Origin of the sequence: Pseudoalteromonas sp. PPB1, assembly GCF_015356275.1 — a bacterium.
GTDB lineage: Bacteria > Pseudomonadota > Gammaproteobacteria > Enterobacterales > Alteromonadaceae > Pseudoalteromonas > Pseudoalteromonas rubra_D.
Map to the genome: position 1 here is coordinate 288,358 of NZ_JACEQV010000001.1, position 115,343 is coordinate 403,700.

Below are 115,343 nucleotides of genomic sequence, written 5' to 3' on the forward strand. Positions count from 1 at the left end.
TGTTCCCTATTCGTGATAAGCGCGGCAGGGTGATCGCCTTCGGTGGTCGTATCATGGGGCAAGATCAGGGCCCTAAATATCTTAACTCACCGGAAACACGGATCTTTCATAAGAGCTTTGAGTTATATGGCTTTTATGAAGCCAAACAAGCGCATCGTCAGCTCGCACAGGTACTGATAGTCGAAGGCTATATGGACGTCGTCGCCCTCTCTGAATATGGCATCGACTATGCCGTAGCTGCATTGGGCACAGCGACCACAGCCGAACATATGCAGACCTTATTTCGTAACACAGATGACGTCATTTGTTGCTATGATGGTGACAGAGCTGGTAAAGATGCTGCCTGGCGTGCACTGGAGCATGCGCTGCCCAATTTAAAAGATGGCAAGTCATTGCGCTTTGTCTTTCTGCCCGATGGTGAAGACCCCGACTCCTTGGTACAAAAGGAAGGTAAAGAAGCCTTTGAACAGCGCCTGTCTGACGCACAAGACTATGACAAAGTGCTCTTTGCCCGGCTGTCAGAACAATGTGATTTAACGACTGATGCCGGTAAAGCCAAGTTACTCAGTGAAGCACTGCCACTGATAGAAAAAGTACCCAGTGAGTATTATCAGGAGTCTTTACTGACAACTCTAGCGCGCCTGATCGGTCGTACCCGCGAGCAACTGAGTGCCAAGCTGGCGACACCGCGAAAACAGCATGCCATTGAACGTAAATTTAAAGTCACGCCAATGCGCAGGGCGATTGGTCTGTTGCTACAGCATCCAGGTCTGGCGTCGGTTGTCGAACACTTACCGGATCTGGCAGAACTCCCTTTACCCGGTATGCGCTTGTTCCTGACTTTACAGGCCACCTGTTTATCACGACCTGATTATACAACGGCACATATCCTTGAAGCTTTTAGGGACACGCCTGAATATTCGGCACTCAATAAATTGGCAACCTGGCAACATAACATTGATGAAGAAAAGCTTATTGATGAATTTAAAAACACTTTTCAGTTTATTGAAGATCAGTGTTTAAATTTGCGCCTTGAGACCTTATTAATAAAAGACAAAACAGAAGGTTTAAACAGCGATGAACGACTGGAATGCGCGCTCCTGACTCAAGCGTTAGGTGCGCGAAGAACTGGTCAAAATTAATTTTTGCTGTTATAATGTTCTATTCACTGCGTCAACCAAAATAGTGTGGTTTTTAGCTGACGCCCGTTGTAACAACTTTATCAGAGTGGAAGCAATAATCTCTATGGATCAATCTCCTCAGTCACAACTCAAACTTCTGATTCAGAAAGGTAAAGAGCAAGGTTACTTAACTTTTGCAGAAGTTAACGATCACCTTCCACAAGACATCATAGATTCGGATCAAGTAGAAGATATCATTAGCATGATCAATGATATGGGTATCCAGGTAGCAGAATCTGCACCCGATGCCGATGAACTGATGATGCAGGAAACCACGACCGACGAGGATGCAGCCGAAGCAGCGGCTGCCGCATTGGCAACGGTAGAAAAAGAAATCGGCAGAACCACAGATCCAGTGCGTATGTATATGCGTGAAATGGGCACGGTTGAACTGCTGACGCGTGAAGGCGAAATTCTCATCGCTAAACGCATTGAAGAAGGGATTAATCAGGTTCAGATCTCGGTTGCCGAGTATCCTGAAGCCATTACTTACCTGCTGGAACAATGGGACAAGTACGAAGCCGAGGAGATGCGCCTGAGCGACATCGTATCTGGTTTCTTTGATTCGTTGGAAGACGACGAAGCCCCCATTTCAGCAACGCACATCGGTTCAGAGCTGAGCGAAGAAGATCTCGACGATGAAGATGATGATGGCGATGAAGACGATGACGATTCGGAAGACGCTGATACTGGCCCAGACCCTGAAATTGCGCGCGAGCACTTCGAAGAATTAAGAACCCTGTACAACAATGCACGTAAGTGTTTTGAAGTAAAAGGCCGTGCGCATCCGGATTCACAAGCTGCGATCGCCGAAATTGGCGAGTTATTCCGTAAGTTCAAGCTGGTACCAAAGCAATTTGACCGCATGGTAAATAACATGCGTGACATGATGGATCGCGTTCGCGTACAAGAACGTATCATCATGAAGCAAGCTTGCCAGATAGCGAAACTGCCGAAGAAAACCTTCATCAAGCACTTCGCCAACAATGAAACCGATATGGCCTGGGTCGATGCAGAAATTGCCGCAGGTGACAAACACTCAGCTAAGCTGGCACAAGTTAAGCCAGAGATCGAGCGCTGTGTGAACAAGCTAACGGCCATTGAAGAAAGCACAGGCCTGAGCATTGAACGTATCAAAGACATCAACCGTCGTATGAGCATTGGTGAGGCTAAAGCCCGTCGTGCGAAAAAAGAAATGGTTGAAGCCAACTTACGTCTGGTTATTTCAATTGCCAAGAAATACACCAACCGTGGTCTGCAATTCCTGGATCTGATCCAGGAAGGTAACATTGGTCTGATGAAAGCCGTTGATAAGTTTGAATACCGTCGTGGTTATAAGTTCTCTACTTATGCGACGTGGTGGATCCGTCAGGCAATCACCCGCTCTATTGCGGACCAAGCACGTACAATCCGTATTCCAGTACATATGATTGAAACGATCAACAAGTTGAATCGTATTTCGCGTCAGATGCTACAGGAAATGGGTCGTGAGCCGAGTCCGGAAGAGCTGGCAGAGCGCATGATGATGCCAGAAGACAAGATCCGCAAAGTGCTGAAAATTGCCAAAGAGCCAATCTCCATGGAAACCCCAATCGGTGATGATGAAGATTCGCATCTGGGTGATTTCATCGAAGACACCACGATTGAATCGCCGGTGGATTCAGCCACAATGGAAAGCCTGCGCGGCGCCACCAATGAGGTGCTTGCTGGCCTGACGGCTCGTGAAGCAAAAGTACTGCGCATGCGTTTTGGTATCGATATGAATACCGACCATACGCTGGAAGAAGTTGGTAAACAGTTTGACGTTACACGTGAGCGTATTCGTCAGATTGAAGCCAAAGCGCTCCGAAAGCTGCGCCATCCATCGCGCTCTGATTTGCTGAAGAGCTTCCTGGATGTCAAAGGCTAAGCGCCCATTCAAAATCATTAAAGGCCGCATTTGCGGCCTTTTTAGTTTACTCACAGGTCTCAAGACCCGATTTATAAATAGGTAACAACTATGGCTTGGATCCAGATCCGCATTGATGCCGACAAAACCAGCGCCGACCATTACAGCGATTTGCTCATGGAAATCGGCTGTCCGTCCGTGACGTATATAGACGGACAAAACAATCCCATATATGAGCCTAAGCCCGGCGAAGTATTGTTATGGCCACAAACCATAGTAATTGGTTTATTTGAAGCAAATCACGACATGCAAGCGGTTGTGGACTATTTAAAGACGGCCAGTGATGTGCCGCTTAAGTACAAACTGGAACAGCTGGAAGACAAAGACTGGGAACGAGAGTGGATGGACAACTTCCACCCGATCAAATTCGGCGAGCGTTTATGGATCTGCCCCAGTTGGCGTGATGTACCCGATCCGAACGCAGTGAATGTCTTACTTGATCCTGGACTAGCATTTGGAACAGGCACCCATGCAACCACTGCGCTGTGCCTGAAATGGCTAGAGCAGCAGGACCTGAGTGGCAAAACTGTCGTCGATTTCGGCTGTGGCTCCGGGATCCTTGGGATCGCGGCAATAAAATTGGGTGCAGAGCGCGTGATCGGCATCGATATCGATCCACAGGCACTGGTTGCCAGTCGTGATAATGCCACTCGTAATGGCGTAGCCGAGCAGCTGGAAGTCTATCTGCCAGAGAACCAGCCTGAGTTTTCTGCAGATATCGTAGTTGCAAATATCCTCGCTCAGCCCCTCAGAGAGCTTCACGAAGTGATCCTCGGTTTTCTTAAACCAGGCGGTGAAATTGCCATGTCAGGGATCCTGGATGAGCAGGCGCAATCTGTTGCCGATGTCTATGCCCCTTTCCTTGCCCTGGATGCCATTGCGCAGGAAGGTGAATGGACCCGAGTGAGCGGAAAAAAAGGTTAGTGCCTTATCACGCGTAAAGCCCTTAGTTAACAGGCTTTACGCATTTTTTACAGCGTTATACCCACCTCATTGAAATGTAAAACGGTTAATTTTAAAACAATTATGGCCTTCAGTCAGTTTGTTATAAAAAGTCAACCCATCAAGCTCAAAAAAAAAGCACTTATGTTCAATTTATAGCCTTTGATTTTTGCAAAAAAAACCGTAAACTTAGCGCCCCTTGAAAAGAGGCGGATTGAACAGCAGTGCGTATTGGTCCTTACCAACTTGAAAACAACTTAATGGTCGCGCCAATGGCGGGGATCACCGACAGGCCTTTCAGACAATTGTGTCGGCGTTTAGGTGCCGGACTGGCGGTGTCAGAAATGTTGTCTTCAAATCCGAAGGTATGGAAAACCGATAAATCAATGAACCGCATGGATCACAGCGGTGAATCGGGTATTCGTTCCGTGCAAATTGCCGGAGCCGATCCTGAATTGATGGCACAAGCCGCTCAGTTCAATGTCAGTAATGGCGCGCAGATCATAGATATCAATATGGGCTGCCCCGCTAAGAAAGTGAATAAAAAGCTGGCAGGCTCAGCACTATTGCAATATCCGGAACTAGTGGAAGAGATAGTTCAGGCGGTGGTCAACGCAGTCGACGTCCCTGTCACTCTTAAAATCCGTACAGGATGGGACCCGGAAAATCGCAACGGTATTGAGATTGCCCGCATTGCTGAGCGCAATGGCATTGCGTCTTTGGCCGTACATGGGCGCACCCGTGCATGTATGTATAAAGGCGATGCTGAATATGCCACGATCAAGGCGATTAAGGCAGCGGTTGGCATTCCTGTGGTGGCTAATGGAGATATTGACTCTCCGCAAAAGGCCAAGCAGGTTCTGGAATATACGGGCGCAGATGCCATCATGATTGGTCGAGCAGCCCAAGGTCGCCCCTGGATTTTCCGGGAGATTGACCATTATTTGCGTACTGGAGAAACGCTTGCAGCGCCGGAATTATCCGAGGTGCGAAGCATTTTGATGGAGCATTTGACAAACCTCCATCAGTTCTACGGTATGCCAATGGGTGTACGCATCGCACGCAAACATGTGTCCTGGTATTTGCAGGCCCATGACCAAGAAGGTCAATTTAGGCGAGTATTCAATGCTCTGGATGATGCCAATGCGCAAGTCGAGACATTAGAACACTATTTTGAAACACTAGCAGCTAACTAAGAAAGAGACATAAAGATGTTCGAACAAAATGTGACTTCTCCATTTATCACTAACGCTCATGTTCAGTCACAAGAGAAACCGCAACCACTTCGCGATGCAGTGAAAAAAGCTGTACACCACTACCTGAAACAGCTTAACGGTCAGGACGTACAAGACGTTTATGAGTTGGTTCTTTCTGAGCTTGAAGCACCACTACTTGAAGAAGTAATGACTTACACACGTGGTAACCAGACTCGTGCTGCAATCTTACTGGGTATCAACCGTGGTACTCTGCGTAAGAAACTGAAAAAGTACGGTATGAACTAATCAGTTCATAGCCAAACAAAAAAAGCACCTTCGGGTGCTTTTTTGTTTACATCACTTTTGTCATGCAATTATTGTCGTAACCCGAACATTCATCCGCAATAAATGACAAACAGCCAAAAGCAACCCCGTTTTTCTCAATCTCACTCACGCATTTTCAATCGTTTTCTGAGCCAAGTTAGGCTAAAATACAGCACTTCTAAGCTAGCCCTTAACTTATCATTGAGGAAACCTGAACCATCATGGATATACATCGTCCAATTCGTCGCGCGCTGCTAAGCGTATCAGACAAAACCGGTATCGTTGAATTTGCCCGCGCTCTGAGTGAGCAAGGCGTTGAACTCCTGTCAACTGGCGGCACCTGTAAACTCATCGCCGAGAACGGCATTCCTGTTACTGAAGTATCTGACCATACCGGTCACCCGGAAATCATGGACGGCCGGGTCAAAACCCTACACCCGAAAATCCACGGTGGTATTCTTGCACGTCGCGGCCAGGACGAAGGCGTGATGGCAGACAACAACATCTCAGCCATTGATATGGTCGTAGTCAACTTATACCCCTTTGCACAAACCGTTGCAAAAGCTGACTGCTCACTGGAAGATGCCATTGAGAACATCGACATCGGCGGTCCAACTATGGTTCGCGCTGCTGCGAAGAACCACAAAGATGTGACCATTGTTGTGAATGCAGCTGACTACGACCGCGTTATTAACGAGATGAAAGCGAATAATGGCTCAACTGAGTACAAAACGCGCTTTGACCTGGCGATAGCTGCTTATGAGCACACAGCTCAGTATGATGGCATGATCGCGAACTACTTCGGTAAAATGGTCCCAGACTATACCGAAGAAGCAGCCGAAGACACTAAGTTCCCACGCACCATCAATATGCAGTTCACTAAAAAGCAGGATATGCGCTACGGTGAAAACTCGCATCAGGACGCAGCCTTCTATGTTGAAAACGACATTGAAGAAGCGTCTGTGGCGACAGCGAAACAAATTCAGGGTAAAGCACTGTCGTACAACAACATCGCAGATACCGATGCGGCCCTGGAGTGTGTAAAAAGCTTCTCAGAACCGGCCTGTGTGATCGTTAAACATGCGAACCCATGTGGCGTTGCGGAAGATAAAGACATCCTGAGCGCCTATGACCGTGCCTTCAAAACCGATCCGACGTCTGCATTTGGCGGCATCATTGCTTTCAACCGCGAGCTGGACGCCGATACGGCTGAAGCCATCATTGCACGCCAGTTCGTTGAAGTGATCATTGCCCCTAAAATCTCTGACGCTGCGGCACAAATTGTGGCAGCGAAGAAGAACGTACGTTTGCTAGAATGTGGTGAATGGCAAACGGCAACAACCGGCGTTGACATCAAGCGTGTCAATGGTGGTGTTCTCATTCAGGATCGCGATCAGGGCATGGTTCAGGCGAGCGATTTGAAAGTCGTGTCTAAGCGCCAGCCAACCGAGCAAGAGCTGAAAGATCTGATGTTCTGCTGGAAAGTAGCTAAATTCGTTAAGTCGAATGCAATCGTTTATGCACGCGATGGCATGACCATAGGTGTGGGTGCTGGCCAGATGAGCCGTGTTTACTCTGCGAAGATCGCTGGTATCAAAGCCGCCGATGAAAACCTGGAAGTCAAAGGCTCTGTTATGGCCTCTGATGCCTTCTTCCCGTTCCGCGACGGTATCGATGCCGCAGCGGAAGCTGGTATCACTGCGGTGATCCAGCCTGGCGGCTCAATGCGCGATGAAGAAGTCATTGCTGCAGCCGACGAAGCGGGCATGGCCATGGTCTTCACTGGCATGCGTCATTTCCGTCACTAATCGATGAGCGCGAAACCTTCACCGTTTCGCGCTTTTTGTTTGCGCTAATTTCCAGTATTGTGAGTGAAAGACAATCACAATAATGACAGTGAAGGAACTGACTATGAAATTTGCCATTAAATCTATCATCGCAGCAGGTATTTTGACCGCCCTGAGTGGCTGTAACAGCACGTCTGAAAGCGGTGCGTCCAGCGAGCTTAGCTCAGCAGTGGCAAGCGCTGAACGTAAGGCTGAGAACCGTGCACGCGACCAGTATCGTCACCCGGAGCAAACACTGGCATTTTTTGGCCTTCAGCCAAACATGACCGTTGTTGAAATTGCCCCAGGTGGTGGCTGGTACAGTGAAATTCTGGCACCGGTTGTTAAGGGCCAGGGGACTTACTACGCAGCACACTTCCCGGAAAACAGTGAAGGTTACTTCAAACGCTCTCTGGACGGCTTCAAGAAAAAAGTCGCTGAAGATGCACGCTTTAGTGAAGTCAAAATCACCGAGTTTGCACCAGGCACACACGTTGATATTGCCCCTGCAGGTAGCGCTGACATGGTACTGATCTTCCGTAGCGTTCATAACTGGTACATGCGTCAGGGTGACGAGGGTGTGCTGGCTGCTTTCCAGGCTTTCAATAAAGCGCTGAAACCAGGCGGTACATTGGGCGTTGTTGCGCACCGTTTACCTGAACACCGTGATGATGAAGACCAGAAACGTTCTGGTTATATGAAGCAAAACTATGTCATCAACCTGGCTAAACAAGCTGGATTCGAATTAGTTGCAAGCAGTGAAATCAACGCCAACCCGTTGGACAGCGCCAACCACCCGAAAGGTGTGTGGACTTTACCACCACGTTTAGCTTTGGGTGATGAAAAGGCCGAGCAGTACAAGGCCATCGGGGAAAGCGATCGAATGACCCTGAAATTCAAAAAGCTTTAATAGGAATCAATTGCCATGAATATACTTGTCATTGGCAGCGGCGGCCGTGAACACGCACTGGCGTTCAAGGCTGCGCAAAACCCATCTGTAAAAACTGTATTTGTTGCCCCAGGCAACGCAGGCACGGCCCTTGAGCCAAAACTGCAAAATGTGGCCATTGGTGTTGAAGACATCGATGCCCTGCTTGCTTTTGCCCAGGACAACAAAGTTGAGCTCACGATTGTTGGCCCCGAAGCACCACTGGTGATCGGCGTCGTTGACCGCTTCCGTGAAGCGGGTCTGGCCATTTTTGGCCCAACTCAGGGGGCAGCTCAATTAGAAGGCTCTAAGTCATTCACTAAGGACTTTTTAGCTCGCCACCAGATCCCAACGGCAGCTTATCAGACCTTTGAAGAAATTGAGCCTGCTTTGGCTTATGTTAAAGCACAAGGCGCACCAATCGTTGTAAAAGCAGATGGCCTGGCTGCCGGTAAAGGCGTGATCGTGGCAATGACTGAAGCCGAAGCTGAAGACGCCATTCGTGATATGCTGGCGGGCAATGCATTTGGTGACGCTGGTAGCCGCGTTGTGATCGAGGAGTTCCTCGAAGGTGAGGAAGCCTCATTCATCGTGATGGTTGATGGCAAGAACGTTTTACCATTCGCCACCAGTCAGGACCACAAGCGCGCTTATAATGGCGACGAAGGTCCGAATACGGGCGGCATGGGCGCATACTCGCCAGCTCCGGTTGTAACCGCAGAGATCCACCAGCGCATTATGGATGAGGTGATCACACCTACCGTTGAAGGCATGGCGGCAGAAGGCCACCCTTACACGGGCTTCCTGTATGCAGGTCTGATGATTGCAGCTGATGGCACGCCAAAAGTGATCGAATACAACTGTCGCTTTGGCGATCCGGAAACGCAACCTATCATGCTGCGTCTGCAATCTGATCTGGTGACCCTGATTGAAGCGGCTAACCGACAAGAGCTGGACCAGACTGAAATTCAGTTTGATCCTCGCGCCGCAGTGGGTGTGGTGTTGGCAGCCAAGGGTTATCCAGCCAGCTATCCGAAAGGCGATGCTATCTCTGGTTTACGTGTTACCTATCCGGAAGGTGAAAAAGTCTTCCATGCAGGCACTAAGCAAGATGGTGACGCCGTCGTGACAGCTGGTGGCCGTGTCCTGTGTGCTACTGCGCTGGGTCACACAGTCACAGAAGCACAAAAGCGCGCGTATGCACTGGTACAGGAGATTAACTGGGACGGTGTCGAATACCGTACTGACATCGCCTACCGTGCCATTGCACGCGAGCAATAAAGCACATAACGCAAAACCGGGTCTGTGACCCGGTTTTTTATTTCTCCCTCTTTCTTCACCTCTGTGTCACGCTTTGCTAGGATCGCCTATTTCAACCATCTTTAGGGGCGTAAAGATGCAAGGTACTCTACGTAAGATGCAGGCACAATTGAATTGTGCATCAGCACCAACCATAAACTATCAGCTGCCTGTGGGCGACGATCTGTTGCCATTGAACGAGCTGATTGGCAAGCGTCTGACGCTCACATTTAGTGGCAACATTTTCTGCTGTAATTGTGGTAAGAAAACCAAGAAGAGTTACTCTCAGGGCCACTGCTTTGTGTGTATGAAAAAACTGGCGAGTTGCGACATGTGTATCATGAAGCCAGAGACCTGTCATTATGATCAGGGCACCTGCCGTGAGCCAGAATGGGGCGAAACACATTGTATGATCCCGCACTACGTATACCTGGCAAACACCTCAGGCCTGAAAGTGGGGATCACCCGTCATACCCAAATCCCGACACGCTGGATAGATCAGGGCGCCACGCAGGCAGTCCCCATCTTCAAAGTGCAGACCCGGTTGCAATCGGGCCTGGTAGAAGTAGCGCTCGCGGAATTTATTGCTGATAAAACCAATTGGCGCAATATGCTCAAAGGCATTAATCCAGAACTGGACCTTAAAGCATCCGCGGCAGAGCTGATCCCACAGATCCAGGCTAAGCTGGATGAGCTGGCTGAACTGTTTGGTGCCACCGCGATTGAGCGACTCGATGAAGACGTGGTAGACCTGAACTTCCCGGTAACCGACTATCCAAGCAAGATCAGCTCTTTTAACTTTGATAAAGAGCCCGTAGTCAGTGGCATACTACAAGGTATTAAAGGCCAGTATCTGCTCTTCGACACGGGTGTGATCAATATCCGCAAGTTCACCTCATACGAAGTCTCGGTGAGTCTGAACTAGCTCGTGCGCGGCCATTTAGCGGCCGCTCACCCGACGTTGCGGGGGAGAGAACTCACTCACCCCCCGCTCGGAACGGTAAAAGTTCAGCCAGTCTGACTGAGGCAGAGGCCGACAATAGTGATATCCCTGCATCGTGTGGCAACCCAGCTTTTGCAAAAACTTCTGCTGCACGGATTTCTCAACCCCTTCCGCCACCACATGTAAGTTCAGTGCTTTGGCCATCGCAACAATCGCCGTCACAATCTCACTGTTGCCATATTCATCTGGTATTTTGGCGATGAAACTGGCATCGATTTTCAGTATGTCGATGGGCAGCTTAGTCAGGTAACTCAGCGCCGAATACCCAGTGCCAAAATCATCAAGCGCAATCGAGACCCCCAGACTTTTCAGCTTGTTAAGCATCACCTTAGCATCATGCAAATTGCTAACGAAGCTGGTCTCGGTCAGCTCCAGCTCGACATAATGACCATCCAGATTATGCTGTTCCAGCGCTTTGGCCATGGTCATCACAAGATCTCCCTGACTGAGGTGGCTGGCAGAAATATTAATCGCGATGCGACGCATATCCAGCCCTTCATTCAACCATTGAGTCATTTGTCGACAGGCTTCGTTGATCACCCACTGATCCAATTTCACAATCAAACCGAGCTCTTCTGCCAGCGGAATGAATTGGGCTGGCGAGATGGTGCCCAGGTTTGGGTCTTGCCAGCGCAGCAAACACTCTACACTCATGATCCGACCGCTCGTCAGGCAACGCAATGGCTGATAATGGAGTTCAAACTCGCCGCCTTCGAGGGCGCTTTGAAAGCGACTCAACATAGACAAGCGTTCAAGCGAGCGCGCATTCATCGATGCTTTATACAGCTGGAAAGAATTGCGTCCCAATTCTTTAGAGCGGTACATGGCCACATCAGCATGCTTGAGCAGGCTTTCGCTGTCCAGGCCATCCTCAGGGTAGATTGCCGCCCCCAGTGATGCCGTCGCCGCCACATTTAGCTCACCCAACGCAAAGGGCACACTGAGCTCACTGAGTACCTGATCGGCAAAGCCCACCACATCTTCCATATGCTCGACTTCGGTAAGCAGCACAACAAACTCATCCCCGCCCAGACGGGCCAGTGTGTCTCCTGGCTTAAGAATGGCTTTTATCCGCTCACTAACCTGGCTGAGCAGTTTATCCCCGGCACTGTGACCTAAGGTGTCATTGACCTCCTTAAAGCGATCTAAATCTATGAACATCACGCTGAGTTTGTGTTTATCTCGCTGCGCCGAGGCTAGCGCCATAGACAACCTGTCGTAAAATAGCCGGCGATTAGGCAACCCTGTGAGTTCATCAAAATACGCCAGTCGGGCAATTTTCTCTTCCGCATTTTTACGTTCGGTGATGTCACTGAAAATGGCGGCATAGAGCACATCATCACTGTAGGGTTCATTGATTTCAATGATGGTCAGCCACTCGACATACACTTCGCCACTTTTACGCTTATTACAGATCTCTCCCTGCCAAACCCCCTTATGCGACAATTCCGACCACATCCTTTCATAATAATCCTGACCATGGACACCCGAACTCAGCAGGCTGGGGTTTTTACCCAGTACCTCATAGTCCTGATACCCCGTCAACGCGCTGAACGCAGGGTTGATTTGGATGATTTCGCCATTGGCCCGGGTGATCATAATGCCATCGAGTGAGGCGTCGATAATGCGGTTAGCCAAATAGAGGTTTTTTTCCGACTTTTGCAATGCCAAGTCCCGCTGAGCCAGCACTTTCTCCAGCTCACTACAATAAGCGGTTTCTATTTCTGTCAGCACATTCTTCAAAGCCAGTAAGCCCATTACAGCACCAGAGCCAGGTTCACGGATCACCAGATGACGAATAGAACGTGCCGTCATCAGACGGTAAGCATCGAACAGACTGTCTTTGGGGGTCATGGATTCCATCGGATAGCTGGCCAATTCCCAGCAGGGCATACGCCAGTCCTGATTCAGGATCACATAGGCCACATCCCGTTGGGTGATAATGCCATACTCAGCCAATGCCTGGTTATATACCAGCACTGCGGTGGTCTTGTCCCGGCGCATCGCGTGAATCGCTTCGGAAATACAGGCTTGGGCATCCAGGGTGCTGATCTGTGACTCGAAATGATCTTCTATGGGGCGAAAGTGCAGATAGTGGTCCAGCCCCTGATTGCGCACAATATCAGACAGAGACACTACACCCAGCGGTTGATTATGGGCGTCTTTTACCAAAAGGTGACGGATCCCCAGCTGGTGAAACTTGATAGTGGCTTCACTCAGCGTCTGACTGATCAAAATATCATGTACAGGTGAGTTCATAATATTACCAATGGCAGTCTGTGCCAGACCAGTGTGCTCAAAATCCAGACTGACACAGTCTGACTCTGTCCAAATCCCGACGATTTTGCCGTCCTGCTCAATAAATATCGAACTGACCCGCCGCTCACGCATCAAACTCAACGCATCATACAAACGCGTTGTGTAGTCACAACACAGCAGGTTATTAGAGTAAACATCTTTAATTTGCAGTTGACGTGTATCGCCCATCATAAGCACAGCCTCGCTTTCAGCCAATCTAATCGAGTATAATGAAGACAATTTAAACAACCTTGACCAAGAACAAATAATGACAATAAAGTCGTACCCGTTCCTATTATGGTTAGACCAAAGTCTAGCTTATGTCAGTAATGAGACTGAATTGGCGGAAATGTGCCATTATGCGGGCCCTGACGAGGGGATCTGTATCTATCCTGATGGCCAGTATTTGACTCGCTCAGGCCAACAGGCCCCTTCTCTATCGGCCGATGCACTCACCCGATTAGTGCAACAAACCTTAGTACAGGAAGGCCAATGCTGCGTGTCAAAACTCAATCAGTGCAGCGTCAAAGAGGCCTTCGAATTGTTAGAAAGTATCAGGTAATTGAGGTGGTTCAGGCTTCTGCCAGCGCACGAATATGACACTCAACGCTGCGCCCCAGCGATGACAGATCGTAGCCCCCTTCGAGATAGGAAATGATACCCAGGCATGAGTGTGCCCTGGCGAAGGCAATCACCTGCTCTGTAAACCAGATATAATCTTGCTCCACAAAGCCCAGTCCTCCCATATCATCCTCAAGGTGCGCGTCAAACCCGGCACTGATGAAGATTAGCTGAGGCGAAAATTCCACCAGCCTGGGTAGCCATTGCTGTTCCACCAGCGCACGAAAATCTCGCCCATCGCTGCCAGCGGGTAGCGGGGAATTCAAGATAGAATCCGTGTTTTCAATCGCTGTATTAGGATAAAAAGGGTATTGGAATAATGAACAAAACAGTACTCGGGGGTCATCGCGCACTATGTCCTGCGTCCCGTTACCATGGTGTACGTCAATGTCGAGCACCGCTATTCGCTCCACGCCCTGCTGCTGGGCATAAGCAACCGCAATGGCCAGGTTATTGAATACGCAAAATCCGGAAGAACTATTTTGATTAGCATGATGTCCTGGCGGGCGCACGGCACAAAAAGCCGCATCCAGCTTGCCTGCAAGTACTGCATCAACGGCCAATAAACCAGCCCCGACCGCACGCTCAATTGCTTTCATAGAATCGGGACATAACCAGGTGTCACCGTCCAGCTCAGCCAGGCCTGACTCGGGTAATGCCTCACATACCCGACTAATATGCGCCTGGTCGTGCACTCGTGCAATGTCTTCCAGTGTCGCCTTGGGTGCCGTTTTATATTCAATGGCCACATCTAATCCGGACGCCAGAATTCGATCTGAAATGGCGTCCAGTCGCTCCGGACATTCAGGATGATCCGCAATCATTTTATGTTTACGACAAAGCGGGTGAGTGATCAATGCAGTACGCATAGCAAAATCAGTCCTTCGTAGAGTCATAATATGAGTGTATCAGAGCCGCCTGAAGCAAACCCTGATACTTTGGTGTAACCTGTCGACTTACTGTGTCGAAAGCGGTTTGGCTTTAAGCTGCAAATTATGAAAATCGAAACTGAAGTCGGTAATATCCGGGTTCACCCAGGACATACTTGCAGCTTCGACCTGTTGTGATGGAGACAGAGTAAAATCAATGTACGCATCCGCTTCTAACTCAGCATGCTGCCACTTCACAATAAATGTGTTACCAGTATGGTGTTGCAATTTCCCTTTCAGCATTTCGGTATGGGTAAAATCAATATACAACTCACCATTGAGCTCTTCCACAATCACATTGCCGTACCATGGACTGACCAGCGTGCCTGTGTATACTTGATTTGCCAGTTGTGGTTGTCGCTTGTCTAACTTCACAGCCCCTGCAGAGCGGTATGCTTCTTCACGCTTCAGCTGATACTTCTCAGCGGCTTCTTTGACCCACTCCTTATCAGGCAATCCCAGCGCATCCTCGAACACCTCATTAATAATGGCCGTTAAAGCTGGAAAAGCCTGTTGGTTAGACAGCACCACTACACCCAGCTGCTTGCCTGGTATCATGGCAACTTGAGAGACCATGCCAGGGATCCCACCCCCGTGCCACACTTTTTTGTGACCGAAATAATCTTCTATCGCCCAGCCTAAACCATACCCCCGAAACTGCCGCTGATATGCTTTGCCCGCTTCATTTGGCCAACGCATGATGTATGGATGCCACATATAAACCTGTTGAACTTCGCTAAACAGCGCGTTGCCATTTGGCATTTTGCCTGCAGCTAACTGAGTTTTTAGCCACAAACTCATATCGTTGGCACTGGAAGCAATGGCACCCGCTCCGCGAAAATCCTCCAGGTAGTCCACGAAGAAAGGAGTGAGTTGACCCTGCCAAAATATACTCCCGGTCGCCCAGTTCTGGTTCTCCTGTGGGATCCGTGAAAATCCGGCACGTGAAGTATCCATCCCCATTGGTTTAAACAATCGCTGCTCAACAAAATCTCGCCACCCCATTCCACTTACGCGATTGACGACTTCACCTGCAACCACAAACATCAGATTGTTGTAGGCATAAGTGCTGCGCAAGCTGCTCTCTATTGGTAAGTGTGCTATCCCTTCCAATAGATCAGCCATGGTTTTGTCGGTATCTGGCCAGATCATTAGATCACCAGCTCCTTTCCCCAGCCCACTACGATGGCTTAGCAGATCAGCAATCGTCATTGCTCGCGTTACATAAGGGTCTGACAAACGAAACTCCGGGATGTGTTTGATGACCTCATCACTCCAGCTCAGCTTGCCTTCATCCACCAATACTGCCAGAGCCGCAGCCGTAAATGCCTTACTATTTGAAGCGATCCCGAACAAGGTATCCGCATCCACCTTATCCTGGTGAGCAATATGGCGTAACCCATATCCTTTGCTCAATACAACTTCACCGCGCTCAACCACAGCGAGTGCAATGCCAGGTATATGGAACCTCTCCATGGCCTCAGTAACAGCCTGCTCAACATCCGCGATATTCACGCCTGGCGCATATTGCTCAGCCAACGCAGAAAAACTACTCACCGACAACATTACGGTGGCGATCAAGCCTTTACCAATTTGGTACTTCATGTGTATTGCTATTCCTTATTGATGAATGGACATTTCCCGTCGCGCTCTGTGGAAATCCAGGTCCAGAGTACATGGCTGCTCAGCGAGCAGCTGCTGATACGACGCAGGGAATTGATGATGTTGCACGCCCCGCAGCACATGCTCCAGATACCAGGAAAACGGCAGCAGGTCGTCGTAAAATTGTTGTGTGATATAACAGTGCGCAGTGAGCCGCGAACCGCAAGCGCGGATCACCTCAACACCTTGTCGCTGATAGCCTTCACCTTCTATGCGGTCTAACTGTGCTATCTCTTGCTCGGTTAAGGCATACAAAACGCCATGCACACATGCCACAGCGCTATCATCCGGTTCAATGGAGCATTTAGCCGAGCCATCCTGACCAAGATGACGAAAACCCAAGGTGTAGCCTGGCAGGCGGGCGGTGCCAAGCAATTGGGCTGCTGGTAAACGCGCCTGCAGGCGCGCGGGGGTTAAATTTGATCCAAAAGCAAAGTTAAGTATGTCTCTGTCTGCCATCATGACTCCTGGTATTATTAAAGTATTACCCTAAGCGCCAGCAGCAGTAGAATTACCCCTATTCCGCGATCAAACCAATGCCCGGCACGTTGAAAAAAGCTGCGAACTGTGGCTTTGCTCAGCACCATGGAAAGGGAAGAAAACCACAACCAAGTTGCCACAGCCATATATAATCCGTACAAGATTTGTACGGACTGAGGAGTGCCAGGATCAATCACCAAGGTAAACAAGGAAAGGAAAAACAATGTCGCTTTTGGGTTCAATGCGTTCACCAAAAAGCCGCGCCGCAGTGCCTGCATGGCACTTTCCTCGGTCGCAGATGGGGTAGCTGCTTGCTGTGAGGCCGGGTTGGCACTTGCACGTAAAGCCTGAATACCCATGTACGCCAGGTAAGCGCCAGCTAGGTATTTAAAGACATTAAATAACTCCGGCGATTGCGCTAACAACAACGCGACACCAAGCAGACAATAAGTGACATGCACCAATATCCCTAACCCTACTCCTGCGCTGGTCATCAGAGCATTACGGCGACCAAAGCTAATGCTTTGTTTCAGTACAACGGCAAAGTCAGGCCCGGGGCTGGCAACCGCAAAAAAATGTGCCAGCGCAATCAAAACAAACTCATCCAGATAAGGCGACACGACTGCGATCCTCCAGTGCCAGTAAAACGGGATCCGGAGACGTTTTTAAAATGCCCTGAAGCTGTTTACAGGCTTTTTTATACAATCCTTTGAGGTGGGGTTTAAGGTGTTTCGCACCGTTATATTGTGGCTTGAAATGACACACCAAGGCATGCACAAAGATCGTTTCTGCCTCACTGAGGGCAGCCTGCCGATTGGCATAGGCATTATAACAAGAGCCACACCCACCTCTGAAATGGTAAGCACTGTTACTCAACATCACACCAAACCCCATGTACACAGCCAGCACATCTGCGGCAACGGGTAAATGTTCCTGACCGCCTGGTGGTAATTTACCCACCTGATGAATCAAAATCATCGCCAGAGAACCAGCTAAACTTGCAACCATATCCTGAGGCTGGTTGATTTGATTAGGGTTATAGGAAAGAGCAATCGGCATAGCTGGTTTTTCCGACACCGACACCTGCTCTCCGCGCAATCCACCACTAAGCGTAAAATTTGGGAAGGTCTGCTGCAACGGCATTTGCTGCGGTGGTAATAAAGCAACAGGCCAGTGCTGCAACCCGGCATAATCGCGCACCCGGCCAAACACAGTTTGTGCCATTTGCTCAACACTATTAACCTGATCCGGGAAGTCCTGCACGGTAGGCTCAACAATCCGTGTGTGACGGAGAAAAAAATCGACGTCAAAATGCTCAACCGCCCAGCCAAACAAATGAATTAACTGCTGAGCCTGAGCGTCTTCCAGTAGCGGTTTAGATTTAAATATCGCCAGCATAATATCCTGTCTTCTATATCAAAACATGCCAGTTCCGGGCGCTCTCACCGCCCACTTATCACTTGGCATTGCAAGAAAAGATTCATATCATATTGCCATATTAGCGACAATTACCCTGTGATACCATGCCTCATCTGATCATTGAACACTCTGCCCATCTGAATATTTCCGTTTCTGAACTTGTCCAGGCCGTCCATCAAGGTGCTGAACGTACTCAGCTGTTTGATCCTTCGTCCATTAAAACCCGGGCAATTGCTTATCACGACTATCATCTGGGTAGCGACCACAGAGGCTTTATTCACGTGCAAGCCCACATTATTTCCGGCAGAACGATAGCACAAAAGCAACTGCTGAGTGAGACGCTACTACATGCGCTGAACGCAGTAGTCGATGGCGAGCAACTCCACCTCAGTGTTCACCCCTATGACTTAGAGCCAGAGATCTACCGCAAGAACTGACGTATAATAGCCCTTAATCAGAGCTGCTCTCAGCTCACCCGCATTGACGTGCGGGTCATTTTCAATTTACAGAGCAATCACTATGAAATTCCCCTGTCGTTTAGATAAGTTTGTCAGCCACATCCAGGAGCTGCCTCGCAGTAAAGTCAAAATAGGGATCAAAAAAGGCCTGGCCGTTGTCAATGGCGTCACTATCAGCAAAGCAGATTATTCTGTTGGGCAGGATGATCTAGTCGAATGGGACCAGACGCCACTGGTTTATCTCGGTAAGCGTTACTATATGCTGAACAAACCGACTGGTTATGTGTGCGCCAATCAGGACGACCTGCACCCCACCGTTTTTGAGCTTTTGGACGAGCCCAACTTAAAAGATTTTCATGTTGCGGGGCGGCTGGACCTGGATACCACTGGACTCGTTTTAATTACCAATGATGGCGACTGGTCTCATCAAATCACCTCACCAAAGAAACAAAAGTACAAAACTTACCTGGTTGAAACACAAGAAGCACTCACCGAAGAAGCACTCGAGCAACTACGTCAGGGTGTCGCGTTGCACAATGAAAAAAGCCTCACTCAGCCCGCCATAGCAGAGCAGCTGGATAAGTATGCGCTACGCTTATCTATCTGCGAAGGAAAGTACCATCAGGTGAAGCGTATGCTAGCAGCGGTCGGTAATAAGGTCGTAGAACTGCACCGAGAAAATGTTGCTGGTATTGAGCTGGATACGAAACTGGCGGCCGGTGAGTACCGCTTACTCAGCGATACGGAAGTTAACATAATTAATGCAAGGTAAAACGCTGTCACCCCCTATAGTGAGGAAAAATCATCTAAGATTACTGTTATAATGACCTTTTTCAGCTTTCCACAATACGGAATTCGTGTTAAATCATTAAATCAGATTCTGCTACAGGGGCATCACGTGTTTTCATCACTTACTTTAAGAACAAAAATCATCCTATTTGCAGCTTCTATTTTTGTTGCCCTCATTCTGGTGGCAATTGTTGGGCTGCAATCCCTCAGACATGCAAGCGAAACAGACAATATTGCGCGTATCAATCAACTGATGAAAAGCACAGCCAATATAGTGCAGCAGTTTGAAGGGTTTGTGCGCAGCGGCGCCCTGACAGAGGAACAGGCCAAAACACTCGCATCGCAGATTTTACGAGAAAACAAATATCACGACTCTGAGTACGTGTACGTGGTGGACAGTGAACTCAACTTCATCGCTGCGCCACATGACCCGCATTTACACGACACCAGCTTCAACGACTTTAAAGATGCCAACGGTAATAGTATCGGGCGCATGGTGGAACGTTTGGTCGGCTCGCAAACAAATCGTATCATTACCTACAACTGGACATCACAGCGCAATGGCACCGTCGCAGCCATGACTTCAGTCGTGCAAAAAACCCCTCTGTTCGGCTGGTATGTAGGAACTGGTATCAGTTATCAGGAAGTCGATGAGCGCTATTGGGATACTGCAAGCTGGCTCGCGTCTTTGTCATTACTTATCGCCGTCGCACTGACCTTTGCTTTAACTCGCTTTGGCTTGTCTCTGTCTAACAAACTAGGCGCAGAGCTGGATGACGTCCTCGACATCGTTCAGGAAGTTTCGCGTGGTAACCTCACTTCACAGATCCACAACGACAACGCCAAACCAGACAGTATTCTGGCTGGCATGGAATACATGCAAGAAGGACTAAAAGGTGTGGTTGGCGGGCTAAAATCTGTCAGCGATTCGCTTAATGAACAAAGCCACAATGGTGAAGCTCGTTCTAATGAGCTGGAGTCACTCACTCGCAGCCTGAGCGAAGAAACCCAAATGGTGGCATCAGCAATCACCGAACTCACCGCCTCTGCGCAAACCGTGGTTGAGCACGCAGAGCAAGCAGCTGACTCTGTGCAACAAGCAGAAGGCCAGGGGCAAAGTGCCGATAAGCTCACGACTAAAGCGTCTGAAGCCATTGCCCTATTAGAGCAGCAAATCGACAGTGCAGGTAATAATATTCAGGTGCTTGATGAAGAGGTAAAAAACATCGCCAATGTACTGAGTGTGATCCAAAGTATTGCGGAGCAAACCAATCTGCTGGCATTGAACGCTGCGATTGAGGCGGCACGTGCCGGAGAGCAGGGTCGCGGGTTCGCAGTCGTTGCCGACGAAGTCAGACAGCTGGCACAACGCACCCAAAGCAGCACAGAAGAAATCCATACCATGATTGGTAATCTTCAATCTGCAACTCAGGAAGCCAAAGCATCAGTTACCCTGAGTATTGCCACCAGTGAAAAAACCGTGACAATGTCTAACGAAGCCAGTGAAGCACTGAAACGGGTGGCTGAATCGCTCAGTGCAATATCGCAAATGAGTGACCAGATTGCCCAAGCCGCAAAAGAACAGCTTGCAGCCGGAGAAGACACCGCACACCGTGTGGTAACCATATCAGATACTGCCAGTCAGACAGCCCAGGTCTCACACCATGCGCATCAGGCAACTGACAGCATCACGGCATTAACGCATCAACTGGAAAAAGAAATGGCAAAATTTAAAGTTTAGCAACGTAGTTAATATTCAGATTTTCAAGAAGAAAAAATGAAATGAACAATATAATTAACAATTAATTAAAGTTATATGAAAAATTTCATTTCACTTTTCCGGACTAGGTGGTAAATTTATTAACCAGAGCTTAATAGACCTTATGTTGTGCTGTATGAAATAAATCATATATGATAGGTCTTAAAGCACACCCAGTTCATCTAAATTACGTTTGCGTGACGTGCACGTAATTTACAGATGAATGAGCAAAGGCGGATGCAGTGCCTATACTCTAGAAGCTGACTAGCCAGTTATTGCAGTCGTTTTGGTTAGGCAAACAACAATGACATAAGGAACATCAATATGAAATCTCTTTCATTCACTGATTGCCAAAAAGTCGCTGCCGGTTCCAGTGTGTTACACCCTGTTAGACCCAAAGGCCAACAAACTTCCCAAAAATTAGAGACAAAACGTACTTCGACATGACAAAGGATTTATCGATTAAAGACCTGCTACTACCATACGTCGTGATGGTAGTAGTCATTTTTATTATGCAGGATGCAACCTATGTGTTCATCCTCTCTTGTATTGCAATCATCTCTCTGGTTTTCCTGATCGGACTGCGGATCAAAGACATTAATATTTGCGTCCTCGCTATGATGAATTTGTCATCCATACTGATCGAAAATCTGCTGTTTTCCACAGGCCTGATAAGCCTTTACTCGGACGAAGAAAATCGCCTGCTACAAAACAGCATTATATTCGGCCTTTCCATGGCCAGAGAGCTTCTGATTTTGGTGCTCCTCACCTATCGCGTTGAAATCACCAAATGGTTGTTTCCTAAGCATCAGATCCGTGCCACCTTTGCTGACAGCATCATGCCCTGGCTCTACCTCATAGGCGCAGCCATCAGCTTCTTCGCACTGATAGAGAACTACTTCCGTAATGGTAAAGGATACGATATTACCTTCTTCTTTTACGCCTTTGAAATTACAGGCTATCTGATCTTTTCCACCATATGTGCCATGCTGGTTGCGCTAACGGTGATCTCTTATAAAGAAGCCTATGAGCTGAAAGTTCCGACCATTAAAAAACGGAGTTAACATTCGAAAGGCAAACCTGTATAGTCCATCGACAGGTTTGTCTGAATAACATTCAGGGATTTGATGCATGGCCTTCGCGGTCCACTTTCGCTATATCAATAGCCCTTTGCTGATGGTCATAGTCGCACTCAGTCTGATATTGATCATTCTTCGCGACGCAACTTTCTACGTCTTTTCGGCATACTCTCTCTTACTTAGCGGCCTGTTTATCATTGGTGTCCGACTGAAAGATGTGAACCTGTGCGGGTTAACGGGACTGGCCCTGTTTCCCATTATTTATGAAAACTTGCTATTCTCAACTGGCCTGATCAGCCTGACCTCAGAGACGCAAAACCGTCTGTTCCAAAACAGTCTGATTTTTGGTCTGCATTTTATCAAAGAGCTTATTTTACTAGTGCTGCTAATCTACCGGATGGAGATAACTAAACGCCTCTTTCCAAACAGAAATATCTATTATACTTTTGCGGATACCCTGCTGCCATGGCTATGTTTGCTCACCGCCATATTTAGCTTTTTAGCCTTATTCGAGAACTATCTGCGTAATGGCAGAGGATATGACATCACCCTTTTCTTCTATGCATTTGAGGTAACGGGCTATCTGTTTTATTCATCAGTGTGTGGCATCCTCTTAGTGCTCACCGTGATCACCTACCAACAACAGCGTCTGAGCCCGCAAGGTAGCGACAGATAGATAGATCAATCAGTGTGAAAGAATGGGTTATCCAGATATATCGGCTGTGCTGTCGCTAAGAAGGAGAGATCAAAATAGCGCGCCAGTAATTGCTCATACTGACCACTGTCTTTCAGGCGCCTCAAACCCTGATCCAGCTTTTCTGCCAGTTCTGGTTTTTGCTTGTTCACAAAAAAGTAGAAGTGTGCTGGGTATGACAAATAAACACCAGGCAATTTGACCAGTTCAGCGGCAGATTGAGCTGCGAGCTCAGAATCCACCTCAACCACTGAACGGGGAAAATAGTCTGCTTGTTGCTTGATCACCAAATCAAACATCGCCTGGTAATTCACTATCGGCCTGACCTTTAATCCGTTAGCAGCCAGTATCTTGGTATCCGGCCAGTCATGTCCCTGCACAGCAACCAATTTAGCTAGCCCGGCTTTGCTTTGAACAGCTTCAAACCGGGTCAGTTGCTCGCGATGTACCAGCAGCGCACGCTTGCCAATCAGGCCATCAAAGAGTGGAAACTTAACCGCGATGGCCAGCTTTTCTCGCGCCGGACTCGACATGCTCCAGTGCAGGTCAACCTCACCTTTGCTCAATGCCAGTAACGTTCTTTGTTGATGTGGGTGGACCTTAACATGTTGAATATCAACGGGGTATTCAGCCGCTTTTAGCGATAAGTCGAGCAATTCGTAAAGAAACAAATCCCGGTCATAGAGGGGCCGCATTTCTTTTGCAACATAAATGGTGGACTTTGCCTCGACCGCCGCACCAAGCAGTAACAGCATCAGATAGATAACCCGTTTTACCATACACCACCTAGCTCATATTGAATTGTCAGTCCTGTATTGTGCAATCCAAGGACATATCACCCTGACCTCCAAACTACACCTAACTGCAACAATACTCAACCGAGATTGTGTTGTCATAAATCGCTGAATTAAGTAGCCAAGCTACTGACCGCCTCTAACCGCACGACCGGAGCACTGGGCTTGCGACGATTACAGACAAACAAATAACTGTTGCGATAGCGCTTGGCCTCTTTTTTCGCGTCGGTTGCCAATGCAGCGACCTGATGGCTGTTACTACAGGATTCCACATCCGGTGATACCAGCCCGATAGATAACGTCAGTAACGGCACAAATTGCTTCTGACCTTCACGATTACTGGCCCAGTAACCGCCAGCCGCAACATGCTCTGGCGTAAAGAAAGCTTTAGACTGGGCTTCAAAGCGCTGAATTATCTCATGGCACAGGTTTTCAGCATCGTCGTTGTCAAACACCACCATAAAGTCATCGCCGCCAATATGGCCGACAAAGCAGTGGCTATGTTTACACACAGCGACTGTCACCTCTGCCAGTAACTTAATCACACTGTCGCCACTGGCGTAACCATAAAGGTCATTAAATTGCTTAAAATGATTGAGGTCGATGTAGGCGAGCGAAAAGCCATGCATAGCACGTAGGCGTTGTTCAATGGCCTCATTGATAGCCACATTGCCCGGCAGCATGGTTAGCGGGTTGGCGTGTTGCGCATGGCGGATCTTTTCGTCGGTAATGTGCTTCAGGATATCCCTTAAAGGTGCCAAACCCAGATAGCGTCCTTCCCGGGTAATAATAATATGACGTCGGATGTCGAATTCATGCTCAGTGATCAGCTGGCTGACACTGTCGAGTTGCTCTTGCTCATCAACAATCAGCGGTTGTTTGTCCATTAGCTCAGTCACTGGCTTTTTATCGAATAAGGCATGACCATAGGGTGCAGCAAACACTTCCGTCAACTGATCCCGATGCAGCAAGCCAACAGGCTGTCTTGCATCATTCACTACAGTCAAACTCATCAGTCGTTTATCACGCTCAAAATGTCGATGGGCATCAAGACATTGAGTACAGGTGTGGATTGCAGCAACGTCCTTCGCCAGCCAGCCAATCGCAATAGACTGCTCAAATGGATTATCCTTACTGCTGCTGTGACGATGCTGTGCCAGATTGATCATCTCCAGAGCCGGCTGCTCACTTGGTTTAGCCAACAGATATCCCTGCGCATTCACAATCCCTAACTGCTCCAGTAAAGCGAGCTCTTCCATCCGCTCAATGCCCTCTGCAATCACCGCAGTATTGGTTGCCTTAGCCAGTTCAATAATAGACTTGAGAAACTCTCGTTTAACGATACTCTGATCGCAATAGTCGATGAAATAACGATCCACTTTAACAAAGTCAGGACAGAGTTCTGACCACTGCTTTAGCCCGGAATAGCCTGCACCTAAGTCATCAATGGCGATAGTGAAACCCAGCTGACGGTAGTGGGCTATGGTCTTTAACAACAAAAAACCATCATCGACCTTATCTTGCTCAGTCACTTCAATCACTATACGGCTGGCTGCCAATCCAGCCTGTTCAACCAGGTGTAAGGTTTCCCCCCTCGGATGACGAGGGTCCAGCAGTGCTTTTGGGCTAACATTAAGAAACAGCTTGCCGGGCAATTGTTGCGCCACAAACTGAGTAATGGCCCTCTGACGGCACAACAATTCCAGCTCCGACAGACGATCGTAGCGACTGGCTGCCGCGAACAAACTATCAGGTTGCTCCAACACAGAACCACGCTTACCGCGGCTTAAAGCCTCGAAGCCCAGCACCTGCTCCTTTGCCAAGTCATAGATTGGCTGGAATGCCGTATAAACGGCTTTGTTAGCGATGATTTCATCCAAAAGGATCTGCGTTGAGTCCACTGCTCGATGACCAAGATGAGGTTTGATTGATAATCGAGCAAATTATCAATTTTACATGACAGTTATATGTCAAAAAGACGATTGTACCTAATTTGATGTTGAATCATTTGCAACTCCCTGTTGCTTTATGCTCACCTCAACGCGTTTAAATGCTTGTTTTACCTGTTCAATATGGGCCATCACCTCGACCATTTCCAGTTCCGCTTCCAAATACGCGTCGTCGCCTGCAAGCCCCCCTTTTGCCATCACCAAAACCGTCGCAGGATGCACCACTAAATCTTTGCTATGATAGCACACCGGATCGGGTAACTCAGGCAACTTGCCATCGCCATGATAGTCTTGTTCCAGTGCTGCAAGAGACATCTCAGCCAAAGACGCTCTGAGTGTCAATACCGCATCCAGATAAGACCGGCACTGTGGGTAAGCCCGTTTAAAGGCATCCAGGACCACATCACTTTGCTGTATCAGGTCATCCGCACGAGCCTGGATCACCCCTGCATCACGCTGGATACGAATGTCTGTCAGTAACTCGCTGGCTAACAACGCATACGGTTCAATGCCACTGCCCTGCTGAACAGATGTCGCAGCCCGGGCATTAGCCGCCGGCCCTGATGGCTCAGAACACCCGAATAGCGATAAGCAAACGAATGCCGCTGCACATTCCTTACGCATAGTATTTCCCCCGTTCTCACAAAAAAGCCGCGATACAATCGCGGCTTCCGTTAGCTAGTTGGTTGATTATGGCATGGCATCCAGATCGGCGCCTTCTTTTTCCACTTCAACCGGGATCAGATCTTCCTTACTCACGCCCATCGCAACCGCCACTGAACTGGCGACATAGACTGATGAGTAAGTACCGATGAATACACCGAATAACAAGGCCGTTGCAAACCCATGGATGGTCTGGCCACCCCAGACAAACAGGGCAACCAATACCAGAATAGTTGTGATTGATGTCACTAACGTTCGGTTCAGTGTCTGTGTCAGCGAGATATCAATAATCTCCAACGTGTCATCAATACGAACTTTACGGAAGTTTTCGCGGATCCGGTCAGATACAACGATGGTATCATTCAGTGAGTAACCTATCACGGCGAGGATCGCGGCCAGAATCGTCAGGTCGAACTCCAGTCCAAGCAATGAGAATAAACCCATGGTCAGGATCACATCGTGGAACAAAGCGGCAACCGCACCGACAGCAAAACGCCACTCGAATCGAAACGCAACATAGATAAGGATACACAGCAATGCAGTCAGCATTGCCAGACCGCCCTGCTCTTTGAGGTCCTCACCCACACTCGGGCCAACGAACTCGATACGACGCATTTCAACGTTGCTGTCGACCTGCTTCAGCGCATCAACCAGTTGGTTACCCAGGATTTCAGCTTTCACATCATCACGCGGAGCCAGACGTACCAGCACGTCCTGACTTGAACCAAACAGCGTGACCGATGCATCCGGGAAGCCATTCTCTGCCAGCGTACTACGTACTTTTGGCAAGTCCGCAGGCTGCGAAAAACCCACCTCTACTGCCGTACCACCAGTGAAATCCAGACCCATGTTCATGCCTTTGAACGTCAGGCTAAAAATAGAGGCCAGGATCAGTAGCGCAGAAAATGCCATTGACACTTTACGTGCCGACATAAAACGGATGGTATCTTTAATTCTTAATAACTGCATGTCCGTCTCCTAGATTGAAAGCGAGTTAATTCGCTTGCCACCGATGACCGCATTGATCACCGCACGAGTACCGACGATAGCCGTAAACATCGACGTTAAGATACCTATAGCCAGTGTCACTGCGAAACCTGCAATCGGACCTGTCCCCACTGAGAACAGGATCACCGCAGCGATCAGCGTGGTGATGTTGGCGTCGAAAATGGTGCTAAAGGCACTGTCATAACCATGATGAACGGCTTGCTGAGGACTACGTCCTTCACCCAACTCTTCACGAATACGCTCGAAAATCAGTACATTAGCATCAACTGCCATACCGACGGTTAGTACGATACCAGCAATACCAGGTAACGTCAGTGTGGCCCCTGGGATCATCGACATAACGCCCACAATCATGACCAGGTTGGCAGCCAACGCCAGGTTCGCAACCAGACCAAAGCCTTTGTAATACATCAGCATAAATGCCAGTACGAATGCAAAGCCCAGAACAACCGCAGTCATACCTGCCTGGATGTTTTCCTGACCTAAGCTAGGACCCACCGTACGCTCTTCAACAATTTGGATCGGCGCAACCAGTGCCCCTGCTCGCAGCAACAGGCTCAGGTTATGGGCTTCTGCCGGCGTGTTAATACCGGTGATTTGGAAAGAACTGTTCAAACGCGCCTGGATAGTTGCCACATTGATGACTTCTTCCACTTTGATTGGCGGCAGCGCTTTACCATTCTTGTCGACTTTACCTGACGGCTTGTATTCGATGAAAACAGTTGCCATCGGTTTACCAATCGCACGTTTGGTAAAGGCACTCATTTTCGCACCACCTTTGCTATCCAGGTTGATGCTTACTTTAGGGCGTTGATACTCATCAAGACCAGACTGTGCGCCTGTGATGTGCGACCCTTCCAGTACCACACGTTTTTTCACAACAACGGGATAACCGGCCTGGTGCATGATCACTTCAGAACCCGGAGGCACGCGACCCTGAGCTGCCGCTCGGGCATCAGCATTTTGGTCAACTTCACGGAATTCCAGCGTCGCCGTCGCGCCTAAAATCTCTTTCGCACGCGCGGTATCCTGTACACCTGGCAGCTGAACGATAATACGTTCCGCACCCTGGCGCTGTACGTTCGGCTCTGCTACACCCAGCTGGTTGATCCGGTTACGAATGATGGTTTCGTTTTGTTTGATGGCGTAGTCACGCAGTTCTTTGATTTTCAACTCGCTCAGCGTTGAGAAAAACGCCAGGCCGTTGCTGCTGTCATTGATAAACAGATTACCCGGGTAACGCTTTTTAAGAAAACGCTCAGCGGCATCTCGGTCTTCATCAGAACGCATGACCACCTGAATACGGTCACTGTTGGCAACACGACGAATCGAGCGATAACGTAGTTTTTCTTCTCTTAGATCGCTCTTATAATCCTGCTCCATCTGCTCAAATGCTTTGTCCATGGCCGTTGCCATGTCCACTTCCATCGTAAAATGAACACCACCGCTCAGGTCCAGACCCAGTTTCATTGGGTTAGCACCTAAATTCTTTAACCAGTCAGGCTGTGCAGGTGACATGTTTATGGCAGAGATATAATCGTCACTCAGAGTATTACGCAGCAGATCCTGCGCCTTTAGCTGATCTTCAACATTCGTGAAGCGGATCAAAACCTGGCCATTTCAAGGGCAGTCGATTTTACGGTGAGGCTATTGTCTTTAAGTGTTTTATTTACCTGGTCGAGCACACTGAGATCGGCATTGGTACCTTTAGTACCAGAAACCTGTATGGCCGGATCACGACCATACAGGTTAGGTGTAGCGTATAAAATACCTACGGCCAATACAGCGAGCACAAGTAAATATTTCCACATTGGGTACTTGTTTAACACTGGATCATCCTTATTGCTAGTTTATAGCGACTTCATTGTGCCTTTTGGTAGCACAGCTGAAATCGCTGATTTTTGTACCGTTACTTCTGCCTGATCATTCAGGGCAATAACGATAAAATCTTTGTCTTCTGCAACCTTAGAGATTTTACCAACCAGGCCACCCTGAGTTAGTACTTCATCACCTTTGGTCAGCGCACTCATCAGATCTTTATGCTCTTTGACACGCTTCGCTTGTGGGCGGTAGATCAGGAAATAGAATACCAGACCAAAAATACCCAGCATGATCAACATGCTCCACTCGCCACCGGCTGGTGCTGCGGCTGCCGTACTGGCATGCGCGCTAGACATAAATAAGCTCATAGCTCTTCCTCATTTAATTTTTATTGCAAACTGTTATTCGGTGTCGGCCAACGGCGGAACCGGTCTGTCACGTCGGGCATAGAAATCAGCCACAAACTGATCAAATGTACCGGCCGCAATGGCCTCACGCATCCCTTCCATCAGGCGCTGATAATAACGCAGGTTATGGATAGTATTAAGACGCGCACCTAAGATCTCGTTGCACTTATCCAAATGATGCAAATAAGCACGTGAGTAATTTTTACAAGTGTGGCAATCACACTCAGGATCCAACGGGCCAGTGTCTGTTTTATGCACCGCGTTACGGATTTTAATCACACCGCCAGTGATAAAGAGGTGACCATTTCGAGCGTTACGGGTTGGCATCACACAGTCAAACATGTCGATACCACGGCGCACCGCTTCAACCAAATCTTCTGGCTTGCCCACGCCCATCAGGTAACGCGGTTTTTGTTCTGGCATCTTGTAAGCACAATGATCCAGAATATTGATCATATCTTCTTTTGGCTCACCCACAGACAGACCGCCCAGCGCATAGCCATCAAAGCCAATGTCCTCAAGCCCAGCCTGAGATTCAGCGCGTAGCTCCGGGTACATGCCGCCCTGAATAATACCGAACAGAGCAGATGGGTTGTCGCCATGTGCTTCTTTCGAGCGTTTAGCCCAGCGTAATGACAACTCCATTGAGTCGCGCGCTTCTTTTTCAGTAGCAGGGTATGGCGTACATTCATCAAAAATCATCACAATGTCCGAGCCCAGATCACGCTGAACTTCCATCGCTTTTTCCGGTGAAAGCATGATCCGCTCACCGTTGACCGGAGACTGGAATAACACGCCTTCTTCACTGATCTTACGCATAGCCCCTAAGCTGAATACCTGGAAACCGCCCGAATCAGTTAAGATTGGCTTATCCCAATTCATAAAATCATGCAGATCACCATGTTGTTTGATGATCTCGGTGCCCGGACGTAACATCAAATGGAAGGTGTTACCCAGACAGATGTGTGCACCAGTGTCTTTTAGTTCGTCTGGCGTCATACCTTTTACGGTACCGTACGTACCCACAGGCATAAATGCCGGTGTTTCAACCACTCCGCGATCGAAAATCAGGCGGCCACGACGCGCTTTACCCTGTGTACAATCTAATTCAAATTTCATACTTACCTCTGGTCGGAAAAACAGTCCAACTTACTCTTAACCAGATGCGACACCTGGCCATACTGAAAACCGTCCGATTCTACCATAGTGGCAATAATATTGGGGCTAAATTAGCACTTTAAAGCGCCAAGCCACAGAATTCAGGGGTTAAAATAGAGAAACCCAGCCTTAATGCTGGGTTTTTACAATTATGCTTTGTCCTGCCTGGTCAGGAACATGGCATCACCATAGCTGAAGAAGCGATACTGCTCGGCAATCGCAGTTTCATAGGCGTGCATAATATGCGACTGTCCCGAAAAGGCACTCACCAGCATGATCAATGTTGACTCAGGCAGATGGAAGTTGGTCACCATGGCGTCAACCAGTTGGAACTGATAGCCCGGATAAATGAAGATATCGGTGTCACCATAAAACGGCTTCAGCTCATCCGGGTGCGCTTTGGCAGCAGACTCCAGTGAACGCACAGAGGTTGTGCCAACTGCGATAACCCGACCACCACGCTGACGCGCAGCGGCAATTGCCTCGACCACTTCCTGAGGTACCTCAATATATTCAGAGTGCATTTGGTGGTCATTCACATCATCCACACGCACAGGCTGGAAGGTTCCCGCACCAACGTGAAGCGTCACAAACGCCATCTCGACGCCCTTGTCTTTTAATTGGGTCATCAGCGCGTCGTCAAAATGCAGGCCGGCGGTAGGTGCTGCAACGGCGCCCGGCTTCTCCCCATACACAGTCTGGTAGCGCTCTTTATCTTCTTCTTCGTCAGGACGATCAATATAAGGCGGCAACGGCATATGACCGATTTCGTCCAGAATCGATAACACCGAAGCGTCACCGTGGAACTTGAGCTCAAATAGCTCCCCGTGGCGGGCAACCATAGTCGCTTTGGCTTTACCTTCAAGTAGTATCTCTGCGCCTTCTTTTGGCGATTTACTCGCTCGTACATGTGCCAACACACTGTGCTCATCCAGTACTCGCTCAACCAACACTTCCAGCTTACCACCCGTGGCTTTTTGCCCGAACATCCGCGCCGGGATCACTTTGGTATTATTGAAAATAATGAGATCTTCCGGATTGATCAAATCGACAATGTCCTTGAACACTTTGTGCTGTAAATCACCAGTGTTGCCATCCAGTGTCAACAAACGACTACTGGAGCGTTCTTTTTTAGGGTGGCGAGCGATCAGCTCATCAGGGAGTTCAAAACTAAAGTCAGCAACGCGCATAGAAGACCTCAAATTAATGCAAATAGGCGCCAAGTCTAGTGATCCACCTACGCTAAATCAAGTGCTGAGGTAAAACTATGTAACGCTTGTCAGTATAGAAAAATAGCTTTAATCTAGTCGCTATTGTACGAAAATTCGCAGCTAAAACGCGCCGTATCGTGCCCCCTAAAGTTCCGGGCACATCCTAAGTGCACAAAGCGAGACATATCACTGACTGTAAGGGCAAAAACTTGTTTACTTATTTCATGGGTTTAAGGTAGTAACACCATGGCAAAGCAACTCACATTATTGCTGGTTAATGCGGATCAACAAGAGCGCCAGCTGATCGTCAAAACCTTGTCCTCGCTGAATGTCTTTCGCATCGTTGAGCACAGTGATACGCAAGCGGCATTGGGTGTATTAAAGCAACAAGCCGTAGATTTAATCATTACCGGGCTAAATGTCGGAAAAATTGATGGCTGGCGATTTTCTCGTATGGTGCGCTCCGGACTATTAAAAACCCCGAAAAATACCCCAATTGTACTGACGCCCCCCACTTATTGTGAACGTATTGCTGAAACCACAGCACGCAGTTATAGCATAGATGCAGTGCTGCCTCTGGAGCGTCAGGATGTACTGCCTCAGGTACTGGCAAATGTGTTATCTACACACCTGGAAAAAAGCAGTCGCTTAAACCTGCTGTTGCTCGAGCCGGATCAAACCCGTGCGGATGAGATCTGTCAGCATTTATCCCTGAACTTTACGACCACTCATGTCACCACCACCAATGGGGCACTGTCGCAATTCTTGCAAAATGAGTTTGCAATTGTTTTGCTGGATGCCACCGCAACACACAGTGACTCGGGTAAAGAACTGGTCGCCAATATTTTACAGCACAAACCCAGTCAGGCCATTGTGACCATCATAGACAACCGTGATGCAGACTATGCCGAGCAACTGCTCTTGCTGGGCGTCACCGATTTTGTCCGAGCGCCTTATGATCTGTCTTTACTCAGCAAAGTGTGCGACCACGCGGCCCGTCGTGAAGACTTTATGGTGAGTTATGCGGAATTTGCAGAAAAAGTCGAGCAACTGAGTCGTAGCGAGCGACGCTACAAAGACTTGTTCTCAGCACACCAGCGCATTTTGCTGCACCTCAATACGGTCGTGATGGAGCTGGATACCGCGGGCGTGATCCGCTTTTTAAATCCAGCCTGGGAACAGCTGGTAGGCCACAAACTCAAGGCCAGCATGCATACCAGTATGTTTGACTACGTACTGGCAGAGCATCGGGAAAAACTGGCGACAGTCCTGACTAAGGTCCAGCAGGGTGAGCAACAATCGGCATTGCTTGAGCTACAAGTGATGCAAAGTAACCAATGCTCACTCTGGGTAGAATGTCGTTTTCAGCTCATAAAAAACGTCACCAGTACTGCCACTATAACGGCGACCATAGACAACATTCACGAACGCAAGCAGGCTGAGCTTCAGTTACGCCATCTTGCTTTACACGACACCCTAACGGGACTGCATAACCGCTACTACTTCGATCAGCAATTAAACCTATTCTGTGAACAGGCAAAACAAGACGCACACCTTGAACATGCGCTAATCTATATTGATCTGGACCACTTTAAGATCATCAATGACAGCAAAGGTCACCAGCAAGGTGATATTGTGCTCAAAGAGGTCGCCCAACTGTTTGGTGAACACATTGCAGATGAACACCTGATCTTCCGAATTGGAGGTGATGAGTTTGCGATTTTACTGAAACATACTCCCCTGTTGGATGCACATATGCTGGCTGAAAGTGTCTGTAGCGCCATTGAGCATCATCAGTTTCATTCTGAGGAAGCCAGTTATACTATCAGTTGTTCTATTGGTTTAGCACAGATCACACATCAGAACAGTGATCCCAGTGAGTGCCTAAAGCAGGCCGATATTGCGCTATACATTGCTAAAAACTTAGGCCGTAATCTGGTTCACTGCTACAGCAAAGAAGATGCGCAAAACAGCACCCTGCAAACCGGCCTGGAGTGGGGGCACAATGTGCGTCAGGCTCTGCAAAATAATCACATTGAACTGCACTACCAGCCAATTTGGGATTTCAAACGCAATCAGGTGGCCTACTTCGAGGCCTTATTAAGATTACGTATAGATGACAACCTGGTTTACCCAAACCAGTTTATCCCGGCGCTGGAGTTGCTAAACGATACCTATCTGATGGATCAGTGTGTGATCCGCGAGTGCATTCGCGCCATCGCAAGTCACCCCGAATTACATCAGGTCTCCGTCAATTTATCTGCACAGTCTTTCCTCGATGAACGCTTGTTACCGCATATTCAGTCTTGTCTGGCGGAGTTCCAGGTCGCGGCCAGTGCGATTATTTTTGAGATCACAGAGTCGGCCAGTATTAATAACCTCAGTGCCACACAGGCGATGATTGCCAAACTCAATGAGCTCGGCTGTCACTTCTCTATCGATGACTTTGGCACCGGATTCAGTACCTTCAGCTACTTAAAACAGCTGCCAGCTCAACATGTTAAGATTGACGGCTCGTTTGTACGTGACATGCTCAATGACCCCATAGATTTAGCGCTGGTGAAAGCCGTGAATGACATCAGTCACTCGCTGGATAAGCGCTCAGTGGCTGAGTATGTGGAGAGCAAAGAGATTTTTGACGCACTCAAAGAGATTGGCATTGATTATGGTCAGGGCTACTATATTTCACGCCCATTACCGGTTGAACAGCTTACTGCGGTACTGCAAACTATTTTATCTGAGAAAACAGCCTGCTAGTCTTTTTGTACAAAATTCGACTAAAATATAGCTGCCTCTTGGGTAATTCTCATCTATAATTAAGCGTACATTTTGACGTGTCACTTTAAATAGCTGAAACACAGGTATTTACAAGACATTCAACGGATTTGGACACGTCTGGCTATGGAAATGGAGGAATCGCAATGGTACAGCTGTCTATTATATTGTTGCTCATATACGTTGTTATCGCCGTACAATGTTACCGAAGCGCAAGCCACAAAGGCTACCCTAAACTGTTTTTTACCTTACTGGGCTTAGTGCCTTACTTTAACCTGGTGGTGTGGGTTTACTTATTATTCTTGCCCGACCTCAAATCAAGCCGCCAGTTGGGTTCTCTGGAGTCGTAACCGCACTTCACGGCCCATTTCAGCACTGACTATCACACATGAAGGGCAACAGCCCTTCATGATTTTGTACCAATTCGCTTAATTAAGAGTTCTATTTTGAGGCAAGAAAATAGGGGCGATAACACCGCTCCCGCGTCCTGCTATCGCTGAGGCACCTACGTCCATATAGGCGAGGCTAAAATTTGTGAACCTATGTCTAAGGTATAAGGTTCTAAATGAGAAATTTTTAACGCCGTTAGCGTCTTATTTGCTCCTTCAAATCGAACAAGGTACTAAGTGAAATTGGTATTATTATCGGTTGTTCGTCTCACTGCAATGCTGCGCTACAAACTCGCCCGCTTTGTCACTGAACAATCGAAAATCACGGATCCGTCCGGTGGTCTTGCGCCATAACAAGCCAATCTCTCGATAGGCATCTGGTTGCGGCGCCGTCGCGACCATTGGCTTACCATCCAAGATCCCGGCGTTGAGTGCCATCTGTGGCAAAAAGGTCACGCCATTTTGATATTCCACCATACTCAACAAGGTATGCAGATTGGCAGCTTCGAAAGGGTTGATACACGCACTACGATTAAGGTGACACGCACTGAGCGCATGATCGGTCATGCAATGTTCCCGCTCCAGCAAAAAGACACTTTGCTCAGGCAACACATTAAAATCATCCAGCTGCTCAGGTACCTGGTAGTCCAGGTGACGTACCAAAGAGAAATGGTCCCGGGCTATCACTTGAGTGTGAAATTTCTCTGTCCGGTAGGGCAGTGCCAGCATGCCCATATCGATATGCCCCTGCTCCAACTTGTCGAGTAAGCGGTCACTGGTATCCTCTACCAAAACCAGTTGCAATTCAGGGAAAGCATCTTTACAAAAGCGATATAAGGGCGCGGCAATAAAACTAGCAATGGTAGGAATAATCCCTAAAACCAGTTTGCCCGATAGCGGGTGTTTAAAGCTCTTGGTCAATTCCACCACACTGATGGTGTCACCAATGATGCGCTTAGCACGCTCAACGACCTCTTCGCCCACATCCGTAAACATCAGGCTGCGGTTTTCACGCTCTATCAGTTGGCATCCCAGGGTTTCTTCCAGATTCTGAATGGCACTGCTCAGGGTTGACTGGCCAATAAAACAAGCTTCCGCAGCACGACCAAAATGCTGGTGCTGATGTACGGCAATTAGATACTGTAACTGTTTAATGCTTGGTAAGTTATTCACTTTTTATACCCACAAATAAAAAGACCCCAACACCAAAGGCATTGAGATCTTTTCAAGCTAAAAGTCTGTCCTTTCTGTTAAACGCCGAACGCGCTTCTCAGAATGTAGAATATAACAATAGCAAGGGCAGCGCCAACTGGCAATGTGATAACCCACGAAACCACAATGTTTCTGATCACACCCATGTTTAGCGCGGCAATACCGCGTGCCATACCAACACCCAGTACCGCACCAACCAGCGTTTGCGTGGTTGAGATTGGCAGGCCCGTGCCCGATGCAATCACTACGGTCGACGCAGCAGCAAGTTCAGCAGCGAAACCTCGGCTTGGCGTCAGGTGCGTGATGCCTTCACCAATGGTTTTAATTACTTTTTTACCCAGTACAGCCAGACCGACTACGATGCCGAGACCACCCAAAGGCAAGATCCACCACGCCAATGCAGCCTTCTTGGCAATTTCACCATTGTGCTCCACGATGTTTACCACCGCAGCCAAAGGACCAATCGCGTTGGCAACATCATTCGAACCATGCGCAAACGCCATACAACATGCCGTTAATACCATCAGGATAGCAAACACTTTTTCAACGTTGTTGAAGTGCATTTGTTTATCCGCATTCGGGTCGATTTTCAGACGGTTGATGGCCATTTTACCAATCAAGCCAACAATCACTGCAATACCGATAGCCAGCGCATACCCTTCTACAGCACCCAGATCAACACCGATGTGCTTCAGGCCTTTTTTAATCGTCACCAGTGACATCACGAAACCAGCCAGACCCATATACACAGGCACAAAGCGCTTCGCGTTCTCAAGCGGTTTATCTGTATCGAAAATCAGCTTCTGCGCACTCATAAAGATAAGGTACGCAATAAAGCCAGAAATGGCCGGGGTGACAATCCAGCTGCCCACGATGCCTGCGACTTTACCCCACTGAATGGCTTCGCTGCCCACAGCGACTAGCGCAAAACCTATGATGGCACCAATGATAGAGTGCGTGGTCGAGACCGGCCAGCCTAGCATTGAAGCCAGTAATAACCAGGTACCGGCGGCAAACAGGGCCGAAATCATGCCCAGTACCATCAGTTCAGGTACGTCCATAAATGGGGTTGAATCGATGATCCCCTTACGGATCGTTGACGTTACCTCACCACCGGCCAGGTAGGCACCGGCAAATTCAAAAATCATCGCGATGATGATCGCCTGCTTGATGGTCAGTGCTTTAGAACCAACCGATGTACCCATTGCATTGGCTACGTCGTTCGCACCAATACCATAGGCCATAAAGAAACCAACTGCGGCCGCTATAATAATTAATAGCGTGCCATAGGATGCAATGATATCCATTGTAAAACCTTTAATTCTTAACTAATTGTGTGAAGGCAGATGGTGCACGCTTAACGCGCCAGCATCAGCTCCAGTCGTGAACCTACGCGCTCAGCAATGTCTGCCAGCTCACCAACCCACTCGATGATCTTGTATAAGAACATCACATCAATTGGATTGAGTTCACTTTCAATGCTGCGTAATCCCATACGAATACGGATCTGCATCTCATCGGTATCTTCCTCGATGGCATCCAGTTCAACGAGCATTTTTTCGACCAGTGCAACTTCGCGACCACGGAAACCGGTTTCCAGTAGTTCATCGAATTCGTTAATGGCTTCTGAGGCTTGTTTTGTCGCATCAACACAGCGTGTCAGATACGCCAAAAAATCGGCTTGAATTGATTCAGGGATCTCCAGTTCACGACCAATTACACGTCCAGCGATGTCTTTGGCTTTATTGGCGATCTTGTCTTGGTGGGTAATGAGTTCCAGTAAATCTGTACGTTCTACTGGCATAAACAGACCACGTGGCAAGTGCAGGCGCACTTCACGTTTTAATGTATCTGCTTCTCTTTCCAGGTTACGGATCTGCACACGAAGCGCATCGGCCTCGGTCCATTCCCCTTTGAAGGCATGATTAAAGAACGGGATCAAGGTTTCACTGGCTTGATGGACGATCTTTATGTGCTCTTCAATCGGCTTAATAGGAGACTTTGCGAACACTCCTAAAAATGCATTACTAGGCATAACTGACCCTTAAATCATATTAATATGCATGTGCAGGGCGCAATTTTACAGTATTAAGCCAAATTGTGAACGCTTTTTCGTGTGAAGTTCTGATTAACGGCACAATCACGTTTAACAAACTGTAAGGTTGTCACGCGAAGACAGCAACCTTCTGTTTGCTTAACTCTACAATAAACATAGAAAAAATAGTCAGATAAATCCCCTATAGAGATTGGATAATTTTGTAACGTATGAGCAAGCCTGGGCGGAATTAACTCGAACAAAGCGAGCATATAGCTCGCTCATGTTCATGCCCGCACCAGATCATACTTCCTTTACAAAACAATCCTGATAGCAAGTTAACTCCGTATGCATGGGCCCGACTCCCCCTGCAATCTGGGGCGTCATTTTGTCATTGAGTGACTTACTTTTCATCGCAAGTTGTTTCATACTTTTTTTGTTCAGAGCTAGTTTCATAGTTCATTCCTTCTATTGATTACTTTTTGCTCACAAACAGTTATAAATAAAAAACAACACAGTGTCTACTATTGGTACTTGCTTATTTTTAGTACTACAGTGACTTTTCGATGTCTTCCTGAGAAGTATGGCGAATATCTTTGCCATTAACGAAATAAATTACATATTCTGCAATATTCTGACAACGATCACCGATGCGCTCGAGTGAGCGAACTGACCAGATCAGGTCCATAATTTTTGGAATTGAACGCGGGTCTTCCATCATATAGGTCATGATCTGACGCGTAAGTGCTTCATATTCACGGTCAACTTTAGCGTCTTCTTTATGTACCTCAAATGCCCGCTGCGCATCCATTCTGGCAAATGCATCCAGCACATCATGTAGCATCTGAGAAACCAAACGACCCATGTTTTCAACATTCACCAACAAGTCCTGCTGATCTTTCGTGAAAGAGTCCAGTGCTACTTTCGCAATGCGTTCTGCTTCATCACCAATACGCTCCAGATCTGCAATGGTTTTTGCAATGGCAACAACCAATCGTAAGTCACTGGCCGCTGGCTGACGCTTAGCAATAATGCGAGTACATTCTTCGTCAATGCTCACTTCCATGGCATTCACCTGATAGTCGTTTTCGCTGACTTTACGGGCCTTATTTTCATCACAATGGCTCACTGCATCGAGGGCCAAATTTAGCTGTTGTTCAACCAGTCCGCCCATACTCAGTACATGGTTACGAACGTTCTCCAGCTCTTCGTTAAAGCGGCCAGAGATATGCTTATTAATATTATGTTCCATAGTCAGTTCCTAATTTGTTTCAACACGGCATAGGCGCCTCCTTGTGGAGGCGCTGACTCAGCGCTTTGCTGAGCCCGATGAATTAACCATAACGACCGGTAATATAGTCTTCGGTTTTCTTCTTGGTCGGTGTTGTAAACAGAGTATTAGTATCTGAATATTCGATCAGTTCACCCATGTACATAAAGGCTGTTTGATCGGATACCCGCGCTGCCTGCTGCATGTTGTGAGTAACGATCACCACGGTGTACTTTTCTTTCAGGTCGTTGATCAGCTCTTCAATAACCAAAGTTGAGATAGGGTCTAGTGCCGAGGTTGGCTCATCCAGCAATAATACCTCTGGCTCAATCGCAATTGAGCGTGCAATAACTAGACGCTGCTGCTGACCACCCGACAAACCAAATGCACTGTCGTGCAAACGATCTTTTACTTCATCCCATAAAGCAGCACCACGCAGTGAGCGCTCCACCACTTCATCTAGCTTACGTTTGTCTTTTACACCCTGTAAGCGTAGACCGTAAACCACATTCTCGTAAATAGACTTAGGGAATGGGTTTGGACGCTGGAATACCATACCAACATTACGGCGCAGAGCCGCTACATCAACACTTTTGTCATAAATGTTGGTGCCGTTGAGATTAATTTCTCCCTCAATACGACACGTGTCGACCAGGTCATTCATGCGGTTAATACAACGCAATAGCGTCGATTTACCACAACCCGACGGGCCGATAAACGCTGTTACCTGACCGCGTGGGATCAACATGTTGATATTGCTCAGAGCCTGTTTGTCACCATAGTAAAGGTCAAGGTTTTTGATCTCTAACGCGGTTAGTTCCGGGCTCAAGTTTTCCAGATCCAACTTCTTGCTGGTATCTGCATTATTTACCTGTGGCGCTACTGTAATCATAAATGTTTACCTATTTAAATACTTTACTATTAGTGCTCTAAAGCTCTGAATTTTTCACGTAGGTGGTTACGGATCCCAATTGCAGTGATGTTCAGTGCAATGATCACGGTTACCAGTAAGAAGGCAGTCGCATACACCAAAGGACGTGCCGCTTCTACGTTCGGGCTCTGGAAGCCCACATCATAAATATGGAAACCCAGGTGCATAAACTTCCGGTCAAGGTGAATATACGGGAAGTTACCATCCAGCGGCAAGGTCGGTGCCATTTTCACCACACCCACCAGCATCAGCGGTGCAACCTCACCGGCTGCTCGGGCAACCGCCAGGATCAGACCGGTCATAATTGCCGGGCTGGCCATAGGAATAATAATACGCCATAAGGTCTCGGCTTTGGTCGCGCCCAATGCCAGCGAACCATGACGCACTGTGCTTGGAATACGGGACAAGCCTTCTTCGGTCGATACAATCACCACAGGCAGCGTCAGGATTGCCAGTGTCAGTGCTGACCAAATCACGCCTGGCGTACCAAATACCGGACTCGGTGCAGCTTCTGGGTAAAACAGAGCATCTAGTGAGCCACCCAGCATATAAACGAAGAAACCTAAACCGAATACACCGTATACGATAGACGGAACACCTGCCAGGTTGATCACCGCAATGCGGATCATCTTAGTCACAGCATTTTTCGCAGCATATTCGTGTAGGTAAATCGCAGCAACAACACCAAATGGGGTCACAATTACCGCCATCAGCATAACCATAAACACAGTACCAAAGATGGCCGGGAATACCCCGCCTTCAGTATTCGCTTCGCGTGGGTCATCGCTGATGAATTTACCAATCTGCGACATATAATGGCCTACTTTTGCAAAGAAGCCCATGTCATTCGGGAACCAGAAGTCTAATACCTGATATAAAGGTAGTGTCACTTCTTCACCACGCATGTCACGCACAACCACTTCGTCACGCTTTGCACCGTTACGCAGTTCAAATAACGTTTTTTCCAGTACTTTATATTCATCACGTAAGGCTGCACGTTGTGCTTCCAGATCAGCGATGATTTCAGGCGTCAGTTCATTATCCAACTGATAAGCACGCTCTTTAAGACGTAAACGCTCCAGTTCATAGTTAATGTGACCAATCTCGCCGTTTTGCAGGTCAAGTGCTTCATCGTTCAGATCAACAGCACGTTCAACCATCTCTTCCAGCGCTTCTACCGGATTGTCAGTGACAACCTGACCGTCACGAATAACACGCTCAACGTAGCCGTAGAAGTTACCATTTTTAGTACGCTCAAAGACTGCTATCTGCGCCGGCTTAGACTGGCTTTGGATATCGGTGGACAAGATCCAACGGAAATCCAGCTCAACGTACTCACGGTTACCCGTTTTTACCAATAAACGCTCGATGTACTCGCCTGGGTGATTAGAAAAATCCAGGCCAGTTGCTTCCAGCCGAGATTTAGGCACTAACTCTCTGTCGTAGATTTCACCAATGACGGTTTGTTTCTGAACCGAGCCTTGCAGGTGCATTTCCACTACTTCGGAAGGCCAGAAAAAGCTCAAACCTTTCCACGCAATCATTGCAAGCAGACCCAGTACCGAGATCAAACTGATGCTGACCGCACCACCTGTCATCCAGATCCACGGAGATCCTGACTTAAACCACTGTCTTACCATGTCATCTCACTCCAGTTACATTGAGCTATATTTTTCACGCAGCTGCTGACGTACAAATTCAGCCATCGTGTTAAATACGAAAGTAAAAATAAACAATACAAAGGCTGCCAGGAACAGGATCCGATAGTGTGAACTGCCAACTTCCGATTCAGGCATTTCTACCGCAATGTTCGCCGCCAAAGTACGCATCCCCTGGAAGATACTCCAATCCATAATCGGTGTATTACCCGTCGCCATCAGTACAATCATGGTTTCACCCACGGCACGACCAAGTCCCATCATCACCGCCGAGAAGATGCCTGGGCTGGCTGTCAGCAGGACTACACGAACCAGGGTTTGCCATTGAGTTGCACCCAGTGCGAGTGAACCATTAGACAGGTGTTTAGGCACGCTAAATACCGCATCTTCAGCAATTGAGAAAATCGTCGGGATAACCGCAAAGCCCATCGCTATACCTACAACCAGAGAGTTACGCTGATCAAAGGTCAGGCCCAGTTCGTTGGTCAGATACTGACGTACGTTTCCGCCGAACATCCATCCTTCAATCACGTCGCTCATGGCAAATGATAACCAGCCAACCAGCAAAACGACCGGGATCAGCAAGATTGAGTGCCAACCGTCCGGGATCAGGTGACGGATGGCTTTCGGCAGCTTAGTCCAACCCAGCGCCGTACCCAGAATGGCCAATGGCAGTAATAGCAGTAGAGCAACAATCGCTGGTAAGTGGCTTTCAATCAGCGGTGCTAACCACAGACCTGCCAGGAAACCCAGAATAACGGTAGGCAGTGCTTCCATGATTTCAACCGTTGGCTTTACCACACGGCGCAACTCACTCGACATAAAGTAAGCAGTATAAATCGCCGCAGACAGGGCAATCGGAACCGCAAACAGCATGGCGTAGAACGCTGCCTTAATCGTACCGAACGAAATTGGTACTAATGAGAATTTGGATTCAAAGTCATCACTGGCAGATGTAGACTGCCAGGTATACGCCGGCTCCGGGTAACCTTCGTACCAAACTTCCTGCCACAATGCCGACCAGGTCACTTCCGGGTGCTCATTGTGGATCTCAAATACGCTCACCTGGTTGCCCGTCAGCAATAACGCTGCATTGGCTCGCGGTGAAATCGCGAAGGCATCAATGGCTTGCTCAGCCACCTTACCGCGCCACAGCTCGGCTTCACTGGTGGTGTAGTAAACGCCCAGCTCACCTTGTTCTGTGGTGGTAAAGAAAGTACGGCGATAGAACTCACTGTGTACTCTCATGTGCTTACTCTTATCGCTGTCAAAAGCACGAATTTTGGCAAACTCACGACCATCGTCCGTGTTCACTTCAAACCATTGCGACACTTCGCCATTGTCGTTTGCCAGCATCAGCGAGTTGGCACCTGCCAGCAACGCCATGCTGACCAGGTTGGCATTTTCTTCGTTAGCTGCCAATAACTGGAATTGCTTGATATCGTCCGCAAAGCGAGTGTCAAAGATATAAATCTGATTTGCAGAACGTACAAAAGTACGCGTTGTGTCTGGCGAAATAAGCAGATCGTCAATGCGACCTTCAATAGGTAATTCAGTACGCGTTACCTGCCATTCCATTTCACCCGAGAACATATTTTCTTCAGCCGCAAACGACGCGAAGATCACGCGCTTGTCGGCTGTCAGTGCAACCACGGCAGTTTTGTCTTCGTAATGACTGAAAGCAAACTTTTTCAGCGCCTGACGCTGCTCATCAACCAACAATTGTTGGCCATCCAGCGGATAACCCAGACGTGGCTTCATCACACGCTGATTACCCGGGAAAGTAACCACAAAATTGGGCTTAAGGATTTGCACCTCACCGTTGTCCAGGCCGTATGCATACTGACCTAGAAATGGTGCACTTTTCGCAAAGCTGGTGATCTGGCCATCAAGCTGTGTTTGCAAAGTGCTCAGCAGCGAGCCCGTGTTGTCGCCCTTTACCTGATAAAAATCAACCTGACCGGTGTTGTCCAGCAGATACGCAATCTCTGTTTGCTCTTCTACACCCAGCGCGAAGTAGCGCTTCTCGGCAGACAATGCAATATCAACCCGTTTTTCGACCTTAGCGGATTCGAAAATAGGCTGAACAACATAAAGCAAATAGAAGAATATCAATAGCAAAGCGACCAATACCATTACCCCACCTGAGGTAATGCCAAACTGGGCAAAGCGGTCCTTTAAGAGACGGCTTCTATCCGTTTTAAAGGATGGTTTTTGCGGATTGGAAGTCATCAAAATACCCTTTCATAATCAAACTGCGGCGCATTATATTTCATCAAGATGACAGTTGTGTTACACCTCAACCCAAGTCTGCCCGCTTTTACAGACTGGCCGTAATTCTGTACTGTCCTTGGCGTATTTTCTCAGCCTGACCGCTTCAAACCACGGACAAACCGTTCCCAACTTTACACCAAAGTACCGATATTGCCTCGAAAAAAATCTCCCACATACAAAGAAAGACACCGCATACGGACAGCCGGGAAATAATGATATTGCGTGCTGTCAAAGGAACTTAACACCCCAAGTAAGGTCTGGATTACAGTGACACCGGTGATTTTTGCAATTTTTTACATTGTATCCATTATCGGAAGTAGACAAATAAGTTTCATTTACTAGGCTTATAGAGCGATTATTCGCTTTCATTCAGGGCTTAGATACCGAGCCACCAATAATAAGAGACATGTGATATGAAGCAGTTAGTACTAACACTTATAGGCAAGGACCAACCAGGTCTCGTTGAAAGGGTTTCCTCAACCATTCTTAACCATCACGGTAACTGGCTAACCAGTAACCTAAGCCACTTCGCCGGACAGTTTGCAGGGATAGTACAGGTTGAAGTAGCAGAGGAGCACTTGCAAGAGCTACAAAACGCCGTACTTGATATTCCGGAGCTGGAAGTGCGGATTGCCAATGGCGAGCAAACCGACAGCACAGAGCCGGAAACACTCAACCTGGTGATCACAGGTAATGACAGACCAGGCATTGTACAGGAGCTGGCAGCGGTGATCCGTCATAAGGGGGCGAATATTACCCACCTTAATTCTAAACAACAAAGCGCACCAAATTGGGGAGTACCGATATTTAGCGCATTTGCCACCGTCAGCCTGCCTGCAGGGATGCTAAAAGACAACGTTGTCGAAGCGCTTGAGGCGATCACCAGCGATCTGATAGTGGATGTTGAACAACCTTAATAGCGTTATCCGGTAAGGTCGTTACGGTGCCTTACCGGTCATTCCACCTATGTTCTTTCAATGTACAGACACTTTGATATCAAACAAAGCAAATCAGGCAGAGTGGTCTACACTTTGTTGATAATTTGGTGACATGACAGCGCATGTCATATAAGTGTCACACTACCGACATATTCTACGCGCAGCTTTAAATTACCATGGACAGAAAGATGCAGGCATTATCTAACGATCCCATTACCATCAGCTACTTTGCCAAGGAGCTGAGCTGGCTCTCTTTTAACGAACGTGTGCTTCAAGAAGCCAAAGACAAAAGCAATCCAATTATTGAACGGATCAGATTCTTGGGGATATTTTCCAATAACTTAGATGAATTCTTCCGTGTCCGTGTTGCCGATGTAAAACGTCGTATCTTATTAAGTAACCTGCCCGAGGCGGACTTTGACGAAGACGAAGCGCTGCTTAACCAGATGAACAAGAAAGTACTGGAACTGGGCAAGAAGTTCTCACACATTTACGATCAGATCCTGATTGACCTGAATGAGCACAACATTCATATCAAAAAGCCTGCTGAGCTGTCGGATTTTCACCAGCAATGGCTGGCTAAGTATTTTCAGGATCAAGTGCTACAGCATATGTGCCCTATTTTGCTTAGCGAGAACAAAGATTACTCAGATCACATCAATGACGCCCTGACCTATTTGTTTGTCGAAATGCGCGGTGATAAGCAACATCATGCTCTGCTTGAGCTGCCCACTGATCGTCTGGAACGCTTTATTCTGTTACCGCCGGAGAAAACCCGTCGCCACAAAACCATTGTCATGCTTGATGAAGTCGTACGCTTCTACCTCCACGAAGTATTCAGGAACTTTCTCAGTTTTGACAGCATTGAAGGCTATGAGATAAAACTGACCCGGGATGCCGAGTACAACCTCGACGACGAAATTGAAGAAGGTCTGCTGGATAAAATGTCGAAGGGTCTCAAACAGCGCTTATATGCCGAGCCTGTGCGCCTGACCTATGACGAAGCGATGCCAGAAGAAATACTGAAAGTGATGAAAAAGCGCCTTGGCGTAACCAGTCAGGACGCCCTGATCCCGGGCGGCCCGTACCGGAACTTCCGCGATTTCATCGGCTTTCCTAACGTCGGCCGTGGCTATCTGGAAAATAAACCACTGCCACCGCTACAAAGTGAAGCCTTCAACGCACACCAAAGCATCTTCCGGGCTATCTCAAAACAAGATATTTTGCTTTATTACCCCTACCACACTTTCAATCACATGCTTGAATATGTGCGCCAGGCCGCCTTTGATCCCAAAGTGACTCAGATTAAGGTCAATATTTACCGTGTCGCGTCTCGCTCAAGGTTGATGTCTTCGCTGATCAATGCAGCCAAAAACGGAAAGAAAGTCACCGTGATGGTTGAGCTCAAAGCCCGCTTTGATGAACAAAACAACATTGAATGGGCGAAAATGCTCAGCGACTATGGTATCCAGGTCATGGTGGGGATCCCGGCACTGAAAGTACACAGTAAACTGTGCGTGGTACACCGCAAAGAAAAGGGCCAGATAGTTAAATACGCCCACATCGGAACCGGTAACTTCCATGAAAAGACAGCACGAATTTACACCGACTTCAGCTTATTCACAAAACACCCGGAGATCTGTGATGAGTGTGACGACGTGTTCAAGTTTATCGAGAGCAGCTACCGACCCTTTAATTTTAAGCACCTGATGATTTCTCCGCTCAATGCGCGAGAGAAAATTCTGACTTTGATTAATCAGGAAAGCAAAAACGCTCAGGCAGGTAAAACAGCCAAGATCACCGTCAAGGTGAATAACCTGGTAGACAAAGAGCTCATCGACGCCTTGTACAATGCGTCAATGGCCGGCGTAAAAGTCCGCATGATCATTCGCGGCATGTGTGCCCTGGTACCCGGGTTACCCCGCTTTAGTGAGAACATCAAAGTGATCAGTATTGTCGACCGCTTTTTAGAGCATCCCAGGGTGATGGTCTTCGAAAATGCAGGTGATCCGCAGGTCTACATTTCTTCTGCCGACTGGATGACCCGCAATCTGGATCACCGGGTTGAAGTCGGTGCGCCTATCTATGATGAATCACTCAAGCAACTGATCATCGATATTCTCGAGCTGCAATTCAAAGACAGGGCCAAAGCTCGGATCATTGACAGCGAACAGAAGAATCTCTATGTTCGTCGCGGTAATAAGAAGAAGATCCGCTCCCAGATAGCTATCTATGACCATCTGAAAAAGTGGGAAAGTAATCAATCCAATACATAAGGGCAGCTTTATGACCACATACCCTTCCATCGCGGCCGTTGATTTAGGCTCGAACAGTTTTCATTTAGTCGTCGCGCGGGAGGTCGATGGTCGTCTGCAATTGTTGCACAAAGAAAAACAGCGTGTGTTTCTGGCCGCCGGTCTGGACGAACAGTTCAACTTAAGCGAAGAAGCCATTGAGCGGGCGCTGCATGTACTACAACAATTTGCTGCCACTTTACAGGATTTTGATAAGCACAGCGTACAGGTTGTCGCGACCTATACGCTGCGCAATTGTCGCAATATTCGCGATTTTCTGGCCCGAGCAAAAAAAGTATTTCCTTTTAAAATCAACGTCATTTCTGGTCAGGAAGAGGCCCGTCTTATCTATCAGGGTGTAGCGAACCACATTCATAGTGAAGATAACCGCCTGGTCATTGACATTGGTGGTGGCAGCACTGAGCTTATCATTGGCAAACACCTGGATCACAAATTACTCACCAGTCGTAATATCGGCTGCGTCACGCTCAGTAACGGGTATTTTCAAGACCTGAAAATGACAGCAAAACGCTTTGCCAAAGCCGAAATTAAAGCTGAACAAAACATTGAGGCCATCTCTGCCAGCTACCGTAAAGCCGGTTGGCAAACCTGTATTGGCACCTCCGGCACCATCAAAACCTTGTGTGCCATTGCCCAGGAGCTATTTGCGCAGGATACCCTGACCCTGGCTGTGCTGGAGCAGATAAAACAACGTCTGATTGAGGCCGACTCACCTCATACACTCAACCTCAAAGCGTTACCCGAGGAGCGTTATGCCAGCATTGCCGGCGGTTTGTCGATTCTGATCGGGGCATTCAGACAGCTCAATATTGACGAGCTAACCTATTGCGATAACTCATTGCGTGAAGGTCTGTTACAGGAGATGGCGCAAAATGATGAGTTTGATATTCGCACCCGCACCATCAGTGCAGTCGGTGACCATTATGCCGTTGATAAGCAACATGCTGAACATATCTGCGAGACACTTAATCAGATGGTCGACATGGTGCGCCAGAACTGGGCACTCAGTGAATTCGACCTGCAAGTGCTGCGCTGGGCCGCCAGATTACACGAAGTGGGGTTAGCGATTAACTCTTCGGGGATCCACAAACACAGCGCTTACATCGTGCTCAACGCACAACTACCCGGTTTTACTCAGGAGCAACAGCAGCTGCTGGGGACCCTGATCCGTTTTCATCGTAAGAAAATTAAACGCACTGAACTGTCCGCCATGGTCGAGGCCGATCTGACCCATTTCGCCCGGCTGCTTACCTTGCTGCGACTGGCTATCCTGGTGCACCAAAAACGACAAATCGATCAGGTTGCCAAATTCACACTCGAGGCGATGGACGACAGCTTACTACTTACATTCGAGCCTGACTGGCTCGCCCAACATTCCCTGTTTGTGGCTGATCTTCAACAAGAACAAGCCTATTGGAAAACCCTCAATATGACACTAATGTTCCCCTCCGTGGGCTAACCAGATCTAAGCCCGCTCTGCGGGCTCAGGCGACGTCTTCTTTTACAACAGCGTAAATTTCATCGGCATAGACCCGGCTGTCCAGCGCCAGTGAGAAGAGGAGTTCAAGACTGGACGCCGGGCGGATCGCATTAAGGATCAGCTCAGCTTCCTGAATATTATTGCGCTCAACTTCAATCGCCAGGCGTAATGCTCCCCCTATCAAGCCTTTGTAGCTCAATAACGCACTGCTGAGGTCTGGATCCAATGAAAACTCATCGACAATAACCGACAACTCAACATCCAGCACCGCATCGAGCACTGACATCAAGCCAATCAGATAGCCTTGTTGTGCCATTTCATCGCCGCCTGGCAGCAAGAATTGTTCAAGAAACTTCGCCCGTGCCAGCCCTAGCTTTGTCAGTTCACTGGGCTTATCTGCCCCTAACTCACTTAAAGCAAGTACCTTTACGAACTGACGGATCGCATCCTCACCTAAATAGACAACTGCCTGCGCAATTGAGCGGATCTCAATTTTATCTTCTCCGGCTTTGGCATTGGCCAGCTTTAGCACCCGCGCTGTCAGGCTGAGATCTTTGGCAATTCTCTGTTGGATTTCTTTGAAGCACAGGGACTTTTTGGCCGTACAACGCAATAAATCAAGCACCACCATTTTAGAGGGCTCGACATTACCATGATTGAGCATTTCAGGCACAGCAAAGAAGAAGCCCTGAAAGTAATCAGCCCCGGCACTTTTGATAAAGCTGTAGTGCTCCAGGGTTTCAATACGCTCAACAATCACTTTGGTAGTGGGAAAACGTCGCTTAAGCTTTTTCAGCATCATGGTGGTTTTAATCACCGGCTCAAGTACTTCGATTTTGATGTAATCCATCAGAGGCAATAAGACTTCCCAGCGCTCGTCACCGTCGTAATCATCTAACGCAAAGCGATATCCTAACTTTTTCAGTTTAGTGACTGTCATCACCAACTCATCGAGATTGGTTGAACGTTCAACGATTTCAATCACGAGCCCTTGAGGCCGAAGTAACTTAGGAAGCTCCTGAAGCAAAGTTTCATCAGACAAGTTGATAAATGCAGGCACACCTGCGGCAAGCCGTTCTACACCAATGAAAAGCAGAGAGTTAAAAAACAACCGTCCTGTCGCCTGGCCATCACTGACCCCGATTGGAAAGGCATTATTATGTGAGTCCCGATACAACAATTCATAGGCAGCCACGCTCTGTTCACGATTGAAAATGGCCTGGCGTGCAATATATTGCACCGCGTCTTTTTTTGACTTGGCAATATGACCGCTCATTAACATCCTTAACTCTTGTACTTTAAAGGCTTCCATTGTCCCAGCATATGAAAACTCACGCCCCTGAGCAAACTATTTCCTCACTACTTGGGGTATCATGAAACTGTGCATCAGGCAGTTGCCGGGACAGCCTCTCTTTTACTATCATAGGTCTTATGAGTTTTACACTTATTTCGCCTTTTTGCATCCTGCTTTTACTTACTTCGTGGCTTTTATCTAGCCAGGGCGTCATCGCTGCGCCTGTTGACCAGCGCACTCACACCCCCACCGCGCGCGAAGCTGTAACCTTAAAATACAGTATCAGTGGCTCTGGCACCTTCTACCCCTACTTCACCAACAACCCACAGCACCCTGGCATACTGCCTGATTTAGTGGCACGGATCCTCACACAGTCGGCAATTGAAGGCGAAAATATTGTCTTGCCCGCAAAGCGCACTAACCGCTATCTGGAATCAGGCAAAATAGACTTTGACCTGATCAGCCCTGCCTGGTTGAAAGCCTCACAGCTCACTGATCCGCGGTTTGTCTTTTCTGACGCCATGCTCCCAATTCGTGAATATGTAGTGACACGCGCCCCCGCCCCCTCGTTAAACAATTTGTCGGGTCGAATGGTGGGGACAGTACGAGGTTATTATTACCATGACGACGATGAGTTTGTCCGGGTTGACTTTGAATCTGAACGCGCTCTGATACAAGCGCTAAACAAAGGACGGATCGATATCGCCATCCTGGGTGATCTGCCTGCCCAATATTGGTCTGCTCAGGACAATGTGGCGCTGCACTTTAACCAACTGCACTCACATGGCACCTTGCACATTCGCCTGCGCGCTGAACATGCGCACCTCTTACCTGTGCTCAACCAAGCGATCCAGACATTGCGCGACAGCGGGCAAATCACCCAAATCGAAACCGATTACCTGCAACATGTTTCCACCGCGCAGGCACCGGGCAACGAGTAAGGATTATTCAGCCACCAGCTGTTCGCTGCGGAAAAACCCCGTTTCTGAAGACAAATGCTGAACGAGCTCAGGCAGCACTTCATCCATCGTCGCTTTTAGGGTCCAGGGTGGGTTGATGACAATCATGCCCGACGCCGTCATACCCCGTTCCTCAGTATCTGCTTCCGTAGCCAATTCAAACAGCTGAATATTTCGCACCCCAGATCCAATCAGGGTTTGCTCCATCTGATCGATCCGGGCACGCTCCACCACTGGATACCAAATCATATAAGTGCCTGACGAAAAACGTTTGTGCGCTTTGATGATTGAACGAGCAGCCACTTCATAATCCGACTTTATTTCATAAGGCGGGTCCATCAGGACACAGGCACGGCGAGATTGCGGTGGCACTAACCCCATTAAGCCCTTAAAGCCATCTTCGCCTTTAACACGCAAAGAACGCTTATGCCCGGTGTTTTTTTCCAGCAGCTTAAGATCCTGCGGGTGCAGCTCGAAAAACCAACCTTTGTCCTGTTTGCGCAAAAACTGCTCAGCGACTTTTGGAGAGCCAGGATAATACGCCAGTGTGTCTTTGTTCAGCGACTTAACAACATCCACATAATCGCGAATGGCATCGACCTGGCCAGCATACGACCACAACTTGGCAATGCCCTGTAAATACTCTTGTGTCTTTTGCGCATCTTTGGCCGTCAGCTCAAACAACCCGGCACCTGAATGCGTATCTATATAGTCAAAAGGCTTGTCTTTGCGCGTCATGTACTCCAGCACTTGTGCCAGTACCAGATGTTTAATGACATCAGCAGGGTTACCTGCATGAAATGAATGTCGATAACTGAGCATTATCCGTTCCTAATTTAGGTGGGCATTGTTCATCGTGTTTGCGCTCAGAGAGGCCCGTTGTTGCCTCTATAGCTGAACCATAAATGAACAAAATAGTTAGTAATTGTTATTATCGCTCAAAACGAGACAAAAATCAGCATAACCTACCCTAATCACTAGCTTTGCAGCCCACTTTGCTTTACATTTGCATGACATAAACACAGTGATAATGAGCGCATTTAATATGAAAGAAATTCTCCCTCAACTCGAGCAACTGATTGATCAACTTATTGCACAAAACAATACATTGACCGAACAGGTAAACTCACTGAAAGAACAAAATAGCAAGCTAATTGACGAAAATGAGACGCTTCAGCTAGAAGTACTAGAAAGCGAAGAAAAACAAAAAGAAACCAGCTCAACGCTAAGTGGGCTGCTAGAAAAATTACAGAGTGCTAGTCAGGCAGGCTAATGTCAGAGTCGCCCGAACAGGTCACCGTTACCCTGCTGGGAAAAAGCCACCAGTTTTCCTGTACACCAGGACAACAACAAGCGCTGATTGACGCCGTTGACCTGCTAAATGGCAGGGTTGACGAAATGCGTCAACGCGACACCGTGCGCAGCGATCACAACGCTCTGTTGCTTGCTGCCTTGCACCTTTGCCATGAGTTGCTAGCACTGCAAAGTGATACCCAACAAGCCCAGCAAACGCTGCTGCAACTCACGCAACGTATCAGTAACCAAGTAGAGAGCAACTAGGTGTTTCGCCTGCTCTCTGTTTTCATTCTCCTGTTAACACTGACGCCTCCCGTCATCGCCGCCAGTTGGCACACTGTTTCCCCACAGGTCACGCTAATCGCTCCTCAGGCAAAAGCACGCTATATTTTACCCAATATGGCTTTAATCAAAGGCAAGACCTGTAGTGCCTTAATTGACAGCCACGGCGATTTTGTTGCACTGGAACAACTGATCAATCAGCTCAAAACGCGCCTTACCACTCCGCTATGTCACCTCATTGCAACGTCAAGCGAACCGCACCAGCTTACCGGGCTGGCTTTGCTAAAACAGGCCTTTCCTGATGCCAGTGTCCACCTGCCAGACGCCCCGCAATTGACTGATCACACAATGCGAACAGCACTCGATACACAGCTTGCCAACTTTGCAAAAAGCATTGAACTCAGTGAACAGCGGCTCAGTAAACTCCCTGCTGAGCAACAGGCTCCGTGGCAAAAGCGCGTGACACTGGCCAAGCAACGACTGACCCGCTGGCAAACACTCCACAGTATCGCTGTGACAAACCCAGCGGTGCAACCCCGTGAGCTGAAGCTCGGAGGCCTGACACTCCAGCTAACCCAATTTCAGGGCCAAAGCGGCCATGATCTGAGTGTCTTTATTGCACAGCACGGCGCACTTTTTGCCGGGCACAGTGCAAATCTGCTTCCCTACGTGCGCAACACCACCTGGCAACGCAGTTTACAAGCACTCAAAAACACACCAGCACTAAATTGGGTCATGCCCGCATTTGGTAAGCCCTATCAAGCCGAACAGCTGGAATTGCCGATCACATTTATGGATCTGGCACAGCAACAGCTGACCCGGAGCAATACGCAGATGCCAAAACGCGTCGTCACCCTGTACCAGAACCAACCCTACAACGAAGCGCAACTGGCGCAACATTTTACTCAAGCGATCAAAGTACTCAGTCACAAGAAGGCTTTGAATAAATAATCGACAGCCAGTATAGTGAAGCTTATGAGAATTTCAGACCGGTTTTTCTATGTCTTGGTGGCGCGTATTTAGTCCGTTACGCTGCGGTGTCATCGTATTATGCTCAATTGTGCTGACGGCATGTCTCAGCACTGCACCTCAGCGCGCAACCCCAACTGAGATCACTGAGGTATTGAGTCAACCAGCCCAGGCAACACCACCTGCTGTCACAACACCACCTGAAACTTCACCGCCGCTACCGGCGGTCACGGAACAGCCACAAACGTATCAGGAGTTGTGGAAATACATCGCGGCAAATCTGAGCTTTGATATCTCACCGAATGCGCGATTGCAAAAACGCGTAGAATGGTACCTGTCACAACCTAATTATCTGTTAAGTGTTAATGAGCGAGCTGCACCTTATCTCTACCACATAGTGAAGAAAGTCGAACAGCGTAAGTTACCTATGGAGCTCGCTTTATTGCCCTTTGTAGAAAGTGACTTTCGACCGACTGCACGCTCCTCTCAGGGGGCTGTCGGTGTCTGGCAGTTGGTCGATGCCACCGCTTATCACTTCGGGTTACAAAGCAATGATTGGTATGATGGTCGTCAGGACGTATTGGCTGCGACGGACGCTGCACTCGACTATTTGCAGTATCTGCGACAAAGGTTTAATGGCAACTGGTTACATGCACTGGCGGCCTATAATAGTGGCGAGGGGCGCGTCAAAGCTGCCATTCGCTATAATCAGAAGCACAATCGCAGTAGCCACTTCTGGCACCTGAAGTTACCCAGAGAAACTGCCGACTATGTCCCCAAGCTGTTGGCACTGAGCTACCTGTTGCAACACCCCCAGACTGGGCTGCAACGCCCTAGTTTGGCGAACCAGGCACAAACAACGGTACTGGATGTCGGACAGCCATTTAATTTTGGCATTCTTGCCGGTCTGCTCAATATTGATAAGCAACGGTTACATCAGCTCAATCCCGGATACCTACGCCATCAAAGCCCGGCCAAGGGCCCATTTAAGGTCCTGTTGCCCATGGATCAACAACAATTGTTTGCCACTGACTTCTATCGTCGCCAGTTCAGCACCCACTATCAGGTTAAGCTCAATGATACCTTGTATGGTATCGCCAGACGCCACAACACCAGTGTGGCACAGCTTAAACAACTCAATAACAAAACCCGGGACCTGATCCAGGTTGGCGAAATACTCCTTATTCACAGAGCCCATGCGAAAGACGACCTTACGGTAGATTATGAGATCAGCCCCTACTTGCAGCAGCAACGACCCGCAAAAGTGGCAACCTATGAAAAGCATCACGTGATCCAGGATGGCGACTCTTTGTGGGCTGTCAGCCGTCAGTACCAGGTACCGATGAAAGATCTGCTCGACTGGAATAAACTAACCACGCAAAGTTTACTATCTCCCGGCGATACATTGATCCTGCACTTACCGGTCGAAACAGCCTCTACACCATCAACAGGTGCGGAGGCTGACGGTTCTAAAGATTATCTGGATGAGTTAAAAACACTGGTCAAGCCGAAACGCGATCCGTAGAATGCCTGTCACTACAACACTACGAAAATAAAGAGATTACTATGCAGATCGCAAAAAATACGGTGGTTGAGTTCCACTACACGCTGAGCGAAGCAGATGAGCAACTGGAAACCAGCACCGGACAAGACGCACTGGTCTACCTGCACGGCGCCGAAGGCATGTTGCCGGGGCTGGAAGCTGGGTTAGAAGGCAACGCCGCGGGCGATAAACTGACCCTGACGCTGGAGCCAAAAGACGCCTATGGCGAATATCAAGAAGGCCTGACTCAGCGTATCCCAATCAAACACCTGCAAGGTCTGGGCAACAACAAAGTCTGGAAGCCAGGTATGACAGCGATCGTTGAATCAAACCAGGGTCGTCACCAGGTACAAATCATCAAAGTGGGCCGCTTCAATGCAGATTGCGATCTGAACCACCCGTTTGCCGGCAAAACACTGACATTCGACATTGAGATTCTGTCTGTGCGCGAAGCAACAGCCGAGGAAGTCTCACATGGTCATGCGCATGCCGAAGGCGGTTGCGGTCACAACCATTAAGGAATACATATGCAAAAAGTTGCCATTGTAACCGGTGGCAGCGTCGGCATTGGTAAAGCTATTGTCGAACGCTTGCTCAATCAAGGTTATCAGGTTTTTAATCTGGACATTCAAAATGCACCACATGGTGAATATCGTCACTGTGACGTCAGTGACGTCAATGCAGTACGCCACACCATTGCAGAGGTTATAGCCACCACCGGACGCGTTGATGCGCTGGTTTCGAACGCAGGCAAACACCTCAGTGCTACCATAGAGGACACGGATGAAGACACCCTGGATCAACTTTTTGCCCTGAATGTCAAAGGCGCATACAGCGCCATTCAGGCAGTGCTGCCAACGATGAAGACGCAAGGCGATGGCAGTATCGTTTTAATCTCTTCTGATCAGGCGCTGGTTGGCAAACCCAACTCTTTTGCATATAACCTGACCAAGGCTGCGTTAGCCTCTATGGCGAAAACCACCGCACTGGATTATGCCAGCTACAATATTCGTGCAAATGCCGTGTGCCCGGGGACCATAGAAACGCCATTGTTTCACCAGGCCATCGACCGTTACTGCGACAAAAGTGGTGCAGATAAGCAAGTGATAGTTGCCGAAGAGGCCGCGCTTCAACCTCTGGGCCGACTCGGTCAGGCGGATGAAGTCGCTGCACTGGTGGCGTTTTTACTCAGTCCCGACGCCAGCTTTATTACTGGCAGTTTGCAAACCATAGACGGCGGATATACAGCACGATGAATAAGATTATTGACCCACATCTCCATTTCTTTTCACTCCAACAGGGTCAATATCACTGGCTGAAACACACGCCGCCCCCCTGGCAAAATCTGGAACTGATCCGTCAGGACCACCTTCCCGCTGCGCTGTTAAACCTGAGCGGTTTTAGCCTAGAGGGATGTGTCCACATCGAGGCGGGGTTTGATAACGACCAGCCCAGTCGAGAGCTTGACTGGCTGGCTGAGATCTTACCAGCCCCGCGCTATAAAGCGGTGAGTTATGCTCAGATAGATGCCCCAGCCACACAGTTTCGCACCCAATTGGATGCCCTGAAACACCCTAACCTGGTTGCCATTCGGGATATTACTGAGGGTCAGGACGCAATGCGTTTGCTCAATCCTCGCGTAGCCGATAACCTTGCATATCTCAGTGACAGTGGACTGCACTTCGAAGCTCAATTTGAGCTTACCCATCAGGACGTAGCGCAACATCTGTATGACATAGCGCACCAGCTGCCACAGCTGCGCATTGTCCTGAACCACAGTGGCTTGGTTGGTCAGGGCGATAATTGGCTGGACAATGCCAAAACACTGGCAAAACTCCCGCACTGCGCCATCAAATTTTCCGGGCATGAATTGCTGAACCAACCTTTGCCATTGCAAACCCAGTTAGACAACTTGCTGGCCCTGTTTGGCTGCGAGCGGGTGATGTTTGCGTCAAATCACCCGGTATGCCTGATCAAACATAGTTATGAAGCGATTTGGCAACGCTACCAGGCCTTGTGCCAGCACGATGAACAGCTGTGGCACCAGCTTAGTTATGCCAATGCCAAACGCTGGTATGGATTTAACGGATCTTAACTAAATCGTAAGCCGCGAGACTGGGCACGATGCTTTGCAGACGGGTTTCTGTTTTATCCAGCGCATTCAGGCACTCACAGTATTCATCGGCTTTCTCTTCCAGCTGATAGGCCTTTTTTTTCAGAGATTTATCTATCTCACTGGAGATGATCTCCATACGCTGACCCATATCACTGAAACGATCTTCGATATTGCCTTCCCGGGCTTTGAACGCATCCCCCACCGACACTAAAATGGCCCCCAAAGAGCCGTGGACAGCAGAGTGGATACGTTCGCTGATCTCTTTGGTAAAAAAATCATCAATTTTAGACAGCGACTGAGGAGCAATAAAATAGAAATCCTCGCCCCGTTTAAACTTATCCATCAAGGCACGCTCAACATATTGCAATTGGGTTTTTAGCACCTCAGGATCGTTGTCTGACATCCCTTCAACCACCTGCTCTATGGCACTCAGACCCAAATTCACACCATCCGTGGCCAGATTGACCAGCTCAGGCACCGTGTCACGGATCCCAAGTGCATACTCATTTAGTAGTTGCGTATCCTGATCACTCAAACGGATCCACTTACCCCTAATCAGCAGCTGATTATCATTATTAATCTGCACCCGGGTCTGGTTTTTATCCACAATCCGGATCTCTGAATCTGTGATGATCAGGCCATGGCCCAGCTCAACGTCACACTTTCCTGCAGCCTGAAGCGGTGTGGACATGAGCCACAATACAGGTAGTAAAAGGAATTGTTTAATACGTAGGGAGAACACGTGCCACCTCCACCTTAAGATAACGTGAGCGTAGCAAATTTAATGCGGCCAACCCACCAGTTTGCGGCAGGACTGGCCAATTTTTGCGCCTAACGGCATGAACACAGGACGATTAACCGTTTCAGCTATTCACAGAAAGCATATCTGGCCAATCTGACATAGGCCTGAGAGCTTTTATTAAACACATTACTGACCTTGCCATCACCAAAAGAAAACAACCAGGCATTCGCTGGTGTCCCTTCAACGGTGGTACTTGACCAGTAATTCTTTTCCAGTGTCTCGAGAAAAATGGTTTCATTAATGGACGGTTTAACGCAGCGATGCTCAACGATACTGGCCAGTTCCTTCACATTGGGTAAATGCCAGTCACTGTAACCCGCAAATTCCTGCGCACTGGCGGTTTGCAGTGCCTGCTGCCAACTTAACTCCTGTGCAACGTTATCGCAGCTGCTACTCTCACTATTGTATACCTGTCCAAATGTACAACGTTGCCACATCAAATTGGTTTGTTTGTCACACACTGTGCCATCGGCATTAACCACAAACTGCTCCGAGGGCGTTGTGTCTGGCACAGGCCCTTCAGAAGCACAAATTTGCGATGCACTGACTACCTGACTGACGCTCAAACCACCCAGCGCGACGGCACATAGAATCAACTTTTTCATTAGTCATCCTCCCCGTAACGACGGACCAGCCTAACATAGGCAGTCTGAGACTTATTACGCGTTACATCATTTCCCGTTTTCATATCAATAACGAGCGCCCTGACCAGGTTATCATCTTTACCATCAGTACCGTCCACACTGGTTTGCGTCGTCCAATAATACTGATGGCCCAACAAAGCTTCAGCCGGAACGTGAGGGAAATAATCAGGGTCGAGTAAATATTCACCACTGCTATTGTGATCTAGCAAGTTCGCCAACTCCATATAGGTCGGTAAACGCCAGTTGTTACCACCACAGAAACTGGCGTCATTAACAGCACTAATCAAAGCTTGTACACCACAGTGTGTGTCCTGTGGACACGTTGAGTTTGCTGCACCCGGCGTAACATTGGCCCCCTCAGACAGATACCAGGTATAGTGGTTTTGCGCATTGCGTTCACTGGTATTGGGCAAAATCCCTGCGGTTACCTCTTTGACCTCCCAGATCAGGCCTGTAACATTGTCCAGTACACAACTGAAGTCTGTGGCATCGGCTGTCAGCGGCTCAAATTCCGCACTGAATTTGGTAAAATCAAAGGCCTGATTACCCTCACCACTTTTGGGTAAAAACTGCACCACAGCGTCACGTCCCAGTTCAGCATCTTGGCCTGGAAAGTCACTATTCCCGCAGCTGATCTCTGCACTGTTGTTATAACACTTAGAGGTCCCGGTATCATTCAACTTGCCCAGAGGTTTGGGTAGAATTTCAATGTTCACCGTATCTGAACCGGTGCGCTGTGCACTATCGGTGACCGTCACTTTAAAATCAATTGAGGTGGCCTGATTGCCACTTTTCAGCGGCGCCATAAAGGTGGTTTCACAAGCGCGCTCATCAGCCAGACTGACTGTACTGCCATTGCTGACCTGCTCCCAAAGACAAGAAAACTGACCGTCAACAGTCACGCTTTTGGTGGCGTCCAACGTCACAGTATCCAATTCTTGAACTTGTTGATCGCTACCAGCATTCGCCAGTACCAATTCATCATTGGCCGCCAAAGAAAGCTGCGTGCTTGAGGTTGCGCTGGCACCTTCATCATCCGTCACGGTAAGCTGCCACTTTACGGTATCAGCCTCAGCCAATAAGGGGTGAACAAAACTCAACGTGACCTGATCGGTGCGTTCAGCTTTAACCGTGGCGGGTCCTTCAAGCATTTTCCATTGGTATGCCACTATGCTGCCATTTTCGTCATTATCACTGGAGTCTGCTGCAGACAAGGTAATGGTATCTGCATATTTTGCGGCCCCGTCTTCAGGTGCTATTTGGGTAATTTTAGCGCTAGGTAGTAAGTTAACAGACAGCACCTTCACGATCAGGGTGTCACTGGCAGAGGTGCCATCAGGTGCCATATAGCTCACCTTAAGCTCGATCTCGCTGTCTCCTTTTACATCCGGCGCAGTGACCGCCAGCTCCGCCCCTTCTTGCGGAAAGCCATCCACAGCCGGGCCGGAAACAATCTGCCAGCTGAACACCCCACCTGAAGGTGAACCCAAAGGTTTAAGTGTAAATTCTGTCTTTTCGTTGACGGTAATGTCCGAGCCGGCGTTAACGCTAACACTGATTGTCGGATTTTCATTACCATCAGAGCCCCCGCCGCATGCACTTAAGACACTTGTAAGCCCTAAAGCCAGTACTGATTTCTTCAGCATGGTAACTCCTAAAAAGTTACTTATTCGTTGCACAGTGATGTGTTCACTGCCAACAAAATAGTTGGTCTATGCCAGGGGAGTGTGCGCAACAGACGAGGCTCGCCTCTACTGTACGTGCAAAGTGGTGAACATTTGAAAAGCTTAGAGGTAACTATCCTGGTGGATACGAACAAACAACTTTGTGCCTATCTTGCTGTAATCTACCTTATACTCACGCCCATCAAGCGCCTGAATAAACAACAGCCTCTTAACTTCACCGAACACATCCACGCTGGCCACGTGAACTACCTCTAAGTAACGCTCTTTTGCCTCGCGACGGTTTCTTGGCAGTTCTTCTTTAAACGGTACCAAGCCAGTAGGAGTCACCTTAATTTTCGGGTGATTCTCTCCGTTCACGATCACTAAATCGAGCTTTTTCTCTTTGTGGATAAGGGTATTGCGACCACTTTTAATAAAAGCTTTATCAAAGCTCATCTATCTATCCTGTTACTTCATTGCTGAGGTAGCCAACTCACTATGCAAGTTTTTGACCACCTCTTCGGGTGTTAACTTCCAACGATTCATGACAGTGGCAAATTGCCAAATATCCCTGTCCAGTACATTGGCAGGCAACATTAAATCGTAGCCTGTCAGCGTCTTAAAGTTTTGCATCCGGTTTGCAAACATCGCCATTAATCCAGAATAATGTTGACCGTTTTCAGAGGTGTAACTCGCCTCTTCTATCAACCATTCTGATGGGCAATTGCCATTACTGCAATGTATTTTAACAGCTTGTAAAAAAATATTCCGCTGTTCTATCAGTAATTTTCCCGCCAACCTGGGCGTCAGGTGGGATAAAAATACATCAATATCCTTTAGTTTAATACCTACGACATTTAACTCAAGCGTTTCAACTCCTTGAGTGACACTTGGTACCCCGCTGGAATGAAAATTACTATGCTCAAGCAAGAGTTCACCAAATTTGTGGTGATACACCAGCTGCCCGGCGCTCATTTCAATACTATAATAAGGTTGCTGGCTTTTCAGAAAGCCCAGCATAATCGCAACAATCGCGGCACTCGCCAGTGCAATTTCAAGCACAGAAATCGGCGTCGCCCGTAAGGTGACAAACACCATGATAACAATCAGCGCTATTGCACCAACCAGCATAAACTCAATGCTGTGGCGATTAGCCAATGCACGTAATCGGACCGGCTCAACCATAACTATAAAACCACAAATAAAAACCGTACATAATGATCCCCCAGAACACCATTTTACGTATTTTCAAACATCTTGGGCATGGCTTAGACTTTTTCATAATGCCTTAATTTTTGGGTACAAAATTCCACATATAGCGAACCCGACCACCCGCTTTTCGGTTAACGCACAAATATACAGGACGTTCGACGATTTGCTCTATTTGGAATTTTTGTACACTAAAGCCCCGCAGTCAACGAGAATCAATTATGCGCGCCAGTCAATCGGGTAAAGCCCTCTTTCCTTTTATAATTTTAGTGCTTATTGCCCTTTGCGGCTATCTCTATTTGCCTGCCAGTAATGGGAATAGTAAATCATTTTCTGGCGCACCAACCCAAGTAGCCGCTGTTACGATAGAAAAGCAGAGCCGGGATATTACGATTAATGCCATTGGCTCAGCACGCGCCAATCACGCTCTGAATGTGACCAGCGCCCAAAGCGATTACATTAGTGCATTGTACTTTGATGATGGAGACAGAGTGAAGCGTGGCGATAAACTTGCCCAACTGCAAGATCTTAAAGAGCAATTGGCAGTGCAAGAGCTAGAAGTCAACCTCAAAGAAGAACAACGTCAGTTAACACGCCTGACAGAACTGGCCAAAACCCAGTCCGCAGCCCGCTCCCAACTAGACAGCCAGCATGCTGTCGTGGATGCACTGGAGATCCAGTTACAAACAGCACGTACCAAACTCGCCGAAATGGCCATTTATGCCCCATTCAGCGGCATATTGGGTCAACGTTTAGTGTCTGTGGGCAGCTTTGTTGACAACAATAGTGTGTTGGCGACACTGGATGATATCAGCATCATCAAAGTCGACTTTCAGGTCCCGGAAAAATATCTGGCACAGCTCCAGCTTAAGATGCGTGCATCGGCCGCCAGTGATGCGTACCCTGATAAAACGTTTGAAGGCATCATTACCCATATAGACCCGCGTATTGACGACAGCACCCGCAGTATTCGCGTCACAGCCAGCTTTGACAACCCGCAAGACCAGCTCAGACCCGGCATGTTGCTACACGTATCGCTGTTTTTGGGTGAGCTGAATGCGTTGATGGTACCGGAGAAGAGCCTGATCCCAAGACAAGATAAGCACTTCATCTATACCATCAGTGAAGGCAAAGCCAAACAACAACAAGTTAGTGTACTGTCTCGCTTCCAGGGCTGGGTTGCTGTCGATGGCCTGTCTGCAGGCCAGCAGGTGATCACCGAAGGCACCACCAAAATTCGTAACGGCAGTGCCGTTGTGGTTAAGGGGTAAATCGTGCGGATCACAGATACAGCCGTAAAGCGGCCCGTTTTTGCTATCGTAATCAATTTGCTGCTGCTCACCTTTGGTTTAGTGGCCTTTACCATGTTGCCGCTGCGCGAATATCCAGATATCGAAACCCCCATCGTCAGCGTCAGCACCGATTACACTGGCGCGTCTGCCGAAGTGGTTGAAACCAAGGTCACTCAGGTACTGGAAAATCGCATTTCGGGCATTGAAGGCATTAAAAGCATCACGTCTTCCAGCCGCAATGGTCGCTCGAATATCACCATTGAATTCAACATAGATCGTAATATCGACGCCGCAGCCAATGACGTGCGAGAGCGTGTATCACGTGCGCTGGACCGACTACCTGAGCAAGTTCGTCCGCCGGAGGTGTCCAAATCGAACAGCGATGAAAGCCCTATTGCCTGGTTCGTACTCAATAGTGAAACCATGGATACGCTGCAACTGTCAGATTACGCCCAGCGCTTTATTGTTGACAGACTGGCGGTGGTCGATGGTGTATCAAACGTACGGATCGGCGGTGAACGTAAATATGCCATGAAGATCTGGCTGGATCGACGTGCTATGGCAGCCCGAGACATTACCGCCAGCGATATTGAGCAAGTGCTGCGTAATGAAAATGTCGAGCTCCCCGCCGGTGAAATTGAGTCTCTGGATCGCGACTTCGCGGTGCGTATTGCACGTAGCTACAAAACTCAGGAAGATTTTGACAACCTGGTGATCAAGCGCGGCGCGCAGGGTTACCTGGTCAGGCTGGGTGAAGTTGCCGATGTGCGTCTGGAAGCGGCCGATGTGGAAAGCACCTTCCGTGGTAACGGCAAGAATATGATAGGTCTGGGCATCGTCAAACAAGCCAAAGCCAATACCCTGGACGTGGTCGACAATGCCCGTAAAGAGCTGGAAAAAATCAAGCGTAACCTGCCTGAAGGAACTACCATTCAGGACAGCTATGACTCATCGGTGTTTATTCGCGAGTCCATCATTGAAGTGTATCGCACCCTGGGCATAGCCATGGGCCTCGTGGTATTGGTGATATTTCTGTTTCTCGGTAACATGCGTGCCACACTGATCCCAGCCATCACCGTGCCAATTGCATTGATCGCGACCTTTACTTTCTTGTTCGCCATGGGATATTCCATCAACCTGCTCACCCTGCTGGCATTAGTGCTCGCCATCGGCCTGGTGGTTGATGATGCCATTGTGATGCTGGAAAACATCCATCGCCGGATCGAACTGGGAGAACCCAGATTGCTGGCCGCCTACCGGGGTGCCCGCGAGGTCGGATTTGCTATTATTGCTACCACACTCGTGTTAGTAGCGGTGTTCGTCCCGCTGGTATTTATGGAAGGACGCATTGGTGCCTTGTTTACCGAATTTGCCTTAGCCGTCAGTGCGGCGGTGATTTTCTCGAGTATCACGGCACTCACCCTGTCACCAGCCTTGTGCTCTAAGGTATTGAAGGCCAGCAATAAAGAAAGCAAATTCTCGCAATGGATGGACAGGCAGTTTGGCCGCCTTGAATCTGGCTATCGTAATGTGATCAGCGACAACATTACCCGTCGCTATAGCCTGCTGCTTACCCTTGCACTGGCCGGGTTTGCCAGCTATGCGCTGTTCCAGCAGATCCCCTCAGAACTAACGCCCAAAGAAGACCGGGGTACCTTCTTCATCATGATGAATGGTCCTGAAGGGGCCAGTTATGAAAATAACGCTGCCAATATGGCTGAAATTGAGCAGCGCTTACTGCCTTATGTTGAACAGGCAGAACTGAGCCGCGTGCTGGTCAGGGTGCCTGGTTGGGGAGGCCGTGGCGGCGTCGCGATTGTGGGCATGCCGGATTGGGATGAACGTAAACGTTCAACCTGGGAAGTGATGGGTGAAATAAGCGGTAAAATGCGTGATGTCACCGATGTGCGCGCCTTTGCCATCATGCGTCGCGGCATAGGTGGCGGGGGCCAGTCTCGTCCCATCGAGTTCGTGTTGCAAGGCAATGACTACGACGAGCTGGTCGACTGGCGGGATCGTATTCTAAAACGTGCACGCACAAATCAGGGCCTGGTCAGACTCGACCATGACTACAAAGAAACCTTTCCACAATTTTTGATCAGTATCGACAAGCTGAAGGCTGCCGATCTGGGTGTCTCAGTCAGTGATATTGGTCGCACACTCGAAACCATGCTGGGCCAGCGTCGCGTCACCACCTTCATAGACCGGGGTGAGGAGTATGATGTGATCCTCAAAGGAACAAAGGCCGATTTCAGTGCGCCCCATGACATTGCTGACATTTATGTTACTTCGCGGAGCGATCAGCTGGTGCCGCTGGATAGCCTGATCACCATTCGTGAAGAAGCGACGGCCTCTCGCCTGAATCGCTACAATCGAATGCGTGCAATCACCATCACGGCCAACCTGGCACCTGGCTACACGCTGGAGCAGGCGCTGGACTTCCTGAATCAGGTCGCTACGGAAGAAAATGACATTGATGGTGCCATTGACTATAAAGGCGAATCCCAGCTGTTTTATGAAGGGGCATCGGCCATGACCTATGTCTTTATTTTAGCCCTGACCGTAACATTCCTTGTGCTGGCCGCACAGTTTGAAAGCTTTGTTCATCCTCTGGTGATCATGCTGACGGTCCCGCTGGGCCTGGTGGGTGCTATGTTTGGTCTGTACGCCACCGACAGCTCGCTGAATATTTACAGCCAGATAGGGATTGTCATGCTGATTGGCCTCAGTGCTAAAAATGGTATCCTGATCGTAGAGTTCGCCAACCAGCTCAGAGACAAAGGGGTTGCATTCGAACAGGCCATTATAGATGCTGCTGTACAGCGACTCAGGCCCATTATTATGACCTCACTGACAACGGTAATGAGCGCCATCCCACTGGTGCTGGCGTCGGGTCCGGGCTCTGAAAGCCGTATGGTGATCGGGGTGGTGGTGTTTGCCGGGGTCAGTGTTGCAACTATTTTAACCCTGTTTGTGATCCCTTGTGCATACAGCATGCTCGCACGCCGTACTCAGTCACCACAGGCCACCAGCGACAAGTTGCTTGAACAACATGATGCCCACCCTCAAACACAACAGGAACGGGAGATTTAATGATGAATCAGTGTATTGCCACCTTTGGTGGAGGTTGTTTTTGGTGTATCGATGCCGCCTTTCGCAGAGTCAAAGGCGTCACGCACGTGGCCTCAGGTTATGCTGGCGGCCACACGGACGACCCCAGCTACGAGCAGATCTGCACCGGTCAAAGCGGTCATGCCGAAGTGGTACAGATCAGCTTTGATCCTCAGCAGATCGATTTTTCAGCTTTATTAGCCATGTTCTTTGCGCTCCATGATCCAACCCAGCTGAATCGTCAGGGCAATGACATTGGCACTCAGTATCGCAGCGTGGTGTTTTATCACTCAGAAGAGCAACGGGCGTTAACTCAGCACCATATCGAACAGTTAACCCCCACCCTGAATGCACCGATAGTGACCGAAGTGACGGCCCATACGCATTTTTACCCGGCTGAACAGTATCATCAGGACTACTACACCAATAACCCCAACCAGGGTTACTGTAGTGTGATGATAGCGCCCAAACTAGCCGCATTCGCGGAGAAGTTTGCTGAGCATCTCAATTCATGAGTTCAGCGCTTCAGATCAAAAAAGGAGGCTAAGCCTCCTTTTTTATGCCCCCTCTATATTAGAAGGTGATCCGGGTACCCACATAGATCTGTCTGCCCGGCGGTTCATAAGGTAACAAGGTACCGTCGGCCGTTTTGCTGGCAACAGAGGTGAAGTATTCCTTATCAGTCAGGTTTTCCAGTCTCATTGTCAATGCAACGGGTTCAAGCAACTGGTAATTGGCACTGAGATTAAAGACAGTGTAAGACGGCAGATCGGTATCAAAGTAGCTGATCGACGGACGTTTATCACGGTATTGCATCGCCAGTCTCACATCCAGTTTATCCCACTGCTTAGACAGAACATAGTTAAATGCTTTGCCCGGGCGACGAGGCAAGTCTTCACGCTTTTCTTTGTCTCTGGCATCCAGCAAAGTCAGATTGGCTGCATGCTCCAGGCCCAGCGCCGAAAACTGTGCACTTAACTCAATCCCTTTCATGTGCGCACGGCCCACATTAGCAGGAATATACTTGTTTGTTTGCGCGTCAAACTCATTGCTGATCAGGTTATCAATGCGGTTATCGAAGATGGCCACATCATAGCGCACCGAGGCCGTATCCACCGTCACCCCTAACTCATTGTAGGTACCTTCTTCCGGCTTAATGTCGATATTAGGCAGATACCAGGGGCTGTCTTTGACAAACGCATTGGTCAGACTGGGGGCACGAAATGCGGTGCCATGGTTTACCCGAAAGGTGACAATGTCGGATGCTCTGAAGCCAACATCAGCCGTATACGTGTTCGCACGTCCGTGATGTTCATAGTCATCACTGCGCACGACAGCATTCAGTAACCAGCGCTTGTCATCGTAAAAAGCAGCAGCAAACACAGCGGTATTATCACGCTCAGCAATCGAGAATTGTGCGCTAGATGAAGACAGGTCCTCATTGAGGCGACTCACACCGCCCATTAGCTGAACAGATGGTGTCAGTTTGTAACGAGCGCGATACTCAATTTCATCCCGCTTGGTGCTGTAAACATCATTGGGTGGGGGGGGTGTGCCATCTGGTACAACCGACAGGAATTGGGTATTTTCTTCCTGGGCCAGACTGATAGAGGCTTCCTGGATCAAGACATCCGATTGCTTCTGCCACGCCAGCTTAGTGGTGTAATTATCAAACTTGTACGCGTCATTGCCAAATGATGAGTCGTAATCCGCTTCTCCCTCACTGTGTTGTGCATAGAGCGCAAGTTGGCCGTACTGCGACAGGTCGTAGCCCAGTTTAATGCCCATATTGGTGTTGTCATACGCATCACTGTCATGCTCTTTAGAGCGCGGCGCTGCCGGGTCTTTAGCGGTTACATCATAACCATCTGTGCTCTCATAGCCAAAATGGTAATTCACTGTCAGTTTATCTGCCTCAAATTGGCCAGCCAACTGAGCACCGCCATAGTTGCGACTGCCCGAAGTCAGTGCCAGTTGATGACCTTTCTGTTCACGGGTAATGATGTTAATCACCCCGGCAACCGCGTCAGAGCCATAAATGGCCGCGCGTGCGCCCTTGAGTACTTCAATGCGCTCAATGCTGTTTACCGGAATATTCGTAAAAGACACATCGCCCGAATTGGCATCACTGATCCGCACACCGTCCACCAACACTAAGGTATATTTAGTCGCGGCACCACGTACAAAGACGCTGGCCTTCTGGCCATAACCACCACTGCGCACCACATCAATACCAGCTAAATTGTTAAGCAAAGTAGGTACATCACGCACATTAGCACGCTCAATTTCAGCACGCTCAACAACCGCTACGGAGGTCAATGTATCCACACTGGCTTGTTCAAATTTGTTCGCTGTAATCGTGATATGTTCAATGTCTTGCGCAGACAACACTGAGAAAGGCAGCACAGCCAGCATGGCTGTGGTTAAAGTAGATTTTTTAAACATGGGTTCCCCTGATCCACGCCCACCGCGTGAATTACAACTATTGAGTGTGCTTCAGGGCCGGTTTCCGGACTTACTTACCACAACCTCTTAGTTGCGATAAGCTCACCGTTGCGGGGGCAGCGCCGGACTAATGCCTGTTCCTGTGGCATGCACCAGCTTCCCGATTATTCAGATCTTTAAGAGGCTCCAGGCTCCTGATCTGACACCCTGAAAAATTGGCGCTATTGTCGGAGATCTGGGAATAAAAAGCAACGGACGTCTAGCATGCTAAAAATATTTATTGATCTTTAGCATGCCAAACACAAGAAAGGTTCAACTTACGTGATTAATCCCGAAAGTTTTTAAACTGGAAAGGCTGACCAAGCTCTGCGCCGCGGATCAATTGCATGGTTTCTTGCAAATCATCACGCTTTTTACCAGTCACGCGCACTGTTTCGCCCTGAATTGAAGCTTGCACTTTGATCTTCGAGTCTTTGATGGCCTTAACCACTTTCTTTGCCATATCTTTGTCGATACCTTGCTTCAGCATCACTTTACGTGACACGTACTTACCCGACTTTTCGACATTTTTAAGCTCAAAACTAGCCACGTCCAAGCCACGCTTTGCCGCTTTCCCTACCAACATATCGAATAATTGCATCACTTGTTGTTCTGACTCACTTTTCAGCGTGATCACTTCATCGTTCAGCTCAAATGAGGCTTCTACACCACGAAAATCAAAACGCGTGCTCAGTTCACGATCGGCGTTATCAACAGTGTTTCTCGCCTCAGTCATATCAATTTCAGACACAATGTCAAAAGAAGGCATATCTAGCTCCTGGATAATGTTTTTCCGGATTATAGCAACCCAAAGGCCACGGCGCGACCACCCTCTAAACACGCGTTTTATAATTCGGAACGGAATTGCGTAGCTTCATCCCATTTTCAGATTTCAATGATATACTGGATTTTTCACCCCTAATGATTTGGAAGTATTTGTGGCGCGTCGACTTTATCAATGCCTGTTATTACTCTCTTTAGCCGTTTGCACTTTTTTGTTTGCCAAAGAGATCCAGACCAATCAAATTGTTAGATTTGAACACGCCGACAAAGTCGCCCACTTTGGGGTATTTTTCATACTGGCGTTTTTCTCTCACCATGCATTTCGCTTTAAGATCTGGTTTCATCTGGTACTGCTAACGCTTTACGGTGCTGGCATTGAGTGGATGCAGGACTCACTCCCCTATCGTCAAGCTTCCTGGGGAGACTTTATGGCCGATCTTGCGGGCGCCATCAGCTACTTTGCCGTCTATTGGATCTACTGCCGCAAAACAGGCAAATCATATGTCTGAGTTGTTTATAGTCGGCAAAGGAGCGATAGGCTTGTTACTTGCCGAAAAACTGGCAAACACCCATCAGGTTACCCTGATCACCCGAACACCTACTGAGGCGGTATTTTTCCAAACGCATCTACAGCGCAAACAGCTGGCCGTAAAGTGCGTGACCTGGCAAGCCCTGGCGCAACAACAACAGCCTGTTTCACTATGTATTATCCCGGTTAAATCCTATCAGCTTACTGACGCCTTTATGTCGCTAAAGCCTCATCTTACTCAGGATGCCAATGTCATTTTGAGCCACAACGGGATCCAGGCGTTGGCGCCCATCACCGATGCACTTAACGAGCAGCAAGGATTGTTTTTTCTTTCTACCAGTATGGGTGGGTGGAAGCCTGACAGCACAACCGTTGAATATACCGGCCCCGGCAAAAGCCTGTTTGGTCCCTGTAACCCAGTCGCACAGCTGCGCGCACAAAGGGTGTTTAAACACCTTCTTGAACCTACATTACAAGAGGCAGAACTGGCCAGTGATATTCAGTTGTTGCGATGGCAAAAGCTGTGTGTCAATCTTGCTATCAATCCGCTCAGCGCCCTTACCGGGCTCAAAAACGGTCGCCTGCGTGCACCTTGCTACGCCAGTCAGGTATTGTCTGTGTTAAATGAGGCCTGCACGATTGCCAATCATATCGGAGTACCACTGAAACTTAACGAAGAGCTTGCGCGTGCCTATCAGGTAATGACACTGACGGCGGGCAATTTTTCTTCAATGGCTCAGGATGTCAGCAACCACAGACGTACGGAAATCGATGCTATGTGCGGCTATGTCACCGAACTGGCAAAACAATTGGGGATCACCGCCCCCCACAATGCTCGCCTGCTCAAGCAAGTACAATCACTACATCCCATTCATAAGTAGTACCAAGACCTTTCTCAGCGCACTATTTTCACGACTTTATTCTGTAAAAAGTAACCTGAGCGACCAAAAAATGCCTCTGGCTCACAAAATTCAAAATTTTTGGTAATGATTTTTATTTAGATTTTCTGCAGTTTTTACAACAATCAGCTGTCATGATGCAATGTCACTTTATGCACTCCCAGACAGAGAGTGGTCGTCAAGCGATAAAATGACACATTTGTCACGCTACAGAGCATGCATGAATTATTCATTGTCAAATGATGCTCGTGAATAAAAAGCATGTAAATGGTTCGATAATGGAGACTAATTTAGTATCAGGTCCTGCAAGCGACGCGGTAAGCATGAAATATTTTTTCTTATCGATTAGACAAAAGTCTATTTTATAACGCCCAAACCAGATTGAATAATTACCCTCTAAAGCTGCATTTTTAGTTTACCCACTCAATCAGCATTCAAAACATAATACGCAATTCAAAGGTTTACATAATGTAAACACCAAGAAAACACAGTATAAACCGTGCTTAATATTGGGAATTTTTTTTGCTACCATGCCCGCGATTTCAACAGCCTTTACTTTAATCAAGAAGGATTTAATATGAACTCAAAGGTTTGGTTGCCGTTGAGCTGTGCTGTTATTTTGAGTGGCTGTAATAGCACTTCTCAACAAGCACCTGTGCAATCTCTTACTCAAGAGACAGACGCCCATAAAAAATCTGTCATATTTATTCATGGCGCGCATTCGAAAGGAACCGCCTGGTCAACGGTGCAATCTCAACTGACAAAGAAAGGGATCAGCAACTACGTCGTTGACTTACCCGGGCGCAAAACCACCATAGATCCTAAATCCATCACCTTAGATCATGCAGCTCAAAGTTTGTGTACACATTTACGATCGTATCCCCAACCACTGGCACTGGTTGCACATAGCCAGGGCGGTGCCGTTGTACACAAAGCCATCACGCTATGTAATGATGTCAACATCAGTGACATTGTCTATGTTAGTGCCGTTGCACCGATAGAAGGCGCTAAGCCTTTTGCGCTGCTAAGCAAACAGGATGAAGATCATTATTTTTCCGGGATCACATATGAAGATGGCTGGATGAAGATTTCCGACACTTCAGCCTATTTATCTTCATTCACTGAAACACACAGCAAATCCCAGCAACAGTTTGTACTGGATAACTCAGTCGATGAGCCAGCCATTACCGGAGATGGCAAAGTGATGCTGAGCAAAGCCACTTTGGCGCCAATTAATAAAGCCTATGTTTTCGCCATTCAGGACAAGATTATTTCTCTGTCCTCACAAAAGAAAATTGCTGAATCCATTGGTATTACGCAGACCTATAGCCTGGATTCCGGCCATTTGCCCATGCTCACCAAACCATTTGAACTGGCTGAAGTCATCACTCAGGCTTTGCAACTTTAAACATGCAGACAAGGATTGAAAAGTATGCAAAAAGGTATTTCAAACATTGTTCCTGATCCGCTGGTTGTGCTCAACAAGGTGCGAGCATTGCAAGACAACAGTCTTACCACACGACCTACTGTGACTATCATTGGTGCAGGTGTCGCAGGCCTCAGCGCAGCCTATGAGCTGTTGAGACTGGGGGCAAAAGTCACCCTGTTGGAAGCCGATCCCAGTCACATTGGCGGACGTGTCAGAACATTGCGAGAGTCTGACAAATTATACGCGGAGCTGGGCGCAATGCGGATCCCGACAGAGCATCATCTGACTCGCCATTACATCCGCGAAATGGGGCTGAAAATGCGCCATTTCGTTCAGGAAAATGACAAGACCTTTGCCATGATCCGAGGTCAGAAAGTCCCCCGCAGTGAAGCCGGGTTCGAACAGTTAAAACAGCATTTTACCCTCAGTCCGGCGGAGCAAAAAATGTCTGCCGACAACATGTGGGAAATCGCGGTCACCGAGGTCCTCAATTCACTCAGCAGTGATGAAAAAAAGGCGCTTTATAACAGAACACTAGACAGCGAAAGGCTCAAAGCACTGGATGACATGTCATTAAAAGACGCGTTCGTTGCAGCCGGCTTAAGCCTCGATGCACTGGAATATGTCAGTGCCATTTATGGTGTATCCACACTGATGCAAACGTCCTTTTCCGAGCACCTCAGAGAAGAGCTGGAGCGCGTCTGGTTTGATGGCTTCGACGAAGTCGTTGGGGGCACCGACTTGTTACCTCGCAAGCTATTCGAAAAGATCCAGCATGGCGTGCAGTTTAAAGCGGGTGCGCGAGTAATCGCTATTGACAACCAGGCCAGTGGCGTTGCTGTCACGTACCAGCTCAGAGATCGCTCTAAACACACACTGCGTTCAGACTTTGCCATTTGTACACTGCCCTTTGGTGTGCTCGGCAAGGTAGACTTTAACCAGTCCATCAACCCGCTCAAGTCCCGGGCATTTGCACAGGTCAATTATGATTCAGCAACCAAAGTGCTTATCCGAACGAAAAACCGTTTCTGGGAACTCAACGAAGGGATTTATGGCGGCAGCACCATCTATGATGTGGGCCTGGGCCATACCTGGTTCCCGGCAGACAACGCGCAACGCAAAGATCCTCAGGTATCGCGCTCTCCCAGTTACTTGTTGGCATCTTACACCTGGGGCCAGCATGCACGCCGGGTCGACACACTGAATAACTTCGAGCTTAAAGAGTTTATTTACACTGAGCTGAAGAAAGTGCATCCCTATATCGAACGCGACGATATTTTGAGTGTGCTGCGCTGGAGCTGGACGAACCACACCCATTCAGCAGGCGCTTACGCCTTTTTTAACCCCAGAGATCATCAGGATTATTACGCACTGATGAGTGCGCCTGAACAGCGCTTATGTTTCGCCGGGGAACATTGCTCCCTTTACCACTCATGGATCCAGGGTGCCCTGGTATCGGCGCTGGAAGCCGTCCAGTACATAAGTCAAAAAGCATAACTATTTAAGGAAAGAACATGTCTTACACTGTTGCTGAGTTTATTACGCTCAGACTAAAGCAACTTGGTTGTTATCACGTATTTGGGGTGCCCGGCACTTCATGCTCAGATTTTATTGATAGCCTGGTAGCCGACCCGGATATGCAGTTTGTGAATACAGTCAACGAGCTGGAAGCCGGCTATGCTGCTGATGGCTACGGCAGACAAGGGGCAATCGGTGCGGTATCGGTCGCGTATGGCGTTGGTACGCTCAGTATGGCAAACGGCATTGCCAGTGCCCTCACTGAACGCGTGCCATTGGCAGTGATCAATGGTGGCCCAACAGACAAAGATTTACGCCTGGAAGCAGAATATGACGTCCTCTTCTCCCACTCAACCGGATTTGGCAAAACAGACCTGAAAGTGTTTCGTAAGCTAACTCTGGGTGCAGCGGAGATCCGCACTCTGGAAGGCGCAGCAGACCGCATCGATCGTTTGTTGATCATGGCCATTGAACGCTCAGGTCCGGTTTACATCGAGATCCCACAAGATCTATGGAAACAACCGATTGGTCATTTTTCTCCTAACCTGGCTTACAGTCCGAAGCGCTTTAAACGAGGAGCAAGACCCTTCACGCAGGCCGTCGCCGACAAACTTGCTCAGGCAAGCAATCCGGTGGTCTTGTTAGGAGCTGAGCTGGTGCGTTTTGGCTTAATCGATGAGGCCATTCGATTTGTTGAAGCACAAAACTTGCCGTTTTATACCACCTTATTGTCCAAATCACTGGTTAGTGAATCTCACCCGCTGTTCTGCGGCGTTTATGATAGCGATCTGGCACCGTCCACTGTGACTCAGGGCGTTGAATCGTCAGATTGCGTCATTGCCCTCGGGTGTTTATTCGGTATTGACCATCGCTACATGGTCACCTCTCTGGGCGACAAACTGCTTCGTGTCGCATTCAATAAAGCCATGATAGGGACCGAGGTGCTGCCTAAACTGTCACTGGGCGCCTCTTTAGAGTCACTGAATCAGTTACCTGAGTTGACTCACACAGATCGCCAAATCCCTACCGTAGCAGGACAAACGTATCAGGATCGCCGTGCACAATGGCAATCCAAACTGGGTGATGACCCGTATAACGGCACGCTCGGTCACGACGGCATCTTTGCTGCGATTGGTGACTTCCTGACGGAACAACCTGATCCTTATTACATCAGCCTGGACACTTGCCTGGCCAGTTTCCCGGGAGCAGATATTCCGGTACTAGATACCCAATGCTTCCTTTCAAACCCCATCTGGTTGTCAATCGGTCAGGGCACACCCGCCGCAATCGGCGCTTACTTTGCAACTGGCAAACGGCCACTGATAGTGACAGGTGATGGCGGTTTCCAAATGGTGTCGCAAGCCTTCTCGTCATTCGTCCAGAATCAGATACCTGGCATCATAGTGATCATCGACAACGGTTCGTATGCCATTGAGCAGTTCCTGATCGATGGCACTTTCTTTACTGAGCCGAACAAAGCCCCACTGGACTACGTGATGCTCAATGGCTGGAAGTACGAAAACATGCCCCATGTCTACAATGGTGGAATTGGCCTCAGAGTCACCAGTTATGATGATCTGCTGGGCGCACTGCATCACGCACATGCTCGTCCGGATCAACCCTGCGTTATTGCAGCACAGATCCCAATGAAAGATCTGCCGGCCGAGAACCGCGCTTTCTTGGGTATTTAAGCCAATCAGGTATTTATTCTTTTAATCGTTTCAAGAGGCGTTTACGCCTCTTCAGCACAAGGGTATAAGGATGACATTGTCGCGGCGTACGTTTTTAAAAAGCAGTTTCGCACTTGCAGGACTGACTGGTTGTCAGGTTGCAGCCTCTCCGTTAGTCAGGGCCTTGTTAAATCAGGAGAATAGCTATCATGCACTCTACCTGGACAAAAATCGACTGACTGAATTGCTGCCCATTCTGGCTCAGCAACTACACCTTTATCAGGATGCCGAGATCCATACACAGGCGATCCAATGTATCGCGCAACTAGAGAGTGAGCACGCTATCTACACGCGCCTTAACGAACTAGTGACGCAGGACTCAATGAACCTGAATCTGATCAACATGCATCGCTATCAGGATCGTCAAATCCAGTGTATTGAGTCATTACAGGATCTCATCACTGCAGTCCCGGTAGACGGTTACATCAGTTTTGGCTTACCCAACAGCAGCTTTGATCCCATTGCTCAGTTGCCACAAGTGAGTGGTCGCAAATTGACTGTTACCCGGCCTATGCCGGCAAGTTACAGTCCCATCGCGCGATCCGATGTGATCAGTATCGCCACAACCACTGAAGTAGATCAACACGCACTGGCGCTGAACGAAGACACCCATTTGCAACTGGCTGCCATTTATGACGGCCCACACTGTTACAGCCAAGGGATGTTTACCGGGATGATGTCAGGGCTGAGTCGAAAAATGACCTCTGGTGGTCACCTTGCCATGCGCCTCTATGACGTACAAAAACCTGTGCACCAGCACTTTGCGGCAGTGCTGAATGACTGGACCAATCTGTTTGAAGGGCAATCCTGGCAGCAAGCTGCGGCGCAACGTACACGACTGCGCTCCGCAACAACATGGCACCGGGAAATGGCGCAATATGGGTTCAAACTGGTCGATATGCACGCGCTGAACTCACACCAGGCGCTTCCTGAATACCTGGCTCTCTATCAAAAGGTTTCTTAATCTATGAAAAATCAGCAACACACCACTGTGTCCAGGCGTTCCTTTTTAAAAGGGACCGGACTGGGACTGGGCGCGCTGGCAACCAGCACCCCCACGTTTGCCTGGCAAAACACCATTGATGTGCATCAGGGCGTCGTCGCCACAGCCACGCTGAAAAATGCTGGCTCGCAAGAACAAGCCCACATGCAGGATCAGTACATGGCACTGGCAGACACGCTGGATTTGCCGATCCGGACAGGCCATCAGGTTCTGATTGTTCTGGGTGTCGTGTCGGATAAACCATTTCCTTACAGTGTTGACAGCAAACTCCTGCATGCAAGCCTGAAGCATCTGCTGGCACAAGGGGTGAAGGCGCAGCAAATCACCATTGCTTATCGCAGTGAACACGACCTCCAGCCAACCTCGTCACTGATGGTCTCGGCAAGCAAGGCGCTGGGCAAGGCATTTAAACCGGAACATTTTGTTAATACCCTGGGCAATACACACTGGGAGACATTGACGCTCCCTCAGGGTTTACCGGCTTTACGCGTTTTGCACAGTGCTAAGCGTGCCGATCATATCGTATACCTGGGCCAGCTGACCGATCAGCATGGTCAGCCTGTCATCCCTGAACAGGCCATTGCACAAACCCTGTTGGCTGCTGATGGGCTGGCTCAGTATGCCGGGCAACTGGATGATGTCACCAAAATCTCCGTGCTCAACCGCGCGGTGTTTGCCAAAGTCAGGCTAGTGGCGAACAACGCAACGCGATTTGTCGCAACCACTGATACTGCGCAGTGCGAGGAAAAATGTGTCCATCCGGGGATCCTGAATATCTCTAATGATATGACCAGCCAGGCGATATTCGCGCGTCATTACCTCAGTGCGCTGCACGATAAGACACAGGTCACAGCGCGCACTGCTCAGTCATTAGTCTGGATGCAACAAGGGAGTAGCCGCGATCCGCTGACTATCCGGTTGGTTGAATCAGCTCTGAGCCGTTCCGGTGTGGCATTGAAAAAGGTAACGCTGGGGTAACATGTGGTGTGGCTGAGCCCTTGCTCAGCCACACCTGTAGGGGGTAAACCCTTATGGGCGATAGACTCTGACGTTGGCAAAGCCATTTTCGTGCAGGATCAGGGCCTGCAGCTGGCTCATCACGCCTTTGTTACAATAGAGGTAGTAATCTTTGTCCTGTGGTAAATCGCCAAACTTCGTCGCGAGGCGGAAAAATGGCAAGTGGATCACTTCAATTCCCTCCAGCTCAAGTGGATCGGCATCTTCTTCTTCCGGAGAGCGAATATCAACCACCACGGCACCCGCAGGTAGCTCGCTGACATTTTCCGCTTCTTTAACTTCTTCTTTTGCTTCAGCCTCAATCTCGCGAATGTCCTTCACAATGGCGTTCTCCACCACGGTATCCAGCACATCAAAGTCAAACTTGCCTTCTTCAGCTTCGATTTTTTCCAGCTTCGCTTTAACCGTCGGCTTTTTCGAGATCACACCACAGTACTCAGGCATAGACTCCGCCATTTCACAGGTGCCAATCTGGCGCGCAATGCGAATGATCTCTTCTTTATCATATTGGATCAGAGGGCGTAAGATCAGGGTTTCGGTGACACGATCAATCACATTCAGATTTGCCAGCGTTTGACTTGACACCTGACCAATACACTCACCAGTCACTAATGCCTGAATACCAAAGCGCTCAGCAACGGCGGAACCAGCACGCATCATCATACGTTTGAGCACGACGCCCATCTGGCTGCTTTCGATGTTCTCCAAAATCTCTGCCACCACAGGTTCAAAGTCTACCGTGATAAAACGTACCTTATGCGTTGAGCTGTATTGCTTCCACAAGTAGTGACTCACCTGCTTTACACCAATCTCATGTGCCGCACCACCCAGGTTGAAGAACAAGAAGTGGGTTCTCGCGCCTTTACGGATCATCTGGTAGCTGGCCACACCCGAGTCAAAGCCACCCGACATCAGAGACAACACGTCTTCTTGTGTTGGCAATGGGAAACCACCCATACCCAAATGTTTGGTTGTGACAATATAAGCACGATCGCCTTTTACTTCGATTTTAACCGTGACCTCAGGTTTGCGTAATTGCACCCGTGCGCCCGGCACATTCTGGTTCAAACCACCGCCGACATACCTTTCTACGTCACTGGAAGTAAAGTCATGATCCCCCTGACGTTTCACCCGAACACAGAACGTCTTATTTTCGATTTGCGGGCCCACCAAAGGCAGTGCGGTTTGATAAATGTCGTCCAGCGTTTCAAAAGTGGTTTCCTGCACTTCAAGAAACTGCACAATGCCTGGAATGCGGCCCAAACCACTGACAAACGCTTGGCGGATCTTAGGATCTTCGCTGTGCGTTACCACTGTGATGTTGTCCCAGTTATTTTTTACCGTCACTTTTTCGTCAAAGCGGCTCAGCACCAGTTTGATGTTTCGTTCGAGTACCATAGTAAAGCGTTTGCGAACCGATTTACTTTTGATCACGATTTCAGGGTGCAATTTGACGATAAATTTAAACATAGAAGTCACTCTTGGTTTGGACATGAATGCGCAATTGGCGCGCCGACAACGGGCGCGCGATTATAGCAGACTTATTAAAGACTAGGAAATATACAGAGGATAACCAGCTTTTCTGGTCTGTGAGATCAAGCTATGCTGGGTAAAGACGCATCCGCCATTGCCTGATAGTGTTGCTGTAGATGTTGGATTTTGTCCCGGCTCAGTGAGGTGGCATAGGGTTTAAACAGCATCAAGACCTTGACAATGCCATTGTAGATATCCTGCTGCTCCAATACCCCGGTCATTCTGCGGGCTTTCACGTAAGGTGTCCAAAAGCTCACCACCATTTTCAGCATGTGTGCCAGCTCATTGGCATCCTCATTGCTGATCGCGATGACTTCGGCCTGTCGCAGACCTATAACGACTGCTTTCACCTGCTCAAACAATCGAGCTTGAAACGCAATATAGTCTTTTTTAAGGACATCGTCGCGCACCAAAATATCGTTGAGATTATCGTAGAAGAAATGATAACGCCACATCAGCTCAAACAGCGAATCGAGATACTGGGTCAACTGTTCAACGGGTTCATCATGGGCTTCTAATGGCTTGAAGTGGGTACTTAAGTGCTCACTATACAAAGCAAAAATATTACGAATAATGTCTTCTTTATTTTTAAAATGGTAATACAGATTGCCAGGACTGATCCCCATATTAGAAGCGATGTGGTTGGTGGTGATTGTTCGCTCGCCATGTAAATTAAACAAGGCGATACTGGTACGAATAATTTTTTCCTTGGTATTCATATTCGGTTCTCTGATAACACGTAATTAATGAAGCAAGTAACCTTTCGGTTATAACGCCCAGTGAAAATAGCACTAAATGGGAATAACATTAAATTTTCATTTTGAAATCAGACCAGTGATATTGTGCCGTAAGCTTGATAATATAGAGCGAATTTGAACTTTTATGATCCAGACATGCAAGTAACCGCTTTATATCCGGGCACCTTTGATCCGCTCACCAATGGACACGCCGATTTAATCAAACGCGCGGCCAAAATGTTCGACACTGTCATTTTAGCCATCGCACATAACCCAAACAAAAAACCCTGCTTTACTTTGGATGAACGTGTTGCGTTGGCAAAAGATGTATTGGCGGAACATGACAATGTTAAAGTCATTGGCTTTAGCGGACTACTCGTCGACCTGGCCCGCCAGCAACAAGCCAATGTGCTGATCCGTGGGATCAGAGCGGTTTCTGATTTCGATTATGAATTTCAGCTGGCAAACATGAATCGTCGCTTATTTCCTGAATTGGAAAGTGTGTTTCTGACGCCTTCTGAGAAAAACTCTTTTATCTCTTCTACACTGGTCAAAGAAGTCGCTTTACATCATGGTGATGTCAGCGAATTTGTCAGCCCATTAGTGGCTAAAGCTCTAGAGGAAAAATTACACGGATGATGCGCTCCTGTTTTATGTTAAGCAGTCTGGCACTGGCCTCAGCATCTGCCTATTCTGCTCCCTGGATTGATGCCGGGCAAAGCCATCTTAAGCATTCGATTGACTTGCTTGTCAGCGCAGGCGTGATTCAACGCCCAGTTAACCAGTACCCTTTAATGTGGAATGGCCTGGTGGATGATCTGGCCAAAGCAGATCCGACTCAGCTGCCCGAAGATGCTCAGTTCGCGCTGCAACATGTAAACCATGCCTTGGATCAGGCCAAGAATGACAAGCACTCAGGCATAGTCACGCATTATGGTGATGAACAAACGATGCCGGCAGGGTTTGGTCAGCAAACCCGCTCTCGCGGCGGGGTTAGCAGTTATGGTCAGATCACCGGCAGCAATGTCAGTGCACGCGTACAAGTTAACTATGCCGAAGACCCACAAGACGGCAAAAAGGTCAATCATCATGGCAGCCACCTGGCAGTGTTGCTGGGAGACTGGGCGTTTAGCGCAGAGCGACTCGATTACTGGTGGGGTCCGGGCAATGAAAACGCCTTGTTACTCTCTAATAATGCGGCCCCGATGAAAGCGTTGCGTATCAGCCGGGCCAATACTAATTATAGCGGCCCAAGCTTCTTATCATTTATTGGCCCCTGGCAAATTACCGCAATCGCAGCAAAGCAGCGTCCGCAGTTAGCTGACGCCAGCGAAAAAGACTTCTGGGGCGTCAGAGTGTCGGCCTTTCCTTTACCGGGATTGGAAGTATCTTATGCCACCACAGCCAGCGATTTCGTGTACCGAACAGACCCGGAGGATGAAACTCAGAACCAGCAACGCCTGAGCAGCATGGATGTCAAATACGCCTCACGCATTGCAGGTGTGCCTGTGGCTTTCTACGGTGAAGTAAGTGGCGACAATGACCAAGGGGCGCTACCAGACAATGGGGCTTTCACCTTAGGCGCAGAAGCTTTCTGGGGCACGTCAGAATATCGCATTAAATCCTATCTTGAATACAGTGATACAGAAACGGATTGCCAGGCTCAGCAAGCCAGTTTTCAGTGTGACTTTGCCACCACTGGCAAAGGCGCTGATTACCGCGAACGGGGCCGCTGGCTGGGTGCACACATGGGACCACAGGCAACCTCTGTCAGCTTAGGCGCAAACTATTACGGTATGGGCGGCATAGGCGGTTACGCCAAGCTAAAACGACTAGAATTTGAGACGCTCAATCTCGATCGGGATTTGATTCAGGTTGGTTATCAACAAGGTCTGTTTAGCGGCTTGCTAAAGTTGGATTTGGCGTATTGGCGTGATAAAGGTACGACCGATTCAAACAACGAAACGTCAGCATCCGTCAGTTGGGAGTATCGATTCTAAGCTTTTTCCGCCCGATCCTATTCGGGCGGTACCAACGCTTGTCATCACGCTTTTTGTGCCGTATACGGTTGCGGATAAAACAAACGATATAATGCTAAAAAATCACGATTCGTGATCAGAGCCCCCACCATCACAAAGTCTGCACTGATCACTGTCCACGAATAAATGTACCACAACAGCCAGGGATCCATCGTACCAAGTATGTAGGAGTCCACGTACATCATGAAAAACATCGAGGCATTAATGCTTAGCGCTAGCACGCAATAGAAAAAAGCGGGTTGCAGCGGTGCATGCCTGAACCACCTATACCGGGCAATGAACAAAGCCACCACGGTCAGGACATCATAACTCGCCCAGTAGATAAAATCGCTGGCGACCATGTCGATAGACATAAAAAGATCGCTCAGGCTGTACGACAACGATAGGATCAGAGAAGCAGACAGAACTTGCTTGTTAATGTTTATACCCAGTACTGCCAGCCCGGCACTGAGCAAAAAAGCCATATAAAAGCCCCAGAGCACCATGGCACCGGTACTTAAGCCAAAATAATCAAATATCATAAGTATCGCTGTTTTGTGGTTTGTGCGAACATAGACCAAGCCATTTAATACAAATTTGCTTAATTAAGTGAAATTAGTATAAGACTTCGTCAAGTATTTCAAACTCTTATTGTGTGGCGCTACTCTAGCAAACACTGCCACACTTTGACCAGCTTTGTGGGAGGACTTTACTGACTTTACGTACCATGGCTAACAAACGATCCCTGGTGCAGATGGGCGCAGAAATGAAAAAAGTGCCCGCAAGACACTTTCGCTAAATCAATGTTCTGTCACTCACGCCACAAACTGACAGGGTATACGTGCAGGTTCTGCAACCTGTAACATGTATTCCATAGCCACTTCATCGCAGTTGTTTTTACGCAAACACAGTTCACAGTCTTTCATGACTTTTTCGGGCAGGCTGTCTTTGTTACACCCACTGAACCCTTGCTTATCAAAAAAACCTGGCACCCGGGTCAGCACAATGACACGCTTTAACGCCAGACGCTTGGCTTTGGCAAGCAGGTGCGCTACAAGCAGCTGCCCCTGTCCTTTTACTGGTATCGACGGGTCGACGCCAAGGGAGCGGATCTCAGCCAACCCCGTATCGTAAATATAAAGCGATGCACAACCGGTGACCTTGCCATCGACCTCAGTCACAGCAAACTCATTGATACTGTGGATCATGTCACTTTTGGCACGCGGTAGGTTTTCGCCCACTTTGGCCCAATACTGGATCAACCCTGCGATGGCCTCTACATCGTTTAAAGAGGCATCACGTACCGTGATTCGCTGTTTTTTTTTCGCCACACCGATGGCCGCAGAAACCTGAGTCACCGACGTACCACCTTTCGCACTGCGTGCTGCAATACAGGCATCAAGTTGTAATACCGGATAAACATCCTGCTCAATGTGCGGACACACCGACTGAAACTGTGCAAGACTAAGATCTTCAAGGTTTTTTTGTTCACTCAGCGCCAGCTGTACCAATTGACCCACAATATGATGGCCTTCACGGAAAGGGATCCCCTTTGCAACCAGATAATCGGCCAGCTCTGTGGCATTGGCATGACCACCTTGTGCCGCCTGTTTGGTTTTATCGGCGTTTACCTTCACACTTTCAATGCAAGACTGCGCCATATGCAGTGCCGCCAGCCAGGTTGGCATGGCGTCGAACACCCCTTCTTTGTCTTCCTGCATATCCTTGTTATAAGCCAGTGGCAAGGCTTTCAACGTCATCATCATGGCGCTGAAGGCCCCAAATACACGCCCCGTTTTGCCCCGAATAAGCTCCAGGGCATCGGGATTTTTCTTCTGTGGCATTAAAGAGGAGCCGGATGTCACATTGTCACCGAGGTCAATAAAGCCCGCCTCGCCGGAGTTATAAAAAATCATATCCTCGGCCAGACGTGACAGGTGCAGCATAGAGATCGAGGCACAACTCAGCAACTCCAGGACAAAGTCCCGATCTGACACGGCATCTAAGCTATTGCGGGTGGCACAGTTGAACTCCAGCTCAGCAGCCAGCCGTTCTCTGTCGATAGCATAGGCTGTGCCTGCCAGCGCCCCGCTGCCAAGTGGACATTCATTCAACCGTGTTATGGCATCTTGCAGGCGCGACGTATCGCGCTCCAGCATTTCCACATAGGCCATGCACCAGTGACTGAACAGCACAGGTTGTGCCCGCTGCAAGTGGGTATAACCTGGTAAAATAGTGCCCAGCTCACGCTCTGCCAATGCAACGAAAGCCGTTTTTAACGTCGTCAGTGCGTCCAAGATTTTGTAACCACTATCACGGCACCATAAGCGAAAGTCGGTGGCCACCTGATCATTACGACTACGACCTGTGTGTAACTTTTTACCCAGATCGCCGACTTTTTCAATCAACCGCGCCTCGACATAAGAATGAATGTCTTCATAGCCGGCCGTAGCAATGGCACGCGGATCAGCACTGGCTTCCTCGAGTAGCGCCTGCAACGCCGCGACCAGTTGGGCATGCTCATCGCCAGTCAGGACCTGAACCTGCTTAAGTGCCCCAGCCCAGGCAATCGAACCAACAATATCCTGCTCAGCCAGCTGATAATCGAACGGCAAGGAATCATTAAATTGTTTGAAGGCCTCATCCGGCCCAGACGAAAAGCGCCCACCCCACAATGCCATGTTACTTTACTCCTCTGGTTACCTTTACTTGACTGACTTTTGTTTGTTCAATGCCGCAATACGGCTGGACAAAGAGAACAGGCGAATAAAACCTTCGGCATGAGACTGATCGTACACATCGTCTTCTCCAAAGGTTGCAAAGTCCTCACTATATAGGCTGTTCACAGAACGTTTTTGCACGGCACTGACCTGTCCTTTGTATAGCTTCAGTACCACTTCACCCGTCGCAACCTGGGCCAGAGATTGCGCCGCAGCCAACAGAGAATCTTTCAACGGCGTAAACCAGCGCCCGTCATATACCAAGTGGGCAAATTCATTGGCGACTGTTTCTTTCCATTTGCGACTCGCCTTATCCAGCACCAGCTCATCAATGGCCTGTAATGCGGCCACCATTACTGTGCCTCCCGGCGTTTCATAACAACCCCGTGACTTCATACCCACCAGGCGGTTTTCGACAATATCAATTCGCCCCACGCCATGCTTTGCGGCAATTTCATTGAGCGTGAGTAAACAGTGATAGGGAGTCAGGACTTGACCATTAACCGCCACCACCTGCCCAGACTCAATTTGCACACTCACCAGCTCGGCTTCATTGGGTGCCTGCTCAGGCGAAGCCGTCCAGGTCCAGACCTGATCACTCGGTTGATTCCAGGGATCTTCCAGTTCGCCTCCCTCATGGGAAATATGCCAGGCATTGGCATCACGGCTATAAATTTTAGTTGCAGAAGCTGCACACGGAATATTGCGTTCAGACAGATAATCCAGCAAAGACTCACGACTGGACAGAGACCACTCACGCCATGGCGCAATCACTGCCAGATCGGGTGCTAGTGCGGCAAAACAGGACTCAAACCGCACCTGATCATTGCCTTTACCCGTACAGCCATGAGACAGTGCATCCGCGCCCACTTTACGCGCAATTTCTACCTGTGCCTTAGCAATAATAGGTCGAGCCATTGAAGTACCCAGTAAATAGGTACCCTCGTACACCGCACCACTTTGTAAAGTAGGATAAATATACTCACTGACCAGTTCAGCTTTGAGATCAACGATATGACATTCACTGGCCCCCGACGCCAGGGCTTTCTCCTCCACGCCCTGAAGCTCCTCATCACCCTGGCCCACATCGGCTACAAACGCGACCACTTCACAGCCATAGTTTTCTTTTAACCAGGGCACAATCGCTGAGGTATCCAGACCACCGGAGTAAGCCAGCACTACTTTTTTAATGTTTTCCATAATATTTACCTTAATACTTAAATCGATTGGCTCAGACGATCTGTTTGTTCATGAGCGCGAGTAACAGGGCATTTTGCGCATGCATGCGGTTCTCAGCCTGTTGCAGGATCCGTGCTTTAGGCCCGTCCATCACCTCAGACGTGATCTCATAACCACGGTGAGCAGGCTGGCAATGCAGTACCGTGCTGGCCCCGGTCTGTTCGAGTAATGTTTGATTGAGCTGATACGGCATAAAGGTCGCTTTCGCCTGTTCCAGTGAGGTATCACTCCCCATAGACACCCAGGTATCTGTGTACAACACATTGGCACCTGCCGCCGCTTCGATACGATCGCTGATCAGCACTGATGCCCCGTTTACCGCCGCAATTTGCTCTACCTGCTTAACAATCTGGGCATCAGGAGAGTGTCCTTTGGGACAAACCGCAACAAAATCGGCCCCCAGAGTCGCGGCCAGCAATAATAATGACTGACAAACATTATTGCCTTCGCCCAGGTAGGCCAGCTTGATCTGGCTAACATCGCCAAACACCTCCTGCAACGTCAAAAAGTCGGCCAGCGCCTGACAAGGGTGATACAAATCACAGAGACTGTTCACCACCGGGATATCAGAGTATTCAGCCAGCACCTCTAAAGTGTGATGAGACGAAACACGAGCGACCAGTGCATCTGCCCAGGTGGCGATGTTCAATGCAAAGTCCTGCACAGACTCACGGCTGCCCATAGCACCGTTTTGCTGATCCAGATAAACGGCGTGTCCTCCGAGTTTGTTGATCCCAATATCAAATGACAAACGGGTTCTGAGGCTGGGCTTTTCAAATAAAGTGACCACAGATTTACCCGCCAGTGCGTGGGCAAATTCCTGCGGCTGTTGTTTAATGTCACTTGCAAGCGCAAGCAGTTTTAGGATCTGGCTTTTATCCAACTCCAGACCAGTAATAAAATGACTCGACATAAGGCTTCCTACGGTAGAATATGGGTTCCGACGTGCTGGCCCTCAATCAGGGCAAGCAGGTTATCTGGCTTCTGCCAGCTTGAGATATACACCCCACGTCGTAAATGTCGGGCAGCGTGAAGACTGGTCTTAACTTTGACCTCCATCCCGCCCACAATCACCTTCTGTGCTATCAGTTGTTCTATCTGGTCACTGTTGAGTTGCGCTAATGGCTGACCTGTGCCATCCAGCACAGCTTCAACATCCGTCATAAAAATCAGCTCACCACCGAGTTGATGTGCCAGCGCAGCTGCTGCTTCATCCGCATTGACATTAAACAGCGCGCCGTCTGCACCAATGCCAATTGAGCTAACTAAGGGGATTCTTCCAGCAGCCAGCAGCTCGGGGATCAGGCTTTCGTGCGCTGCTTCACAGGTGCCAACCTGCCCCAACGCCTTGAGTTTCTGCGTAGTCAGCAGGCCTGCTTCGTATAAACTGATCCCTGCCGGCACCAGACCCGCTGTAATTGCCTGTGCCATTAACTGTTTGTTTGCGCACCCAGCTAATGCACCGACTATGTAAGGCATCTGCTCTTTGGGACTGATCCGCAGCCCCTGATGTTTAGCGGTCGCAAACCCGGCATCACTGAGCCAGCGGTCTACTAATGCACCACCGCCATGCACTACTACAAAGTTGTCTTTATCACCTTGCTGAGCCAGTGATTTCAGCGCGATAAATAAATCATGCGCGGCGTGCTCTGAATTCAGCACAGCACCACCAAGTTTGATCACCCAGGTTTTTTTATCTGTCATGAATTACCCCATCAACCCTTGTTCATGCGGATACTGACTGGCCAGATTCATACATTGCAGCGCCTGTCCTGCCGCACCTTTCAATAAATTATCTATGGCCACTGTGACAATCAGTTGTTGCCCCTGTTGTTGCCAGCCAATATCGACAAAGGCCCGGTTTGCCACCCCTTTGATAGAAGGCAGCGCATCACCTTTAAGCCGGATCAATGGCTCGTCTGCCAGCACCTGATAGGCCTGTGCTACCTGATGTGCAGATACACCTGGCTTGAGCGAAACATAAATAGTTTCGAGGATCCCACGGGGGAAATTTCCCAGGTGTGGCGTAAACAAAACGGGATGCGCAAGATAGCGCTCAATTTCAGGTGTATGTCTGTGATTAAACAAACCATAGGGCGCCAGAGAAACTTCACAAAAATGCGTTGTGAGGCTCGCTTTACGCCCGGCACCCGTGACGCCTGAGACCGCATTAATAATAATGGTGTCATCGCTTAGTAAATCGGCCTGTTTAAGAGGTTTCAGCGCATTTAATGCGGCGGTTGGATAGCAGCCGGGCACAGCCACCAGCTGGGCCTCGCTCAAAACGTCACCGTACCATTCAACCAGACCATACTGTGCTTTATCGAGCCACTGCGAATAAGGGTGGCTAAATCCATAATATTGTTCGTAATCAGCACTGCTTTTGAGCCGGTAAGCACCGGACAGGTCGAAGACCTTTTTACCCATGGCAAGAAAAGTCTGGGCAAGCTCAACGCTTACCTTGTGATCGGTACAAAGGCAGACATAGTCGACATCGCTGTCGGCTATGTCTGCAAACGTCTCATCCGTCAAAGGGAGCAGGGAGACATCAAGTAAACCTGTATGTTCAGGATATAACTCACTCAGATACTTCCCTTTATCTAAACTCTGTACGGACACATAACAACCACTGAGGTGCAAACCCGGATGACGGGCCACCAAACTGGCCAACTCTGCGCCGCTATATCCGCTGGCGCCAACAATTGCTACGTTAAACATCGATAACTCTTATAAATTAGTAAACACAAAGACCATATAAATCTGCTATTGATGATGTTATCGTCGCATTGTTGCACCCTCTATATTTATGCTAAAAAAATGAATTGATATTCACCTTACATACATATAGATTTTTATGCAACAGGTTTGAATAAATATTTTAGGATAAATACATGCCACTTCCCGACTTTAAAACTATGTACAGCGAGCTCATCGCACGCCCCTCAGTCAGTGCGCTCGATCCCAGTCTTAATCAAAGTAACCGCGCAGTCATTGAGCTGCTTGCACATTGGTGTGAACAACTGGGCTTTAGTACCGAAATCACCGAGCTACACAGCGCACCCGGTAAATTCAATCTGCTCGCCCGCAAGTGCCCGCCCGGTATGGCAGAACAAGCAGGGGGGCTGATGCTGGCCGGACACACAGATACGGTGCCCTTTGACGACAGCCGCTGGAATTTTGACCCTTTCCAGCTCAGTGAAAAAGACAATCGCTTGTATGGCTTAGGCAGCATTGACATGAAGGGCTTTTTTGCCTTTGTGTTGAAAGCACTGGAGGAGCTGCAAGAAGCACAGCAAAGTGCTCCGGTGATGATCCTGGCCACCGCAGATGAAGAGATCACCATGGCAGGTGCACAAGAAATCGCGCGCCACGCAAACCTCAAACCGGCACGCTGTATTATCGGTGAACCAACCGATATGGTGCCGGTTTATACGCACAAAGGGCACATGTCTTCGGCCATTCGAATCACCGGTCGATCTGGCCATAGCTCAGATCCCGAACGAGGTCTCAATGCCATTGAAGTCATGCAGCAAGTGATTACCAATCTGTTACAGCTAAAAGAAGATTTAAAGAATAAATATTCACTATCTGATTTCGTCATTCCCTACCCTACCTTGAATTTAGGTCATATTCATGGAGGTGACAATGCCAACCGCATTTGCGGCTGTTGCGAGTTACATATCGACCTGCGTCCACTGCCCGGACTCAGCATTACCGAGCTGCAGGCCTTATTAATGCAGGCTGTAGCCCCTATCAATGAGCGCTATCCAGATAGCGTGTCTGTCATAGATCTGCATGACCCCATTCCCGCATTTCATGGCACCCGGGATTGCGCACTGGTGAAGCTGGCTGAAAAAATTTCAGGTCAACAGGCCGTTGCCGTGAATTACTGTACAGAAGCGCCCTTTTTACAGCAGCTTGGATGCGAGACCATTGTCATGGGACCGGGCTCAATTGCTCAGGCACATCAGCCAGATGAATATCTCGCGATGGAAAAAATCAAACCCAGTCAGCAAATTCTGACTGAATTAATCCGCCAACAATGCTTTAGCTGAATCGTTCAGCTCCCGTGTAATAAGGTGTAATTTGCACAAAACTCAACCAGACACTATACCTGAACAGATGTAACACAAGATCGGTAACGGCCTGTCAATATGCGCCCCGTCAAGCGCAACAGGTCGCCATCCGTGAAGGTGTGCCCATTTGCGCGGTATGGTCCGCCATGGATGCACCTTGGGCCGTTCGGGGCCATCGACTGTCAGCATAGGACGCCGCAGTATCTGTCTACTGACAAGGAAGGGGCAAAAGATGTGCAATCTACTCTCTTATTATCACAATCCAGATAGTATCTGCTATGTGTTTAGCCGTGCTTGTCTCGGCAGGCATATCGCTGCCAGTTACGTTTGTCTCCCTCCTTTGATGCGTGCCGCTCGCAGATTTTTCTCATTACACTATCAGGGGCAAACTTATGTACAGACTGAGCGACTTTTATCGCCTCAGTGCCGCACTGACTGGCTACCAAGAAGTCGAGTTACAAGGCACGGGCGTCGGTCCGGTTTACTGTCAGACACTCAGTAAATGGGTCCGTCAGGACGTAATTGAAGCACTTTACGCTCAGGCAGAGCAGATTGGTGCACTCGACAATGATACCAGTCAGGCGCGCTTTTACGACCAGATCTGGAATAGTGCCAAACTCGGGCCCGTTGCCAGAAACATCATCAAGATGTGGTACCTCTCCATCTGGTATCAGCTGCCAGCTGACTGGAATGCCCTCTATGGAGTCGATGACTTCAGCGCCGATAAACCGCTCGTTGAAGACTATGTGATTTCAAGCAATGCCTATATTCAGGGCCTGGTCTGGAATGCGTTGGGCAGTCACCCTATGGGTGCCAAGCAGCCTGGATATGGTACCTGGGCCTTCCCCGGGCACACAGCAAAAACACATAACCTGGATTAAGGAGCCAAACATGACACATCATCATAACGACTACGACGTCGTCATCGTCGGTGCCGGGATTGCAGGTGCCATTATGGCTAAACAACTGGGTGAACAAGGCAAACAAGTCTTGATCTTAGAAGCAGGTACTGGCACTGACGGGCGTTTCTTCGATCAGGGCAAAGAGCAGGGCTATGAATCCTACATGGAGCGCTTTTTCACAGCCATGGCCAAGATCCCAAATGCGCCCTACCCTAATAACCCCAATGCCCCTCAACCCTTAGTGACGGATATTCAGAAACCACCGCTCGATAAACCCGTTAGCGACCATGGGTATTTTGTCCAGTATGGTCCGGATCCCTTTGCCAGCACCTACACCCGCAGCGAAGGCGGCACGACTTTACACTGGCTGGGCACCTGTTTACGTATGCTGCCCGAAGACTTTGAACTACAAAGTCGGTTCGGTCGGGGCCGGGATTGGCCAATCAGCTATCAGGAATTACAACCCTGGTACGAAGTAGCAGAGCAGCATATCGGGGTCTCGGCGAATGCCGATGTACAAAACTACCATCAAATTGACAATCCCAGTGTGCAGCTACCATTTGAGGAAAATTACAACTACCCGATGGAGCAAATACCACAGAGTTTTCTGGATCAGTACCTCGCCAAAGGGCTGCAAGGTATGCAGGTTAACATTGAGAATCAAACCTACCCCATTGATGTGGTTGCGACACCACAAGGGCGCAACGGCATGCCACGCGGGGATTATCGCCCGGTGGGAGCTGTCGGTAACCCTGACCTTGGCCAGCGCTGCGCAGGTAACTCAAACTGTGTGCCCATTTGTCCTATTCAGGCTAAATATTCTGCCTTAAAAACACTGGAACAGGCCAAACAGACCGGCAATGTGACCATAGAAACACAGGCCGTGGCCTATCACCTGGCCGTAGATGACAACACCCAGAACATCTCCAAAGTGCACTACAAGCGCTACCACTCTACTGATTCTGCAGCTTTCGAAGATAAAGCCGTGACAGGCAAAATCGTGGTCCTCGCTGCCCATGCCGTCGAAAATGCCAAACTCTTGTTGGCCTCCAATGTTGCGAACTCCAGTGATCAAGTTGGTCGCAATCTGATGGACCATCCAACTATGCTGACCTGGGGTCTGATGCCGTGCAAAATTGGCGCATTCCGGGGACCTGGCTCGACCTCCGGGATCCCGTCGCTGCGCGGTGGCGCATTTCGTGCCGATCAAGCCGCATTTCGCATTGAGATAGGCAACTGGGGCTGGAGCTGGCCGGAAGGCGCGCCCATTGCCACTGTTCCTGATCTGATCGACAAACAAGGGTTGTTTGGCCCGGCGCTGCGGCACAAAATCGCAGAGGAATACCCGCGCATGTTCCGCTTTGGCTTTTTGGTCGAGCAGTTACCGGATCCTGATAACCGCGTCACCATAGACGATCAATACCGGGATCAGCTGGGCAACTATCGGCCCGTTATCCATTACAAAGTGACAGACTACACCCGCGCCGGTATGGCACAGGCCAAAGAAGTGTCGGATGCCATTTTCCAGCGGCTCGGTGTGGAACCCTTCACCCAATACAAAACCAGCGATCCGGGCTATGTGCAATATCAGGGCAAGGGTTATGTCTACAACGGTGCCGGACACCTGGTCGGGACACACCTGATGGGTAAGGACCCGAAAGACTCTGTGGTTAATTGCGACCAGCGCAGCTGGGATCACCCCAACCTCTACCTGGTTGGCTGCGGCAACATGCCCACCATTGCGACCAGTAATCCAACTTTGACCATGGCAGCATTGACCTTCTGGGCTGCTGACAACGTGTTAAACGCACTCGACCAGTATTGAGGAGGGACCAGCCATGTATCACAAACTGCAAAAACGCCCAATAGAAACGCTCGAACAGCTGCATCATGACCTGCAACTGGCCATTGAACTGGAGTTCTCTACACTACCGGTCTACCTCAGCGCCTTATATTCCATAAGGGAAGGCACCAATCAGTGTGCCTATACCGTGATCCGCTCAGTCGTGATGGAGGAGATGTTTCACCTGACCAATGCCGCGAATCTGTTGATCGCCACCGGAGGTAGTCCGGCCATTAACAGTCCGGAGTTTCTGCCCACCTTTCCAACTAAACTGCCTGACGGGGAAACCTGGTTTGAAGCAGATCTACAACAATTTAGTCCTGCAGCACTGCGAAACTTCCTCAAAATTGAAATGCCTGCCGATCTGGCAAAAGCGGGGGATATCACCATAGGCGAATTTTATGTCGGCATTGAAAACGGCTTAGAAACTCTGCATAACCGCTATGGCCCAGCACTGTTCCCTGCGGATTGCCATGACAAGCAAATCGCGCATAAGTATTACTATGGCGGCGGCGGAGAGATCACGCCGATCACCGATCTGGACTCGGCCAATTTTGCACTCAATACCATTGTTGCCCAGGGTGAAGGCGTACCAGAAAAGCACTGGAATCCAACCCAGCCTTTCCCGCTCGGTGAAACCACTGGCATAGACAGCGGCGACCATCAGCTCTTCATGCAACCCAGAGAGCTGTCTCATTATTATCGCTTTAATGAATTACTGCTGGGTTATCGCTATGTACAAGGAGATTCGCCCGATTCGGGACCAACAGGCCCCGCGATTCCCATTGATTATCGGCAAGTTTATCCGGTTTTGAAAAACCCTCAGCCAGAAAACTATCATGCCTTCGGGGCCATTGCCCGGCTGGATACAGAATTTAATCTGACCCTGAGCCTGCTACTGGATCAACTTCACCTTGCCTTCAATGGCCAGCCTGACATCTTGGTTGCTGCGGTAGGCACCATGTTTGGACTCAAAGAGAAAGCCCAGAATATGATGCGCGTGCCACTGCCTGATGGCAGCGGTCACCACGCCGCCCCCACCTGGCGCTACATCCCCATAGATAAACGCCCTGGAGCATGCTGATATGACCACAAGACGCTTCGATCACATTATCGTGATCATGTTTGAAAACCAGTATCGCGGTTATGTGATGAATAACCCTTACATGCGCAACCTCGCCGCCCAGGGCATTGAGCTGACCAACAGTTTTGGCGTGATGCACCCGTCGCAAACCAATTATATCGCCTCACTCGCGGGTGAGCTGTGCAATGTGACCGACGATGAGGTGCCACCCAGGTTGCCGCAACGCACCCTGGTGGACCTGATAGAAGATTCAGCGCAAAACCTTGACTGGCGTGCCTACATGGAAAGCTATGTGGCAGGGTGGACGCCCTGGAAAGCGAACAACTTCACGCCCGTAAACAGCTATCCGTATGTACTCAAGCACGACCCCTTTTCATCATTTTCCCGTATTCTCGACAGCGAAGCGCGCTGGCAGAAAATTGGCAATGAGGCACAGTTCTACCAGGATTTACTCAACGATAACCTGCCCGAGTTTGCCTGGTTTACACCCAACATGTGGCACGATGGGCATTATTTGCTTGGCACCAAAGACAATGACCTCAAAGGCGAACGCGCGCCAGTGCTGGTGGATCAGCAAGCAGACTGGCTGAAGTCGTTTTTTGCCTCGATTAATTTCCCCGGTCCGGATAGCAAGCTCCCCGATAACACCCTGGTGGTCGTCACCTACGACGAGGCCGATTTTGAGTCGGATTATGACACCAGCCAAAAGTACAAATATTACTACGACGGGCCGAATCAGATTTATACGGTGTTACTGGGCGATACCCTGACACCCTCAAAGCAACACGAAGGGTACAACCATTACTCTTTGCTGCGGACCATTGAAGAGAACTTTTCGCTCGGTACGCTGGGCAAGAACGACCGCCATGCTAACTATTTCCGCTTTTTGTGGGATGAATCGCTGCACTGGCAACGAGCTCAGTCCGTGCCGCACCTGGAACAGATCTGCGATTTGCAAGCCGCCAGCCTGGGTACGCAACTTTACCTCTTCTATACACGGCATGATCAGCCCGGTCAGTTGCACTGTACCAGCTTTGACGGCCATAGCTGGTCAGCGCCATTACAGCTTCAGGCGGATTGCAAAGATCAGCTTCAGCTCAGTGCGCAGGGCAATACACTTGTGCTGGGATATCGTGATTTGGACTTACGTATTACCCTGCACACCCTAACGACCAATCAGGGCTGGCAAACCTTACCTGCCCCCAGCAATGAAAGCATCTCAGCCCTGGCGTTACAGGTGTTGCCAGAGAGCCACGATCTGTTACTGGTGTATCGCGATCAGCAGGGTTGCATGCAAGCACAGCGTTATGCCCAGCAACAGTGGCTACCTCAGCCGCAACCACTGGTGTGCAAACCCACAGGCCCATTCACTTTAGCCTCATTGGGCAGCAATACCCTGCTGATATATCGCGAAGGCAATGGTCAGGCGCTGGCCTGCCTGAGCTATAACAGTGCAGAATTTAATGTCACCGATGTGAGTAACAGCACCTATGCCGGACCACAAGACAATGCAGTGAGTCATCAGTGGTCGACCAATGGGTTTGGCATTGGTCATTTCTCCCAGGCCCCCAGCAAACTGACACCCGATGAGCCAGAGCCACAGGAACACAGTTATCAAAGTGAAGGTAGCCTGGCCGCAGCGACGCTCGATGGCGTGATCCACTTGTTTCACAATGCCCCCAACAGCCAGCAGCTACTGAGCGCCTGCTTTTCTATTCCAGGTGTACTCACCAGTCAGCAGGCTGTCTCCTACGATCCAGCCAAAGCCGATACCACCAGCAACGGCTATGGCACCATGGCTGAAGCAGGCTGGAGTGAGCAGCAGATGCTCAACAATGCCCATCGGGATCCAGGCACCCCGCTGTGCGCTACGCGCTATCAGGACCAGCTTTGGTGCTTCTATCTGAGTAGCCATGACCAGCAGCTGCGGGCCCATGTAGCCGCTTACTTATCGACAGATTGTCGCGCCACATAAAGCGCATGCAGAGGCAACGGACAATGACGATCAATTTAAGATGAACCATTAAGTACAGACGAAGGCAGCCAGGGATCCCGCCGCCTTCGAGCAGTCACTGTAGGGATCAAGCCTATGGCACTTTGGAATAACCCATGGGATGCCAGTAGCAATTAATGAGGAAACCATCATGACTGACGTAACGCCCCCTGATCTTTCAAAACCTTTGCTGATCGACCCGGCACAGGAAAACCCGCCAGCGCCGACAACAGAGCTGGGCCCGCTGCAACACCTGGTCGGCACCTGGACCAATCAACCGCTGGGTAACTCTGGTATGGGGGGAACGGACAAACCGTTTTCTTATTGCCTGATGCCACTGCCTCAGGAAGCCAGCTATATCCTGAAAAACTTTGCTTACTATGAAGAATTAACTTTTTCAGCCATTCACGGCACAGCGCCCAACCGCGGTGGCTTAGGCACGCAAGTTGCCAACACCCTGTTTTACGAGCAGCGCGTTTACTTTGCCGATGGCCCGGCAAAAGATCAGCTGGTGCATGCCGAAAATGGCTCACTGCTGTTCCTGACCGATCGAAAACAATTGCTGGGGCCTTATGGCAACGGAGAAAAGCCGGGGATCGGAACTGAAACTGTGCCTAACAGTGTGCCACCGACGCAAAACTATGACTTTATCAAGCAAATGTCGGTACCACATGGTAACTCAATTCTGGCCAGCGGGCATTTCCAGTCAGGCACAGGTGTGCCCACCATTCCGATGCTGAGCAAAAGTGACGTGCTCCCTATGGGTCTGCCCCATGATGTCAGCACCGATCAGTACAGCACCAAAAGTGTTGGTAACCTGAACCCAGACTTTACCCTGAACCCCAATCAGCCACTGAATAATGCACTGGAAGTATCTCCACCGAAGAAATTCATTTTACTGGAAGTGGATACCGCCCACTCGGGCATCCCCGTGACTAATATTGGCTTTGAGCAACAGCATGCCAACGTCAGCCGTTATGCCATCAGCTACTGGCTCGAGTCACTCGATGGCAGTGATAATTTCACTCAGCTTCAGTACTCGCAAAATATCACCATGGAGATCCCTATTCAGGGGCAAACCGTCACCTTCCCGCACATCACTACCAATACCTTAGTCAAAAAGGCCTAAGTACAGCGGGCATAAAAAAACCGGACTGATGTCAGTCCGGTTTTCTCTTTTGCAAGATTAGATAGGCGAGCCTGGCGGCATCGGCAGGGCTTTAAAGCCTTGCGGCCATTGACCGCTTTCCAGATACTGCGCCACTAAGTCCGCCAGATAGGTGTCGAATGCATCGGCCTTGCTGCTGCCACCAAACAGAGAGTCGTCACTGTATTGCTCTACCAGCTGACTCAGGTAATAACGCAACTGGGCCTGAACTTCCGGTGCCAGCTTATCGCTGCTACCCAGCTCTGCCAGACGATAGGCTGTTAAAAATTGCACACGCTGCGCCAGTTTTGTTGCCATGCCCGACTCCGCTTTCGGCTGAAAAACATGCTGATATACCGTGTTCAGTAGATCGTCGCTGTTGAGGTTGGCATGATTACGAGCCCCCTGCTGCGCCAATCGATTTAGCCGCTGCGGGTTCAGCAATAAACTCAGGGTATGCTGCGCCGCCACTTCTGGCAACGCCATCGCATCCAGTGTCAGACCGGTACGCCCTTTGATGCTTTCACGGGTTTTATACTCGCCATAGGCTTTAGGCGGGATCAACGCCAGCACTGATTCCGGGATCATCAGTTGCTCAGGAGATAAGGTATCCAGCAGAGCCGAGAGTGCTGCCTGCTGCTGTGCCTTGCCTACCACTTGTGCGCCTTTGGCAGTCTGCGCGCCACGCACTTCATAGTCGTAGTCTACGCCACCGATCAGTTTCACTGCCGATTCCACCTGATAACGGTGGAACAAGTACAACGGCACCAGCTTTTCTTCCAGCTGAGATAAGGCCTCACCGGTTTTGATGTTATTCAGGCCAAAACGGGCCAGCGCCTTACGACGAATATCCAGCACCCGTGTTAATTCAGCTGCCGGGTCACCGCCGTTATCCCACAGGTGGGCAGTCGGATGTGCACCGCCTTTAGGACGGGCATCGGCATCCGAGATAAACTCCAGCCCTTTGCTCTTGTTCTCTGCCAAAATAGCAGCCAACCCCTGAGATTCATCCACCGCGGTAAAGTCGCTATAGCCATACTTGATCACCTGGGTATCCCACTCCCCCATGCCTGATGCGTAGCCTTTGCTGATATCCAGCTCACCCTGATCGTTCATGCCCACCAGCGGATGCGGATAATCCATCACGGAGGCACGGTCTTTCACAGACGCCGAAAAGTTATGAGCAATCCCCAGCGTGTGGCCAATTTCGTGGGCACTGAGCTGGCGAATACGGTCCAGCGCCATGGCGTGCAGATGCGCGGTCACTTCATCACCTTTTACAAATGGCGCAGCTAACGCTTCGGCAATCAAAATGTCCTGACGCACGCGCAATGAGCCCAGGGTGACATGGCCTTTAATGATCTCGCCGGTACGCGGATCTATCACCGATGCCCCATATGACCAGCCACGGGTCGCGCGGTGAACCCACTGGATCACGTTGTAACGAATATCCATGGGATCAGCATTTTCCGGCAGCACTTTGACCTGAAAGGCATTTTTGTAACCCGCCGCTTCAAAAGCCTGATCCCACCAGCGTGCACCATCCAGTAATGCAGTCTTCACCGGCTCGGGCACACCCGGGTCAAGGTAATACACAATCGGCTCGACCGGCTCAGAGACTTTTGCAGTCGGGTCCTTTTTATTTAAGCGATGGCGCGGAATATAACGCACATACATAGACTCGCTCAGCGGTGCCGAGTAGTCCTTGTGCTCAATACTCCAGTAACCTGACTGCGGATGGAATGCGCGGGGCTGATAATTGTCATCCGGCAGCTCAATCAGCGAGTGGTGCTGATGGACCGTCACCGCATAAGGGTTGGCCGTCGCCTGCTTCACATACTCACCAGGCTTGCTGCCCTTAAAGGTCAGGACCGCTTCCAGCTCGGTGTTTTTCATAAAGGCTTTGGAACGTGGCATATAAGTGGCGCTGCGGCTGGCATCCAGGCTGTAACTGCCCTGCTTGCGCGCCGCCAGCGTCCGGGACACACCGTGGACATCCGACAACAGATAAGGGGTGTAATCGATCAATACACTGTCATCATCTTCGGCGACCACTTTAAAGCCATTTAAAATGCTGGAGGCAAACGCCTCTTTGACGCTTTGCTGCTCCGCCGGATTATCGGCACTGGCACGAAAATAGGTATTCAGTGCGCGCAGCATCACCTTGTCACCAAAGCGCTCGAATTGCACCAGGTAAGTACTACCCAGCTGGCCGCGATCTAACCCTATGTCGTTGGATCCGACGCCATACGGCAGGCTATGCTGAAGTAAGAACGGCTGCGAGAGTTTATCCACATCCAGGTAAATTTTGCCACTGGCAGGGTCGCTATAGAACGCATAAAACCCGGGGAAATGGTTGAGTTTGTCAGTAAATTCATCAATAGACTTAATTGCAGCGTGCGCTTGGGGTATCATAGCCAGCAGCAAAGCCGAGAGCATGTGAGGTGCAAAGCGTGTTTTTCGCATTTTCTTATCTTTGTTGTGTTAGGTTAGATGACTGGTACCTCATTTGTATATTAAATCGTATACAAAATACAGTTATTTAGGACAAAATTCAGCGCTGTTTGTGGCCTGCTCTCTCACTCTATCAGGGCTGCAACATAACCGTTATCAGGACTAAAATTTATGCGTAGACTTCCACCGGTGTTAATTGAAGACGGCTGTTCCCGTGAACTGGTTTCTCTGATCCGAACCATTCTGGCTGCCTGTAAAGAAATCTCTTTCCGCGTAGGTCAGGGCGCGCTGTCAGGCGTGCTGGGCTCAACACTGGATGAAAACATTCAGGGCGAAACTCAGAAGAAACTCGACGTACTGTCTAACCAGCTACTCAAAGACATTCTGCTGGAGTCTGGCTATGTAAAAGCCATTGCTTCAGAAGAAGAAGAAGGCACGGTCGCGGGCAGCCCGGATGCCAAATTTATTGTCGCATTCGACCCGCTGGATGGTTCATCTAATACTGATATCAATTCTCTGGTAGGCACCATCTTCTCTATCATGGAAGCCCCGGAAGATGCCGATCCGGCGGATCCGGCTATCTTTATGCAGCCGGGCCACAAGCAAATAGCCGCAGGCTACGTCCTGTATGGCCCGTGCACCACACTGGCCCTGACCACAGGTAAAGGCACGCGTATCTTCACGCTAGATAAAACCCACGGCAGCTTCCTGCTGACCGAAGAGTTTGCCAAAGTACCGGCCGACACTCAGGAGTTTGCCATCAACGCGTCAAACCAGCGTCACTGGCAACCGGCCATGCAAAACTACATCAACGACCTGCTGGCAGGCGACACAGGCCCGCGCGGTAAAAACTTCAACATGCGCTGGATTGCTGCCATGGTAGGTGATGTACACCGCGTGCTATGTCGCGGCGGCCTGTTTACTTACCCGGCAGACACTAAAAACCCGGAAAAACCGTACAAACTGCGCCTGATGTACGAAGCCAATCCGATGGCCATGCTGGTAGAGCAAGCCGGCGGTCTGGCCCATACCGGTGAGCAACGCATTCTGGATATCGACCCGGAGCATATCCACCAGCGCGTAGCCGTGATCTTAGGCTCGAAAAACGAAGTCGAAGCGTGTATTGGGTATCATAAATAAGACCCTTATCTAGCTACATACTTTACACGCCATGGTGAGCTCGCCATGGCGTTTTTGTTTCTCCCCTTTTATTTCATCATCACCTGCTCTTGCAGCCTGGAGACTCAATGACACAAGTACACCATTATGGCAGTGCCAGAGAGCTGGACTTTTATATTGAACGTTATCGTTCCTACGTTAGAAGTGCATATTTCGCCAAAAATGCTTTTATCGCGCATAAGACACACCTGGAGTCCATGACTGGTGATAGCTGGGAGTATTCTCAAGCTAAAGACTGGGAGAGTGGATTTAACTTTGCCCTGCATGCCCAACGTCACCACAACGAAGCACGCTGGTTTTTACGTCAAGCTTACAATTACCGACTAGTGCACTTTAAGCGTCATTTATTCCCGCAACAGAGCCATGAACTGCGTATTGAGGACGTAGCAATCAATCGCCCGGGAGAAAGGCTCAGTCATGGTATTCACCCGTCTGACTGGTACGATACCATTATGCTTGCACTGGCTTACAACGAAGGTGAGGCACTAGCCTGGCTGGATAAGTTTGACAAGCAGGCAATGGACTACGATGCCAATGCCCGGTTTATACAGCCCTTACAACTGGCTGAGTTTCACATTGTTAAAGCCATTTTAAAACCGCAGTCCCGGGATCTGGTGCAAACCATCCAGGCCTATATGCAAGTTGATGTTTCAGGAGGAGCGGACAAAGATGCATTCTATGCACACAACTACTCATTGCCTAAGATCGACTGCTTGCTCAGTGTTTTCTGCCATGAGGACGAACAAACCTATCTGCAAAAAATGAATGACGCTCTAGATAAGTTTGCAGCAAGCGCAAAAAAAGCAGACCAAGATGACGACCTGTTCCCGGACTTTGCCCTGGCACTACTCGGGCCAGCTCGCCTAGCCTATCGTAATAAAGGCTATCTGATCCCGGATCACCCTTATCTGCCGCAATGGCTGATCACCGAGGATCTCCACGAAATGGCACCTCCACCTCAGCCAGATTCGCTGTAAGCGGGTACCTTGCCACACAAAACAAAAAAGCCATGGCCGCTTGCGCGTGCCATGGCTTGCTCTTAATCAAACCGTGCTAACGTGTCATTACTGACAATTGGCAATTTCTTTCCATGGGCCCAGTGAGGCCGGGTTGTTACCCTGAGTCCACCACTTCGCTTCATAGGTTTTACCGCCAAAGGTCACCTGCTCACCGCCGGTGTATACCTGAGTCTCATTCCAGGGGGCTGGGCAAGAATTGCCAGGTTCAAAGGTCACCTGTACGCTGTGTGCAGCAGACAGTGCCGGGAAAGTGTAGCTTGACTGCGCTGTCACGCTCACGCCATCGACTTTCAATGTAGCAACACGATAGCCGCTGTCTGGTACAAAGGTCAGCGTAAAGTCGGTGTTGCCTTTAGCGCTGATCACACCGCTTGCATCCGGCGCTGGTGAAATGCTACCACCCGTGCCTACAACCGTTGCCGTGATATCGTAGAATACCGGTACGTCAATCACTGCATCGACAAAGTTACCCGATACATAATCGAAGTTTGCAGCGCTGAGGCTGTTCACATCAGTGTTTTTCAGTACCAGACGCTTCTGATCACCTTTTGATGCGGTCTCATCCAGCGTGATCACCGTATCAGTACCTTCCTGCGTTAGCACCAGCATAGAGAAGGTATAGTTGAACAGTGGCATGCTGATCACGGTTTTAGCCGGATCAAAACTGTTCACTGTCAGCGCCATATTCCAGCCCCAGTTTTGGCTGTTCAGCGGCACGATGAAGCCCAGGCGGTCATAACCACCGGTGACGTTATCAAACATCTCAGGCGTCAGATCAGCCACTGTCAGGCCTACCAACTCAACCGAGCTGTAAATACCACCATCTTTAGCCTGTACACCGACGACCAAGGCAGTGTCTGTTTCGTAGGCTTTCAGGTGCTTAAAGCCAATCCCAGCGGTCCCACGGATCTTATCCAGCTGAGGATTGAAGCCTGTTACGGTTTGCTTACCAGACCACGCAATTTCATAGATATCCGACTGGGCGATCACCGCTTCGGTATTGACGTTCACAGCCGCAGCTGACACGCCTTCGAGCACCACACGCTGACCAGCGAACGCTAATTCAACACCTGCAGGTACATCTGACACAGACAGGTTACTCAGTGGTGCAGCAGCCTGCCAGTCACGCAAGATGATGCGATCTTCGCCAACAGTGAAGTCACGTACAGTGGTCACTGAGCCGCTTTGCTCATGCAGTTCAATGGTGTCTGCACCACCGCCAGGCAGTACTAAGTCGTTACCCCAACCAGCGGAGAGCTTTTCATCGTATTTAGAACCTTCGATAACGTCATCCGCTGGCGTGTCGAAGATGGTGTTGTAGCCACCAAACTTGTGTACATATTTGGTGATACAGGTACCCAGTTCATCACAAGTGATCTCATCCTTGGTCAGCAGGCGTGCTGTTCCCCAGGCACCACGTAAGTGTGCCGCAGCCAGCAGGCCAGACATGGTTGCTTGTACTGTGATGGCGTTACCATTGTCATCTGTGCCAGGCCAGCTCTTCGCCAGTGCCTGCTCCCAGGTCATGTTGGCATCGGTCAGCAACTGCGTCATCACGCCATAATTGAAACGCATGGCATCACGCATCACCAATTCCTGATTATCCGGGATCAATAGGTCAGCAAACGAATTGACACCATTCTTACCAACAAAGGTCCCTTCCCAGCGGTTTACATCTGTTGCCTGGATTTGGTTACCACCCGAGCCGACGATCTCAACCAGGGCTTCTGTTTTACAGCCAATCCAGGTGCTGTCTTCCACAAACACATAGAAACTGTCGTATTCCTTACCATCCACTGTCACCACTTTCGGGCTATAGTAACCGGCATCGATCAGTACCGCTTCACCCAGCTGATAACCCACGAAACCCCATGCATTCATAGAGTTATACTGCATGGTTTTGAACATCTCGGCACTATACGGAGTTTGTGAGTTATAGATGCCGTCAATGCCCAGCTTAGTGAAGAACTGATTAATGGTGGTATCTTCCGGGATCATGCTGCCTGTTGAGCAGTCACGTACCATACGACCCGGCGCTGAGACTTTGGCATACTTGTAAACCGGGTTATTCAGGTTCTCAAGGTAAAAATCTGCCAGAGCAGGGTTAATTCCCGATTCGAAGTTTCTTAAGCTATCCAAAAAGTCCTGTACGCCTGTTCCCGCTGACGCAGAACAACTTAAGATAACGGCTACTGCACATCCTGTCATTTTCAATTTCATTAGGTGTTTCCTCATTATTTTTTTAATCGAAACAAATCCAGCAATATCAACCCGATCAGAGCAACAATTTTAATGAACATCCGCGACCCAACCCTAAGCCGCCTACCAATAAACCCGCATTAATTATCCACACCGGGTTTATATCGCTGAAGCAGTGAGCTAACCTATCTTGCTGAATCTACAAAACAGGCATTTCTATTTGCTCAACTAATATACAAGCTAGCGTTCGCAAAATAATAAGTCAATTGTTTTTACAAAATTTATTGCAATAAAGTTTCATGCGTAGGATCAGGCAATAACAGGTGAAATAAGGCAAGCCGGGCAAACCTGCCTTAACCGAGTAGAAGTGTGGGCACATCGCACCATCCCGGCAAATATTGCTGAGGCATTCAGTGTATGTCCCCCTTATCCGCACACCTGGGCAATCTTCCTTGCCAGGTGATGCGCGGATTGACCAGTTAAAACCGAACTGGCCTAAAGGAAGCGGGAACTTCCCTTATTCTGAGGCCGCACAGCATGGGATGCCGTGCGGGAGATCAGTGTTAGAAACGAACGCTGGCACCCACAAAGTAACGCGTACCAAACTCATCAACAGCGTGCACAATATTGCCTGCCGTTGGCTGTCTTAGCACCAGCGCCTCATTGAGCAGGTTAATCGCTTCAAATGACACATCAATGTTATCGGTCACATGCCATACCACAGAAGCATCAACCTGGTCGTACGCATCATTCAGACTATCCAGACTGCTACCGTTATACTGGCGTACCCAGTCATCACGGTAGTTGTAAGCCAGGCGCACACTGAACAAGTCGTTTTCGTAGTAACCCGACAAGTTGTAGGAGTTTTGCGATACTTCTTCAATGGGCATTTCCTTACCCGTCGAGTCAGTGCGACTGCTATCGGTATAGGTGTAGTTTGCTTGTATACCAAAGCCATTTTCAAACGCATGCTGGTACTGTAATTCAATACCACGCACATCGGCTGTTCCGACGTTACGCGAGCGCGTCACCAGACATCCTTCACCACATCCAGGATAGAACTCAGCAGCAGTTGTTTGCTCAATGTAGTCACTGATGTTCTTCACAAACAAGGTCGCACCTAAAACGGAAGACGGGTTGAAGTACCATTCGATACCCATGTCGTATTGGTCTGACTTATACGGGTCCAGATCCGGACTGCCAACATTTGCCGTTTTAAAGCTCTCTGAGATGATGTCTGCAACTTTCATGTCGTCATAATCTGGGCGTGACACCGTAGATCCCGCCGCAAACCGGAAGATCATGTCCTCGCTCAGATCGATCGCCAGGTTCAGGCTGGGAAGATAATTGGTATAGCTTTTATCTACTTCTCCCTTCACCCCATTGATTTCACCTTTGGAGAGAATGTCTGTTTCGACTACACGCAGACCTAAGTTACCGCGAAAACCTTCCCCTGAGAAATTGGCTTTGACGTACGCAGCGGCAATGTCCTCTTCAATGGAGAAAGCATCTTTAACGGTGACCGTGCCCGGTGCATTGTTACGCGCATAGTCCCACAACCCGCGAGTACCGATTGGAAAACCTGACAAGCTGCCAGCACGCCCTTCAGCACTATGCAGACCCGACACAAAGCCGCCATTAAAGTCGCCCAGTGTCAGTCGTTCACCCCCTTCACGGATAGCGTCCACACTCAGATCCTGATTATTTTCCTGATATGAGAACACTTGCTCCTGGAACTTAATACCAGCCTGGATTGATGTCATCACAGGAGAATCCAGCTCAAAGGTAAAATCTGCCTGAATATAATCTATCTCATTGTCACGCTCATAATTGATATAGGTATATTCATGGAACAGTTCAAAATTATCATGACTACTCATATAGTCCGGGTTAACCGGAATAAGCTCCAGCGGGCCGCTAACATCGTAAGAAAAACCGGAATTGGCACGCTCACTGATATCGCCCCACCACGTACTTGTCTGGCCAATACGGCCTTCAGCAGTTGACTGACCAATAACAAAGTCGGCGGACCAGGCTTCAGCTTGATAATTTGCAGTAAAGTTAATGACATCCGTTTGCATATCCGGAGTACGCAATACCGTGTTGTTGAAAAGTGGTGCGCGACCCGGGCCTGAGGCTGTGACCGTTGCTGCAGTAACAATCCCTTGCTCATTCACTCTGACCGAATCTCCCTGCAAGGTACCGTAGCCCATGATGGTGAACAAAGCCGAGTTAATGTGGTCGTTTTCCAGTTCAAACAAATTGTAATCCAAGCCTAGTGTCAGCGCATCGCTCGGCGCATACTGAACACTGATCTGGCTGCTGCTGCGCTCTCTGTCCTCATCGAACAGAATAGATGCCGCACAACAAGACGTTTTTCTGAGCACGCCATTACTGTCTTCCAGCTCCGTTGCACCTGGTGGTCCGAATGTGGATAACGTCTCACGATATACTTTCGACTCTTCATTTGAATAGGCAACAAGAATACCAAAGTTCTCCTGCTCGTTTTTCCAACTTGCCAAACCAGAGTAGGCTGGCGACCACTCTTTGGCATTACCATGATAGGCATTTTCTACAGATGCAAACACAGTACCTGAATCCATATCAAGGGGCTTGCGAGTCTTGAGGTTAACCGTACCACCCATCGCGCCTTCGTTAATATCCGATTCAACCGACTTGTAGACATCCATACCGGAGATTTGCTCTGAGGCAAGCATTTCAAAGTTAAAGCTACGGTTCACACCACCCAAATCAAACCAACCAACACTGGCAACGTTCTGACCGTTCAGCAACACCATGCTGTGTTCAGGCGCAGTACCACGCACAGTCACACCACTTACCTCACCAAAGGTTCTGACTACGGTCACCCCTGGAATACGCTGCATCGCATCACCGATATTCTTGTCGGGGAATTTACCTATGTCTTCAGCCGAAATCGAGTCAACAACAGAGTTTGCAAAGCGCTTGGTATTTAGCGCCTCAGTCAGGCTCCGTCTGATCCCTCTGACTTCAATGGTTTCGATTGCCTGATTCGCACCATCCTGTTCCTCTGCCGCAGCACCAAACGACATACCCGACAACGCTGTTGCCACACATACTGCCACGTAACTGGATTTCAGATAGTTATTCAGATACTTGGTTTTTACCTTTGAGCCCTGATTTTTCATGCTCTTCTCCCCTTTGCCTTATCCCAAGCCGTTCATTCCCAGTGAGTCGACTGGCTTGTGTTATTATCAAACTGTCATTTTTTATTAGTAAAATTGATATACTAAGTATTTATTAAATCATTTTGACTAATTGTCAAGCACTTATTATTTCGTTTTACTGATCTTTTTAAAGTTGCTCTGCGATGGCTCGGGCACTCACGGCCCTGCTCGAGTAAGCACAAACATAAGTTGATAGATCAGCATATTGCGATATTTCGTAATCAGAACGCATGGCAACCACAATGACCCTGTCAGGCCATTTTTGTAGCGCCTGTTGGACACGTTGCTGTTGGGCTGCCACGTCAAAGCTTTCTCCTGGCAAGGGGTAATCTTCAGTGATCAGCACTAAGGGTTCAGCCAGTGGTTCAGTAGGGGCCTGTAGCGCCGCCATAAACTGATCATGCTGCCAGAGTCGATATTCCCGCCCACGCTCTGCCAGTGTCTCCAGAATCACATCCCGGGCCGAATTCGGGTCGTTAGGACCTATCCCCCGGCTGTTGACAATGTTGTCGTACCCTTTGGGATCAGCAGCAAACGCCAACGTAAAGGCGCGCCCTTCGAGTGGCCATAGCTGGTCGTCATTGCGTAATACTCGAATGGCCGAATTTGCCGCCTCTCGCGCCAGTTCATTCGCACTTTCCAGTACACTGGCCGATGTTTGTGATGAGGTTGCAAAATGCTGGTACTTAAATGCCAGTACCTGTTGCAAGCGAGCATCAATAACCGATTCACTTAAGCTACCCTGCTTAACCGCAGCGATAACGCCATCAATGGTTTGTGCCTGAATCGCTTTGTAAGGGGTGGTGCTGTTTTCGTAGTGCTCTTCACTGAGCATTACCAGATTGGCGCCTGCTTGCAATGCTAGGATAGCCGCTTCTTCTGGCGCATAGTTTTTGCGCATGGACCACATATTCATACTGTCGGTGATAATAATGCCGTTAAACCCCAACTGCTGGCGCAAGACCCCCTGCAAAATTGTGGACGATAAGGTCGCCGGATAGTCGGCATCTATTTGCGGGTAGCTGATATGACTGGTCATGATCAGCGGAACGCCAGACTCAATCGCCGCCTTAAAAGGCAGCAGATCTTCACACATCAATTGCTGCAAAGACTTGTCTACTACAGGCAGTGTCTGGTGCGAGTCATTGTGGGTGTCTCCGTGACCCGGAAAATGTTTGGCACAACTCAGACTGCCGCTGCGCTGCACACCACGAACCGCAGCAGCAACATGACGAGCAACGTGATGGGTCTGCTCGCCAAAGGCGCGCAGTCCAATGATCGGGTTATCCGGATTAGCATTCACATCAGCGCAGGGTGATAGCAGAGTATTGTAGCCAACTTGCTGCATCTGCTCGGCAAACACCTGATACATATCTGCAGTCAGTGCCGTATTGTCCGCTTTACCCAGGCCCAGGTTACCCGGGCCCAGATCGGTATACTGAGTCAGGATCCCCCAGGAACCTTCCTGATCAACAGCCAGCAATAAAGGGGCATCACAGGCTCTCAACGCTGCTTCATGCTGTAACTCATGAGCTAACTGCGCCGCGCTAGTCGGGTTGGCAGCATTATCATCCGTAATGTAAAAGCCGCCGATATGCCGCTCCTTGACCAGCGTCTTTGCGTAGTCACGGTCTTCTCCGGCAAATGCCAGAACAAACAACTGTCCGACTTTTTCTTCGATAGAAAGTGTGTCGATAAGCTGTGCTACTTTCTTTTCAATATCCATACTGCCCTCGATTTTTGGCAAAACAAAGCCCTCAGCGCCACGGCGCCGATTTATTATTCGTTCAGATAAGGAAGCGCCTGTCTGGCACCTCGCGGGTGAAACTGATCCGTTTATATGCCAGTCCAGAGCAGGAGGCGGAGCAATACGCACCCACCTTTAGCTCGTTGGCCAGGCATGAAACCGGACAGATAGTCTGTTAGGCTGCGGACTTAGCGCCCGTGATCAGTCCGACCAGATCTTCTTTGGTCACATCGCTGACCGACACATCTGCCACCGATTGCCCCTGATACAACACCACCGCACGATCACAGGTTTCAACCACATGCTGCATGTTGTGACTGATCAGCAGCACAGCAACCCCCTGAGAGCTGATCACATTGATCAGTTCATTGACCTGCGCACTCTGCTCAACACCCAGTGCTGCCGTCGGCTCATCCATGATCACAATGTCGGCTCCCCAATTCACCGCGCGAGCAATGGCAACAGCCTGACGCTGACCACCAGAAAGGCGATGGATCTGTTCCTGATAACTCGGAATGCGGCTGTTCAGCCGATTCAGGGCTTTCTTCGCACGCTTCTCCATGGCTTTTTTATCCAGCCAGCCAAGGCGGCGTAAAATCGGGTTTTTATGTCGGATCTCTCGATTGAGAAACAGGTTTTCCGTGATATCAAACTCCGGCACCATGGCCAGGTCCTGAAACACAGTTTCTATTCCCGCTTCACGTGATGCCAAAGGAGAGTCGATATGCACCGGCTGACCATTAACCAGAATGGCCCCTTCATCGGGCGGGTGGATCCCGGAAATGCAGCGCACCAGAGTTGATTTACCAGCACCATTGTCGCCGAGCAATCCCACAACTTCGCCTTTGTTGATGGTAAAGCTCACGCCTTTAAGCGCATGTACACCACCAAAACGCTTATGTACGTCCCTCACTTCGAGGGCGATTTGATCCAATGCACTTCTAACCATTTTTCAACTCCTTGACACCAATTGCCACAGCCACAATCAAGATGGCACCGCGCGCTATCATTTGTTCGTTTGTGGAAAAACCAGACAAGATCAAACCGTTGTTGATCATGCCCATTAACCAGGACCCCAGAATGGCGCCGATAATACACGCGCGGCCACCAAACAAGCTGGTGCCACCAATCGCAACGGCTGCAATAACGGTCAGCAAATCTGCCTCACCCAGGGTATAACGCGCGCCGTGCAAACGACCGGCATACAAGAGTCCGGCCAGCGCAGCCGCCATAGAAGAAATAACCAGGGCATAAATGCGCACCTGAGTCACTTTAATCCCCATCGCCAGAGCCGCTTTAGGGCTACCGCCCACTGCAAGTAAGTGCTTACCAAATGCAAGCTTAGTCAGGACCACATAGCCCAGTGCCGCTATCACCAGGGTCCAGATAAATAAGGAAGGAATGCCAAACAGTTCACCCGCACCAAAAAAGGCGGTAAAAGTTTGATCTATGATTGGCACAGACTCCAGGTTCGTGAGCTGGCGCGACAAACCGGTGATCACGCCCATAGTGCCCAGGGTGATCAACAAAGATGACACCTGCAAACGCTCAATCAGCAAACCGTTGATCAGGCCGACGATCAAACCGACACTGAGTGCCCCCAGCACGGCCAGAGGAATGCCCACATGCTGTAACAACAAGGCACCAACCAGGGCAGATAGCGCCACCACAGAGCCTATTGATAAGTCAATATGACCTACTGCCAGCGCAAAGGTCAGCCCCACGGCCATCACCGTAATAGGCGCAGTTTGACGCACGATGTTCATAAAGTTGGTCAGGCTAAAAAAGCCTGTATCATGCAGTGCGACTGCAAAAATCAGCATCACCGCAAGGAATATATAGTAGATAAAAAACTCTCGTTTCACAGCCAGCAACTTGAGTTGCTGCATAGGTAGTTGATTAACGCTCATGGTATTCCTTATTGTTTTAACGCTAAATTCAGGAGTCTTGGCAGTGGCGACTGAAATGCGCGCTGCCAGATCTCAGCAATGTTGTCTCGCTTAACGGTGTCAAACGGCACTAAGGTAAAGTGTGGCGCCGGTAAACCCAATGTAGAGGCAGCGCCAAGTCGGGCCATGGTCTGCCCGATGTCGAATGGCCTGTCTGCAATGGTGCCATACACATTGCCATCCATCGCCATATCCAGCAGGTTATTCACTCCCAGATCATGGGTGATCACTTTAATGTCGCGTCGACCTAAAGAACGCAGTGCTTCTACCACCCCTTCCGCGGCGGCATCCCAGGACACATAAATGGCCTCCAGTTCAGGGTGTTGCAGTACCATCGCCGCGGCGACATTACTGGTCTCATGCTCTTTAATGAATCCTCTTTCGATAACCACATTCAACCCGGGGTAAGCTGTTAGTCCCTTGCGGTAGGCATTATCACGATTATTGGTGATAAAATAGCTGGCATCGTGGTAAATCATGCCGATTTTGCCTTTATCTCCCAACGCATTGGCCGTCAGATCAGCCGCCGCTTTGCCCATACCAAACATGTCATCCGTCACGATACCGACGAAGTCTTTGCCTTGCTCAAAACCCGGGATGGGGTTGCTCAGTAATACCAGTTTAGCGCCACGCTCAATGGCTTTGGCATAACTTTGCTTGGTACTAACTCCATCAACACTGAGCGAAAGAATAATATCGGGTTTCAGCGCGGCAATGTTCTCCAGATCGGCCACTTGCTTCGCAGGATCAAACTGGGCGTCAGTCGCAGCCACCACTCTAATGCCTAGTTTTTCAAATTCGGCACGTGCGCCGCGCGATACTGCAGCCACCCACGGACTGGCTCCATGCCAAACAAGCGCAGCAGTCAAATCTTTTGATTTAATTTGCTCACTCTGCTGCTCTGTCAGGTGGATATCACTGGATTTTGCCGCTTTGCTCCAGTCTATACTTTGTGCTGCCCAGCTCATCGACGTTGCACAGAGCGCAGCAGCGGCAAACATCCCGCTAAACCACGTCCGACGGCGGTGGCCATTCATCTGAGTTCCTGTAGACATAGGTAGATCCTGCTGTTGATTATTAAAATTCGCGCTTGCGAACGCCCTAACTGCCATTTTTATACTGGCATTTAGGATCTGTTTTGTTGTATTTATAGTCATATTCAGCCAACAAACCGTTTATGTCAATTAGTTTGACTAATTATTTTTTATTCGGTTTAGCCTCATGATCGAGTAAGATAATCGGCTTAGTTCAGGGAGAATGTGTTGTGTAAGCAGGTACATACGGCACATTGACTGGGGTGATATCATGATAAAACCCCCAAATTAGATTCAAATAGTAAGGCGAACACATTGAAAGGCTCCAACGCAAAACAGAATAAATCGATAAATTTGCGTCTTGTACTCTCTCAGATTGTCACTCAGGGGCCAATCTCCCGTGTTGAGATTGCCCGCAATACCCAGTTGACCAAACAAACCATAACCAACATGGTGGAAGAACTGCTGAGCGTTCAACTTGTTGAAGAAACCGGTATAAAAAAATCAGAAGGTGCGGGTAAACCTTCAAAAATGCTGATTCTGAATAAAAAGGCGGCATATACGCTGGCAATACGCATCGTTGATCGCGAGCTGGAAGTTGGCCTGTTTTATCTCAACGGTGAACTACTCAACCGACTACACACCCACCTTGATACAGGCGATACCCTGCTCGATAAGGCCAAATATCTGATTGACACCTTATTGACCGTCGCCAACCTGAGCGTATCTCAGGTGCTTGGCTGCGGCCTATCGGTACAACTGAGCCATCTTAAAGGCGTCGAAATTTTTGCCCACAATCGGGAACTTCAGCAGCAACTGGCCGATACGCTGGGCGTACCCGTGGCACTGGAAACAACGGCATCTGCCTGCGCCAGTTTTCAGATGTTGTTTGGCGAAGCCCGGCTGCTGGACAGCTTTGTCTATGTACATCTGGGTAACCAGGTGGAGTCGGCGGTAGTATACGATCGACGGATCCTGCTCGGTCAGAATGGTCTGACCGGCGCACTGGGTGAGCTGTTTGTGACCCCTGAAACAGATGATGACACCGCTGAACTGGGTCGGCTGAACGACTTTGCCTCGTTAAGTGCCCTAAAAAACAGCCTCGGACGCCCAGGTTGCAGCACCGAAGAGCTGCATCACCAGCTACAGGAACACCCGGTGATAGAGCGCTGGCTCGAACAGGCTGCGGAGCCGATGCGGATAGCAATCCACAGTATTGAGTCCCTGCTGAATACCCAAACCATCATTTTGGGCGGTGACATCAATGACTGGCTGCTTGATAAGCTCACATCTGAATTACGCCCGTTCATTCCGTCCATTGCGCAGTTTGGCGAACGCCAGGTGGTGCGACTGGTCAAAACCCCGGACGTCGCCAACATTGCCCTCAAGGGCATTGCTACCTTGCCGTTGCACAGTGCACTCAGCGCTAAAAACATGCAGACCTTGTACTTTCCAGCTATCAACCAGCCCAGTGAGCTTCAGGAGCTGGTCTACTAGATTAGTAAAGTGTTATGTGGGGCAAGTGGCAACAGGCAGACTTGCGTCTTGCCCCCATTCACTCCAGGACCCGTCATAAACAGATAAAGGGTAAAACCCACATTCATCCGCAATCATGGCCAAAATGCAGGCCGTGACCCCGGAGCCACAGCTAAACTGTAAGGCCTGGTTAATAACCCCGGCTTCCGTTAATAAAGCCCGTAACTGCGCTTTCGGTTTAATTAACCCACTGTCATCCAGCACGCTCGCATAATGGACATTCGCACTGCCCGGAATATGGCCACTGCGCATCCCCACGCGGGGTTCTCGTTCCTGGCCACTAAACCGCGCCGGGCTGCGTGCATCCAGTAATAATACTTCAGGGTTGTCTATCGCTTCTAACACGTCATGCTTATCAATGAAGTAACCTCTTTGAGGATCGGCGACGAAATCTCCGGGTTCACTGCTATGTGCATAATCAGTCGCAACAGGTAAGCCCAGTTCAAGCCACTTGACTAAGCCCCCGTCCAGCACATAAACCTGCTCAAACCCCATAGCCTTAAACATCCACCAGGCCCGGGCAGCACTGAACAAAGCAAAATTGTCGTAAACAACCACAGTATCCTGCTGGTTAATTCCCAATGCCCTGACGCCACGCTGAAATTGCGCTGCGCTGCACATTGTATTGGGACATGCGCCAGTGACATCACTAAAGGCGTGGCTGATATCAAAACGTTTTGCCCCCGCAATAATCCCCGATGGCACATAATTTCCTTTTGTTCCTGGTTTGAGCATGCCGCAATCAAGCACAGTGACGCGACTGAGGTTTTTCAGTAACCAGTGACAACTTTTAGTGTTTTTCATTTTTTAACTTTTGTATAAATTTGTAGGACAAGGATGATTTTGTTCATTCGCTTTGGGTATACTAGTTTGGATCAGTGCCCATAACAAGAAAACCCATGTCCAAGAAAGCCATCGAGCCTAATAACATCAATGGTCCCATTTTAGTGATACTTCCTCGCTTTATTGGCGACGCTATCAACTCATTACCTGCGATCGAGCTGCTCAATAACTTGTATCCAGGAAAAAAGGTGTGCTTACTTATTCGCCCCTACATGCGTGACGTGTTGGAAAGGGCTGAAGGATATGACTTTGAGTTGATAGAAGATGCTCGCTATCATCCAAATGAGCGTATCGGTTTATATCGCTTCGCCAAAACACTGAAAGCCTCTCAATTCTCCATGGCGGTACTGTTACGTGGTTCATTCATAGAAGCAGTATTGGCAAAACTGGCAGGGATCCGTTATGTGGTTGGCTATGCTCAGAATGGCCGCAAACCTTTACTTTCTCACCCGCTTAAACTCAACGAATGTCATCATTATATCTTTCGCTATTGTCGTCTGGTAAATGACGCACATGGGAAACCACTGCAGAGTTTCTCTTTACCGCGACTTAAAGCAAACAAAGCTCAACTGACACACCCGGAGCCTCATGCAACCGCAGTTTATATTGGCGGCAAGAACAAGGCGACGCGTCACTACCCGGTGCATCTTGCAGCAAACGCGTTGACGAAAATTGTCGCTCAAACTCAGACACATTTGTATTTACTGGGCGATAGCAGCGAATACCATGACGCTGAAGAGTTGAGGCAACAGCTTGCTAGAAAAAATATTGAAGCAACTAATCTCGCCGGTACAACCTCATTAGGCGAGCTAGTCGATACAATCTCAGCCATGGATGCAATGATTACTATAGATTCAGGACCAATGCATATTGCATCCGCATGCAATATACCGACGCTGGCATTAGTTGGTCTGGGCACTTCTCCTTTTTCACTGGTCGCCCCTCTAACGACCCATTGTCAAGTTATTACCAGTCACTCAACAAGCCTTAATGAAGCTGAGATTATTTGCGCAATAGAGCCAGAATACCTTGCCGAACGATACCTGGATCTGTTCAAATAAGCAGGTGACACTTTAATGACATCGTCCTGAGTAATTTCGTAGTAAACACAATGATGCAACCTCCTATTTTTATTATCAATATGGATGGCTGTGAAGACAGATGGCAAACAACCTATACTCGCTTACAA

At 49.1% G+C, this 115,343-nt stretch carries 97 protein-coding genes, 1 pseudogene and 1 riboswitch (2 of these 99 only partly in view); of the genes and pseudogenes, 51 read left to right on the top strand and 47 right to left on the bottom strand.

From position 1 onward, the window contains the following. The 9 genes from dnaG to IY568_RS01335 form a co-directional block, all read left to right on the top strand. A protein-coding gene (gene dnaG / locus IY568_RS01295; RefSeq protein WP_194866590.1) for a DNA primase crosses the window boundary here: on the top strand, nucleotides 1–1,142 show its 3' portion. Its footprint begins 616 nt before the window's first position; 1,142 of the gene's 1,758 nt are visible here — the last part of the coding sequence; its start codon lies beyond the left edge, outside the window; it ends in the stop codon at nucleotides 1,140–1,142. 103 nt (nucleotides 1,143–1,245) lie between these two features. Beyond that, complete coding sequence (gene rpoD / locus IY568_RS01300) at nucleotides 1,246–3,090, top strand: RNA polymerase sigma factor RpoD (RefSeq protein WP_058797168.1); 1,845 nt, start codon at nucleotides 1,246–1,248, stop codon at nucleotides 3,088–3,090. 90 nt (nucleotides 3,091–3,180) lie between these two features. Continuing rightward, nucleotides 3,181–4,053, top strand: coding sequence for a 50S ribosomal protein L11 methyltransferase (prmA, locus tag IY568_RS01305; RefSeq protein WP_125558290.1), 873 nt, complete (start codon nucleotides 3,181–3,183; stop codon nucleotides 4,051–4,053). A 242-nt stretch (nucleotides 4,054–4,295) separates the two neighbouring features. Then, complete coding sequence (dusB, locus tag IY568_RS01310) at nucleotides 4,296–5,267, top strand: tRNA dihydrouridine synthase DusB (RefSeq protein ID WP_125558292.1); 972 nt, start codon at nucleotides 4,296–4,298, stop codon at nucleotides 5,265–5,267. A 15-nt stretch (nucleotides 5,268–5,282) separates the two neighbouring features. Then, nucleotides 5,283–5,573 (top strand): DNA-binding transcriptional regulator Fis, encoded by a 291-nt coding sequence (gene fis / locus IY568_RS01315; protein ID WP_010374122.1) that lies wholly within the window; start codon nucleotides 5,283–5,285, stop codon nucleotides 5,571–5,573. A 239-nt stretch (nucleotides 5,574–5,812) separates the two neighbouring features. After that, on the top strand, nucleotides 5,813–7,399 hold the full coding sequence (gene purH, locus IY568_RS01320; protein ID WP_194866591.1) for a bifunctional phosphoribosylaminoimidazolecarboxamide formyltransferase/IMP cyclohydrolase: 1,587 nt from the start codon (nucleotides 5,813–5,815) through the stop codon (nucleotides 7,397–7,399). A gap of 103 nt (nucleotides 7,400–7,502) precedes the next feature. Further along, on the top strand, nucleotides 7,503–8,327 hold the full coding sequence (locus tag IY568_RS01325) for a class I SAM-dependent methyltransferase (protein WP_125558295.1): 825 nt from the start codon (nucleotides 7,503–7,505) through the stop codon (nucleotides 8,325–8,327). 15 nt (nucleotides 8,328–8,342) lie between these two features. Further along, nucleotides 8,343–9,626: a phosphoribosylamine--glycine ligase gene (gene purD / locus IY568_RS01330; RefSeq protein ID WP_049865339.1), complete on the top strand. Its 1,284-nt coding sequence runs from the start codon at nucleotides 8,343–8,345 to the stop codon at nucleotides 9,624–9,626. 115 nt (nucleotides 9,627–9,741) lie between these two features. Then, nucleotides 9,742–10,569, top strand: a complete 828-nt coding sequence (locus IY568_RS01335) for a DUF2797 domain-containing protein (protein ID WP_194866592.1) — start codon at nucleotides 9,742–9,744, stop codon at nucleotides 10,567–10,569. Nucleotides 10,570–10,584: 15 nt separating this feature from the next. Here the strand turns inward: IY568_RS01335 and IY568_RS01340 are convergent, their stop codons facing one another. Continuing rightward, complete coding sequence (locus IY568_RS01340) at nucleotides 10,585–13,137, bottom strand: EAL domain-containing protein (RefSeq protein ID WP_194866593.1); 2,553 nt, start codon at nucleotides 13,135–13,137, stop codon at nucleotides 10,585–10,587. Nucleotides 13,138–13,213: 76 nt separating this feature from the next. Between IY568_RS01340 and IY568_RS01345 the strand changes: the two genes are divergently transcribed. Continuing rightward, on the top strand, nucleotides 13,214–13,507 hold the full coding sequence (locus IY568_RS01345; protein ID WP_194866594.1) for a DUF4144 family protein: 294 nt from the start codon (nucleotides 13,214–13,216) through the stop codon (nucleotides 13,505–13,507). Between the two features lie 10 nt (nucleotides 13,508–13,517). On the opposite strand, the gene IY568_RS01350 is transcribed toward IY568_RS01345, so the two are convergent. The 5 genes from IY568_RS01350 to IY568_RS01370 form a co-directional block, all read right to left on the bottom strand. Next, nucleotides 13,518–14,435, bottom strand: a complete 918-nt coding sequence (locus IY568_RS01350; protein ID WP_194866595.1) for a histone deacetylase family protein — start codon at nucleotides 14,433–14,435, stop codon at nucleotides 13,518–13,520. Nucleotides 14,436–14,522: 87 nt separating this feature from the next. Next, on the bottom strand, nucleotides 14,523–16,100 hold the full coding sequence (locus IY568_RS01355; protein WP_125558306.1) for a serine hydrolase: 1,578 nt from the start codon (nucleotides 16,098–16,100) through the stop codon (nucleotides 14,523–14,525). A gap of 15 nt (nucleotides 16,101–16,115) precedes the next feature. Beyond that, nucleotides 16,116–16,616 carry a gamma-glutamylcyclotransferase family protein gene (locus IY568_RS01360; RefSeq protein WP_194866596.1) on the bottom strand — a complete coding sequence of 167 codons (501 nt, stop codon included), beginning with the start codon at nucleotides 16,614–16,616 and terminating at the stop codon, nucleotides 16,116–16,118. A gap of 17 nt (nucleotides 16,617–16,633) precedes the next feature. After that, nucleotides 16,634–17,257 (bottom strand): LysE family transporter, encoded by a 624-nt coding sequence (locus IY568_RS01365; protein ID WP_125558310.1) that lies wholly within the window; start codon nucleotides 17,255–17,257, stop codon nucleotides 16,634–16,636. Next, a complete protein-coding gene (locus IY568_RS01370) occupies nucleotides 17,238–18,035 on the bottom strand; it encodes a hypothetical protein (RefSeq protein ID WP_125558313.1) in 798 nt (265 codons plus the stop codon). Before IY568_RS01370 ends, IY568_RS01365 begins: the two co-directional genes overlap by 20 nt. A gap of 125 nt (nucleotides 18,036–18,160) precedes the next feature. Here IY568_RS01370 and IY568_RS01375 point away from each other — a divergent pair, with 125 nt between their 5' ends. The 5 genes from IY568_RS01375 to IY568_RS01395 all read left to right on the top strand — a co-directional run bounded on the left by IY568_RS01375 (nucleotide 18,161) and on the right by IY568_RS01395 (nucleotide 22,817). Beyond that, the gene (locus tag IY568_RS01375; RefSeq protein ID WP_125558315.1) at nucleotides 18,161–18,493 is read left to right on the top strand and encodes a 5-carboxymethyl-2-hydroxymuconate Delta-isomerase; all 333 of its coding nucleotides are present in this window, start codon (nucleotides 18,161–18,163) and stop codon (nucleotides 18,491–18,493) included. Nucleotides 18,494–18,575: 82 nt separating this feature from the next. Then, nucleotides 18,576–19,286, top strand: a complete 711-nt coding sequence (locus IY568_RS01380) for a pseudouridine synthase (RefSeq protein WP_125558317.1) — start codon at nucleotides 18,576–18,578, stop codon at nucleotides 19,284–19,286. 126 nt (nucleotides 19,287–19,412) lie between these two features. Further along, complete coding sequence (locus tag IY568_RS01385; protein WP_125558320.1) at nucleotides 19,413–21,044, top strand: methyl-accepting chemotaxis protein; 1,632 nt, start codon at nucleotides 19,413–19,415, stop codon at nucleotides 21,042–21,044. Nucleotides 21,045–21,505: 461 nt separating this feature from the next. Further along, nucleotides 21,506–22,126 carry a hypothetical protein gene (locus IY568_RS01390; RefSeq protein ID WP_010383265.1) on the top strand — a complete coding sequence of 207 codons (621 nt, stop codon included), beginning with the start codon at nucleotides 21,506–21,508 and terminating at the stop codon, nucleotides 22,124–22,126. 67 nt (nucleotides 22,127–22,193) lie between these two features. Continuing rightward, nucleotides 22,194–22,817, top strand: a complete 624-nt coding sequence (locus tag IY568_RS01395; protein WP_194866597.1) for a hypothetical protein — start codon at nucleotides 22,194–22,196, stop codon at nucleotides 22,815–22,817. A 5-nt stretch (nucleotides 22,818–22,822) separates the two neighbouring features. Here IY568_RS01395 and IY568_RS01400 read toward each other — a convergent pair whose 3' ends face one another. The 8 genes and pseudogenes from IY568_RS01400 to queA form a co-directional block, all read right to left on the bottom strand. Next, nucleotides 22,823–23,614 (bottom strand): substrate-binding periplasmic protein, encoded by a 792-nt coding sequence (locus IY568_RS01400; RefSeq protein WP_194866598.1) that lies wholly within the window; start codon nucleotides 23,612–23,614, stop codon nucleotides 22,823–22,825. A 128-nt stretch (nucleotides 23,615–23,742) separates the two neighbouring features. Beyond that, the gene (locus IY568_RS01405; RefSeq protein ID WP_138536801.1) at nucleotides 23,743–25,530 is read right to left on the bottom strand and encodes a bifunctional diguanylate cyclase/phosphodiesterase; all 1,788 of its coding nucleotides are present in this window, start codon (nucleotides 25,528–25,530) and stop codon (nucleotides 23,743–23,745) included. A gap of 87 nt (nucleotides 25,531–25,617) precedes the next feature. After that, the gene (locus IY568_RS01410; protein WP_194866599.1) at nucleotides 25,618–26,202 is read right to left on the bottom strand and encodes a hypothetical protein; all 585 of its coding nucleotides are present in this window, start codon (nucleotides 26,200–26,202) and stop codon (nucleotides 25,618–25,620) included. Nucleotides 26,203–26,268: 66 nt separating this feature from the next. After that, the gene (gene secF / locus IY568_RS01415; protein WP_058797149.1) at nucleotides 26,269–27,210 is read right to left on the bottom strand and encodes a protein translocase subunit SecF; all 942 of its coding nucleotides are present in this window, start codon (nucleotides 27,208–27,210) and stop codon (nucleotides 26,269–26,271) included. A 9-nt stretch (nucleotides 27,211–27,219) separates the two neighbouring features. Next, nucleotides 27,220–29,078 (bottom strand): annotated as a pseudogene (gene secD / locus IY568_RS01420) (protein translocase subunit SecD). Nucleotides 29,079–29,099: 21 nt separating this feature from the next. Continuing rightward, on the bottom strand, nucleotides 29,100–29,438 hold the full coding sequence (gene yajC, locus IY568_RS01425) for a preprotein translocase subunit YajC (RefSeq protein WP_125558330.1): 339 nt from the start codon (nucleotides 29,436–29,438) through the stop codon (nucleotides 29,100–29,102). Nucleotides 29,439–29,471: 33 nt separating this feature from the next. Then, nucleotides 29,472–30,596 (bottom strand): tRNA guanosine(34) transglycosylase Tgt, encoded by a 1,125-nt coding sequence (gene tgt, locus IY568_RS01430; RefSeq protein WP_010383277.1) that lies wholly within the window; start codon nucleotides 30,594–30,596, stop codon nucleotides 29,472–29,474. A 188-nt stretch (nucleotides 30,597–30,784) separates the two neighbouring features. Then, nucleotides 30,785–31,825 carry a tRNA preQ1(34) S-adenosylmethionine ribosyltransferase-isomerase QueA gene (gene queA / locus IY568_RS01435; protein WP_125558332.1) on the bottom strand — a complete coding sequence of 347 codons (1,041 nt, stop codon included), beginning with the start codon at nucleotides 31,823–31,825 and terminating at the stop codon, nucleotides 30,785–30,787. A gap of 267 nt (nucleotides 31,826–32,092) precedes the next feature. Here queA and IY568_RS01440 point away from each other — a divergent pair, with 267 nt between their 5' ends. Both IY568_RS01440 and IY568_RS24605 read left to right on the top strand, forming a co-directional pair. Beyond that, nucleotides 32,093–34,603: an EAL domain-containing protein gene (locus IY568_RS01440; protein WP_138536795.1), complete on the top strand. Its 2,511-nt coding sequence runs from the start codon at nucleotides 32,093–32,095 to the stop codon at nucleotides 34,601–34,603. A gap of 164 nt (nucleotides 34,604–34,767) precedes the next feature. Next, nucleotides 34,768–34,971 (top strand): hypothetical protein, encoded by a 204-nt coding sequence (locus IY568_RS24605; protein WP_010383280.1) that lies wholly within the window; start codon nucleotides 34,768–34,770, stop codon nucleotides 34,969–34,971. A gap of 291 nt (nucleotides 34,972–35,262) precedes the next feature. Here IY568_RS24605 and IY568_RS01445 read toward each other — a convergent pair whose 3' ends face one another. From IY568_RS01445 to IY568_RS01480, 8 genes are all read right to left on the bottom strand, one after another. Continuing rightward, nucleotides 35,263–36,183, bottom strand: coding sequence for a hydrogen peroxide-inducible genes activator (locus IY568_RS01445; protein ID WP_125558336.1), 921 nt, complete (start codon nucleotides 36,181–36,183; stop codon nucleotides 35,263–35,265). Nucleotides 36,184–36,260: 77 nt separating this feature from the next. Next, nucleotides 36,261–37,529, bottom strand: coding sequence for an inorganic phosphate transporter (locus IY568_RS01450; RefSeq protein ID WP_125558338.1), 1,269 nt, complete (start codon nucleotides 37,527–37,529; stop codon nucleotides 36,261–36,263). 50 nt (nucleotides 37,530–37,579) lie between these two features. Then, nucleotides 37,580–38,257 (bottom strand): TIGR00153 family protein, encoded by a 678-nt coding sequence (locus tag IY568_RS01455; RefSeq protein WP_010383283.1) that lies wholly within the window; start codon nucleotides 38,255–38,257, stop codon nucleotides 37,580–37,582. 303 nt (nucleotides 38,258–38,560) lie between these two features. Then, a complete protein-coding gene (locus tag IY568_RS01460) occupies nucleotides 38,561–38,713 on the bottom strand; it encodes a hypothetical protein (protein ID WP_164517484.1) in 153 nt (50 codons plus the stop codon). Nucleotides 38,714–38,807: 94 nt separating this feature from the next. Continuing rightward, a complete protein-coding gene (gene phoU / locus IY568_RS01465; RefSeq protein WP_125558340.1) occupies nucleotides 38,808–39,509 on the bottom strand; it encodes a phosphate signaling complex protein PhoU in 702 nt (233 codons plus the stop codon). A gap of 82 nt (nucleotides 39,510–39,591) precedes the next feature. Next, on the bottom strand, nucleotides 39,592–40,419 hold the full coding sequence (pstB, locus tag IY568_RS01470) for a phosphate ABC transporter ATP-binding protein PstB (RefSeq protein WP_010383287.1): 828 nt from the start codon (nucleotides 40,417–40,419) through the stop codon (nucleotides 39,592–39,594). Between the two features lie 29 nt (nucleotides 40,420–40,448). Continuing rightward, nucleotides 40,449–42,098: a phosphate ABC transporter permease PstA gene (gene pstA / locus IY568_RS01475; protein ID WP_125558341.1), complete on the bottom strand. Its 1,650-nt coding sequence runs from the start codon at nucleotides 42,096–42,098 to the stop codon at nucleotides 40,449–40,451. 15 nt (nucleotides 42,099–42,113) lie between these two features. Continuing rightward, nucleotides 42,114–44,348 carry an ABC transporter permease subunit gene (locus IY568_RS01480; protein ID WP_125558343.1) on the bottom strand — a complete coding sequence of 745 codons (2,235 nt, stop codon included), beginning with the start codon at nucleotides 44,346–44,348 and terminating at the stop codon, nucleotides 42,114–42,116. Between the two features lie 455 nt (nucleotides 44,349–44,803). Here IY568_RS01480 and IY568_RS01485 point away from each other — a divergent pair, with 455 nt between their 5' ends. The 3 genes from IY568_RS01485 (at nucleotide 44,804) to IY568_RS01495 (ending at nucleotide 49,102) form a co-directional block, all read left to right on the top strand. Then, nucleotides 44,804–45,307 (top strand): glycine cleavage system protein R, encoded by a 504-nt coding sequence (locus IY568_RS01485; RefSeq protein WP_010383290.1) that lies wholly within the window; start codon nucleotides 44,804–44,806, stop codon nucleotides 45,305–45,307. 209 nt (nucleotides 45,308–45,516) lie between these two features. Beyond that, nucleotides 45,517–47,604, top strand: a complete 2,088-nt coding sequence (gene ppk1 / locus IY568_RS01490; RefSeq protein ID WP_194866600.1) for a polyphosphate kinase 1 — start codon at nucleotides 45,517–45,519, stop codon at nucleotides 47,602–47,604. Nucleotides 47,605–47,614: 10 nt separating this feature from the next. Further along, complete coding sequence (locus IY568_RS01495) at nucleotides 47,615–49,102, top strand: exopolyphosphatase (RefSeq protein ID WP_194866601.1); 1,488 nt, start codon at nucleotides 47,615–47,617, stop codon at nucleotides 49,100–49,102. A gap of 25 nt (nucleotides 49,103–49,127) precedes the next feature. On the opposite strand, the gene IY568_RS01500 is transcribed toward IY568_RS01495, so the two are convergent. Next, nucleotides 49,128–50,405, bottom strand: a complete 1,278-nt coding sequence (locus IY568_RS01500; protein WP_125558350.1) for an EAL and HDOD domain-containing protein — start codon at nucleotides 50,403–50,405, stop codon at nucleotides 49,128–49,130. A 149-nt stretch (nucleotides 50,406–50,554) separates the two neighbouring features. Here IY568_RS01500 and IY568_RS01505 point away from each other — a divergent pair, with 149 nt between their 5' ends. Further along, the gene (locus IY568_RS01505; protein ID WP_194866602.1) at nucleotides 50,555–51,358 is read left to right on the top strand and encodes a substrate-binding periplasmic protein; all 804 of its coding nucleotides are present in this window, start codon (nucleotides 50,555–50,557) and stop codon (nucleotides 51,356–51,358) included. A 3-nt stretch (nucleotides 51,359–51,361) separates the two neighbouring features. On the opposite strand, the gene IY568_RS01510 is transcribed toward IY568_RS01505, so the two are convergent. Further along, a complete protein-coding gene (locus tag IY568_RS01510) occupies nucleotides 51,362–52,198 on the bottom strand; it encodes a 23S rRNA (adenine(2030)-N(6))-methyltransferase RlmJ (RefSeq protein ID WP_194866603.1) in 837 nt (278 codons plus the stop codon). A gap of 223 nt (nucleotides 52,199–52,421) precedes the next feature. Between IY568_RS01510 and zapB the strand changes: the two genes are divergently transcribed. Genes zapB through IY568_RS01545 form a run of 7 tightly spaced genes read left to right on the top strand, consistent with a single transcriptional unit; the run spans nucleotide 52,422 to nucleotide 57,561 of the window. Beyond that, nucleotides 52,422–52,649, top strand: coding sequence for a cell division protein ZapB (zapB, locus tag IY568_RS01515; protein ID WP_010383296.1), 228 nt, complete (start codon nucleotides 52,422–52,424; stop codon nucleotides 52,647–52,649). Beyond that, nucleotides 52,649–52,936 carry a cell division protein ZapA gene (locus IY568_RS01520; RefSeq protein ID WP_125558356.1) on the top strand — a complete coding sequence of 96 codons (288 nt, stop codon included), beginning with the start codon at nucleotides 52,649–52,651 and terminating at the stop codon, nucleotides 52,934–52,936. Before zapB ends, IY568_RS01520 begins: the two co-directional genes overlap by 1 nt. Beyond that, nucleotides 52,937–53,905 (top strand): hypothetical protein, encoded by a 969-nt coding sequence (locus tag IY568_RS01525; protein ID WP_194866604.1) that lies wholly within the window; start codon nucleotides 52,937–52,939, stop codon nucleotides 53,903–53,905. A 49-nt stretch (nucleotides 53,906–53,954) separates the two neighbouring features. Further along, a complete protein-coding gene (locus IY568_RS01530) occupies nucleotides 53,955–55,448 on the top strand; it encodes a transglycosylase SLT domain-containing protein (RefSeq protein WP_228553060.1) in 1,494 nt (497 codons plus the stop codon). 41 nt (nucleotides 55,449–55,489) lie between these two features. Continuing rightward, the gene (locus IY568_RS01535; RefSeq protein ID WP_194866605.1) at nucleotides 55,490–55,984 is read left to right on the top strand and encodes an FKBP-type peptidyl-prolyl cis-trans isomerase; all 495 of its coding nucleotides are present in this window, start codon (nucleotides 55,490–55,492) and stop codon (nucleotides 55,982–55,984) included. A gap of 9 nt (nucleotides 55,985–55,993) precedes the next feature. Further along, complete coding sequence (locus IY568_RS01540) at nucleotides 55,994–56,722, top strand: SDR family NAD(P)-dependent oxidoreductase (RefSeq protein ID WP_194866606.1); 729 nt, start codon at nucleotides 55,994–55,996, stop codon at nucleotides 56,720–56,722. Beyond that, entirely contained in the window at nucleotides 56,719–57,561 is an 843-nt protein-coding gene (locus tag IY568_RS01545; RefSeq protein ID WP_194866607.1) for an amidohydrolase family protein, read from the top strand. Before IY568_RS01540 ends, IY568_RS01545 begins: the two co-directional genes overlap by 4 nt. On the opposite strand, the gene IY568_RS01550 is transcribed toward IY568_RS01545, so the two are convergent. The 5 genes from IY568_RS01550 to IY568_RS01570 all read right to left on the bottom strand — a co-directional run bounded on the left by IY568_RS01550 (nucleotide 57,548) and on the right by IY568_RS01570 (nucleotide 61,877). Then, nucleotides 57,548–58,273, bottom strand: coding sequence for a YggN family protein (locus IY568_RS01550; RefSeq protein ID WP_125558366.1), 726 nt, complete (start codon nucleotides 58,271–58,273; stop codon nucleotides 57,548–57,550). The genes IY568_RS01545 and IY568_RS01550 overlap by 14 nt on opposite strands. A 176-nt stretch (nucleotides 58,274–58,449) precedes the next feature. Beyond that, complete coding sequence (locus IY568_RS01555) at nucleotides 58,450–58,989, bottom strand: DUF1566 domain-containing protein (RefSeq protein WP_138536775.1); 540 nt, start codon at nucleotides 58,987–58,989, stop codon at nucleotides 58,450–58,452. Next, on the bottom strand, nucleotides 58,989–60,674 hold the full coding sequence (locus IY568_RS01560) for a DUF1566 domain-containing protein (protein WP_125558370.1): 1,686 nt from the start codon (nucleotides 60,672–60,674) through the stop codon (nucleotides 58,989–58,991). Before IY568_RS01560 ends, IY568_RS01555 begins: the two co-directional genes overlap by 1 nt. A gap of 141 nt (nucleotides 60,675–60,815) precedes the next feature. Then, the gene (locus IY568_RS01565) at nucleotides 60,816–61,148 is read right to left on the bottom strand and encodes a hypothetical protein (RefSeq protein ID WP_010383311.1); all 333 of its coding nucleotides are present in this window, start codon (nucleotides 61,146–61,148) and stop codon (nucleotides 60,816–60,818) included. A gap of 12 nt (nucleotides 61,149–61,160) precedes the next feature. Beyond that, on the bottom strand, nucleotides 61,161–61,877 hold the full coding sequence (locus IY568_RS01570; RefSeq protein ID WP_194866608.1) for a DUF2982 domain-containing protein: 717 nt from the start codon (nucleotides 61,875–61,877) through the stop codon (nucleotides 61,161–61,163). 245 nt (nucleotides 61,878–62,122) lie between these two features. Here IY568_RS01570 and IY568_RS01575 point away from each other — a divergent pair, with 245 nt between their 5' ends. Genes IY568_RS01575 through msrA form a run of 3 tightly spaced genes read left to right on the top strand, consistent with a single transcriptional unit; the run spans nucleotide 62,123 to nucleotide 66,819 of the window. After that, complete coding sequence (locus IY568_RS01575; RefSeq protein WP_194866609.1) at nucleotides 62,123–63,172, top strand: efflux RND transporter periplasmic adaptor subunit; 1,050 nt, start codon at nucleotides 62,123–62,125, stop codon at nucleotides 63,170–63,172. A gap of 3 nt (nucleotides 63,173–63,175) precedes the next feature. Beyond that, the gene (locus tag IY568_RS01580; protein ID WP_194866610.1) at nucleotides 63,176–66,286 is read left to right on the top strand and encodes an efflux RND transporter permease subunit; all 3,111 of its coding nucleotides are present in this window, start codon (nucleotides 63,176–63,178) and stop codon (nucleotides 66,284–66,286) included. Continuing rightward, the gene (gene msrA / locus IY568_RS01585) at nucleotides 66,286–66,819 is read left to right on the top strand and encodes a peptide-methionine (S)-S-oxide reductase MsrA (RefSeq protein WP_138536767.1); all 534 of its coding nucleotides are present in this window, start codon (nucleotides 66,286–66,288) and stop codon (nucleotides 66,817–66,819) included. Before IY568_RS01580 ends, msrA begins: the two co-directional genes overlap by 1 nt. A 58-nt stretch (nucleotides 66,820–66,877) precedes the next feature. Here the strand turns inward: msrA and IY568_RS01590 are convergent, their stop codons facing one another. Both IY568_RS01590 and IY568_RS01595 read right to left on the bottom strand, forming a co-directional pair. Continuing rightward, the gene (locus IY568_RS01590) at nucleotides 66,878–68,749 is read right to left on the bottom strand and encodes a TonB-dependent receptor domain-containing protein (protein ID WP_194866611.1); all 1,872 of its coding nucleotides are present in this window, start codon (nucleotides 68,747–68,749) and stop codon (nucleotides 66,878–66,880) included. 37 nt (nucleotides 68,750–68,786) lie between these two features. Beyond that, a riboswitch (cobalamin riboswitch) is annotated at nucleotides 68,787–68,974 on the bottom strand. A gap of 100 nt (nucleotides 68,975–69,074) precedes the next feature. Next, on the bottom strand, nucleotides 69,075–69,557 hold the full coding sequence (locus tag IY568_RS01595) for a YajQ family cyclic di-GMP-binding protein (RefSeq protein WP_010383320.1): 483 nt from the start codon (nucleotides 69,555–69,557) through the stop codon (nucleotides 69,075–69,077). A 169-nt stretch (nucleotides 69,558–69,726) separates the two neighbouring features. On the opposite strand from IY568_RS01595, the gene IY568_RS01600 reads away from it, so the two are divergent. The 7 genes from IY568_RS01600 to IY568_RS01630 all read left to right on the top strand — a co-directional run bounded on the left by IY568_RS01600 (nucleotide 69,727) and on the right by IY568_RS01630 (nucleotide 77,657). Continuing rightward, nucleotides 69,727–70,080, top strand: coding sequence for a VanZ family protein (locus IY568_RS01600; protein ID WP_194866612.1), 354 nt, complete (start codon nucleotides 69,727–69,729; stop codon nucleotides 70,078–70,080). Beyond that, nucleotides 70,073–70,981 (top strand): ketopantoate reductase family protein, encoded by a 909-nt coding sequence (locus IY568_RS01605; RefSeq protein WP_194866613.1) that lies wholly within the window; start codon nucleotides 70,073–70,075, stop codon nucleotides 70,979–70,981. Before IY568_RS01600 ends, IY568_RS01605 begins: the two co-directional genes overlap by 8 nt. 595 nt (nucleotides 70,982–71,576) lie before the next feature. After that, nucleotides 71,577–72,407: an alpha/beta hydrolase gene (locus IY568_RS01610; protein WP_125558386.1), complete on the top strand. Its 831-nt coding sequence runs from the start codon at nucleotides 71,577–71,579 to the stop codon at nucleotides 72,405–72,407. Between the two features lie 24 nt (nucleotides 72,408–72,431). Beyond that, on the top strand, nucleotides 72,432–73,925 hold the full coding sequence (locus IY568_RS01615) for a flavin monoamine oxidase family protein (protein ID WP_125558388.1): 1,494 nt from the start codon (nucleotides 72,432–72,434) through the stop codon (nucleotides 73,923–73,925). A gap of 17 nt (nucleotides 73,926–73,942) precedes the next feature. Beyond that, nucleotides 73,943–75,637 (top strand): thiamine pyrophosphate-binding protein, encoded by a 1,695-nt coding sequence (locus IY568_RS01620; protein ID WP_194866614.1) that lies wholly within the window; start codon nucleotides 73,943–73,945, stop codon nucleotides 75,635–75,637. A gap of 70 nt (nucleotides 75,638–75,707) precedes the next feature. Continuing rightward, nucleotides 75,708–76,640: a hypothetical protein gene (locus IY568_RS01625; RefSeq protein WP_194866615.1), complete on the top strand. Its 933-nt coding sequence runs from the start codon at nucleotides 75,708–75,710 to the stop codon at nucleotides 76,638–76,640. 3 nt (nucleotides 76,641–76,643) lie between these two features. Then, nucleotides 76,644–77,657, top strand: a complete 1,014-nt coding sequence (locus IY568_RS01630) for a twin-arginine translocation signal domain-containing protein (protein ID WP_194866616.1) — start codon at nucleotides 76,644–76,646, stop codon at nucleotides 77,655–77,657. Between the two features lie 51 nt (nucleotides 77,658–77,708). Here the strand turns inward: IY568_RS01630 and thiI are convergent, their stop codons facing one another. Together thiI and IY568_RS01640 are read right to left on the bottom strand one after the other, a co-directional pair. Continuing rightward, the gene (gene thiI / locus IY568_RS01635; RefSeq protein WP_194866617.1) at nucleotides 77,709–79,166 is read right to left on the bottom strand and encodes a tRNA uracil 4-sulfurtransferase ThiI; all 1,458 of its coding nucleotides are present in this window, start codon (nucleotides 79,164–79,166) and stop codon (nucleotides 77,709–77,711) included. Nucleotides 79,167–79,291: 125 nt separating this feature from the next. Beyond that, on the bottom strand, nucleotides 79,292–79,948 hold the full coding sequence (locus IY568_RS01640; RefSeq protein WP_125558398.1) for a TetR/AcrR family transcriptional regulator: 657 nt from the start codon (nucleotides 79,946–79,948) through the stop codon (nucleotides 79,292–79,294). Between the two features lie 174 nt (nucleotides 79,949–80,122). Here IY568_RS01640 and coaD point away from each other — a divergent pair, with 174 nt between their 5' ends. Then, entirely contained in the window at nucleotides 80,123–80,605 is a 483-nt protein-coding gene (gene coaD / locus IY568_RS01645) for a pantetheine-phosphate adenylyltransferase (RefSeq protein WP_138536836.1), read from the top strand. Continuing rightward, on the top strand, nucleotides 80,602–81,966 hold the full coding sequence (locus IY568_RS01650; RefSeq protein WP_194866618.1) for a capsule assembly Wzi family protein: 1,365 nt from the start codon (nucleotides 80,602–80,604) through the stop codon (nucleotides 81,964–81,966). The genes coaD and IY568_RS01650 overlap by 4 nt, the downstream gene beginning before the upstream one ends. Before the next feature lie 44 nt (nucleotides 81,967–82,010). Here the strand turns inward: IY568_RS01650 and IY568_RS01655 are convergent, their stop codons facing one another. The 6 genes from IY568_RS01655 to argC all read right to left on the bottom strand — a co-directional run bounded on the left by IY568_RS01655 (nucleotide 82,011) and on the right by argC (nucleotide 88,661). Then, a complete protein-coding gene (locus IY568_RS01655; RefSeq protein ID WP_125558404.1) occupies nucleotides 82,011–82,526 on the bottom strand; it encodes a hypothetical protein in 516 nt (171 codons plus the stop codon). Between the two features lie 273 nt (nucleotides 82,527–82,799). Beyond that, nucleotides 82,800–84,665 carry an argininosuccinate lyase gene (argH, locus tag IY568_RS01660; RefSeq protein WP_138536749.1) on the bottom strand — a complete coding sequence of 622 codons (1,866 nt, stop codon included), beginning with the start codon at nucleotides 84,663–84,665 and terminating at the stop codon, nucleotides 82,800–82,802. 24 nt (nucleotides 84,666–84,689) lie between these two features. Continuing rightward, a complete protein-coding gene (locus tag IY568_RS01665) occupies nucleotides 84,690–85,904 on the bottom strand; it encodes an argininosuccinate synthase (protein WP_194866619.1) in 1,215 nt (404 codons plus the stop codon). Between the two features lie 31 nt (nucleotides 85,905–85,935). Further along, nucleotides 85,936–86,856, bottom strand: a complete 921-nt coding sequence (locus IY568_RS01670; protein ID WP_194866620.1) for an ornithine carbamoyltransferase — start codon at nucleotides 86,854–86,856, stop codon at nucleotides 85,936–85,938. Nucleotides 86,857–86,864: 8 nt separating this feature from the next. Then, nucleotides 86,865–87,647: an acetylglutamate kinase gene (argB, locus tag IY568_RS01675; protein ID WP_125558412.1), complete on the bottom strand. Its 783-nt coding sequence runs from the start codon at nucleotides 87,645–87,647 to the stop codon at nucleotides 86,865–86,867. A gap of 3 nt (nucleotides 87,648–87,650) precedes the next feature. After that, entirely contained in the window at nucleotides 87,651–88,661 is a 1,011-nt protein-coding gene (gene argC / locus IY568_RS01680) for an N-acetyl-gamma-glutamyl-phosphate reductase (RefSeq protein ID WP_194866621.1), read from the bottom strand. Between the two features lie 173 nt (nucleotides 88,662–88,834). Here argC and argE point away from each other — a divergent pair, with 173 nt between their 5' ends. The 6 genes from argE to IY568_RS01710 all read left to right on the top strand — a co-directional run bounded on the left by argE (nucleotide 88,835) and on the right by IY568_RS01710 (nucleotide 96,970). Further along, on the top strand, nucleotides 88,835–89,998 hold the full coding sequence (gene argE, locus IY568_RS01685) for an acetylornithine deacetylase (RefSeq protein ID WP_125558416.1): 1,164 nt from the start codon (nucleotides 88,835–88,837) through the stop codon (nucleotides 89,996–89,998). 413 nt (nucleotides 89,999–90,411) lie between these two features. Next, nucleotides 90,412–90,900, top strand: a complete 489-nt coding sequence (locus IY568_RS01690; protein WP_194866622.1) for a hypothetical protein — start codon at nucleotides 90,412–90,414, stop codon at nucleotides 90,898–90,900. Nucleotides 90,901–90,910: 10 nt separating this feature from the next. Further along, the gene (locus IY568_RS01695; protein ID WP_194866623.1) at nucleotides 90,911–92,746 is read left to right on the top strand and encodes a GMC family oxidoreductase; all 1,836 of its coding nucleotides are present in this window, start codon (nucleotides 90,911–90,913) and stop codon (nucleotides 92,744–92,746) included. 13 nt (nucleotides 92,747–92,759) lie between these two features. Beyond that, complete coding sequence (locus IY568_RS01700; RefSeq protein ID WP_194866624.1) at nucleotides 92,760–93,848, top strand: ferritin-like domain-containing protein; 1,089 nt, start codon at nucleotides 92,760–92,762, stop codon at nucleotides 93,846–93,848. Nucleotide 93,849: 1 nt separating this feature from the next. Further along, nucleotides 93,850–95,823: an alkaline phosphatase family protein gene (locus IY568_RS01705; protein ID WP_194866625.1), complete on the top strand. Its 1,974-nt coding sequence runs from the start codon at nucleotides 93,850–93,852 to the stop codon at nucleotides 95,821–95,823. A 169-nt stretch (nucleotides 95,824–95,992) separates the two neighbouring features. Further along, nucleotides 95,993–96,970 (top strand): heme-binding protein, encoded by a 978-nt coding sequence (locus IY568_RS01710; protein WP_194866626.1) that lies wholly within the window; start codon nucleotides 95,993–95,995, stop codon nucleotides 96,968–96,970. Between the two features lie 57 nt (nucleotides 96,971–97,027). On the opposite strand, the gene IY568_RS01715 is transcribed toward IY568_RS01710, so the two are convergent. After that, complete coding sequence (locus IY568_RS01715; protein WP_194866627.1) at nucleotides 97,028–99,454, bottom strand: zinc-dependent metalloprotease; 2,427 nt, start codon at nucleotides 99,452–99,454, stop codon at nucleotides 97,028–97,030. Nucleotides 99,455–99,613: 159 nt separating this feature from the next. Here IY568_RS01715 and IY568_RS01720 point away from each other — a divergent pair, with 159 nt between their 5' ends. After that, the gene (locus tag IY568_RS01720) at nucleotides 99,614–100,582 is read left to right on the top strand and encodes a class 1 fructose-bisphosphatase (protein ID WP_125558429.1); all 969 of its coding nucleotides are present in this window, start codon (nucleotides 99,614–99,616) and stop codon (nucleotides 100,580–100,582) included. Nucleotides 100,583–100,689: 107 nt separating this feature from the next. Further along, nucleotides 100,690–101,598 carry an immunity 49 family protein gene (locus IY568_RS01725; protein ID WP_194866628.1) on the top strand — a complete coding sequence of 303 codons (909 nt, stop codon included), beginning with the start codon at nucleotides 100,690–100,692 and terminating at the stop codon, nucleotides 101,596–101,598. 87 nt (nucleotides 101,599–101,685) lie between these two features. Here the strand turns inward: IY568_RS01725 and IY568_RS25220 are convergent, their stop codons facing one another. The 6 genes from IY568_RS25220 to IY568_RS01755 form a co-directional block, all read right to left on the bottom strand. Continuing rightward, entirely contained in the window at nucleotides 101,686–103,860 is a 2,175-nt protein-coding gene (locus IY568_RS25220; protein ID WP_194866629.1) for a carbohydrate-binding protein, read from the bottom strand. Nucleotides 103,861–104,402: 542 nt separating this feature from the next. Then, nucleotides 104,403–107,006 carry a TonB-dependent receptor gene (locus IY568_RS01735; RefSeq protein ID WP_194866630.1) on the bottom strand — a complete coding sequence of 868 codons (2,604 nt, stop codon included), beginning with the start codon at nucleotides 107,004–107,006 and terminating at the stop codon, nucleotides 104,403–104,405. A 166-nt stretch (nucleotides 107,007–107,172) separates the two neighbouring features. Continuing rightward, nucleotides 107,173–108,771 (bottom strand): glycoside hydrolase family 3 protein, encoded by a 1,599-nt coding sequence (locus IY568_RS01740; RefSeq protein ID WP_194866631.1) that lies wholly within the window; start codon nucleotides 108,769–108,771, stop codon nucleotides 107,173–107,175. 196 nt (nucleotides 108,772–108,967) lie between these two features. Further along, on the bottom strand, nucleotides 108,968–109,741 hold the full coding sequence (locus tag IY568_RS01745) for an ATP-binding cassette domain-containing protein (protein WP_010383357.1): 774 nt from the start codon (nucleotides 109,739–109,741) through the stop codon (nucleotides 108,968–108,970). Continuing rightward, nucleotides 109,734–110,702 carry an ABC transporter permease gene (locus IY568_RS01750; protein WP_125558439.1) on the bottom strand — a complete coding sequence of 323 codons (969 nt, stop codon included), beginning with the start codon at nucleotides 110,700–110,702 and terminating at the stop codon, nucleotides 109,734–109,736. The genes IY568_RS01745 and IY568_RS01750 overlap by 8 nt, the downstream gene beginning before the upstream one ends. Nucleotides 110,703–110,710: 8 nt before the next feature. Beyond that, nucleotides 110,711–111,796, bottom strand: a complete 1,086-nt coding sequence (locus IY568_RS01755; RefSeq protein WP_228553062.1) for a substrate-binding domain-containing protein — start codon at nucleotides 111,794–111,796, stop codon at nucleotides 110,711–110,713. 294 nt (nucleotides 111,797–112,090) lie between these two features. Between IY568_RS01755 and IY568_RS01760 the strand changes: the two genes are divergently transcribed. Further along, on the top strand, nucleotides 112,091–113,272 hold the full coding sequence (locus tag IY568_RS01760) for an ROK family transcriptional regulator (RefSeq protein WP_125558440.1): 1,182 nt from the start codon (nucleotides 112,091–112,093) through the stop codon (nucleotides 113,270–113,272). 12 nt (nucleotides 113,273–113,284) lie between these two features. On the opposite strand, the gene IY568_RS01765 is transcribed toward IY568_RS01760, so the two are convergent. Then, a complete protein-coding gene (locus IY568_RS01765) occupies nucleotides 113,285–114,115 on the bottom strand; it encodes a sulfurtransferase (RefSeq protein ID WP_194866632.1) in 831 nt (276 codons plus the stop codon). A 95-nt stretch (nucleotides 114,116–114,210) separates the two neighbouring features. On the opposite strand from IY568_RS01765, the gene IY568_RS01770 reads away from it, so the two are divergent. Both IY568_RS01770 and IY568_RS01775 read left to right on the top strand, forming a co-directional pair. Next, nucleotides 114,211–115,215, top strand: a complete 1,005-nt coding sequence (locus IY568_RS01770; protein WP_125558444.1) for a glycosyltransferase family 9 protein — start codon at nucleotides 114,211–114,213, stop codon at nucleotides 115,213–115,215. 50 nt (nucleotides 115,216–115,265) lie between these two features. Further along, nucleotides 115,266–115,343 carry the 5' end (the start) of a glycosyltransferase family 25 protein gene (locus tag IY568_RS01775; protein ID WP_228553063.1) on the top strand. The gene runs 663 nt beyond the window's last position, so the window shows 78 of its 741 coding nt (coding positions 1–78); its start codon is at nucleotides 115,266–115,268; its stop codon lies beyond the right edge, outside the window.

Excerpts from the sequence above, each read along its gene's own strand:
- IY568_RS01750 (WP_125558439.1), bottom strand. The coding sequence starts at position 110,702 with ATGAGCGTTAATCAACTACCTATGCAGCAACTCAAGTTGCTGGCTGTG.
- ppk1 (WP_194866600.1), top strand. The coding sequence starts at position 45,517 with ATGCAGGCATTATCTAACGATCCCATTACCATCAGCTACTTTGCCAAG.
- IY568_RS01650 (WP_194866618.1), top strand. The coding sequence starts at position 80,602 with ATGATGCGCTCCTGTTTTATGTTAAGCAGTCTGGCACTGGCCTCAGCA.
- IY568_RS01545 (WP_194866607.1), top strand. The coding sequence starts at position 56,719 with ATGAATAAGATTATTGACCCACATCTCCATTTCTTTTCACTCCAACAG.
- fis (WP_010374122.1), top strand. The coding sequence starts at position 5,283 with ATGTTCGAACAAAATGTGACTTCTCCATTTATCACTAACGCTCATGTT.
- IY568_RS01625 (WP_194866615.1), top strand. The coding sequence starts at position 75,708 with ATGACATTGTCGCGGCGTACGTTTTTAAAAAGCAGTTTCGCACTTGCA.
- IY568_RS01770 (WP_125558444.1), top strand. The coding sequence starts at position 114,211 with ATGTCCAAGAAAGCCATCGAGCCTAATAACATCAATGGTCCCATTTTA.
- IY568_RS01345 (WP_194866594.1), top strand. The coding sequence starts at position 13,214 with ATGACAATAAAGTCGTACCCGTTCCTATTATGGTTAGACCAAAGTCTA.
- IY568_RS01380 (WP_125558317.1), top strand. The coding sequence starts at position 18,576 with ATGAAATTCCCCTGTCGTTTAGATAAGTTTGTCAGCCACATCCAGGAG.
- phoU (WP_125558340.1), bottom strand. The coding sequence starts at position 39,509 with ATGGAACATAATATTAATAAGCATATCTCTGGCCGCTTTAACGAAGAG.
- IY568_RS01530 (WP_228553060.1), top strand. The coding sequence starts at position 53,955 with ATGTCTTGGTGGCGCGTATTTAGTCCGTTACGCTGCGGTGTCATCGTA.
- IY568_RS01640 (WP_125558398.1), bottom strand. The coding sequence starts at position 79,948 with ATGAATACCAAGGAAAAAATTATTCGTACCAGTATCGCCTTGTTTAAT.
- IY568_RS01745 (WP_010383357.1), bottom strand. The coding sequence starts at position 109,741 with ATGGTTAGAAGTGCATTGGATCAAATCGCCCTCGAAGTGAGGGACGTA.
- IY568_RS01390 (WP_010383265.1), top strand. The coding sequence starts at position 21,506 with ATGACAAAGGATTTATCGATTAAAGACCTGCTACTACCATACGTCGTG.
- IY568_RS01375 (WP_125558315.1), top strand. The coding sequence starts at position 18,161 with ATGCCTCATCTGATCATTGAACACTCTGCCCATCTGAATATTTCCGTT.
- IY568_RS01690 (WP_194866622.1), top strand. The coding sequence starts at position 90,412 with ATGTACAGACTGAGCGACTTTTATCGCCTCAGTGCCGCACTGACTGGC.
- rpoD (WP_058797168.1), top strand. The coding sequence starts at position 1,246 with ATGGATCAATCTCCTCAGTCACAACTCAAACTTCTGATTCAGAAAGGT.
- IY568_RS01410 (WP_194866599.1), bottom strand. The coding sequence starts at position 26,202 with ATGCGTAAGGAATGTGCAGCGGCATTCGTTTGCTTATCGCTATTCGGG.
- secF (WP_058797149.1), bottom strand. The coding sequence starts at position 27,210 with ATGCAGTTATTAAGAATTAAAGATACCATCCGTTTTATGTCGGCACGT.
- IY568_RS01560 (WP_125558370.1), bottom strand. The coding sequence starts at position 60,674 with ATGCTGAAGAAATCAGTACTGGCTTTAGGGCTTACAAGTGTCTTAAGT.
- IY568_RS01520 (WP_125558356.1), top strand. The coding sequence starts at position 52,649 with ATGTCAGAGTCGCCCGAACAGGTCACCGTTACCCTGCTGGGAAAAAGC.
- IY568_RS01570 (WP_194866608.1), bottom strand. The coding sequence starts at position 61,877 with ATGGTTGAGCCGGTCCGATTACGTGCATTGGCTAATCGCCACAGCATT.
- queA (WP_125558332.1), bottom strand. The coding sequence starts at position 31,825 with ATGCGCGTTGCTGACTTTAGTTTTGAACTCCCTGATGAGCTGATCGCT.
- IY568_RS01505 (WP_194866602.1), top strand. The coding sequence starts at position 50,555 with ATGAGTTTTACACTTATTTCGCCTTTTTGCATCCTGCTTTTACTTACT.
- IY568_RS01575 (WP_194866609.1), top strand. The coding sequence starts at position 62,123 with ATGCGCGCCAGTCAATCGGGTAAAGCCCTCTTTCCTTTTATAATTTTA.
- IY568_RS01455 (WP_010383283.1), bottom strand. The coding sequence starts at position 38,257 with ATGCCTAGTAATGCATTTTTAGGAGTGTTCGCAAAGTCTCCTATTAAG.
- IY568_RS01615 (WP_125558388.1), top strand. The coding sequence starts at position 72,432 with ATGCAAAAAGGTATTTCAAACATTGTTCCTGATCCGCTGGTTGTGCTC.
- IY568_RS01355 (WP_125558306.1), bottom strand. The coding sequence starts at position 16,100 with ATGAAGTACCAAATTGGTAAAGGCTTGATCGCCACCGTAATGTTGTCG.
- pstB (WP_010383287.1), bottom strand. The coding sequence starts at position 40,419 with ATGATTACAGTAGCGCCACAGGTAAATAATGCAGATACCAGCAAGAAG.
- IY568_RS01695 (WP_194866623.1), top strand. The coding sequence starts at position 90,911 with ATGACACATCATCATAACGACTACGACGTCGTCATCGTCGGTGCCGGG.
- IY568_RS01450 (WP_125558338.1), bottom strand. The coding sequence starts at position 37,529 with ATGGATATCATTGCATCCTATGGCACGCTATTAATTATTATAGCGGCC.
- IY568_RS01540 (WP_194866606.1), top strand. The coding sequence starts at position 55,994 with ATGCAAAAAGTTGCCATTGTAACCGGTGGCAGCGTCGGCATTGGTAAA.
- IY568_RS01480 (WP_125558343.1), bottom strand. The coding sequence starts at position 44,348 with ATGACTTCCAATCCGCAAAAACCATCCTTTAAAACGGATAGAAGCCGT.
- purD (WP_049865339.1), top strand. The coding sequence starts at position 8,343 with ATGAATATACTTGTCATTGGCAGCGGCGGCCGTGAACACGCACTGGCG.
- argC (WP_194866621.1), bottom strand. The coding sequence starts at position 88,661 with ATGTTTAACGTAGCAATTGTTGGCGCCAGCGGATATAGCGGCGCAGAG.
- IY568_RS01700 (WP_194866624.1), top strand. The coding sequence starts at position 92,760 with ATGTATCACAAACTGCAAAAACGCCCAATAGAAACGCTCGAACAGCTG.
- pstA (WP_125558341.1), bottom strand. The coding sequence starts at position 42,098 with ATGGTAAGACAGTGGTTTAAGTCAGGATCTCCGTGGATCTGGATGACA.
- argH (WP_138536749.1), bottom strand. The coding sequence starts at position 84,665 with ATGGCATTGTGGGGTGGGCGCTTTTCGTCTGGGCCGGATGAGGCCTTC.
- IY568_RS24605 (WP_010383280.1), top strand. The coding sequence starts at position 34,768 with ATGGTACAGCTGTCTATTATATTGTTGCTCATATACGTTGTTATCGCC.
- IY568_RS01590 (WP_194866611.1), bottom strand. The coding sequence starts at position 68,749 with ATGTTTAAAAAATCTACTTTAACCACAGCCATGCTGGCTGTGCTGCCT.
- IY568_RS25220 (WP_194866629.1), bottom strand. The coding sequence starts at position 103,860 with ATGAAATTGAAAATGACAGGATGTGCAGTAGCCGTTATCTTAAGTTGT.
- IY568_RS01755 (WP_228553062.1), bottom strand. The coding sequence starts at position 111,796 with ATGTCTACAGGAACTCAGATGAATGGCCACCGCCGTCGGACGTGGTTT.
- thiI (WP_194866617.1), bottom strand. The coding sequence starts at position 79,166 with ATGTTTAAATTTATCGTCAAATTGCACCCTGAAATCGTGATCAAAAGT.
- IY568_RS01555 (WP_138536775.1), bottom strand. The coding sequence starts at position 58,989 with ATGAAAAAGTTGATTCTATGTGCCGTCGCGCTGGGTGGTTTGAGCGTC.
- IY568_RS01510 (WP_194866603.1), bottom strand. The coding sequence starts at position 52,198 with ATGCTCAGTTATCGACATTCATTTCATGCAGGTAACCCTGCTGATGTC.
- IY568_RS01605 (WP_194866613.1), top strand. The coding sequence starts at position 70,073 with ATGTCTGAGTTGTTTATAGTCGGCAAAGGAGCGATAGGCTTGTTACTT.
- IY568_RS01620 (WP_194866614.1), top strand. The coding sequence starts at position 73,943 with ATGTCTTACACTGTTGCTGAGTTTATTACGCTCAGACTAAAGCAACTT.
- IY568_RS01395 (WP_194866597.1), top strand. The coding sequence starts at position 22,194 with ATGGCCTTCGCGGTCCACTTTCGCTATATCAATAGCCCTTTGCTGATG.
- IY568_RS01350 (WP_194866595.1), bottom strand. The coding sequence starts at position 14,435 with ATGCGTACTGCATTGATCACTCACCCGCTTTGTCGTAAACATAAAATG.
- IY568_RS01610 (WP_125558386.1), top strand. The coding sequence starts at position 71,577 with ATGAACTCAAAGGTTTGGTTGCCGTTGAGCTGTGCTGTTATTTTGAGT.
- IY568_RS01550 (WP_125558366.1), bottom strand. The coding sequence starts at position 58,273 with ATGTCCACACCGCTTCAGGCTGCAGGAAAGTGTGACGTTGAGCTGGGC.
- IY568_RS01325 (WP_125558295.1), top strand. The coding sequence starts at position 7,503 with ATGAAATTTGCCATTAAATCTATCATCGCAGCAGGTATTTTGACCGCC.
- yajC (WP_125558330.1), bottom strand. The coding sequence starts at position 29,438 with ATGAGCTTATTTATGTCTAGCGCGCATGCCAGTACGGCAGCCGCAGCA.
- IY568_RS01535 (WP_194866605.1), top strand. The coding sequence starts at position 55,490 with ATGCAGATCGCAAAAAATACGGTGGTTGAGTTCCACTACACGCTGAGC.
- IY568_RS01460 (WP_164517484.1), bottom strand. The coding sequence starts at position 38,713 with ATGAAACTAGCTCTGAACAAAAAAAGTATGAAACAACTTGCGATGAAA.
- argE (WP_125558416.1), top strand. The coding sequence starts at position 88,835 with ATGCCACTTCCCGACTTTAAAACTATGTACAGCGAGCTCATCGCACGC.
- IY568_RS01335 (WP_194866592.1), top strand. The coding sequence starts at position 9,742 with ATGCAAGGTACTCTACGTAAGATGCAGGCACAATTGAATTGTGCATCA.
- coaD (WP_138536836.1), top strand. The coding sequence starts at position 80,123 with ATGCAAGTAACCGCTTTATATCCGGGCACCTTTGATCCGCTCACCAAT.
- IY568_RS01710 (WP_194866626.1), top strand. The coding sequence starts at position 95,993 with ATGACTGACGTAACGCCCCCTGATCTTTCAAAACCTTTGCTGATCGAC.
- IY568_RS01655 (WP_125558404.1), bottom strand. The coding sequence starts at position 82,526 with ATGATATTTGATTATTTTGGCTTAAGTACCGGTGCCATGGTGCTCTGG.
- IY568_RS01565 (WP_010383311.1), bottom strand. The coding sequence starts at position 61,148 with ATGAGCTTTGATAAAGCTTTTATTAAAAGTGGTCGCAATACCCTTATC.
- IY568_RS01740 (WP_194866631.1), bottom strand. The coding sequence starts at position 108,771 with ATGGATATTGAAAAGAAAGTAGCACAGCTTATCGACACACTTTCTATC.
- msrA (WP_138536767.1), top strand. The coding sequence starts at position 66,286 with ATGATGAATCAGTGTATTGCCACCTTTGGTGGAGGTTGTTTTTGGTGT.
- IY568_RS01665 (WP_194866619.1), bottom strand. The coding sequence starts at position 85,904 with ATGGAAAACATTAAAAAAGTAGTGCTGGCTTACTCCGGTGGTCTGGAT.
- IY568_RS01360 (WP_194866596.1), bottom strand. The coding sequence starts at position 16,616 with ATGGCAGACAGAGACATACTTAACTTTGCTTTTGGATCAAATTTAACC.
- IY568_RS01670 (WP_194866620.1), bottom strand. The coding sequence starts at position 86,856 with ATGTCGAGTCATTTTATTACTGGTCTGGAGTTGGATAAAAGCCAGATC.
- IY568_RS01340 (WP_194866593.1), bottom strand. The coding sequence starts at position 13,137 with ATGATGGGCGATACACGTCAACTGCAAATTAAAGATGTTTACTCTAAT.
- IY568_RS01630 (WP_194866616.1), top strand. The coding sequence starts at position 76,644 with ATGAAAAATCAGCAACACACCACTGTGTCCAGGCGTTCCTTTTTAAAA.
- IY568_RS01715 (WP_194866627.1), bottom strand. The coding sequence starts at position 99,454 with ATGCGAAAAACACGCTTTGCACCTCACATGCTCTCGGCTTTGCTGCTG.
- purH (WP_194866591.1), top strand. The coding sequence starts at position 5,813 with ATGGATATACATCGTCCAATTCGTCGCGCGCTGCTAAGCGTATCAGAC.
- IY568_RS01370 (WP_125558313.1), bottom strand. The coding sequence starts at position 18,035 with ATGCTGGCGATATTTAAATCTAAACCGCTACTGGAAGACGCTCAGGCT.
- IY568_RS01495 (WP_194866601.1), top strand. The coding sequence starts at position 47,615 with ATGACCACATACCCTTCCATCGCGGCCGTTGATTTAGGCTCGAACAGT.
- IY568_RS01705 (WP_194866625.1), top strand. The coding sequence starts at position 93,850 with ATGACCACAAGACGCTTCGATCACATTATCGTGATCATGTTTGAAAAC.
- IY568_RS01765 (WP_194866632.1), bottom strand. The coding sequence starts at position 114,115 with ATGAAAAACACTAAAAGTTGTCACTGGTTACTGAAAAACCTCAGTCGC.
- tgt (WP_010383277.1), bottom strand. The coding sequence starts at position 30,596 with ATGAAATTTGAATTAGATTGTACACAGGGTAAAGCGCGTCGTGGCCGC.
- IY568_RS01400 (WP_194866598.1), bottom strand. The coding sequence starts at position 23,614 with ATGGTAAAACGGGTTATCTATCTGATGCTGTTACTGCTTGGTGCGGCG.
- IY568_RS01500 (WP_125558350.1), bottom strand. The coding sequence starts at position 50,405 with ATGTTAATGAGCGGTCATATTGCCAAGTCAAAAAAAGACGCGGTGCAA.
- IY568_RS01725 (WP_194866628.1), top strand. The coding sequence starts at position 100,690 with ATGACACAAGTACACCATTATGGCAGTGCCAGAGAGCTGGACTTTTAT.
- zapB (WP_010383296.1), top strand. The coding sequence starts at position 52,422 with ATGAAAGAAATTCTCCCTCAACTCGAGCAACTGATTGATCAACTTATT.
- IY568_RS01735 (WP_194866630.1), bottom strand. The coding sequence starts at position 107,006 with ATGAAAAATCAGGGCTCAAAGGTAAAAACCAAGTATCTGAATAACTAT.
- IY568_RS01720 (WP_125558429.1), top strand. The coding sequence starts at position 99,614 with ATGCGTAGACTTCCACCGGTGTTAATTGAAGACGGCTGTTCCCGTGAA.
- prmA (WP_125558290.1), top strand. The coding sequence starts at position 3,181 with ATGGCTTGGATCCAGATCCGCATTGATGCCGACAAAACCAGCGCCGAC.
- IY568_RS01595 (WP_010383320.1), bottom strand. The coding sequence starts at position 69,557 with ATGCCTTCTTTTGACATTGTGTCTGAAATTGATATGACTGAGGCGAGA.
- argB (WP_125558412.1), bottom strand. The coding sequence starts at position 87,647 with ATGACAGATAAAAAAACCTGGGTGATCAAACTTGGTGGTGCTGTGCTG.
- IY568_RS01440 (WP_138536795.1), top strand. The coding sequence starts at position 32,093 with ATGGCAAAGCAACTCACATTATTGCTGGTTAATGCGGATCAACAAGAG.
- IY568_RS01485 (WP_010383290.1), top strand. The coding sequence starts at position 44,804 with ATGAAGCAGTTAGTACTAACACTTATAGGCAAGGACCAACCAGGTCTC.